The 115,343-nt window shown below is 56.3% G+C and carries 93 protein-coding genes and 1 pseudogene (1 of these 94 running past the window's edge); 45 read left to right on the top strand and 49 right to left on the bottom strand.

Translation table 11 applies throughout. The features are described 5' to 3' along the window. The 3 genes from QV747_RS10040 to QV747_RS10030 form a co-directional block, all read left to right on the top strand. Positions 1 to 506: the 3' portion of a 1-acyl-sn-glycerol-3-phosphate acyltransferase gene (locus QV747_RS10040; RefSeq protein ID WP_273429798.1), read on the top strand. Its footprint begins 238 nt before the window's first position; 506 of the gene's 744 nt are visible here — the last part of the coding sequence; the start codon falls outside the window, past its left edge; it ends in the stop codon at positions 504 to 506. A gap of 11 nt (positions 507 to 517) precedes the next feature. Next, positions 518 to 1,216 (top strand): M48 family metallopeptidase, encoded by a 699-nt coding sequence (locus tag QV747_RS10035; protein WP_273429800.1) that lies wholly within the window; start codon positions 518 to 520, stop codon positions 1,214 to 1,216. 227 nt (positions 1,217 to 1,443) lie between these two features. Next, on the top strand, positions 1,444 to 2,847 hold the full coding sequence (locus QV747_RS10030; protein ID WP_273429801.1) for a lytic polysaccharide monooxygenase: 1,404 nt from the start codon (positions 1,444 to 1,446) through the stop codon (positions 2,845 to 2,847). Positions 2,848 to 2,909: 62 nt separating this feature from the next. Here QV747_RS10030 and QV747_RS10025 read toward each other — a convergent pair whose 3' ends face one another. Then, a complete protein-coding gene (locus QV747_RS10025) occupies positions 2,910 to 3,164 on the bottom strand; it encodes a hypothetical protein (protein WP_273429803.1) in 255 nt (84 codons plus the stop codon). Between the two features lie 80 nt (positions 3,165 to 3,244). On the opposite strand from QV747_RS10025, the gene waaC reads away from it, so the two are divergent. Then, on the top strand, positions 3,245 to 4,192 hold the full coding sequence (gene waaC, locus QV747_RS10020) for a lipopolysaccharide heptosyltransferase I (RefSeq protein ID WP_273429805.1): 948 nt from the start codon (positions 3,245 to 3,247) through the stop codon (positions 4,190 to 4,192). 50 nt (positions 4,193 to 4,242) lie between these two features. On the opposite strand, the gene QV747_RS10015 is transcribed toward waaC, so the two are convergent. The 3 genes from QV747_RS10015 to QV747_RS10005 are packed head-to-tail and all read right to left on the bottom strand — an operon-like array spanning position 4,243 to position 8,186. Continuing rightward, entirely contained in the window at positions 4,243 to 5,568 is a 1,326-nt protein-coding gene (locus QV747_RS10015) for a deoxyguanosinetriphosphate triphosphohydrolase (RefSeq protein ID WP_273429807.1), read from the bottom strand. Then, positions 5,565 to 6,821 (bottom strand): bifunctional diguanylate cyclase/phosphodiesterase, encoded by a 1,257-nt coding sequence (locus tag QV747_RS10010; RefSeq protein WP_273429808.1) that lies wholly within the window; start codon positions 6,819 to 6,821, stop codon positions 5,565 to 5,567. The genes QV747_RS10015 and QV747_RS10010 overlap by 4 nt, the downstream gene beginning before the upstream one ends. A gap of 3 nt (positions 6,822 to 6,824) precedes the next feature. Then, positions 6,825 to 8,186 carry an HD-GYP domain-containing protein gene (locus tag QV747_RS10005; RefSeq protein WP_273429810.1) on the bottom strand — a complete coding sequence of 454 codons (1,362 nt, stop codon included), beginning with the start codon at positions 8,184 to 8,186 and terminating at the stop codon, positions 6,825 to 6,827. A 227-nt stretch (positions 8,187 to 8,413) separates the two neighbouring features. Between QV747_RS10005 and QV747_RS10000 the strand changes: the two genes are divergently transcribed. The 5 genes from QV747_RS10000 to QV747_RS09980 all read left to right on the top strand — a co-directional run bounded on the left by QV747_RS10000 (position 8,414) and on the right by QV747_RS09980 (position 13,620). Then, a complete protein-coding gene (locus tag QV747_RS10000; protein ID WP_273429812.1) occupies positions 8,414 to 9,502 on the top strand; it encodes an ABC transporter ATP-binding protein in 1,089 nt (362 codons plus the stop codon). Between the two features lie 12 nt (positions 9,503 to 9,514). Next, positions 9,515 to 10,444, top strand: coding sequence for an ABC transporter permease (locus tag QV747_RS09995; RefSeq protein WP_047392652.1), 930 nt, complete (start codon positions 9,515 to 9,517; stop codon positions 10,442 to 10,444). Then, positions 10,434 to 11,210, top strand: coding sequence for an ABC transporter permease (locus QV747_RS09990; protein ID WP_273429814.1), 777 nt, complete (start codon positions 10,434 to 10,436; stop codon positions 11,208 to 11,210). Before QV747_RS09995 ends, QV747_RS09990 begins: the two co-directional genes overlap by 11 nt. A 189-nt stretch (positions 11,211 to 11,399) precedes the next feature. Then, the gene (locus QV747_RS09985) at positions 11,400 to 12,458 is read left to right on the top strand and encodes a spermidine/putrescine ABC transporter substrate-binding protein (protein WP_028450011.1); all 1,059 of its coding nucleotides are present in this window, start codon (positions 11,400 to 11,402) and stop codon (positions 12,456 to 12,458) included. Positions 12,459 to 12,510: 52 nt separating this feature from the next. Further along, positions 12,511 to 13,620, top strand: a complete 1,110-nt coding sequence (locus tag QV747_RS09980) for a VanZ family protein (protein ID WP_273429815.1) — start codon at positions 12,511 to 12,513, stop codon at positions 13,618 to 13,620. Between the two features lie 60 nt (positions 13,621 to 13,680). On the opposite strand, the gene QV747_RS09975 is transcribed toward QV747_RS09980, so the two are convergent. Next, entirely contained in the window at positions 13,681 to 14,277 is a 597-nt protein-coding gene (locus QV747_RS09975; protein ID WP_273429816.1) for a 6-carboxytetrahydropterin synthase, read from the bottom strand. A 639-nt stretch (positions 14,278 to 14,916) separates the two neighbouring features. Between QV747_RS09975 and QV747_RS16645 the strand changes: the two are divergent. Continuing rightward, positions 14,917 to 15,144: pseudogene (locus QV747_RS16645) on the top strand (carbohydrate-binding protein); the annotation flags it as partial. Here the strand turns inward: QV747_RS16645 and QV747_RS16640 are convergent. Next, positions 15,108 to 15,269, bottom strand: coding sequence for a hypothetical protein (locus QV747_RS16640; protein ID WP_373317290.1), 162 nt, complete (start codon positions 15,267 to 15,269; stop codon positions 15,108 to 15,110). The pseudogene QV747_RS16645 and the gene QV747_RS16640 sit on opposite strands and share 37 nt — an antisense overlap. Between QV747_RS16640 and QV747_RS09970 the strand changes: the two genes are divergently transcribed. The 3 genes from QV747_RS09970 to QV747_RS09960 all read left to right on the top strand — a co-directional run bounded on the left by QV747_RS09970 (position 15,247) and on the right by QV747_RS09960 (position 23,729). Then, on the top strand, positions 15,247 to 17,892 hold the full coding sequence (locus QV747_RS09970; protein WP_374758360.1) for a glycosyl hydrolase family 18 protein: 2,646 nt from the start codon (positions 15,247 to 15,249) through the stop codon (positions 17,890 to 17,892). The genes QV747_RS16640 and QV747_RS09970 overlap by 23 nt on opposite strands. Before the next feature lie 674 nt (positions 17,893 to 18,566). Then, a complete protein-coding gene (locus QV747_RS09965) occupies positions 18,567 to 20,555 on the top strand; it encodes a glycosyl hydrolase family 18 protein (protein ID WP_028450009.1) in 1,989 nt (662 codons plus the stop codon). 132 nt (positions 20,556 to 20,687) lie between these two features. Beyond that, complete coding sequence (locus tag QV747_RS09960) at positions 20,688 to 23,729, top strand: glycosyl hydrolase family 18 protein (protein WP_273429819.1); 3,042 nt, start codon at positions 20,688 to 20,690, stop codon at positions 23,727 to 23,729. Between the two features lie 75 nt (positions 23,730 to 23,804). On the opposite strand, the gene QV747_RS09955 is transcribed toward QV747_RS09960, so the two are convergent. The 5 genes from QV747_RS09955 to phoB all read right to left on the bottom strand — a co-directional run bounded on the left by QV747_RS09955 (position 23,805) and on the right by phoB (position 28,895). After that, positions 23,805 to 24,614: a hypothetical protein gene (locus QV747_RS09955; RefSeq protein WP_273429820.1), complete on the bottom strand. Its 810-nt coding sequence runs from the start codon at positions 24,612 to 24,614 to the stop codon at positions 23,805 to 23,807. A 61-nt stretch (positions 24,615 to 24,675) separates the two neighbouring features. After that, positions 24,676 to 25,302 carry a ParA family protein gene (locus QV747_RS09950; RefSeq protein ID WP_047392631.1) on the bottom strand — a complete coding sequence of 209 codons (627 nt, stop codon included), beginning with the start codon at positions 25,300 to 25,302 and terminating at the stop codon, positions 24,676 to 24,678. Between the two features lie 249 nt (positions 25,303 to 25,551). Then, entirely contained in the window at positions 25,552 to 26,631 is a 1,080-nt protein-coding gene (gene tal / locus QV747_RS09945; RefSeq protein ID WP_273429822.1) for a transaldolase, read from the bottom strand. Between the two features lie 219 nt (positions 26,632 to 26,850). Continuing rightward, positions 26,851 to 28,137 carry a phosphate regulon sensor histidine kinase PhoR gene (gene phoR / locus QV747_RS09940; protein ID WP_051258928.1) on the bottom strand — a complete coding sequence of 429 codons (1,287 nt, stop codon included), beginning with the start codon at positions 28,135 to 28,137 and terminating at the stop codon, positions 26,851 to 26,853. 71 nt (positions 28,138 to 28,208) lie between these two features. Next, on the bottom strand, positions 28,209 to 28,895 hold the full coding sequence (phoB, locus tag QV747_RS09935; RefSeq protein ID WP_028450005.1) for a phosphate regulon transcriptional regulator PhoB: 687 nt from the start codon (positions 28,893 to 28,895) through the stop codon (positions 28,209 to 28,211). 190 nt (positions 28,896 to 29,085) lie between these two features. Between phoB and QV747_RS09930 the strand changes: the two genes are divergently transcribed. Genes QV747_RS09930 through QV747_RS09910 form a run of 5 tightly spaced genes read left to right on the top strand, consistent with a single transcriptional unit; the run spans position 29,086 to position 32,966 of the window. Beyond that, positions 29,086 to 29,463, top strand: coding sequence for a gamma-butyrobetaine hydroxylase-like domain-containing protein (locus QV747_RS09930; protein ID WP_047392793.1), 378 nt, complete (start codon positions 29,086 to 29,088; stop codon positions 29,461 to 29,463). A 17-nt stretch (positions 29,464 to 29,480) separates the two neighbouring features. After that, positions 29,481 to 30,218 carry a bifunctional demethylmenaquinone methyltransferase/2-methoxy-6-polyprenyl-1,4-benzoquinol methylase UbiE gene (ubiE, locus tag QV747_RS09925; RefSeq protein WP_047392627.1) on the top strand — a complete coding sequence of 246 codons (738 nt, stop codon included), beginning with the start codon at positions 29,481 to 29,483 and terminating at the stop codon, positions 30,216 to 30,218. Further along, positions 30,218 to 30,793: an SCP2 domain-containing protein gene (locus tag QV747_RS09920; RefSeq protein ID WP_047392624.1), complete on the top strand. Its 576-nt coding sequence runs from the start codon at positions 30,218 to 30,220 to the stop codon at positions 30,791 to 30,793. The genes ubiE and QV747_RS09920 overlap by 1 nt, the downstream gene beginning before the upstream one ends. Continuing rightward, positions 30,793 to 32,316: a ubiquinone biosynthesis regulatory protein kinase UbiB gene (gene ubiB, locus QV747_RS09915; protein WP_273429827.1), complete on the top strand. Its 1,524-nt coding sequence runs from the start codon at positions 30,793 to 30,795 to the stop codon at positions 32,314 to 32,316. Before QV747_RS09920 ends, ubiB begins: the two co-directional genes overlap by 1 nt. A gap of 17 nt (positions 32,317 to 32,333) precedes the next feature. Further along, positions 32,334 to 32,966 (top strand): hypothetical protein, encoded by a 633-nt coding sequence (locus tag QV747_RS09910; RefSeq protein WP_273429828.1) that lies wholly within the window; start codon positions 32,334 to 32,336, stop codon positions 32,964 to 32,966. 24 nt (positions 32,967 to 32,990) lie between these two features. Here the strand turns inward: QV747_RS09910 and QV747_RS09905 are convergent, their stop codons facing one another. The 11 genes from QV747_RS09905 to QV747_RS09855 form a co-directional block, all read right to left on the bottom strand. Further along, positions 32,991 to 33,431 carry a type IV pilin protein gene (locus QV747_RS09905; RefSeq protein WP_273429830.1) on the bottom strand — a complete coding sequence of 147 codons (441 nt, stop codon included), beginning with the start codon at positions 33,429 to 33,431 and terminating at the stop codon, positions 32,991 to 32,993. Then, positions 33,431 to 38,143: a pilus assembly protein gene (locus QV747_RS09900; protein ID WP_273429831.1), complete on the bottom strand. Its 4,713-nt coding sequence runs from the start codon at positions 38,141 to 38,143 to the stop codon at positions 33,431 to 33,433. Before QV747_RS09900 ends, QV747_RS09905 begins: the two co-directional genes overlap by 1 nt. Before the next feature lie 11 nt (positions 38,144 to 38,154). Then, the gene (locus tag QV747_RS09895) at positions 38,155 to 38,682 is read right to left on the bottom strand and encodes a PilX N-terminal domain-containing pilus assembly protein (protein ID WP_047392615.1); all 528 of its coding nucleotides are present in this window, start codon (positions 38,680 to 38,682) and stop codon (positions 38,155 to 38,157) included. Positions 38,683 to 38,691: 9 nt separating this feature from the next. Continuing rightward, positions 38,692 to 39,468, bottom strand: a complete 777-nt coding sequence (locus QV747_RS09890) for a PilW family protein (protein ID WP_273429833.1) — start codon at positions 39,466 to 39,468, stop codon at positions 38,692 to 38,694. Between the two features lie 8 nt (positions 39,469 to 39,476). Beyond that, positions 39,477 to 40,127, bottom strand: coding sequence for a type IV pilus modification protein PilV (pilV, locus tag QV747_RS09885; protein WP_028449996.1), 651 nt, complete (start codon positions 40,125 to 40,127; stop codon positions 39,477 to 39,479). Between the two features lie 9 nt (positions 40,128 to 40,136). Further along, a complete protein-coding gene (locus QV747_RS09880) occupies positions 40,137 to 40,661 on the bottom strand; it encodes a GspH/FimT family pseudopilin (RefSeq protein ID WP_273429835.1) in 525 nt (174 codons plus the stop codon). Between the two features lie 472 nt (positions 40,662 to 41,133). Then, complete coding sequence (locus QV747_RS09875) at positions 41,134 to 43,032, bottom strand: bifunctional diguanylate cyclase/phosphodiesterase (protein ID WP_273429836.1); 1,899 nt, start codon at positions 43,030 to 43,032, stop codon at positions 41,134 to 41,136. Positions 43,033 to 43,139: 107 nt separating this feature from the next. Continuing rightward, positions 43,140 to 45,944 (bottom strand): valine--tRNA ligase, encoded by a 2,805-nt coding sequence (locus QV747_RS09870; protein WP_273429838.1) that lies wholly within the window; start codon positions 45,942 to 45,944, stop codon positions 43,140 to 43,142. Between the two features lie 176 nt (positions 45,945 to 46,120). After that, complete coding sequence (locus QV747_RS09865; protein WP_273429840.1) at positions 46,121 to 48,205, bottom strand: hypothetical protein; 2,085 nt, start codon at positions 48,203 to 48,205, stop codon at positions 46,121 to 46,123. Further along, entirely contained in the window at positions 48,180 to 48,629 is a 450-nt protein-coding gene (locus tag QV747_RS09860) for a DNA polymerase III subunit chi (RefSeq protein ID WP_273429842.1), read from the bottom strand. Before QV747_RS09860 ends, QV747_RS09865 begins: the two co-directional genes overlap by 26 nt. A 63-nt stretch (positions 48,630 to 48,692) precedes the next feature. Beyond that, complete coding sequence (locus QV747_RS09855; protein ID WP_273429843.1) at positions 48,693 to 50,156, bottom strand: leucyl aminopeptidase; 1,464 nt, start codon at positions 50,154 to 50,156, stop codon at positions 48,693 to 48,695. A gap of 77 nt (positions 50,157 to 50,233) precedes the next feature. On the opposite strand from QV747_RS09855, the gene lptF reads away from it, so the two are divergent. The 4 genes from lptF to QV747_RS09835 all read left to right on the top strand — a co-directional run bounded on the left by lptF (position 50,234) and on the right by QV747_RS09835 (position 54,722). After that, the gene (lptF, locus tag QV747_RS09850; RefSeq protein ID WP_273429845.1) at positions 50,234 to 51,295 is read left to right on the top strand and encodes an LPS export ABC transporter permease LptF; all 1,062 of its coding nucleotides are present in this window, start codon (positions 50,234 to 50,236) and stop codon (positions 51,293 to 51,295) included. A gap of 1 nt (position 51,296) precedes the next feature. Then, on the top strand, positions 51,297 to 52,370 hold the full coding sequence (lptG, locus tag QV747_RS09845) for an LPS export ABC transporter permease LptG (protein ID WP_273429847.1): 1,074 nt from the start codon (positions 51,297 to 51,299) through the stop codon (positions 52,368 to 52,370). A gap of 35 nt (positions 52,371 to 52,405) precedes the next feature. Beyond that, the gene (galE, locus tag QV747_RS09840; protein ID WP_273430020.1) at positions 52,406 to 53,419 is read left to right on the top strand and encodes a UDP-glucose 4-epimerase GalE; all 1,014 of its coding nucleotides are present in this window, start codon (positions 52,406 to 52,408) and stop codon (positions 53,417 to 53,419) included. Between the two features lie 100 nt (positions 53,420 to 53,519). Then, a complete protein-coding gene (locus QV747_RS09835; protein ID WP_273429848.1) occupies positions 53,520 to 54,722 on the top strand; it encodes a hypothetical protein in 1,203 nt (400 codons plus the stop codon). Between the two features lie 36 nt (positions 54,723 to 54,758). On the opposite strand, the gene QV747_RS09830 is transcribed toward QV747_RS09835, so the two are convergent. After that, positions 54,759 to 55,427 (bottom strand): type II secretion system protein, encoded by a 669-nt coding sequence (locus tag QV747_RS09830; protein ID WP_273429850.1) that lies wholly within the window; start codon positions 55,425 to 55,427, stop codon positions 54,759 to 54,761. 189 nt (positions 55,428 to 55,616) lie between these two features. Between QV747_RS09830 and QV747_RS09825 the strand changes: the two genes are divergently transcribed. After that, entirely contained in the window at positions 55,617 to 56,066 is a 450-nt protein-coding gene (locus tag QV747_RS09825) for a pilin (RefSeq protein ID WP_273429852.1), read from the top strand. 62 nt (positions 56,067 to 56,128) lie between these two features. Then, entirely contained in the window at positions 56,129 to 57,859 is a 1,731-nt protein-coding gene (locus QV747_RS09820; RefSeq protein WP_273429855.1) for a PglL family O-oligosaccharyltransferase, read from the top strand. Between the two features lie 39 nt (positions 57,860 to 57,898). Here the strand turns inward: QV747_RS09820 and nrdG are convergent, their stop codons facing one another. From nrdG to hslU, 3 genes are all read right to left on the bottom strand, one after another. Continuing rightward, complete coding sequence (gene nrdG, locus QV747_RS09815; RefSeq protein ID WP_273429856.1) at positions 57,899 to 58,342, bottom strand: anaerobic ribonucleoside-triphosphate reductase activating protein; 444 nt, start codon at positions 58,340 to 58,342, stop codon at positions 57,899 to 57,901. Positions 58,343 to 58,411: 69 nt separating this feature from the next. Then, positions 58,412 to 60,571, bottom strand: coding sequence for an anaerobic ribonucleoside-triphosphate reductase (gene nrdD / locus QV747_RS09810; RefSeq protein WP_273429858.1), 2,160 nt, complete (start codon positions 60,569 to 60,571; stop codon positions 58,412 to 58,414). Between the two features lie 396 nt (positions 60,572 to 60,967). Then, entirely contained in the window at positions 60,968 to 62,290 is a 1,323-nt protein-coding gene (hslU, locus tag QV747_RS09805; RefSeq protein ID WP_273429859.1) for an ATP-dependent protease ATPase subunit HslU, read from the bottom strand. A gap of 172 nt (positions 62,291 to 62,462) precedes the next feature. Between hslU and QV747_RS09800 the strand changes: the two genes are divergently transcribed. The 4 genes from QV747_RS09800 to QV747_RS09785 all read left to right on the top strand — a co-directional run bounded on the left by QV747_RS09800 (position 62,463) and on the right by QV747_RS09785 (position 69,560). Then, positions 62,463 to 64,070 carry a sensor histidine kinase gene (locus QV747_RS09800; RefSeq protein WP_273429861.1) on the top strand — a complete coding sequence of 536 codons (1,608 nt, stop codon included), beginning with the start codon at positions 62,463 to 62,465 and terminating at the stop codon, positions 64,068 to 64,070. After that, complete coding sequence (locus tag QV747_RS09795; RefSeq protein WP_273429862.1) at positions 64,067 to 65,635, top strand: DUF3369 domain-containing protein; 1,569 nt, start codon at positions 64,067 to 64,069, stop codon at positions 65,633 to 65,635. Before QV747_RS09800 ends, QV747_RS09795 begins: the two co-directional genes overlap by 4 nt. A gap of 81 nt (positions 65,636 to 65,716) precedes the next feature. Continuing rightward, positions 65,717 to 67,240, top strand: coding sequence for a threonine ammonia-lyase, biosynthetic (gene ilvA, locus QV747_RS09790; protein ID WP_273429864.1), 1,524 nt, complete (start codon positions 65,717 to 65,719; stop codon positions 67,238 to 67,240). 106 nt (positions 67,241 to 67,346) lie between these two features. Further along, entirely contained in the window at positions 67,347 to 69,560 is a 2,214-nt protein-coding gene (locus tag QV747_RS09785; RefSeq protein WP_273429866.1) for a PAS domain-containing protein, read from the top strand. Positions 69,561 to 69,705: 145 nt separating this feature from the next. On the opposite strand, the gene cysK is transcribed toward QV747_RS09785, so the two are convergent. Next, positions 69,706 to 70,638, bottom strand: a complete 933-nt coding sequence (gene cysK / locus QV747_RS09780) for a cysteine synthase A (RefSeq protein WP_273429868.1) — start codon at positions 70,636 to 70,638, stop codon at positions 69,706 to 69,708. 94 nt (positions 70,639 to 70,732) lie between these two features. Here cysK and QV747_RS09775 point away from each other — a divergent pair, with 94 nt between their 5' ends. Beyond that, positions 70,733 to 71,962 carry a multifunctional CCA addition/repair protein gene (locus QV747_RS09775; RefSeq protein WP_273429870.1) on the top strand — a complete coding sequence of 410 codons (1,230 nt, stop codon included), beginning with the start codon at positions 70,733 to 70,735 and terminating at the stop codon, positions 71,960 to 71,962. A gap of 300 nt (positions 71,963 to 72,262) precedes the next feature. Here the strand turns inward: QV747_RS09775 and QV747_RS09770 are convergent, their stop codons facing one another. From QV747_RS09770 to QV747_RS09755, 4 genes are all read right to left on the bottom strand, one after another. Beyond that, on the bottom strand, positions 72,263 to 73,909 hold the full coding sequence (locus QV747_RS09770) for a bifunctional diguanylate cyclase/phosphodiesterase (RefSeq protein ID WP_273429872.1): 1,647 nt from the start codon (positions 73,907 to 73,909) through the stop codon (positions 72,263 to 72,265). Then, positions 73,906 to 74,718 (bottom strand): alpha/beta fold hydrolase, encoded by an 813-nt coding sequence (locus tag QV747_RS09765; RefSeq protein WP_273429873.1) that lies wholly within the window; start codon positions 74,716 to 74,718, stop codon positions 73,906 to 73,908. The genes QV747_RS09770 and QV747_RS09765 overlap by 4 nt, the downstream gene beginning before the upstream one ends. 148 nt (positions 74,719 to 74,866) lie before the next feature. After that, on the bottom strand, positions 74,867 to 75,901 hold the full coding sequence (locus QV747_RS09760; RefSeq protein WP_273429875.1) for a sensor domain-containing diguanylate cyclase: 1,035 nt from the start codon (positions 75,899 to 75,901) through the stop codon (positions 74,867 to 74,869). 51 nt (positions 75,902 to 75,952) lie between these two features. After that, on the bottom strand, positions 75,953 to 77,461 hold the full coding sequence (locus QV747_RS09755) for a YiiX/YebB-like N1pC/P60 family cysteine hydrolase (protein WP_273429877.1): 1,509 nt from the start codon (positions 77,459 to 77,461) through the stop codon (positions 75,953 to 75,955). Positions 77,462 to 77,650: 189 nt separating this feature from the next. Here QV747_RS09755 and chrA point away from each other — a divergent pair, with 189 nt between their 5' ends. Next, on the top strand, positions 77,651 to 78,961 hold the full coding sequence (gene chrA / locus QV747_RS09750; RefSeq protein WP_273429879.1) for a chromate efflux transporter: 1,311 nt from the start codon (positions 77,651 to 77,653) through the stop codon (positions 78,959 to 78,961). A 58-nt stretch (positions 78,962 to 79,019) separates the two neighbouring features. Further along, positions 79,020 to 79,511 (top strand): hypothetical protein, encoded by a 492-nt coding sequence (locus QV747_RS09745; RefSeq protein ID WP_273429880.1) that lies wholly within the window; start codon positions 79,020 to 79,022, stop codon positions 79,509 to 79,511. A 246-nt stretch (positions 79,512 to 79,757) separates the two neighbouring features. On the opposite strand, the gene QV747_RS09740 is transcribed toward QV747_RS09745, so the two are convergent. The 3 genes from QV747_RS09740 to QV747_RS09730 are packed head-to-tail and all read right to left on the bottom strand — an operon-like array spanning position 79,758 to position 81,356. Then, the gene (locus tag QV747_RS09740; protein WP_273429881.1) at positions 79,758 to 80,267 is read right to left on the bottom strand and encodes a copper uptake system-associated protein; all 510 of its coding nucleotides are present in this window, start codon (positions 80,265 to 80,267) and stop codon (positions 79,758 to 79,760) included. Between the two features lie 12 nt (positions 80,268 to 80,279). Further along, positions 80,280 to 80,747, bottom strand: a complete 468-nt coding sequence (locus QV747_RS09735) for a copper chaperone PCu(A)C (RefSeq protein ID WP_273429883.1) — start codon at positions 80,745 to 80,747, stop codon at positions 80,280 to 80,282. A 57-nt stretch (positions 80,748 to 80,804) separates the two neighbouring features. Beyond that, positions 80,805 to 81,356: a hypothetical protein gene (locus QV747_RS09730; RefSeq protein WP_273429885.1), complete on the bottom strand. Its 552-nt coding sequence runs from the start codon at positions 81,354 to 81,356 to the stop codon at positions 80,805 to 80,807. Positions 81,357 to 81,442: 86 nt separating this feature from the next. Here QV747_RS09730 and metF point away from each other — a divergent pair, with 86 nt between their 5' ends. Continuing rightward, on the top strand, positions 81,443 to 82,279 hold the full coding sequence (metF, locus tag QV747_RS09725; RefSeq protein WP_028449974.1) for a methylenetetrahydrofolate reductase [NAD(P)H]: 837 nt from the start codon (positions 81,443 to 81,445) through the stop codon (positions 82,277 to 82,279). 69 nt (positions 82,280 to 82,348) lie between these two features. Here metF and QV747_RS09720 read toward each other — a convergent pair whose 3' ends face one another. The 6 genes from QV747_RS09720 to QV747_RS09695 form a co-directional block, all read right to left on the bottom strand. After that, complete coding sequence (locus tag QV747_RS09720; protein WP_273429887.1) at positions 82,349 to 82,819, bottom strand: glycine zipper domain-containing protein; 471 nt, start codon at positions 82,817 to 82,819, stop codon at positions 82,349 to 82,351. Positions 82,820 to 82,930: 111 nt separating this feature from the next. After that, the gene (locus QV747_RS09715) at positions 82,931 to 83,542 is read right to left on the bottom strand and encodes a 2OG-Fe(II) oxygenase (protein ID WP_273429889.1); all 612 of its coding nucleotides are present in this window, start codon (positions 83,540 to 83,542) and stop codon (positions 82,931 to 82,933) included. After that, positions 83,526 to 85,529: a site-specific recombinase gene (locus tag QV747_RS09710; RefSeq protein WP_273429891.1), complete on the bottom strand. Its 2,004-nt coding sequence runs from the start codon at positions 85,527 to 85,529 to the stop codon at positions 83,526 to 83,528. Before QV747_RS09710 ends, QV747_RS09715 begins: the two co-directional genes overlap by 17 nt. Before the next feature lie 26 nt (positions 85,530 to 85,555). Then, complete coding sequence (locus QV747_RS09705) at positions 85,556 to 85,714, bottom strand: Fe-S-cluster oxidoreductase (RefSeq protein ID WP_273429893.1); 159 nt, start codon at positions 85,712 to 85,714, stop codon at positions 85,556 to 85,558. 90 nt (positions 85,715 to 85,804) lie between these two features. Next, a complete protein-coding gene (locus QV747_RS09700) occupies positions 85,805 to 86,842 on the bottom strand; it encodes a serine aminopeptidase domain-containing protein (RefSeq protein ID WP_273429894.1) in 1,038 nt (345 codons plus the stop codon). Positions 86,843 to 86,879: 37 nt separating this feature from the next. Then, entirely contained in the window at positions 86,880 to 87,152 is a 273-nt protein-coding gene (locus QV747_RS09695) for a YkgJ family cysteine cluster protein (RefSeq protein WP_273429896.1), read from the bottom strand. A gap of 102 nt (positions 87,153 to 87,254) precedes the next feature. On the opposite strand from QV747_RS09695, the gene QV747_RS09690 reads away from it, so the two are divergent. The 8 genes from QV747_RS09690 (at position 87,255) to oppF (ending at position 96,721) form a co-directional block, all read left to right on the top strand. Next, positions 87,255 to 87,971 carry a hypothetical protein gene (locus QV747_RS09690; RefSeq protein WP_273429898.1) on the top strand — a complete coding sequence of 239 codons (717 nt, stop codon included), beginning with the start codon at positions 87,255 to 87,257 and terminating at the stop codon, positions 87,969 to 87,971. After that, positions 87,968 to 89,200, top strand: a complete 1,233-nt coding sequence (locus tag QV747_RS09685) for an acyltransferase (RefSeq protein WP_273429899.1) — start codon at positions 87,968 to 87,970, stop codon at positions 89,198 to 89,200. The genes QV747_RS09690 and QV747_RS09685 overlap by 4 nt, the downstream gene beginning before the upstream one ends. 503 nt (positions 89,201 to 89,703) lie before the next feature. Beyond that, on the top strand, positions 89,704 to 90,741 hold the full coding sequence (locus QV747_RS09680; RefSeq protein ID WP_028449967.1) for a porin: 1,038 nt from the start codon (positions 89,704 to 89,706) through the stop codon (positions 90,739 to 90,741). A gap of 184 nt (positions 90,742 to 90,925) precedes the next feature. Beyond that, positions 90,926 to 92,527, top strand: a complete 1,602-nt coding sequence (locus tag QV747_RS09675; protein WP_028449966.1) for a peptide ABC transporter substrate-binding protein — start codon at positions 90,926 to 90,928, stop codon at positions 92,525 to 92,527. Between the two features lie 331 nt (positions 92,528 to 92,858). Beyond that, on the top strand, positions 92,859 to 93,779 hold the full coding sequence (oppB, locus tag QV747_RS09670) for an oligopeptide ABC transporter permease OppB (RefSeq protein WP_028449965.1): 921 nt from the start codon (positions 92,859 to 92,861) through the stop codon (positions 93,777 to 93,779). Positions 93,780 to 93,789: 10 nt separating this feature from the next. Further along, entirely contained in the window at positions 93,790 to 94,704 is a 915-nt protein-coding gene (locus tag QV747_RS09665) for an ABC transporter permease (RefSeq protein ID WP_047392542.1), read from the top strand. Positions 94,705 to 94,713: 9 nt separating this feature from the next. After that, positions 94,714 to 95,709 carry an ABC transporter ATP-binding protein gene (locus QV747_RS09660; protein ID WP_028449963.1) on the top strand — a complete coding sequence of 332 codons (996 nt, stop codon included), beginning with the start codon at positions 94,714 to 94,716 and terminating at the stop codon, positions 95,707 to 95,709. After that, a complete protein-coding gene (oppF, locus tag QV747_RS09655; protein ID WP_052190581.1) occupies positions 95,699 to 96,721 on the top strand; it encodes a murein tripeptide/oligopeptide ABC transporter ATP binding protein OppF in 1,023 nt (340 codons plus the stop codon). Before QV747_RS09660 ends, oppF begins: the two co-directional genes overlap by 11 nt. A 201-nt stretch (positions 96,722 to 96,922) precedes the next feature. Here oppF and QV747_RS09650 read toward each other — a convergent pair whose 3' ends face one another. From QV747_RS09650 to QV747_RS09635, 4 genes are all read right to left on the bottom strand, one after another. Then, on the bottom strand, positions 96,923 to 98,893 hold the full coding sequence (locus tag QV747_RS09650) for a hypothetical protein (RefSeq protein WP_273429905.1): 1,971 nt from the start codon (positions 98,891 to 98,893) through the stop codon (positions 96,923 to 96,925). A 3-nt stretch (positions 98,894 to 98,896) separates the two neighbouring features. Further along, positions 98,897 to 99,319 carry a GtrA family protein gene (locus tag QV747_RS09645; protein WP_273429907.1) on the bottom strand — a complete coding sequence of 141 codons (423 nt, stop codon included), beginning with the start codon at positions 99,317 to 99,319 and terminating at the stop codon, positions 98,897 to 98,899. After that, entirely contained in the window at positions 99,319 to 100,590 is a 1,272-nt protein-coding gene (locus QV747_RS09640; RefSeq protein WP_273429909.1) for a mannosyltransferase family protein, read from the bottom strand. Before QV747_RS09640 ends, QV747_RS09645 begins: the two co-directional genes overlap by 1 nt. Positions 100,591 to 100,662: 72 nt before the next feature. Continuing rightward, positions 100,663 to 101,607, bottom strand: coding sequence for a glycosyltransferase family 2 protein (locus QV747_RS09635; protein ID WP_273429911.1), 945 nt, complete (start codon positions 101,605 to 101,607; stop codon positions 100,663 to 100,665). Positions 101,608 to 102,037: 430 nt separating this feature from the next. On the opposite strand from QV747_RS09635, the gene QV747_RS09630 reads away from it, so the two are divergent. Then, a complete protein-coding gene (locus QV747_RS09630; protein WP_273429912.1) occupies positions 102,038 to 105,880 on the top strand; it encodes a phospholipid carrier-dependent glycosyltransferase in 3,843 nt (1,280 codons plus the stop codon). A 107-nt stretch (positions 105,881 to 105,987) separates the two neighbouring features. On the opposite strand, the gene QV747_RS09625 is transcribed toward QV747_RS09630, so the two are convergent. After that, positions 105,988 to 106,371, bottom strand: coding sequence for a YidB family protein (locus QV747_RS09625; RefSeq protein WP_028449955.1), 384 nt, complete (start codon positions 106,369 to 106,371; stop codon positions 105,988 to 105,990). Positions 106,372 to 106,599: 228 nt separating this feature from the next. Between QV747_RS09625 and QV747_RS09620 the strand changes: the two genes are divergently transcribed. The 3 genes from QV747_RS09620 to QV747_RS09610 all read left to right on the top strand — a co-directional run bounded on the left by QV747_RS09620 (position 106,600) and on the right by QV747_RS09610 (position 110,582). After that, positions 106,600 to 107,823 (top strand): HD-GYP domain-containing protein, encoded by a 1,224-nt coding sequence (locus tag QV747_RS09620; RefSeq protein WP_273429914.1) that lies wholly within the window; start codon positions 106,600 to 106,602, stop codon positions 107,821 to 107,823. Between the two features lie 32 nt (positions 107,824 to 107,855). Then, complete coding sequence (gene pap, locus QV747_RS09615) at positions 107,856 to 109,358, top strand: polyphosphate:AMP phosphotransferase (RefSeq protein ID WP_047392524.1); 1,503 nt, start codon at positions 107,856 to 107,858, stop codon at positions 109,356 to 109,358. 144 nt (positions 109,359 to 109,502) lie between these two features. Beyond that, on the top strand, positions 109,503 to 110,582 hold the full coding sequence (locus QV747_RS09610; RefSeq protein ID WP_028449952.1) for a hypothetical protein: 1,080 nt from the start codon (positions 109,503 to 109,505) through the stop codon (positions 110,580 to 110,582). 6 nt (positions 110,583 to 110,588) lie between these two features. On the opposite strand, the gene QV747_RS09605 is transcribed toward QV747_RS09610, so the two are convergent. Beyond that, entirely contained in the window at positions 110,589 to 111,422 is an 834-nt protein-coding gene (locus QV747_RS09605; protein ID WP_308445259.1) for a class II glutamine amidotransferase, read from the bottom strand. An 80-nt stretch (positions 111,423 to 111,502) separates the two neighbouring features. Between QV747_RS09605 and QV747_RS09600 the strand changes: the two genes are divergently transcribed. Further along, positions 111,503 to 111,907 (top strand): hypothetical protein, encoded by a 405-nt coding sequence (locus QV747_RS09600; protein ID WP_273429918.1) that lies wholly within the window; start codon positions 111,503 to 111,505, stop codon positions 111,905 to 111,907. Between the two features lie 73 nt (positions 111,908 to 111,980). Here the strand turns inward: QV747_RS09600 and QV747_RS09595 are convergent, their stop codons facing one another. The 3 genes from QV747_RS09595 to QV747_RS09585 form a co-directional block, all read right to left on the bottom strand. Beyond that, entirely contained in the window at positions 111,981 to 112,772 is a 792-nt protein-coding gene (locus QV747_RS09595; RefSeq protein ID WP_028449950.1) for an enoyl-ACP reductase, read from the bottom strand. Positions 112,773 to 112,820: 48 nt separating this feature from the next. After that, positions 112,821 to 113,837, bottom strand: a complete 1,017-nt coding sequence (locus QV747_RS09590; protein WP_273429920.1) for a folate-binding protein YgfZ — start codon at positions 113,835 to 113,837, stop codon at positions 112,821 to 112,823. Between the two features lie 91 nt (positions 113,838 to 113,928). Continuing rightward, the gene (locus tag QV747_RS09585; RefSeq protein WP_028449948.1) at positions 113,929 to 115,209 is read right to left on the bottom strand and encodes an AsmA family protein; all 1,281 of its coding nucleotides are present in this window, start codon (positions 115,207 to 115,209) and stop codon (positions 113,929 to 113,931) included. Positions 115,210 to 115,343: the final 134 nt, after the last annotated feature.

Raw genomic sequence — 115,343 nt, 5'->3', positions numbered from 1 at the left:
CCTGGGAAACCATGGCGCTGCAGCTGATTTTTCCGGCGCAGGTGTGGGTGCTGAAACGCGAATTGCTGCGCATTCCATTTTTTGGCTGGGGCCTAGCGGCCACTTCGCCCATCGCGATCGACCGCGGTCAGCGCGCCCAGGCGCAAAAACAGTTGATGGAGCAGGGGCGCGATCGGCTGAATAAAGGCCTGTGGATCGTGATCTTCCCCGAAGGTACACGCATCAAGCCGGGCGAGCGTGGCCAATACAAGCAGGGCGGCGCGCGCTTGGCCAAAGATCTGGAAGTGCCGATTGTGCCAGTGGCCATGAATTCGGGCGAATTCTGGCCGAAAAATTCGTTTTGCAAATGGCCGGGGGAAGTGACGGTGCGAATTGGTGCGCCGATTAGCTCCGAAGGTAAAAATTCGCTCACCTTGATCAATGAAGTGGAAAACTGGATCGAAGGTGAAATGGCGCAGATTACCGGCCGTGGGCCGTGTTATGTGGCGCCGAGCAAGGCCGAATAAGGGGTATTGCCATGCAGGCAATATTTCGCCTGCCTCAGGGCGAAATACCCTATCAGGTATCGCGTAGCGCCCGCCGCCGCAGCATTGGTTTGAAAATCGATGCCGGCGGGCTGACCGTGATCTTGCCCGCCCGGGCGCCGCTGGCTGAGGCCGAGCGGGTGATTCAACTTAAACTCACCTGGATTCAAACCAAGCTGGCGCAGTGGGCCGCGCAGCCACCGGTGCTGGGGCCGGCGCCGTGGCGTTGGGGCGATGAAGTGCACTGGCTGGGCGCACCGCGCCGCTTACAGCCAGCCAGCCGTACACGGCTGACGGAGACCGAGCTGCACTTGGCCGCCGCGCGCGAAGATTTGCTCACCCCTGCGCTCGTGCGCTTTTATCAGCGCAGTGCTCGCGCGTACTTCGCTGAACGCGTGCCATTCTGGTCGGCGCGGATGGGCTTGCAGCCGCAGCGCATTTTGCTGACTTCGGCCCGCACCCGCTGGGGCAGCTGCACCAGCCAAGGCGCAATCCGCCTCAATTGGCGGTTGTTGCAGGCGCCAGCCGCGGTGATTGATTACGTGATAATTCATGAGCTGGCGCATCTGCGCGAAATGAATCATTCGGCGCAATTTTGGGCGCAGGTGGCGCAAGCCTGCCCCGATTGGCGCCAATATCGCGCCTGGCTGAAGACCCACGGTCAAGCCTTAATGGTACTGGATCAGCGCTAAATCCAGACCGGCTGTGCCACAGTTCACATCTACGGGTTAACCCTAATCAGGGCTTTGCTTGTCAGCTTTCATGCCAGCGTGGTAAATTGCTCTCGCGAAAATGTGGTCGAATTTTTCGCGCTAAAAATCAAGCAAAAGTATGAATAAAATCATTGGTTTGTGCGGGTTGTAAATCAGAAAATACTGATATGACTGCCAAGCCAGCTCACCAGAAACTGGAGAAGACAATGCAACAACAACGTAATGGGTTTGCTCTGCCCGTGCGTATTGCACTTGCCGTAGGTTGTTTGGGTGCCGCACAACTGGTATCAGGTCATGGCTCGATGGAAGTGCCAATCAGCCGTGTGCTCAGCTGCTTTAACGAAGGCCCGGAAAATCCAAAATCTGCCGCCTGCCAGGCCGCAGTAGCGGTATCAGGCCCGCAATTTTTGTACGACTGGTCGGGTGTGAATCAAAACCCGAACGGCAACCATAAAGGCTTCGTGCCAGATGGCCAGCTGTGTGGTGGTGGTAAAGCCAACTACGCTGGTCTGAATCTGCCGCGTACCGATTGGCCAGTGACCAATATCGCGCCCGATGCCAATGGCAACTTCGAATTTATCTGGAATGCGCCCGCGCCACATACCACCAAAGACTGGGTGTTTTATGTAACCAAAGACAGCTGGAATCCAAACCAGGCGCTGTCTTGGGGCGATCTGGAGCAATTCTGCCAGCTGGGCAATGTGCCGGTAACAGCCGATAAGCGCTACAAAATGACCTGCCCGCTGCCGAAGAAAACCGGCAAGCACATCATTTATGTTACTTGGCAACGTAGCGATAGCCCAGAAGCGTTCTACTCATGCTCGGATGTGAATTTCTCGGGGGCGGTGTCGACCTACAAAGAACTGGGGCAGATTCGCGCGCAGCAAAATCTGGCGCAAAGCACCAAAGTCACATTCCGTCTGTTTGATAACGCCGGTCGCGATCTGGAATCAGCGCAAATCATTGCCGATTACGATGCGCAAACCGGTGCCGATCTGACGCAAATGAACATCTGGCCGTATTTCCTGGCGCAGAAAGTGAATGGCAGCTCGAAATATGTGAGCGTGGGTGTATTGCAAGCCAATGGCTCGGTCGCGCCTGTGCAAACCGCGCAAGACAACCGTGTGTATAGCCGCTCAGGGGCCGATTACATCTTCCGCGTGGATATCGAAGCCCCGGCCGGTGTAACCCCTAAACCAAGCACGCCAACACCGGCTCCGGTGGTGACGCCAACACCAAAACCTGTGGTGACACCAACCCCAGCACCGGTGGTAACACCAACGCCAGCGCCAGTGGTTACACCGACACCTAAACCTGTGGTTACCCCAACTGCGGCTCCGGTGGTGACACCCACTCCGAAGCCAGTAGTAACGCCAACCCCAGTACCAGTGGTGACTCCAACGGCAAAACCGGTCGTGACGCCAACACCGACACCAGCAACTGGCTCAACCTGCGTTGCTGCATGGGAAGCGAGCAAAGTGTATGCCGCACCGGGCAACAAAGTGAGCTACGGTGGCCGTAACTTTGAAAACAAATGGTGGACCACGAACGAGAAACCCGATCCAAGTAGCCAGTGGGGCGTGTGGAAAGATCTGGGCGTTTGTAGATAAGCCCAAGTCCAGCTAGCCGCCAGGCCAAACCCGCGAGCAATCGCGGGTTTTTTATTGCGTGTTTAATGCTCGGCGTGGGTAGCACTGCTGGCGGGCTGCGTCGCGGAGGTTGAAGCCGCGCTAGCTTGGGCGGCGGCGTAGGCGAGCTCACCCACGGCGTAGGCGCCTTTGACGCCAGCTTTGCCGACGTCATAGCTCACCTCAACGGCCGTGGCGGCGACCGACACCGCAGCGCCGGCCACCATGGCGGTGGTCGTTACGACTGCGCAACCCGAAAGTAGCGTGGTGATGGCGAGGAAAAAGAGGCTTTTTTGCATCGGCTTGGCGAAGGTTCAAAGTGGGAACGGGATTGTGGGCTAGAATCGTCGATTCGTCGATCTGCCTGCTGAAAGTCTGTATGCCACGCCGCGTTTTAATCGCCAAGCTCACCTCGCTGGGCGATGTGCTGTTTACCCTGCCTATGGTCAGTGATATTCGCCGGCATCGTCCGGATCTGGAAATCGACTGGGTGATCGACGATACACTGGCCGACTTGCCCGCCTTGCACCCTGGGGTGAGTCAGATTCATGCCATCCCTTTGCGCCGACTCAAGAAAATGCCCAAGCCCGAGCGTTGGCCGGCGCTGCGGCAGGCGGTGAAATCGCTACGTCAATCCCGCTATGAAGTGGTGCTCGATTGTCATGGCATGATTAAAAGTGCGGCGCTGAGCTGGCTGGCCAAGGCCGAGCTCATCTACGGCCCGGCCGATGAGCGGCTGGGCGAGCGGGCGGCGCGCTGGGTATACGATCAGCGCATTGTGCCCGACCCCGCTTTGCCGGCGGTGCAGTGGTATCGGATGTTTGCGGGTCTCGCGCTGGGCTATCAGCCGCAGGGCTTGCCGGATTTTGGCTTGCAAGCTGTGCCTTTACGCGGGGAATGGTTGCCCGCGGGGCCTTATGTGCTGGGTTTTCACGCCGCCTCAAAAGCCGAAAAATGCTGGTCGGTGGAATCATGGCAAGCCGTGGGGCAGCAGCTGGCTGAGTGTGGGGTGGCCTTGATTCTGCCGTGGGGCTCACCGGCAGAGCAAGGGGTGGCGCAAGCCATTGCAGCCGCCGTGCCCAAGGCGGTGGTGGCGCCGAAAATGACCGTGGCGGAGCTAGCGGGGGCGATGCTAGGGGCGCAGCAAGTGATCGGGGTGGATACTGGGATGACGCATCTGGCTGAAAGCCTGGGCGTGCCGACGATTGCCCTGTATACCGTGACTGATCCGGCGACTTACCACCCCTATTGGAATTTTGCCGCCCACGCCTTGGGCGGTAATGGCGAAGTGCCACAGGTGGAAGAGGTATTAAAACTGCTGGTCTAGGGTATAGCTATCTGGGTCTTTGAATATAAGGGCTGGCTGCACATACCCCGCTAACGCCCCATGCCGCCCACTTGCTGTGCCAGATAGGTAGCGTAGTTGTCGGTCATACCGCCGACAAAATCCAGTACCCGGCGATAGGTTTCATACAAAGGCCAGTCTTTACGCGGGGCATTGTATTCCATCAGATCGAGCACCCGTTTCATGCGGAACGGCATGTGGGTACTCACTTTCAGTTCATACGAGGCTTTGCAGAAGGCATCGAGCAGGATGTCGAGACAAGTGAACGAGCCGACTTCGATTTCGATTTTGCGCCGCTCGTTAAAAATCCGATCACGGGCGAGCTGTTTGGCTTCATTAATCCCTTGGCGCATAGCGTAGGGGCAGTCATTGAGTAAATCGCCCTGATACGTGCCAGCCATCAGGCGCGGATAATTGGCCATAAAAGTCTCGGCTACCCCGCGGATGCAGCGATCAATCGCCTTGCCGCGCAGCAAGGAGATTTTGCGGCGGACCGAGGGGGCGGCTGCGACTTCCAGTTCCAGCAGACTGCGCTCGCCACCGCAGATTTTCATCAGCAGTGGTTCTACGCTCTCGTAGGGCAACATGCCGATTTCGATGCCGTCTTCCAGATCGAGAATGGCGTAGCAAATATCGTCGGCGGCCTCCATCAGGTAGGATAAAGGATGGCGCGCCCACTTGCCGGGCGCTAATTCCGGTAGCCCAAGGCGCTGCGCCACTTCGGCCAGTAAATGCTGCTCACTCACATAACAGCTGAATTTGCCTTTGCCGCCGGCATGTTCGCTGGTCCACGGGTATTTGAGCGTGGCGCCCAAAGTGGCGTAGGTGAGGCGTAAACCGCCTTCAAAGCGATGGTTTTCCAGTTGGGTGATAATGCGAAAACCTTGCGCATTGCCTTCGTAGGTCATTAAATCGCGACGCTCTTCCGCGCTGAGGTTTTGGAGCAAATACGCGTGTTCTGGCCGACGGAACCAGTCGCGGATCGCATATTCGCCGGCGTGACCAAAGGGCGGGTTACCAATATCGTGGGCAAGGCAGGCGGCCTGCACAATGCCGCCTAGGTCATAGGGAGTGATATGGGCGGGTAGCTCGTCTTTGAGGCGCTCGCCGATCAGTACCCCTAGGCTGCGCCCCACGCAGGCAACTTCAATACTGTGCGTGAGCCGGGTATGAACGTGATCATTTTCGGTCATCGGGTGTACTTGCGTTTTGCGCCCCATCCGGCGAAATGGCGAGCAAAACACGATCCGGTCATGATCTTTATGAAAATTACTGCGGCCCGCTTCGTTGTCCAGTGCTTCGCTGGCATCGGTGCCCAAACGTGCGGCGGTGAGTAATTGCGCCCAATTCATGCTCATCGTGGTTTCGCCAGGAAAGTGAGTAAGTCCGCCAGTTTGAGTGGTCGGCTGTAGTAGTAGCCCTGAATTTGATCACAGCCATATTGCTGCAAAAGCGCCAGCTCGGCGGCTTGCTCTACACCTTCGCCAGTCACCATTAATTGCAAACGGTGGGCCAGGGTAATAACTGATTCGACAATCGCTCGGTCTTCCGCCGATTCGGCCAGCTGCATGACAAAGCTGCGGTCGATTTTTAGCTCATCAATGGGCAGGCGTTTTAAATATGCCAGCGATGAGTAGCCGGTACCGAAATCATCCAGCGCCAGTTTGCAGCCCATCTGTTTAATTTGTTGCAGGTGTTTGAGCGAAAGCTCGAATTCTTCAATCACTGCCGATTCGGTAATCTCGAATGTGACCAATTCGGCCGGAATACCCCACACGGCCATCGCATTGCCAATAAAGCCTGCCAAGTGTGGGTCGCGTAGATTGTTCGGCGCCAGATTGATGCTCAGTGTGCCTTGATAGCCCGCGAGGCGTAGTTGCGAGAAATTGCGCAAACCGGTTTGAATCACCCAGTGGGTCAGCTGATCCATCAGCCCGAGATAATCGGCAACGCTGATAATTTCGTAAGGGGAGATGCTACCCAGGAGCTCGTCTTCCCAGCGCAGCAGGACTTCTACGCCGCTCACTGCGCCACTGGCGGGGGCGATTTGCGGTTGAAAGGCTAAATGAAAGCGGTTGTCGTAGAGTGCATTGCGCAATGGTTGCTCGAGCCGTACCAATTGTTGGCCCAGCCAATCGCGATCAGGGTCGTAGACCCCAATATGCTCTTCAGCAAACTGATGGGCCGCAATCTTGGCCGCGTCGATCAGTGCTTCACCATCGCGGCCATGCTCGGGGGCCATGGCGATGCCGATTTGTGGGTAGAGCTTGAGCTCATCGCTGCTCACATCATGCAGCAAGGTTTTGGCCCGATGCGCAGCCAACAAGGCATGGCTGGTGCCATTCAGCTGGCCAAGCAGCAGTCCCACCGAGTGGGAATCGAGCTGAAAGATATGATCGGCTGGGCGCAATAAAGGCAGCAGGCGGCTGGTCAGGCATTCAAGTAAATGATCGCGATAATGGCCGGGGTGCAGATGGCGTAATTCGAGGTAAATCAGCGCACTTTGCTTATCAGGCCCGCCGCGCTCTAGGGTTTGCCTGATGCATTCATCTAGTTGGCCCAGCGGGGTGAGTTTTTGCTTGATGGGATGCAAAGGGCGCGGATTACTCATCGGCTACTCCAGGAAATACTCGCGCGGATCAATATTGTAAGCGCCCCGGCTCAATTCACGCCGCAAAGAGATTGGCAAGCCATTCGGGGCCGTTGGATTGGTGATCAAATCTAGCGTGTGCGGTTTGGCGTAGGACGTTTTATCCGGCGCCAGAATGACCATTAATTTGGGTTTTAGTCGGCGGACCCGGTTTTGGCCAATTACAATCCCGACTTCGCCCGTTGAGAGCTCAACTAAGGTGCCGACGTGGAAAATGCCGATGCACTGCGCAAATTGCTCAACCAGCGCCGGGTGGAAATATTTTTCGCTCCACTTGTACAGCAGTTGCAGCGCTTCATGTGCGGGTTTGGCATCGGAGTAAGTGCGCTCGCTGGTGAGCGCGGTGAAACAGTCAACAATCCCCGCCATGCTGCCAAACATACCAATCTCTTCGGCTTTGAGCCCCTGTGGGTAGCCGCTGCCGTCATAGCGTTCATGATGGCGTGCCACCATATCCACCACATCCAGCGGTACGTTATCCATCTGACCCAGAATATCGAGACTATGCTGCACATGGGTTTTCATCAGCATGAATTCGCCTGGCGTATAGCGCCCGGTGCGATTAAGCAGATCTTCGGGCAGGCGAATTTTGCCAATATCCAGCATCAGGCCAGCGAGGCCCAGCTTGCGTAGTTCCTCTACCGGGTAGCCCAAATGCCGGCCAAAGGCGAGTAAATACACGGCGGTATCGATCGAGTGGGAATAGGTGTACTGATCGCGGTCTTTTAGTTGGGTGAGTAGCAGCAGGGCATTGGGGTTGCGTACGATTGAATCAACTAGATCGTTGACCACCGCATTGGCTTCTTCGATCTTGGGGTGTAGCTCTTTACGTACAGATTCCATAAAGCTGCGCATAAAGGTTTGCGAGCTTTTATGGACGGCCTGAGCTTTGGGAAGCTCGACTTCTACTTGCTCTTCACGATCATACAGAATGACCTGCGTATTAAAGCTGCGGCGTGGCGTGGCGGTGTCGCGCTGAAACAAGCCGGCAAAGAGGCGGCGCAGCTCCAGCAAGAGGCTGATCCGTTCGCGGCGCTCTTGTTCTTGCGGATTATGTTGCAGCAAAGCGCTGATGGGCGGGGCGCTAAAAGCGGCTTTGTCGGATTTGGGTTTGATATCAAACAGCCCGGCCCAGCGATTGATGCCGCCATTCGAGCGGCTGAAATCGACCGTGACGTATTCGCAGTATTCGCGCAGCTGCTCCAGTTGCTGGTGCTGCTCGATCAGAAAGCCCTGTAGTAGAAATGGGGTATCCAGCCACGGCCGATCCAGCTCGGTGACATAGAGCCCAATTTGCAAGTCCAGAACGTGTACGCGGGTTTCCACAGGCAATTAGTTCTTACGAATGAGTCGCATTTCTATTGGTCTTGCCTGACTCAGAGTTGATCCAAAACGCTATTCTAGGGCAATCCATGGCCTTCGGGGCGAATGAAATGCGCTGTGCAGTTAGAGTAATCCCTACATTTTGCCGCCACACAGCCCTTTTTTCGCCGATTTTCCCCCCCATGGGAGCGAGTTTGCTAAAATGTCGCGGCTTTTTCGTGAGGATAATCATGGCGCTGCTCGAGATTCGTGATGTTGTAAAACAGTTTGGTGATTTTACAGCGGTCAACCACGTAAGCCTCTCTGTCGAGGCGGGCGAATTCTTTACGCTGTTGGGCCCATCGGGCTGCGGTAAAACCACGCTGTTGCGCATGCTGGCCGGCTTTGAGCAGCCTGATTCAGGTGAAATTCTGCTCGACGGCGTCAATATGGCTGGGGTGCCGCCCGAAAAACGCCCGGTGCATACCGTGTTCCAAAATTACGCGCTTTTCCCGCATATGACCGTGGCGCAGAACATTGCGTTCCCGCTGAAAATGGCCAAAGTACCGGCCGAAGAAATCAAAACGCGGGTAGCCGAAGTGCTGGACGATGTACGTCTCAGCCAGTTTGCCAGCCGCTATCCGCATGAAATGTCGGGTGGGCAACGCCAGCGGGTGGCCATTGGCCGCGCCTTGGTGAATCGCCCACGCTTGCTGCTCTTGGATGAGCCCCTCTCGGCGCTGGATGCGAAGCTACGCGAAGAAATGCAGATCGAGCTGATTAATCTGCAAAAAGAAATCGGCATTACCTTTGTGTATGTCACGCATGATCAGGGCGAGGCGCTGGCGCTGTCGCACCGTATTGCCGTGATGAATAAAGGCCAGGTGGCGCAGCTCGATGCGCCGGAAACCATCTACAGCTATCCGAAAAGCCGCTTTGTGGCCGATTTTATCGGTCAATGCAATTTGCTGGATGCCACGATCAAATCAATTGGCGCCGACCGCATGCAGGTGGAAATCGCCGGGGTGGGCGTTGCCGAAACGCTGCCGGTGGCGGGGGCGCAAGTGGGCCAAAGTGGTTGCCTGACCTTGCGGCCAGAAAAAATTAAGCTGGGCGCGACCTTGCCGACTGGCGACGCTGACGAAGTGCATTTCAAAGGCCGGGTGCATGATTGCCTGTATCTGGGCGATGTGACGATTTACATCGTTGAGCTGGAAAACGGCATGCTGGTTGAAACCATGCTACCTAACTCGGCACCCGGGCGGGCGAAGTTCTTTGATGATAATGATCAGGTGGAGCTGGCATGGCGCTATGACGCTGGCCACTTCATCTTGGCCTAAGGATGGGCGGTCATGGCGAAAAGCAATCGAATTAATAAATGGCTCATTTCCGGGCCACCGCTGCTGTATCTGATCATTTTCTTTGCAATTCCATCGTTGATCATGGCCTTTGCGGCCTTCCGTTATCCGGGTGATTACGGTGGCTTGCTGCCTTTGATTGGGCCAAACCCCGACACCGGCGCGAATGAATTGCTGGTGACGGCGGAAAACTGGCGCGACTATCTGACTTTCGATAATTTCGGCCTGTTTTTCTCAGACCCGATTTATATCGAGCTGTTTTTGAAGTCGTTCTGGTATGCCGGGATCACCACGCTGGTGTGTTTACTACTGGCTTATCCACTGGCTTGGCTGATCGCACGCAGCCCAAAGAAATACCGCGACCTGATGATCTTGCTGGTAATTCTGCCGTTCTGGAGTAACTTCCTCATCCGCGTGTATGCCTGGATGATTATTCTGGGGCCGCAGGGCTATTTCACCATGGCGCTCAATCAGGTCTTGGGTGTGGTGGGTTTAGGCCCGGTGCAGCTGATGTTTAGCCACTTTGCCGTGATTATCGTGCTGGTGTATGTGCACCTGCCCTTCATGGTGTTGCCGCTGTATGCCAATCTGGAAAAACACGATATGGCATTGCTGGATGCTGCCCAAGATCTGGGGGCATCGGGCTGGCAGCGTTTCTGGAAGGTGACTTGGCCGCTATCCCTCCCGGGGGTATGGGCCGGCGCGGCGCTGGTGTTTATTCCGGCGCTGGGTATGTTTGCAGTACCGGATCTCGTTGGTGGTACCGATGGCATCATGATTGGTAATCTGATCAAACAGCAATTCCTGGATAGCCGCGATTGGCCATTTGGCTCGGTGCTGTCGATTATGTTGACGCTGGCCGTATTGCTGCTGGCGGGGTTGGCGGCCATGGTTGGGCGCGGAGGTAAGCGCGATGCACTCTAAACAATCGAAATGGCTGTGGGCGGCGGCGCTGTTGGCCTATGCCTTTTTGTATGTGCCACTGATTATTGTGGTGGTGTATTCCTTTAATGATTCCAAGCTCAATGCCGAGTGGGTGGGCTTTACCTTCAAATGGTATGAGCATCTGCTGCACAACGAGCAAATGCTGGTCGCCGCACGTAATTCGCTGTTGATCGCTATCGTGACCAGCTGCTGCGCCACGGTACTGGGTACGCTGGCAGGCATTGCCATGCATCGCTACAAATTGCGCCTACTGCCCTTGCTGGTGCTCACGCCAATCGCCATTCCCGAAATCCTGATGGGCGTGTCGCTGCTGATTTTCTTTGTGATGCTGAATATGACGCTGGGGCTGGTATCGGTCACCTTGGCGCATATCGCGTTTTGTATCGGCTTTGTAGCGATTGTGGTGCGTTCGCGCTTGCAAGGGATGGATGATGCCTTGGTGGAGGCCGCGCGTGATTTGGGCGCGACGCCATTGCAGGCCTTCCGCCTGGTGACCATGCCGCTGATCATGCCCGGCATTATTGCGGGAGCACTGATGGCGTTCACCTTGTCGATTGATGATTTCGTGATCACCTTCTTTACCGCAGGGGCGGGTGCTTCAACGTTGCCGCTGCAGATTTATTCGATGATCCGGATTGCGGTTACACCGGAAGTGAATGCGATTTCAACGCTGTTGATGTTGCTCACGCTGGTGCTGATTGTGATTGCCAGCAAGGTGGCGCCAAGCGCATTGCGAGCTGAATAAAGCCGCCTTATCGCGATTTAAAAGGCAGCGCAGTGCGCTGCCTTTTTTCTTGCCTGCGGGTAATCAAGGTCTTGTGCAAAAAACCGTCAACCGCACGCAGATTGCCGCGACAAGACAATAATTCGTGGCATAATCGCGCAACTTGGGGTGGCCAAGTTTTTCCACTTTTAATTCTTGATGGTGAACACAATGAAAAAGTTCTTACTGGCCCTGCTGCTGGCCGCGGGCACCGCAAACGCTGAAGATGTATTGCATCTTTATAACTGGAATAACTACATCACCCCAGAAACCGTCAAGAATTTTGAAGCCAGCTGCAAATGCCGAGTGGTGCAAGATTACTACGGCGCGATGGAAGAAATGCTGGCTAAGCTCTCGGCCGGAGCGAAAGGTTACGACGTGGTCGTGCCAACCGGTTTTGCAGTGCAGCCCCTGGTGAAGCAGGGCTTGGTGCAACCGCTGGATAAATCCAAGCTGCCGAATATCAAAAATCTAAACCCATCGTTTATGAACAGCGCTTTCGACAAGGGCAATCAATACTCGGTGCCATACGCCTTCACTACCACGCTGGTGGGCTACAACGACAAAAAAATTAAAGAGCTGGGCATCGACCCAAGCTCGTGGGCGATTATTTTTGATCCAGCCGTCCTGGCTAAAATCAAAGGCAAAGTGACGGTGCTGGATGACAGCCGCGAAGTATTTGCCGCTGCGCTGATGTATAACGGCTTCTCGGCTAATTCGACCAAGCCAGAAGAGCTGAAAAAAGCCCAAGAGACCATCCTGAAAGCCAAGCCATTCTGGGCGGCGTTCAATGGGCAGAGCTATATCAAGGAGCTGACGCTGGGCAATATCTGGGTGGCGCACGGCTACTCGAACGATATGTTCCAAGCCAACACCGATGCCAAAGCGGCCAAGCGCCCATTCGGGATTGCCTACAGTCTGCAAAAAGAAGGCAACACCTTGTCGCTGGATAATATGATGGTGCTGAAATCAGCCCCACGCCCAGATCTGGCGGCCAAGTTCATCAACTTTATGCTTGATGGCAAAAATTCAGCCCAGCTGACCAATGCCATTGGCTCAGGCAACCCGAACGCGGCATCACAAGCGTTTGTGAAGCCCGAAGTAAAAGCTATTAGTGCGGTATTCCCAAGTGCCGACAATATGAAGAAACTGCAGCAGCTCAATGCGCTGGAAGGCAAAGCGCTGCGTGATCTGGGCCGGATGTGGACCCAAGTCAAAACTGCAAAATAACATGAGCTGAACGACAAGCGGGGGCGTAAGCCCCCGTTTTTCTTCCTACGCTATGGCGCGATTTCCCCCTATCCGCTACCTTGCCCGCCAAGCCGAGCCGACTCGGGTGTCACCCTTCTTTGTGGCGGTGGCTTTGCTGCTGGTGCTGGTGGTGAGCCTGTTTCCCTTTAGCGATTGGCGCTTCACGGGCGAGCCAGTGTTTGCCTTTTACACCTATCCGCTGCCGTACTACATCACCCTCTTTGATAACACGGTCAATGTGCTGGCGTATATTCCGCTGGGCTTAGGCTGGATGCTGCTGTTTCGGCGGCGCTGGTTTGCGGCGATTTTGGCGGTGTTGCTGTGCGCACTCACGTCGGCCAGTGTTGAATTTGTGCAGCAATTTTTGCCGGGGCGGGTGGCCTCGAATCTGGATATTCTCAGTAATACCGCCGGTGGCGCGATCGGGGTGGCCATTGGTTTGGTGCTGCGCAGTCGGCGCTGGATGCAGCGCTGGTTAATTTTCCGGCACGAAGTTTTAGCCCCCGGCCGGATGATGGAGTGGGGTGCGGTGTGGCTGGTGGTGTGGCTGGTGGCCCAACTCGACCCAAGCCAGCCTTTTTTGGGTGTGGTGGTCGAGCCACGTGGCTTGCCGCAGCCCTTTATTGCGCCGCTGGCGGATGCTGCACTGTTTTTGCGCCTGCTGGAAGGTGGCGGCATGATGTTGAATCTGGTTGGGGTAGGCTTGTTTGTGTCGGTGCTGCTGGCCTATCAGCGGGATTTCCCCCGTGCGATGTTTGCGCTCCTGGGTACTGCCTTGCTGCTAAAAATGGCTTTTGCCGGCATGTTGCTGCGGCCAGAGCAGTTTTTTGTCTGGCTGAATCTGAATATCGTGCTGGGGGGCGTGGGCGGCGTGTTGCTGCTGACTTTGTGTTGGCACCTGCAGCGGCGCTATCGCGCCTTGCTGTCGGTGTTGTGTTTATCGCTGGCGACGGTGGTGAGCTTGGTGTGGCCGCTCACCCCGCAATTGTCGGCCACTTTGCCGCTATTTAAATGGCAGTATGGGCACTTGCTGCACTTTAGCGGGCTCTCGCAAATCATGGGCGATCTATGGCCGTTTGTTGCGGTGTTGCTGATGCTGGTGTATCTACTTAGCCCACGCCGCAGCGATGAGTGGTACTAGGGTATCTTGCTGTAGCCTTTATTGATTGTGCGTTATACGGCTATACCCCTGGGTTTGGTCTTAGGCGTCAACTTGCCGTGGCACGGCTGGATTATAAAACTGCTGTTGGCTGAGCAGTTTCTGGTACATGGCGGGGTCTTTCCATTCGGCCTGACATTGGGGCGAAAAGATGATGTCTTCAAGCCGAATGGTGCCCATGCGCGGGTTGTAGGCATCATCGCGGAAGGCTTGCGCGTAGCCGGTATCGGTTTCATGCGCAATGATCGAATGCAGGCGCACATCGGCTTCACCATTGGCCATAATCGTTTGTGCCAGAATCTGGTCGATGATCACGAAAAACAGTCGCGCAAACTGTTCGGCCGAAGGGGATACCGGCATCGCAATCCAGCGCGCCGAGAAGGTCTGGCACAGGCGGATGTACTCGGCATCATCTTTATCCCAAAAGCACACTGCATGGTCGAACGCATCGATCACATCACGGATCGTGCCCTTCATTAAGCCAAAATCGTAAACCATCTGCCCGTGATCCAGTGCGCTGGCTTCCAGTAGCACTTCAACCTTATAGCTGTGGCCGTGAATGGAAGAGCGGCAACGCTCGGATGAGCAGTTGCGCACAATATGTGCATTTTCAAATTTAAATAGTTTACGAATCAACATTTTAACGCGCCCAAACGGTGAGGCATGGTTTTATCAGATGGCGCCCGACGCCACAAGGGGCGATTTTACCAAGCCACCGCGTTTAATGCTTGTTTCCTTGCAGGGATAAGCCGCTGGGCGTCATAGCCTAATACCAGTCCGTGGCACCTACTTACAAAAACGATTAGAAATTCAGGGGAAAGCAAAAAAGAAATCATGGTGTAAGTATTTGCGTGGGCGAGGTGGAATTCACTTTTTTGAAACACTCCGGCAGGAAAAAAAGTGAAGGCAATTTGTCTGTGAAACTACTCACAGGCGCAATGAAAAGTTACATCAGCAAGCGCTAATGGTGTGGCGCGCTATTTTTATGCTGCAAAAAAAATCAATAAAAACAATAATATTTTGATTAAATTGTGCGGCGCACAACTCTATATTGCGGTTTTTATGTAGTTTCATGTAGTCCACAAAAAAAAGCTTCAGTGGCCTAACTCACAGGCCCAAATCGGGGTGTTGACAAGGTTTTTCTCGGCACGTTAAAACAGTCTCACTGGTTAAGCTCAGCCCTCAAAGCGAGCTGGCTAGCGGTAAAAATCACCAGATACTTACAATACGGTGACAAGCAGGCAGTTGGTGGGCAAGACCACTTATCCACTAGTGCCAATGCCATTTATAAAATCGGAGGAGACATTAATGTCCCGTTTTAATCGTCTTGCACTTGCTGCCCTGCCAGCTGCAATGTTCGTGGCCTACAGCTATGCCGCACCATTGTGGCAAGAAGGCAATACGTACAATGCTGGCACAGTCGTTACTTATAAAGGCGTGGACTACTCTGCGCTGGTGACCCATACCGCTTATGTCGGTGCTGGCTGGACCCCTGATACCACCCCAACACTGTGGAAAGCAGTGGGTGCTTCAACTAACCCAACTGCCGCGCCTAGCGCCGCACCAACCACTGCGCCGACTACAGCGCCTACCGCTGCTCCAACCGCAGTGCCTAGCGCAGCGCCAACCACCGCACCGACTGCTGCGCCAGCGGGTTGTGGCAATGTGGCGGCTTGGAATTCAGCGACCGCCTACACTGGCGGTGCTGTAGTTTCGTATAACGGCCGTAAATTCTCGGCGAAATGGTGGACTCAAGGCCAGACGCCTTCTTCTACTGATCAGTGGGGCCCATGGAAAGATGAAGGCGCTTGTAGCGGCGCTACGGCTACCCCAGTGGTAACCGCATCACCAACTCCAGTTGTGACTGCGTCGCCAACGCCAGTCGTGACCGCAAGCCCAACGCCAGTAGTAACTGCATCGCCAACGCCAGTGGTTACCGCATCTCCAACTCCGGTTGTGACTGCTCGCCCAACCCCAGTGGTAACGGCTTCACCAACACCTACGCCAGTGGTTACTGCAACCCCAACACCTGTGGGTTCGCCATCGCCAACGCCAGTGGTTACTCCAACACCAACACCTTCAGTGACGCCACCCGCTGGCAGCCAAGACCAGTGTCGTCCAGTGGGTCTGGTTTCTGAAGTTGCAAACGTTCCATATTGTACTGTTTACGATACCAACGGCCGCGAGAAGCTCGCCAATGGTATGAAACGCCGCAGCATCGGTTACTTCACCAGCTGGCGTAACGGCGCGAACGGTCAGCCTGCTTATCTGGCTGCCGATGTGCCTTGGAACGACATCACTCACGTGAACTACGCTTTTGCGCACATCGACCAGAACTGGAAAGTTTCTGTAGGTACCGATGGCCCAACTAATGCCGCAACTGGCATGTCTTGGGATGACAAAGGTCCGAAATACGCGCTGGATCCATCACTGCCATTCAAAGGCCACTTCAACATGCTGAACAAGCATGCAGATGCCAAAGGCGTGAAACTGCTGCTGTCGGTTGGCGGCTGGGCTGAAACTGGCGGTTACTTCGATGATTCAGGCAAACGCATCGCCAGCGGTGGTTTCTATTCACTGACCGTGGATGAAGCAACGGGTGCTGTTCGCCAAGATCGTATCAATACCTTCGCTAAATCTGCGGCTGAATTCGTGACCAAATATGGTCTGGATGGTATCGATATCGACTACGAATACCCAACTTCAATGTCGGATGCGGGTAGCCCAGATGACTGGAAGATTGCCAATAAGCATCGTGGCAAACTGTGGGACGGCTACATGGCGCTGATGAAAACGCTGCGTCTGGAGCTGGACAAAGCCGCTGCGGCCCAAGGCAAGTACTACATGCTGACGATCGCTTCACCATCTTCAGGCTACCTGCTGCGTGGCTTCGAAGGCTTCCAGGCACTGAAATACCTGGATTACGTGAACATCATGAGCTACGACTTGCACGGTGCTTGGAACCACTTCGTGGGTCACAACGCCGCACTGTACGATACTGGTAAAGATAGCGAGATCGCTGATGCCAAGATCTACGACACTGCAGGCGATGGTAAGTACTACAACGCTCAGGGTTACCTGAACATTGACTGGTCATACAAATACTTCCGCACTGCTTTGGCAGGTGGTCGTGTGAATATCGGTCTGCCTTACTACACACGTGGCTGGCAAAATGTAACTGGCGGCACCAACGGTCTGTGGGGTACTGCAGCGGTTGCTGATCAGAAGACTTGCTACAACGGTACTGGTGGCAACCTGGGTCCTGATGCATTGAGCCCGAAAGCCGGTGCGCCATGCGGCTTCGGTGCACAAGGTATCGACAACCTGTGGTTTGACGTGGATGCCAACGGCAAAGAAATGTTTGCCGGTGCCAACCCACTGTGGCACGCCAATAACCTGCGTGATGGCTTGCCAACACCATACGTTGGTATCTATGGCCACGACCTGAACAAACCAGAATCGAAAGTTCGCGGTACGTATATCGAGAACTACGATGACATCGCTCAGTCTTCATGGCTGTGGAACCCAACTACGAAAGTGTTCCTGTCGACCGAAAATGAGAAATCGTTCAAGGCTAAAGTACAGTACGCGATCGACCAAGGTGCCGGCGGTATCATGTTCTGGGAGCTGGCAGGTGACTACAGCAAACCATCAGAAAACGGTCTGGGTTACTACTACTTCGGTAGCACGCTGACTTCTCTGGCTGGCCAGATGCTGAAAAACGCCACACCGTACGGCGTACAGCCAGGCGATGAGAAGTTTGTTCAGCCAGCTGAGCAACTGGATGTTGATGTTGACCTCGTAGGTTTCCTGCCAAAAGGTGAAGACAACTACCCAATCCAGATTGGTCTGAAGCTGAAAAACAACTCGAATGTTGATCTGACTGGTGCGAAAGTGGCTTTTGATGTGGCGCCTTCGACTCCGCTGACTTCTTCAACGGTTGAGTTCCTGAAACCTTTCGCACCTCCAGCAGGTAAAGGGATCGAGAACCTGGTTGATATCTACAGCGGCGGTACTTGGTCAGCAACTGTCGCTTCAAACAAAGTAGGTAACGTCGGTGGTCTGCCAAATGCCTTCCATCGTCCAGCCTACCAACTGAAGCAAGGTACTGTGGGTACTACATGGGGCGTGACTGACTTCGGCCCAGGTAAAACCATCACCATCGGTATGCGTCTCTTCATGCCAATGCCAGTACCAACCAACTTCACTCTGACGCTGCCTAACGGCAAAGTCTACGGTATCAAGCGCAAGTAATTCGCGCCCAATCCGCAAAACGCCACGGCTTGCCGTGGCGTTTTTTTATTTGGGCGGTGCAAATTGCGCGATAAATGGCTGAGATTTTGGTCAACTGAGCAATACCAGTTGCTGACTTTGTGGCGAAGTAGAAGTTTTAAATCGGCTTGATTCGTAAGTTTTATGTTGTTGACGGTTTTGTTTTTTATTTGTCAATGTTGGGTAAGTATTGCAGGCGTGTGCTATGTCACAGTTGCAGCCAAAATAAGCCACTCCAAGAAAAAAATTAGGTAGTGAATGGGTGTAAAACTACATCACGTTATTAAAAAAGCTACATCAACGAGTGCTAATGTTGCGATGCACATCGCATTTTGCAGTGGTTTTACGCTATTTTTTCGTTATTGATCGAGGTTTGTTGTGCGGCGCAATAATTCTTTTGTCATGTAGTTGGTAGTTTTTTTACAGAGTTTTTTTTGCTGTTGGAAAAAGACCACTTTTTAGATCACAGGGGGTGTTGACAAGGTTTTTGCTTTGGAGATTAATAGAGTCCAACACCGGTCAGCGAAGAATGCGCGGTGAAAAGAGCAGGTGCAGATCGATATATGCTTTCAATAATCTGACTGCACGGCGGATCTGGTTAGTACCAGTTGCATTGCGCGAGTAATGCCAAAAAACACACGAGGATGGAGACCCTTATGTCGCACTTTAATCGTTTTGCTGTAGCTGCTATTCCTGCTGCACTGATGGCCGTGGCCAGCTTCTCTTACGCTGCTGATGCGTGGAAAGAAGGTTCGACCTATAACGCAGGCACTGTTGTTTCATATGCCGGTAACGACTACCAAGCTCTGGTGACTCACACTGCCTACGTGGGCGCTAACTGGAACCCTGCTTCAACCCCAACACTGTGGAAACTGGTTGCTACTGGTTCTGCTACGCCAGCGCCAACCGCGACGCCAGTAACAACGGCTAAGCCAACCACGGCCCCAACAACTGCGCCAACCACCGCACCGACAACTGCTCCAACTACCGCGCCAACTACTGGCCCAGTAGCAGGTTGTGGCTCTGTAGCGGCCTGGAATTCAACTGCTGCTTATAGCGGCGGCGCAGTAGTGGCCTACAACGGCGGCAAATACTCAGCTAAATGGTGGACACAAGGTCAGGCGCCTTCTGCAACTGATCAGTGGGGCCCATGGAAATACGAAGGCGAGTGCGGCCCAGCTGTCACTGCGACGCCAACTGTAGCGCCAACACCAACCCCAGTTGGCATGACCCCAGCACCAACCGTAGCGCCAACTCCAACTGCAGTTCCAACTGCAGCGCCAACTCCAGTAGCTACCTTGGCTCCAGGTCAAGAAGTGCCTCCACCTGCGCAAGCGCAAGTCGGCTCTTACTTCACTCAGTGGGGCGTGTATGGTCGTGACTACCAAGTTGCCGACATCATCTCTAGCGGTGCAGCTCAGCAACTGACCTTCATCAACTACGCTTTCGGTAACATCTACCAGAAAAATGGTGGTTACGAGTGCGGTATCGTGAACAAACTGGAACCAGGTGCAACTGATGCAAATGCACCAGGCGCCGGTACTGGTGGCGATGCTTGGGCCGACTTTGGTCTGACTGCGAAACGTCGTGTTGATCCAGCTGATCAAATCAAGTGGGACGACAAACTGGCCGGTAACTTCCGTGAGTTCCAGGCTTATAAGAAAAAATTCCCAGACACCAAACTGTTCATCTCTCTGGGTGGCTGGACTTGGTCGAAATGGTTCTCTGCTGCATCGAAAACCGACGCGCTGCGTAAACAGCTGGTTAAATCGTGTATCGACATCTACATCAAAGGTAACTTGCCAGTGGTGGATGGCCGTGGTGGCGCAGGTTCAGCTGCGAACATCTTCGATGGTATCGATATCGACTGGGAATTCCCAGGTGTTCAAGGCGTGGGTTACAACACTGTAGCGCCTGAAGACAAACAAAACTTCACCCTGTTGCTGGCTGAATTCCGCAAACAACTGGATGAACTGGCTGCCGCTAACCAGAAGAAATACTACCTGACCGTTGCTATCGGTGTAGGTCGTGACAAGATCGAAATGACTGAGCCACGCGAGTATGCACGTTACCTCGACTGGATCAACATGATGACTTACGACTACAACGGCGGCTGGAACGCACAAGGCCCGACTGACTTCCAGTCTCACCTGTTCGCTGATCCAAGCAACCCACAGTACAAGTGCTCTGGCAAACCAGCCGACAAGTGCTACGGTGACCGCAGCCTGGTGTCTTACTACAACACCGATGACGCAGTGAACCTGCTGATCCAAGCTGGCGTGAATCCGAAGAAACTGGTGGTTGGTATTCCTAAGTACGGTCGTGGCTGGACTGGTGTGACCAATGTGAACAACGGTCTGTACCAGAAAGCGACTGACGCAGCACGCGGTACCTACGAGAAAGGCATCGAAGACTTCAAAGTACTGAAAAACGCTGCGGGTACTGTGTATGTACACCCAGTAACTAAACAGTCTTACAAGTTCGACGGTTCTACTTTCTGGTCGTACGATACACCTGAAGTGATCCAAACTAAGATCGACTACGCCAAAGCCAAAGGGCTGAACGGTGGTGTGTTCAGCTGGTCACTGGATGGTGACGACAGCGCAGCAACACTGTCGAAAGCCATGGGTAAAGCCCGTCAGTAATCTGGCACCAAGAACCCCCTCGCAAGAGGGGGTTTTTTTATATCTGCTCGTTAGAAGCAGAGAAGAGCTAGCGAAGCCAAAGATGCGCGCAGCCGGGGATTTTCCCCACCAAAAACATATGGAGAAGATGAAATGTTGCACACAACCTCGCGCAAGTCGTTTGCGCTCAAGGCGCTGCCAGCAGCAATGCTGCTGGCAGCCGGCCTGGCTTCGGCCACCGATGTCGCCCCGTATTATGAAATGTGGTACGCGGGCAATAATCTCTCGCTAACTCAAGCGCGCCAGCAGCTGGGGCTCAATTCTGTGACCTTAGCGTTTACCATTGCCAATGGTAATAGCTGCGCAATCAGCAATGACGGGTCGGGTACAGATATACTCAATGGGGGTATGAAAGCCGACATCGCCACCTTCCGCCAAGCGGGCGGGCGCGTGATTGCGTCGTTTGGTGGTGCTGCCGGCACGTATCTGGAAGCAGTTTGCTCGGTGGATGCCATGGTCAATCTGATCGACGGCATGATCACCACGCATGGGATTAAGGCGCTGGATTTTGATGTGGAAGGCGGCTCACTCAGCAACGCCACCTACAACAGCACTCGCTCGGCCGCAATCAAGCAGTTGCAAGCCAAATATCCCGATTTGTACGTGTCATTCACCTTGCCGGTGATGCCAACAGGCCTCACTACCGAAGGCGTGAACGCGGTGAAATCGGCCATTAACGCTGGCGTACGCGTGGATATGGTCAATGTGATGGCGATGGATTATGGTTCATCCGCCTCAGCCGGCAAGAAAATGGGTGATTTGGCCGTACAGGCCGCGCAAAGTACCTTTAACCAGATCAAGCCGCTGTTCCCCGGTCTCACGGATGCCCAAATCTGGGCCAAAGTGGGCGTGACGCCCATGCTGGGCGTGAATGATGTGCAATCGGAAGTCTTTGGGCTGGCCGATGCCCAGATCCTTACCGATTTTGCCAAGCAAAAAGGCCTGGGGCTGATCGCGTGGTGGTCATTCCATCGCGATAACAGCAGCAACGGGGCCAGCAAAGCCAATTTTGAATTCTGGAATATCTTCAAAAACGCGCAGGGTGGTGTGGTTGTTCCTACGCCAACTCCGAGCGTAACCCCGACGGCAACACCGGTGGTGACACCTGTTGTGACCGCAACCCCCAAACCTACCGTCACCCCAACGCCAACTCCGGGTGGGGTAGCCGCCTGGGATAAGAGCACGATTTATACCGGTGGCCAGCGTGTGGTCTACAACGGCGTGGTGTATGAAGCGCAGTGGTGGACGCAGGGCGAAGTGCCCGGTGCCGCGCAGTGGGGCCCGTGGAAAGTGGTGAGCGGTAGCACGCCGGTGCCAAGCAGCGCACCAACCGTCGCGCCAACAACTGCACCGACGATTGCTCCAACCGCAACGCCAACAGCACGTCCGAGCACACCGACCCCAACTCCAGTCGTGACCGCGACTCCGGTGCCGGGCAATAGCTGCGCAGTTTGGGCTGAAGGTAGTACGTATAAGGCTGGAGACGTTGTCAGCTATAGCGGCCAGAGCTATACCGCCCTGTCGGCCCACACAGCTTATGTCGGCGCCGGCTGGACGCCATCGACAACGCCGACCTTGTGGAAAGTAGGTGGCGCGTGTGGTACTGCAACTCCAGCACCTACCGCCACACCAACGGCTACGCCAGTCGTAACCCCGGTCGTAACGCCGGCAGTCCCCACCGCAACCCCAGTCGTTACCCCGGGTGGCACAACGCCAACGCCGACCAGCCCTGCCGTTACCAATACGCCAGCGCCAACCGTACCGGGTGGCGCGGTTCCCGCGCCAAGCGAGAAGCAAGTTGGTTCTTACTTTGCCCAGTGGGGCGTGTATGGTCGTAGCTTTGAGGTGGTGGATTTTGTGAACAACGGCTCCGCCGCACAAATGACCTTCCTGAACTACGCTTTCGGCAATATCTATCAGAAAAACGGCGGCTACGAATGTGCAGCCGGGATCGATAAGCTGGAGCAAGGCGCCACCAACCCGAATGCACCCGATGCGGGTACGGGGGGCGATGCCTGGGCCGATTATGGCCGCCCACCGGCTCGGCAAGTAAACCCTGCCAACGCCATCACTTGGGAAACGCCGCTGGCTGGGAATTTCCACGAGCTCAAAGACCTGAAAGCGAAATTCCCGAACCTGAAAGTGTTTATCTCGCTCGGGGGCTGGACTTGGTCGAAATGGTTCTCGGCGGCGGCGAAAACCGATGCGCTACGCAAACAATTGGTCGCTTCGTGTCTGGATATCTATATCAAGGGCAATCTGCCTTCGTATAGCGGCCGCGGTGGGTCGGGCTCGCTAGCGGGCGTGTTTGACGGGATTGATGTGGATTGGGAATTCCCAGGCGTTGTCGGTCAGCCCTACAACACCGTTTCGGCGGAAGATAAGCAAAACTTCACCCTGCTGATGGCCGAGTTCCGCGCGCAACTGAATGCGCTGAGCGCCGCCAATGGCAACAAGAAGTACTATCTGACCGCGGCGATGTCGGCGGGTAAAGACAAGATCGAGATGACTGAGCCAGCCAAGTACAGCCAGTATCTGGATTGGATTAACCTGATGACCTACGACTTCCATGGCGGCTGGGAATACACCAGCACCACCTATATGGATAGCGCGTATGAAAATCATGCCAATCCAAATGCCAAGACCGACTTCCACTCGAATCTGTACGCTGATCCGAAGAGCCCGAATTATCTTGATCCGGTAACCGGGCAACGGGGTGTGGCTTCGTATTACACCATCGATGATGCGGTGACCAATCTGACCGCGGCAGGCTTCCCGGCCAATAAGATTGTGCTCGGGGTGCCATTCTATGGCCGTGGCTGGACTGGGGTGCCAAACGTGAATAATGGTCTGTACCAAACCGCTACGCAACCGGCGCGCGGAACTTGGGAAGGCGGCATTGAAGACTTCAAAGTGCTGAAGAACGCCGCGGGTACGATTTATACCCACGATGTGACCAAGCAATCTTGGAAGTTTGATGGCTCAACCTTCTGGTCTTACGATACGCCGGAAGTGATCCAAACCAAGATCAACTACAGCAAGGCCAAAGGGCTGGCCGGGATGTTTAGCTGGTCGCTGGATGGCGATGACAGTGGCGCGACACTGATGAAGGCAATGAGCAAAGTGAAGCAATAAGCGTCACCTTGTTCAGCCTTAAAGTGAAAGCCCGGCGCGAGCCGGGCTTTTTTTATGGCGCATGGCCTAGGCATTTTAAGGGGCCAATGGCCCGGGCGCATCCAGGCAACGATAGGCATGCAGCGTGGCCGCCGCGCCTTGCAACGAAATCACATCGCGGCCCCAGGGCTTACGCTGCTTGGGCAGGTGGCGCAGCCAGGCCAAAGTGTTGGCGCTGCGGGTCACTAGCTGCTGCACGGTGGGATCATCTTGGCGCAAATAGCGCGCCAATAGCTGCGCCTGTTCGGCGGGCCCTGCTCTAAGCAGATAACTGGTGGAATGCAGATAAAACAGCCAATCGCGGCTTTGCGCTTCGGCAAGGCTCAATACACTGAGCGGATCATCTTCAAAATCAATGAAATGCACCTGACCGGCGTGGAAAATAATATTCCGGGCAAAGGCCTGGCTTAAGGCTTGTCCGCAGCGGTGAGTGGCCAGAATCGCATTCAGGCCCGCCAGCCACACTTTGCGCTGATCGGCGGGCTGATGTGCGAGCAAATGATCAATTGAGGTCTTGCCCACATTGCGCATCACTAGATAGCCGGGCTGTGCGGCCAATAATTCGGGCACCAAGACGCCGGCTGCATGCAGGGTTTGTAGTCGCCGGGCTTCAATCGCCTGCCCAGCGGCGCCACCTGGGGCGGGCACTGCGCACAGCAAGGGCTGGCGCAGGCTGCGGGCGAGTAGATTGAGTAATGAATACGCCAGTGGGCGGTTGCGGCCTTCTTGGCGTTTTACAATCACGGCCTCGCCGGCCAGCTCTAGCGCTAGCACGCGACCGTGCTGTTGCGCGAGGGCGCGCTCGAGTTCGGTCTGTTGTTGCGGGCTAAGAAGGGTGAAATGCATGGCGGCCTCAAAGTGAAGCCGGCGATTGTACGCCGAAATGCCGCCGGCTGGCTGTAGCGGATTACCGCTGCAGCACCCACTGAATCAGCGGCCGCCATTCTTGGACGTCGCGCTGATTTTTGCTCGCGGGCAGATCAAACAAGGTCATGCCGCGCTGGATGGTTAGATTATAGAGCTGCGTATCGCGGATGGTGGCGATCAGCGGAATCTCGAATTGGCGCAAAAACTCGGCCAGCTGTTGCGTCGCATTGCTACGCGGATTCACGCGCATGGCGACGGCGGCCACTTGGACTTCTTCGCGGCGCACGGCCTTGGTTTCGGCCAGCTCCGCCAGAAAATCCTGGCAGGCCCATAAATCAAAGGCAGAAGGCAAAATCGGGATAATGACTCGGTCGACGACTTTCAGGGCTTTTTTGAGTTTGCTGCCGCCAAAGCAGGCGGGGCTATCCAGCACCGCCACTTGACTGCCTTTGGGCGGGCGGGCGATTTGGTCGCTGCCGATTTCCCAGCGCTCGATACGGGGTAGATTGCTAGGGCGGCGATCCAGCCAGCGCTGGCTGGAGTGCTGGCGATCCAGATCGCCCAGCATCACCTTGGTTTCTTGCCACGAGAACCAGCTGGCCAGATGGGTGGAGAGGGTCGACTTGCCACTCCCGCCTTTGGGGTTGGCAATCAAGATCTTACGCATATTCAATCACCAAGTAACAGGGGAAACATTATGGCAGGTAATGTCAGCTTTATTGTTACATTTTTGTTAAATTATTACAAAATTAGGAAGCTTTAATGAAGGTTGGGCTGGGTGTGGTGGAAAAGCTGCGTTTTATGTCGATGGGTATGTTGTCGTGTGGTTTGTTTGTCAATGGTTTGATTGAGATACCCTGGTGGGGTAATAAAAAACCCGCCTGCAGGCGGGTTTTTTGCTGAAAAACTAGACCGCTTACTTGGTCAGTTCCATCAGTTTGGCAAAGGCTTCGTCAAACTGCTTCAGGCCTTCAACCTGCAGCTGCTCGCCGGCCAGATTGTAGTTAATGCCCAGCTCGCGTACTTTCACCAGTGTTTGTACGGCAGCATCAATGCCGGTATCCAGCGTGTTTGCGGCTACGCCGTGGTCACGGAACAGCGCCAGGGTGGCATCGGGTACGGTGTTCACTGTTTCTGGGCCGATCAGGTCCTCTACGTACATCACATCGCGGTAGGCTTTGTTTTTCGTGCCGGTAGAAGCCCACAGCAGGCGTTGTGGGTTAGCGCCTTTGGCTTTCAGCGCGGCAAAACGGTTGCCGTGGAACAGCGCTTTGTAATGCTGGTAAGCCACTTTCACGAATGATTTAGCCACGGTGCCACGCAGAGCCAGCGCATCGGCAGTGCCAATGGCTTCCAGTTGTGGGTCGATCAGGCTATCCACGCGTGACAGGAATACTGAAGCCACGGCTTGCACTTTATCGATTGGCAGGCCAGCGGCCGCGCGCGCTTCCAGACCGCGGATGTAGGCGGTCAGTACGTTATCAACGTGTTTCAGGTTGAACATCAGGGTGATGTTCACGTTGATGCCAGAAGCGATCAGCTCTTCGAAGGCCACAACGCCAGCATCAGTGGCTGGCACTTTGATCATGGCGTTCGGGCGATTGATTTCGGCCCACAGGCGTTTGGCGTTGTCGATGGTGCCTTGCGCGTCGTTCGCCAGTGTTGGTGATACTTCCAGGCTCACGTAGCCATCTTGGCCATTGGTGGCGTCGTACATGGCGCGAGTCAGATCGCAAGTGGCTTGAATGTCCGGTACAACCAGCGCTTCGTAGCGTTGTTCGGCGGTCAGGTCCTGTTTTTTCAGTTCAGCCAGATCACCGGTATACAGCGGATCAGAAGAGATTGATTTGTAGAAAATCGCAGGGTTGGAGGTAACGCCGGCGATGTCGTCTTCGGCGATCAGCCGAGCCAGCTCGCCAGAGGCCAGAAGGCCGCGCGACAGGTTGTCCAGCCAGATGCGTTGGCCGAAAGGTTTGATTGCTGCGATTCTGCTCATGGTAAAAACCTCATTAGTATTGAACTGATGCAAACAGGGTGGAACGTCGTTGCAAAGGACATGGGGCATTATCACTGCAAAACAAGCCTGATGCCTTTGCGCAGGCGCAAAAAAACCGTGATTGCTGCAATGTACGGATAGTTGTCCGGCAGGGCAAGTGCTGGCCTTGGCTTGATCCACGTTGACGGCAACAAAAAGCCCGCACAAGGCGGGCTCGGTTTATTCGATGATGCGGGTGGCGGGAAACTTCACCGCAAATTCACTGCCTTTGCCAGGCTCGGAGGTGATGCACAGCTGCGCCTGATGGCGGTGCAGAATGTGCTTCACAATCGCCAGCCCTAGGCCGGTGCCGCCGGTATTGCGTGAGCGGCCGCGATCAACGCGATAAAAGCGCTCGGTCAGGCGGGGAATATGCTCGGGAGCGATGCCGATCCCGGTGTCACGGCAGGTAAAGCACAGCATATCGTCGCGCCGCTCCCAGCCGATGGTGATCTTGCCGCCCGCCGGAGTGTAGCGAATGGCATTGGAGACCAGATTGCCCAGTGCCGAATGCAGCTCGTCGTTATTGCCGATCAGGCGGGCGCGTTCCAGCTTGCCGATTTCGACCGTATGCCGGCCTTGCGAGAGGCCCATGCCTTCGGTGCGCAGCAATTGCATAAGCTGCGGAATATCGACTTCCTCTTCGCGCACTTGCGCGCCGCTTTCCAGTTTGGATAGCGTGAGCAAATCGTCCACCAGTCGCTGCATGCGCTGGGTTTGTTCGTACATCAGCTGCAAATGCGTGTCGCGGGTTTGCGCGTCTGACGCAGGCATATCGATCATTGTTTCGATAAAACCACCCACTACCGTCAGCGGGGTGCGCAGTTCGTGCGAGACATTGGCCACGAAATCGCGATGCACGGTTTGCACGCGCTCGAGCTGGGTAATATCACGGCTGAGTAGCAGTTTGCGCGTTGAATCAAACGGCACCATCTGCGCCGAAAGCGTTTGCTCGGTGGGGCGGGTAGTGCGAATCACGATCGGGTGGCTAAAGTCTTCCTGCTTGAGGTATTCACGCAAGCTAGGGTGACGTAGCAAGTGTGTAATCGGTTGGCCGGTATCGGTTTTACGATTCAGCGCCAAATGATCGCAGGAAGCCGGATTGCACCATTCGATGCGATCGTACTCGTCCAGAATCACCACGCCATCGGGCAGCGCTTCGGCGGCCGATAGAAAACGATCCAGCGTATTAGCCAGCCGCTCTTTGGCTTTTTTCTGCTTGCGCACTTCGGTGTAAAACTGATCGAAGACTTCTTGCCAGAGCAAAAAGCTGCTGGGCACATTATCGACTTGCGGGTTTTGCAGCCAGTGATACAAGCGGTGCAAATTAAAAATATGAAATAGGCAGGTGAGTGAGACGACCACCAAGGCAAAGGTCAGCCCCCACTCCCGTCCGGCAATCCCACCGATAAACAGCGCGATCAAGGTCACGGACAAATAAAAAACGATGGAGCGGAGCCAGAGCATTCGGTGCCTTTGAGAGCGGGCGTCAGGTCAGGGTAATGCAGTGCATTACCCTGAGGAACTGCGGATTGTACTTAATTGACAGACAGGCGGTAGCCTGAACCACGAACGGTTTGAATCAGATGATCGTGGCCAGTTCCCTCTAATGAGGAACGCAGGCGACGAATGTGCACATCAACGGTGCGCTCTTCCACGAATACATGGTCGCCCCACACCTGGTCGAGCAGGTGAGCGCGGGTATGTACGCGTTCAGGGTGGGTCATAAAGAAGTGCAGCAGGCGAAATTCGGTAGGGCCCAGATCCAGCGCCTTGCCATTGCCCGAGACGCGGTGAGTGACCGGATCAAGGCGCAGGCCTTGGATTTCTACCGGATCATCAGTGGCTTGTGGCGCACGGCGGCGCAGCACGGCTTTGATGCGTGCTTGCAGTTCACGTGGGCTGAAGGGTTTGGTGATGTAATCATCGGCGCCGGTTTCCAGCCCCGCGATTTTGTCTTGCTCGTCCGAGCGGGCCGTCAGCATAATCAACGGAATGCCACGGGTACGTTCATCGGCGCGCAATTTACGTGCGAAGTCGATGCCGGACATGCCAGGCAACATCCAGTCGAGCAGAATCAGATCGGGCAGGGCATTGCGCACAATGCTCTGCGCGCTTTCGACCGAGTCGGCACGCATGATGTGATGACCGGCTTGGGTCAAGTTAAAGGCAATCAACTCCTGGATTGCTGGTTCGTCCTCGACCAGCAGAATGTTTGCGGCCATGGCAGCTCCTCGCGCGATAAGTTCAATTCAGATTGGTTGCGAGAATAAGGCTTTAGTGTGAACTTAATATTACAAGTCTGCAAACTCATGGCATAAATTTCACGGGGTGAAAGCAACGTCACTTCGCTGGCGGCTACAAGGGCGGCGCGGTATCATGGAGGCTATTCAAATCAACCCTTTTGAGCTGGATATGGCCGGTTTGCACGCCAACACCCCGCAGCCCACCGAACTGACGCTGCATCAAGCTTCCCGAGTACTGGAAATCGCCTTCGATGATGGCGCGCGGTTTAGACTGCCGTGCGAGTACTTGCGGGTATTTAGCCCCTCGGCCGAAGTGCGCGGGCATGGGGTGGGCAATGAAGTGCTGCAAGTCGGCAAAAAGCACGTCAATATCCGCGCGATTGAACCGGTGGGCCATTACGCGGCCAAACTGGTGTTTGATGATGGCCATGATAGCGGCCTATTTAGCTGGCAATATTTATACGAACTGGGCGCCCAGCAGGACGCCAACTGGCAACAATACCTGAGCGATCTCGCCGCCGCCGGCGCATCGCGTGAACCGCTGTAAGCAGCAAGGGCAAAGCAATGAGCGACGCGAAAACCCACTTCGGTTTTTCTACAGTCAACGAATCGGAAAAAGCGCAAAAAGTCGCTGAAGTTTTCCATTCGGTGGCTCAAAAATACGATGTAATGAATGACCTGATGTCCGCAGGTCTGCACCGGGCTTGGAAGTTTTTCACCATTGAAACCAGTGGCGCCAAGGCCGGTGATCGGGTGCTGGATATTGCTGGCGGCACCGGCGATTTATCCAAGGCCTTTGCCAAAAAAGTGGGTAAATCGGGGCAGGTGTGGCTGACCGATATCAATAGCTCGATGCTGGGCGTAGGCCGTGATCGCCTGCTGGATTCCGGATACCCCCTCCCGGTAGCTCAATGTGATGCAGAAAAGCTGCCGTTTCCAGACGAATACTTCGATATTGTTTCGGTGGCGTTTGGCCTGCGCAATATGACGCACAAAGATGCCGCGCTGAAAGAAATGTGCCGCGTGCTCAAGCCCGGCGGCCGTTTGCTGGTACTGGAGTTTTCCAAAGTATGGGCACCACTCAAGCCGGCTTACGATCTGTATTCATTCAAACTGCTACCGCTGATGGGCAAACTGGTGGCCAATGATCCCGATTCTTACCAATATCTGGCCGAATCCATCCGCATGCATCCGGATCAGGAAACCCTGAAAACCATGATGCGCGATGCGGGCTTTGGCCGCGTGGATTACCACAATATGACCGGTGGCGTGGTGGCGCTGCATAAAGGGACCAAATTCTGATGCTGCTGGCGCGCTTGCTCAATCATTTGCTGGCGCAAGCGCCAGAGCAGTTGCAGGCCCTGCAGCCGCTGGCCGGGCGGAGCTTTGCGCTGCAGCTACCGCTGCTCACTGCCACCGTGGTGGTGATGCCCGATGGCCGCTTGGCTGATTCGCAAGCGGAGCCGGAAGCTACGCTGACGTTGCCAACGGCGTACTTTCTTACCCGGCTCACCGACCCACAAGCCGCATCGCGGCAAGTGGTACTGGCGGGCGATCCGGATTTGGCCGCCCGCGCCGGGGCTGTGCTGGGCGCGCTCGCCTGGGATGCGGCCGAAGATCTGTCGCGCTGGACTGGTGATATTGTGGCGCATCGGGTCGTGCGCTCAGGGCAAGCGCTGGCGCAATGGCCCTTGGCAGCTGGTGAACGGCTGGCCACGGCCGCGGCAGAGTACGCGCGCGATGAAGCGCGCTGGCTAGTGCGTAAAGAGCAGGTGGCCGACTACTGTAGCGCGGTGGATACCTTGCGGCACGATGTGGCGCGACTGGAAAAACGGCTGGCCCGCCTACAGGCGCGGCTGGCGGACAAAGGCGAATAATGCTGCGTTTTTTTCGCATTCTGTATGTGATTGTCCATTTCGGGCTCGATGAATTTTTGCTGGGGCACGAGCGTGTACGTGGCCTGCGGCAGCTGATCGGCGCGCTGTTTTTCTGGCGAAAATTACCCGACAGCCGCGGTGTGCGTTTGCGGCTGGCGCTGGAATCACTGGGGCCGGTGTTTGTTAAATTTGGTCAGGTGTTATCGACCCGCCGCGATTTATTGCCGCCTGATCTGGCCAATGAACTGGCCTTGCTGCAAGACCGAGTGAAGCCCTTTGCCTCGGAACTCGCCATTCGGCAAATCGAAACCAGCCTGAATCAGCCGTTGGCGGAGCTGTTTGCCGAGTTTGATGCCACCCCGGTGGCTTCTGCCTCGGTCGCGCAGGTGCACCGCGCCCGGCTGCATGCCCCTGAGGGGGGGCAAGGGCGGGCGGTGGCAGTGAAAGTGTTGCGCCCGGGTATTTTGCCGGTGATCGAAAGCGATTTGGCTTTGCTGCGCATGCTGGCGCTGTGGGTAGAAAAGCTATTTGCGGATGGCAAACGCCTGAAGCCCCGTGAAGTGGTGGCCGAATTTGATCGCTATCTGCACGATGAGCTGGATTTAATGCATGAAGCGGCCAATGCCAGCCAGCTGCGGCGCAATTTTAAAGACTCCGATCAGCTGATCGTGCCCGAAGTGTTTTACGACTATTGCGCGCGCGAAGTGCTGGTGCTGGAGTGGATGGATGGCATTCCCATCGGCCGCATCGACGAGCTTAAAGCCGCGGGCATGGATTTGAAAAAGCTCAGCCGCTACGGGGTGGAGATTTTCTTTAGCCAGGTATTTCGCCATGGTTTTTTCCATGCCGATATGCATCCGGGCAATATCTTTGTGGCGCCGGATAACAGGTATATCGCGCTAGACTTTGGTATTGTTGGTTCGCTGAGCGATACCGATAAGCAGTATCTGGCGATTAACTTTCTCGCCTTTTTTAATCGCGACTATCGGCGGGTGGCGACGGCGCATATCGAGTCGGGCTGGGTGCCGAAAGAAACCCGCGTGGAAGAGCTGGAAGCTGCGGTGCGCACGGTGTGCGAGCCCTTCTTTAATAAGCCGCTGAGCCAGATCTCGTTTGGTTTTGTTTTGCTGCGGCTGTTTGAGACTTCGCGCCGGTTTAATGTGGAAATCCAGCCGCAACTGGTGTTGCTGCAAAAAACCTTGCTCAATATTGAAGGGCTGGGTCGCCAGCTCGATCCAGATCTGGATTTATGGCAAACCGCCAAGCCATTCTTGGAGCGTTGGATGAATGAGCAAATCGGCTGGCGCGGTCTGCTCACCACGCTCAAACATGAGGCGCCGCAGTGGGCGACCTTGCTGCCGACTTTGCCGCGCAAGCTTAACGAAGTCCTGAACCAAAACCACACCGAACTCTTGCTGGCGGGCTATAAAGGGCTGATGTGGGAGCAGAAAAAGCGCAATTATCTGCTGGGGCTGATCGCCGCTCTGCTGGCCGGCCTGCTTGCGACAATTTGGTGGTACTAACTCGGGAAGCAGATGGCATGCAGCGGCGCAGCTTGGCTCCATCGGTATTGCGCCACTGGCTGGCTCCCATCGCGCTCTCGCTCAGTGTGCATGGGCTGCTGCTGTGGGCTTTACGCCCGGATTCGGGGTGGAGTGTGCCGTGGCCGGCAGCTACTACGGGCGGGGTAGAGGCGCTGAGTGTGAGCTTGGCTGCACCGCCTTCGGCTGAGCAGACTGCCGCCGAATCAGCGGCAATCCCTTTACAAAATCTGGCCGACCCAACTGCATTCACCGCCGCCGCCTTGCAGCCGTATCAGCCGGCCCTTGATCTGCTCGCTAGTGCACAACTAGCGTCAAACTCGGTGGAGCAGTCTGCTGCCAGCATGGGGGCGCTGCCCAGCCCTGCGCCAGAGCGACAAGAGGCGGTGGCATTGAGTGAGCCGCAATTTGTATCCAGTGACTTTGCCCGCAGCCCTGCCGAGCTCGTGCTGGAGCTGGAGATTGATGCCACCGGCCTAGTGCAACAGATTCACGTGCTCAGCGGCAATATCCCCCCCGAAGAGCGCCACTCCATTTTGCGTAAAGTGGGCGCCATGAAATTTCGCCCAGCCATTGAAAATGGACTGGGCGTCGCTTCCAGCAAAACCTATCGAGTTGAATTTACCCACTAAGCCTGCGCCGAGCGGTGCACGTGTTTACCAGTTGTCTTCACCGGTATCGGCGGTATCGCCATCGTTATTTTTATCCCAGGCTTTGCGACCGGTGTGCCGTAGCTCCAAAATGCCGTTGCCACTTTGCGCGCCTTTGGGGGTGGCGGTGAGTGTGAAGGTGGAGCCATCGGCACTGCAGTTACTCATCGCGATATCGTAATACTTGGTGCTGCCATCAATTGGCGACTCGGTATACGGTGGCGTTGGGCAGGTGGATGACGCCGAGTAGCGGCTGTTTTCGGTAAAACGCCGCTCCAGAATTTGTGCGCTTTGCATTAGCACCCCTTGTGCATCTGCCCGCCGGGTTTTGCGCACGTAATCCTGATAGTTCGGGATCGCGATCGCGGCCAAAATGCCGATCACCGCCACCGTGATCATCAGCTCGATCAGCGTAAAACCGCGTTGTGCCGCCAATGTGCATGTCATTATTTGATTACCTCGCTCCAGTTCACCGGTACAACCACCCGTGAGTCACACACATTGATCTGGGTGGCATTGCCTAATGGATCAACGTCGATGGCTTTCTCACACGCGCTGGTGGATTTCTTACCGTTATAGTTGCGGCCAAAGCCCCGTTCATCATTCAGGCCGGAAGGAATCGAGCCTTTGATGGTAGTTGTCCCGTTCGGGGTGGAGGTGGTCGACAAAAAGCCGACATTATTAATGCTAACTTTGGTGCCTGTGCCGCTATTGGTAATCACAAAGCGTGGGCGCGATTGACCGCCATCATCCAGATTCAGTGCCATCAGCCCCGATTTAGAGGTAAATGCGCAGCTGTTGCTCACGTCTTCGGCTGGCGTCATGGTGTTAAAAATCACTGTGCCGCCCGAAATCCGTGGCATCCCGACGTGACGCTCTTCCCCAAGTGGGAAATTGGCATACCAGCCATATTGAATGCCAGCTGTATATTTATTGTCATCGGAGCAATTACTTTGGAAAGTGCCGTCCTCTTTTTTCGGCAGGATACAGCGGTATTTCTCAATGTCGCTGAGCAGCAAGCCGGGGATGTTGAATTTGGTCAGATCAGCGCTGTTGAACTGGGCAATTCTTTGCTCGACTAGGCTGGTGAGCGCAGGAGGGGTGTAGCTGCTACCCACTGCGGCATTGGTCATTACCCCATCGCTACCGATGCTCAGTTCTGGATCAACAATGCCATAGACACTATTGGTATCTGCTTGTCCGGTACAACTGCTGTTATAACGGTCGCAATCTTCGTAAAACTTGCCAGTGCCGAAATACACCATCAGCCGTTTATTGGTGATGCTGAGTGATGATTCGGCTTTTTTCTCCATGGCGATCGCCGGTGGGCTCACAATCGATTGCGCCTTATCACTCCGCACGGCACGGAACATCGGTTTACCACCGAGGCCGACCCGCCATTGCGCGGAGTTGGTGCTGCTCACATCAAATTTCCACAGATTGCCAAACATATCCCCGGCATAGATGTAATCAGCGGTGCCATTGCTATCAATATCGGCTGCAGTTGGGGCTGACAAACCATTGCTATTACTGAAAAGGCCATTATTGCCGGCGATGGTGGCATCGACTGTCAGTTTCACAACTTTACCGTTCCACCCACTGCTGCCCGGGCCAGAAACATCCAGCATAAATAGGGTGGCACTACCCGTGGTGCTGTTGAAACCATTGCCGGTAATTACATACCATTTGCCATCATTCATCTTGGTAATGAGCGGGCTATATGGTTGGTAACCCATATCCGGGCTGCCTTTGGCGGTGTCGTTGCTATTGAAAAACTCCCAGCGGGTGACGCTAGAAATTACCGACGAACCCACGCTCAGCGGATTACTAATATCCAATGCAAACAGCCCTTTGCCGCCAAAACCGGCAGTAGCGGCCAGTAGGGTGCGCCAAGTGCCATCGTCGGTTTTTACATCTTGCACGGCGGTTTGGCCATTCAGGTAATACTCGTGGCTATATGATTGCTCTTCGAGTTTGCGCAGCTTGTCGAATACAAAAGAGGGAATATAGCCAAAGCGCTCACGGCCATTGTGTTCCTGGTTGGTGACCACATCGTCCATAAAGGCGTGATACACCCCACCATTGGCGCCGGCATACACGAAATTAATCCGGCTGGCCTGTTGGTTGGCAAACGCTGCGTAGCCTGTATCGGCATAATAGTCGGCGCGCGGTACTGGCCCCACCGCGTAGGGCTGAGCGTCCAGAATGTCAGCAATGTAGTTGGTTTCATTCCCGACTTGTTCGCGCACCCGATATTTACCGCTGGTGGTCCCTTCGTTGCTGTTGTCGCCACGGATGTATTTGGCGCGCGCTTCCATGCGCGGGGTTACCACAAAGCCACCAGGGTCGCCATCTGGGTAATTGAGCGCTGCTTTTTGCGCCGATGAGAGTTGCGCCATTTCGGCGGCTGCATCAAAGGCACGGCCAGTGCGGGTGTCTGGGTTCCAAGACATCAACACCCGTTCGATCGGTGGAATCAGTTTGCCGGGGTCGTTAGCATCCCAGTACGTCGTACTCAGTTGCAGGCTATCGGTATTCAGCGCCAGCGCCGACAGATTACCGCTCCATTGATTGGCTCTGTAGGCGGTACGGTAAATCCGGTACTCCGAACTTTGCGAACTACTGCCGGCGGTGCTACCTACCGGTGCACTGGAGCGGGCGGTGGCGTCAATCCGTGAGAATGCCCGATCTAGCTGCTCTTTCAGTTTTAGTGGATTAGTGACAAGAAAATAATTGTCAGGAACACCGTCACCATCCGCATCCCACTCGGCCACATTGTCTAGTACATTTCTTTTTGGTTTGTCCTCCTCCTCGTCATCAATAAATCCGCCATATTTAGCGGCGTACCAAAGTGGTGACTTCAGATCGGTGATGGTGCTCGCCGAACTATTGGGTGTGAAGATACGGGTGTCGGTGAGTGCACTCATATTGCCGGTGGCGCCGAATGGCGTGCCCGATGGGTTGCCAGTAGTGGCGGGCAGCGCATCCATCCAGTACTTCACGTTATTTCCGCCTATGTCTTTAACCACGAGATATACGCCATCTTTGGTCGTACCAGAGACGACATAACCCATGTGCTGATCAATCCCGCCTGCGGCGTAGGTTGAATTGACCTTTACTTCGATGGTGTTGTTGGCCAAGAGGCGAATTTCGTATTCGGCAATGGCATCCATATCATGGTCACCACCATATTCCACATCTTCAAAGTTGATGCGGAATTTATAGTAAGGGCGGCCAGCATTGATCGACGTATCGGTGGCAAAGCCGGGTACATTGCGGATGGTGTCGATGTAAAAATCGACAATCTGATTGGTCGGGCGATAGTTGGTGCTGTCACCAGTGCCACCACCGTTCGAAGGTGATTTGGCAAACGGCGTGAAAACTACTTTCTGGCCAGCCACCGGAATCTCGATTTTGGGCAAGGCTGAAGCCAACGCAATTGAGAAGGTGCTAACTATCTGTTTTGAAGGGGCTGCATTAATGTCATTTTTACGGGCGAACTCAGCAACAGCCGCACTGTAAAAAGTACCTGCTTTGCCTGGTTCTTCAGGTAAGCCTCTTAAGCCGAAGAAACTTGTTGCTGTTTTAGTTGTGGGCGCTTGGTTGTTGTTGCTCCCATATTCACCAATGATGACATTTCTTGGCCCCTCACCAAACTCTGCTTTCCACATGTTATCCAGAGTCTCTTGAATTTTGAACTCGCTACCATTGAGCGTGGCATTACCCAGATCGCCGTCGAAATTCGGGAAAATATCGGATATCAATGTAATCACGGGCTTGGCGCAGACGTGGTTGCGGCGTTGCGTACCATTCATGCCATAGGGGTCGGTCCAGGCGGCGACCGAGAGGCCAACGCCGGCGCCTTTGGCATCGCTGGTATAGCCGGCGCTACCACCGGCATAGTATTTCACGGTTTCCCACAGCATTTCTGCTACCGGGTTGCCCCAGCTACTGCAACGGCCATTGTTCAGTTGCTTTGAAAACGCATCGCCATATCTACAATCGTTGTCATTAGTGCTGACACCATAGTATTCGCGACTATTGGAAAAACCCTCGATCCGCATCTTGTCGATATTGCGGATAATGCCAACGGTGCTGGTGAAGGTGCCATCGCTAGCGTTGATTTCATCACTGATGCTACCGATATTTTTACGCAGTACCCCGCCTTGGGTGTTGTCTGAGTAACTGCCGGTAAAGAGCCCGAAGCGCATACCACCGGCATCGCCGTATTGCTGGATCAGGCCATAGGGCTTGTAGGAGGTGCCGTAGCGCTTGCACTCGTCTTCGAGCAGACCGGTTTTGCAGACTTGTACGCGCACGACATAATCAGTGAGATCGCTGGTCGGGATGTCCACGCGGTTATTCGAACCATCCGCATATTGGGTATCCGCCACCGGGCGCTCGATACTGACCCATTCCCATACCCGGCGGTTGCTGTCTTTAATGGTGCGCAACAGCGGTGGGTTGAGATAGCTGGTTTGGCAGCCATTCGGGGTGCAGCGCGTGGTGTTGGCAAAGAGGTGGCGCCGACCGGATGCAGGTGAAGCCATTGGGGTATAGTCCTGAATGTCATAGCCATCAAAGGCTACGCTCATATACTCCTTGCCCCAGCTGTGCGCATCCTGCGGAATGAATGTGCGCTCTAGCACGGTGTCGCTGGCGGTATCTGTGCTGCGTTTGCCGCCATATAAGACCCGGCGAATGGCATCAATCCGTGAGGTGGTGAGGTAATTGAGGAAGTCACCACTCCAGCGCGCGCTGCTGAAACTGCGGCATTTTTTATTGCTGGTGGTGTTAATGGGTTCAAAGCGCGAGTTACTGCTGTTGTAGCTGTAGCACTTATAGCTATCAAAATAACCGTAGTAATCGATCTTGAAGTTGCCTTTGCCTTCGCCATAGCCGGGTTTGACACGCCAGCCTTGGTAACCCACATCGTAAACGCCATCCCCATCCAGATCGGATGCGTCGTTGTAGGCCTCGTAATACAGCCGATGATCTTTACCCAACACCAGCATATTCAGTGGTGGTTCATTGGATGACTGATATAGCGGGGTGAATGGGTCGCGCCCGCCCTGGGTTAGGTTATTCAGTGCCACCGCCTGCGCGAATGCGGGCAGAAATAGCAGGCTGAGCATGAGAGATAAAGTGGTGCGTTGCATGATCAGACTCCTTAGCTCTCGCAAGCTTTGACAATCGATTTCAGTAATACCGAGCTATTGGCGTCGGCGCCGGTGCCTTGCGCCCAGACTTCGTAATAGGTGCAGTCGCCCTGAACATTGTTATTCATATCGCGAATCGCCCAGCGCGGCTGAGCGGCTACGCCAGCTACGGTCTGGGTGATGGCCGTGTTGCCACCTTTGATCTTGTTGCAGCTGGTGTTGTCGATGGCGCAGGTGCCCGTGCCACTACCCCAGTTGGTACTATTGAGCAGGTAGGTTTTGGTGGCGTCTTCTTTGTTGCACAGGCCATTACTGCAGCCTGAGGCTGGAAAAATCACTTCTTCTGTTAACTGGGCTTGCGCACGGCGCATGGCCAGCTGGGCCATTTCAAATGCTTGTGCACGGGCGCGGTTATTCCCGGCCGAGTGCTCCCGTAAGGTCGCGCTGCGGACGGCGTAGACCACCGTGATGGTGATCGCCACCAGAAACACAATGCTGGTGATCAGCACAAAACCATGCTGGGTATGCGTTGAGCGCATGTGGCCTCCCTAATTGGTCTTGTTACGCAAATACAAAGTGGTCGAGAAGGTGCGGTAGAGGTGACCGTCACTATCGTCCACTGATTGCTGTGCGTGGTTAGGGAAATCGCAGTTCAGGTAGGTTTTGCCCGAGCTGCTCACGGTAATTTTGTCGTCACTGCTACGCACGACCATACAGGCGCGTACCGCATAGACATTGGCCCAGTTGGTGGGGCTGTCGGTGTAGCTATCGGCCAGCCGGTCGCCATCGCTGTCCACGCCATAGGTGAGCTTGAAGTCAATGATATTGTCCGCCAGCACCTGCGAGTCAGTCACTGTTGTGCCGGCGGTATTCAATGTGCCGCAGCTGAGCTGATTGTTTTGAAAGCTGAGCCGATAGGCATATTGCTGGTTGAGTTTTAGTGTCGGGTAATCGGCATTGCCGCTCGTGTCTTGTGCGCAAGTCACCATATTGCCTTCGGTGTCACCGAGAAAGCGCAGGTCGACGCTGGTACTGGTGCCTTTGATAAAGGCGCCTGCGGTCATGCCATAGCCAGCCGGAAAGGCGGTGGCCGCCGCCGCAGTCATATTGGCGGTATTTTGAAAGCCCGCCTGATAAATCATGCGTTGCAAGGTCGCGAGCGCATATTTGCCATCTTCGGTCATCCGGGCCAGCGCAGTCTGGCTGCGAAAGGTTTGCCGGGTTTGCAGATAAATATTGGCGATCCCCAGTGTGAGCAACAAAGCCAGCGTTAAGCCGACCATCAGTTCAACGAGGGTAAAGCCGGATTGGCGAGGTTTAAACATGCTGCCCCCTAGGAAATCGTCAGCGAGAAGCGGGTTAGATCCGGGGTGGGATCCTCTTTGGTCGGCTTTTCGTCCTGCCACCAAATTTTGACAACAAAGGGTGCTGTCGCGTAGGCCGCATTAGTGCTGGGTAGGCAGCCGGTTTTGGCCGCAAAATCTTCACTGGTGCTATCGCGCACGGGTTCAGTGCCGTCGTCCGGCGTGGTATCACGGCAAATAACCGCCCCACCAGTACTACCGAGGGGTAACGATGCCGCCACGAGGTCAAGCCAGGCTGCGAGCTCCGCGCGGGCGAGGGTTGTACTATTGCTGCTGCTTTCTGGGGTGTACCCAGTGGCATTGGCACAGCCGAAACGGCTGGTGGTGGTATTGAAGGTGCAGGTAAAACGGGCGTAGTCGGGTGATTTGGGCAGCAGTGGTGCGCCAGTGCCGTAGTAGCGGGCATCTGCGCCCGCTTCGGTGGAGGCGATGGTTTTGGCCCGATTGGCCTGTACCTGCTCAGCCAGACTGCTGGCTAAATCGCTGGCCACTGAGCGTAAATACGAGCTTTGCGTCGCGCGCAGCGAATACGCTTGCAACGAGGCTAGCCCCAAAATCCCTACCGCCAGTACCACTAACGATACCAGCACCTCGATCATGATCATGCCACCTTGTTTCATTGCGGGCTCCTAGCTGCAGGTTGTGCCCAGATCACGACGGATGCGGCCAACCTTGTCGACCGTTACTGTGCGTGCCTTGGCGCCGCTGTTACATAGGGTAAACACGGTATCGCTGCTGCCGGCTAACACCACTGAACGAAAGCGCAGCGCTTTGGTGTTGTTACTCACGCTGATGCTGCTGACGTTTTTCACAGCATGGCCGATCTGCAGCAGTGTCTCGCCCGAGTCGTAGCTACTGTCGCCATCTGCATCCAGGAAAACGAGCCAGCCTGTTGTCCAGTTGGGCGTGCTGGTGACGCAAGTAGGCGTATCGGCCGTTGGGTTGGCCGAGTTGCAGACCGAAATACTGGCGCCACGTTTGATCGCCTCTGTTTTGGCGTAGCTAAACACATTCAGCAGATCTTCTGAGGCGCCGCTCAGGGCACTGTTTTTGGCAAACATGGCTAAGCTGGGGGCGGCAATCCCGGCAATAATGCCGAGCAAGGCCACCACGATCATCATCTCGATGAGTGTGAATCCGATTTCTTTGCGCACTGGGATATCCTCTATTTTTCAAAATATTAGAATATTCTGATTTTCAACGTAAATAGGCGCGATACCCTTAATGAATAAACCATCTTGACGCGAAGCCCAATTTGGGCTGCTTAACGTGAGGCTTTGGCGAATGGAAGGTCGGCAGGCGAAGCCTGTGTAAGTTATTGCGAGATTAAGTAAGGGCGAGCGCGGTGGGGTGTGCGGGTGCTGATGATTTTAATTGCATGATTTTTATGTGTTTTTATTGTCATCTTTGCTGCTTGTTCGTATAAGGGTGGCAAAGTGTAACAAGATCAGCCGCTGGTGCCGCAGCACCTGCCGTTTGGCGGGTGTCTGAACAAAAAGTGCTGGAATATTGCGCTGATAAGGCGATGTGTTTCTAAAAAGAAACACTTTGGAGGGGCGGGGGAGCCGCCTGAAGTGAAATGGCCCTCAGGCGAATCGATGGCCGGTGCGCGCCGGCTATTGCCGATTAGGCTGCCGGCGAGGGGCTGGCTTGATGCTGCAGCACATAGCGTTTGAACTCGCTTGCGGTAATCGCTGGCGACCACAAAAAGCCCTGGCCTTGCTCGCACCCGAGCTCTTGCAACTTAGTGAGGGTGCGGGTGTCCTCAATCCCTTCTGCGATCAGGTGTAGATTCAGGCTGTCTGCGACTTGAATAATCGCCCGCACAATGGCCTCATCGTGCGCATCATCGCTCAGGCGGCGGATAAATGATTGATCAATCTTGAGACGCTCGACTTCAAAATGCTTGAGGTAGCTCAGATTGGAATACCCAGTGCCAAAATCATCAATCGAAAAACTGATGCCTAGGCTACGTAGATTTTGCAGAATGGTTTTCAGGTGGGCCGAGTCTTCCAGTAGCAATGATTCGGTAAGCTCTAGCTCCAGCAGGTGTGCGGGTAAACCGGTTTGTGCGAGGGCGTGATTGATTAGCTGCTCCACATCGCCACGGCGAAATTGGATCGGCGAGATATTAATCCCGACCACTAATTCACCGAGGCCTTCGTCTAGCCAACACTTGGCCTGCCGGCAGGCCTCCAGCACAATCCATTCACCCATCTCAACGATTAGCCCAGAATTTTCTGCGACCGGGATAAACTTCCCGGGTGGGACTAAGCCGAGCTCGGGGTGGCGCCAGCGCACCAGCGCCTCCGCGCCGATAATTTGGCCGCTGCGCAAATCAAATTGGGGTTGGTAGTGCAGGGTAAATTCTGATTTGATCAGCGCCACGCGCATTTTTGAGGCCAGCTCGAGTTGCTCCGTGGCCTTGGTGTTCATGCTGTCATCGTAAATCCGGAATGCATTGCGCCCGGCGCCCTTGGCCCGGTACATCGCCATATCGGCTTTTTGCAGCAGGCTATCAAAGTCATCCTGCTGATCGTGGGCAACGGCGACACCGATCGAGCAGGTGGCAGTAATGTTCAGCGGGCCGAGGGCCAGCGGCTCGGCCAAACGCTGAATCACCTGCTTGGCAATATCAGCGGCGATGTCCGGTGCCGGAATGCATTCCAGAATAATCAAAAACTCATCCCCGCCCTGGCGCGCCACCGTATCGCTCTCACGCACGCAGGTTTGCAACCGCTCGCTCATGGTGAGCAGCAGCTGATCGCCGGCGGCGTGCCCCAAGGAGTCATTGATGGTTTTGAAGTTATCCAGATCGATATACAGCAAGGCGGTTTGCTTGTGCGCGCGGCGAGCCAAAGCCAAGGCGTGCTCGCAGCGATCGCGCGCCAGTAGCCGGTTGGGCAGCTTGGTGAGTGCATCGTGGCTAGCGAGGAACTCCACTTCTTTTTGAGAGCGTCGCACGCGTTGATTTTCGCTGCGCAGCGAAGCCAGGGCATGGCGAAAATCGCGCATGATTAGCGCAATGCTCATGCTCACCGTCACCATAATCAGGGTGACATCAATCCAGAATGGCCAGCCGGGAAGTGCATCCTTGGCTATGCGCCAGCCTTGTGCCTCGGCAATCACCAGCAAGGTGATATTGAGCATGATCAGTGCAAACTCAAGCCAGAATAGCCATGGTGCGCACAGTAGGCCGGTAAAAACCATGAGGGCAGGGTAGGCCAGTAGCGTCGGGTCGTGGGTGCCGGTGCTTAGCCAATGAATGGCCGCCAGCACGGCCAGTAGGCTGAGGGTGAAGGTGGAGGATGCAGCTTGGGTATGGCCGCGTTTGGCCATGCCGTAGGCGCCTAGCGTCAGCACCGCGCCACTCACCAGTAAAATGGCATCACGCCAGTTGCCAAAAAACACATTGTGCGCGCTGCTGATCAGCAGGGCCACGATGGTAATGGTTATAAATTGCCCGAGCCGTCGCCGGCGGATGCCTTCCGTGTTGGGGTCAGAGCTGAGCAGGTATTTGCGCATGCGGGCGGGTGGTCAGAGTGAGGGCTTATGCTTATCGGCAATGCGCCGCATTATTAAAGGGCTGGGCGATAAAAAACGGCCCGAAGGCCGTTTTTTGTAGCGCAATTTTATTGCAATTTGGCCAGTTGCGCGGCCAGTTTCGCCAGTTTGTCATCCAGCTCGGCCAGCTGTGCCCGGTCTTTTTCTACCAAGTGTGCCGGTGCTTTGTCGGTGTAACCTGGTTTTTCCAGCTTGGCTACCAGCTTGTCGCGGGTGTCGGTGGTTTTGCCGATTTCCTTATTCAGGCGGGCGGTTTCAGCGGCTTTATCCACTTCCACTTTCAGCATCATGCGCGTGGTGCCGGCGACGGCCACAGGCGCATCATCGGCGGGCAGCGCGGCCACTATATTCACTTCCGACAGTTTGGCCAGCGGCTTCAGATAAGGCGCAAACTCGGCCATCTCTGTGCTGCCTTCGAGGAACATCGGCACTTTTACTGCTGGAGATAAGCCCATTTCGCCGCGCAGGTTCCGGGCGGCAAAGGCCAAGGCTTTCAGCGTTTCGACCTTGGCGTCGGCGACCGCATCCACCCGTGATAGATCTGCCACCGGCCATTGAGCCAGCATCAGTGATTCGCTGTCTTTTTTGCCGGCCAGCGGAGCCACGGTTTGCCACAGCTCTTCGGTAATGAACGGCATGATCGGATGCGTGAGGCGCAGAATCGTCTCCAGTACCCGGATCAGCGTGCGGCGGGTAGCGCGCTGCTGCGCTTCGGTACCAGTTTGGGTCGATACTTTGGCTAGCTCAATGTACCAGTCGCAGTATTCGTTCCAGACAAACTCGTAAATCGCTTGTGCGGCCAAGTCAAAACGGAAGGTGTCGAGCGCTTCGGTGATCTGGCTTTCGGCTTGTTGCAGGCGGCCAATAATCCACAGATCGGGGAAGCTGTAATCCAGCTCGGCGCCATCTGCCAGACCGCAATCTTTGCCTTCGATGTTCATCAGCACAAAGCGGGTGGCGTTCCAAATCTTATTGCAGAAATTGCGATAGCCTTCGCAGCGTTTCTGGTCAAAGTTGATCGAGCGGCCCAGTGAGGCCAGCGACGCAAAGGTAAAGCGCAGCGCGTCCACACCGTAGGCCGGGATGCCATCAGGGAATTCTTTTTTGGTTTTTTCGGCGACTTTGGGCGCTTTCTCTGGGCGACGCAGACCGGTGGTGCGTTTTTCCAGTAGCGGCTCTAGCGCAATGCCATCGATCAAATCAACCGGATCCAGCACATTGCCTTCGGATTTGGACATTTTCTGCCCTTCCGCATCACGCACCAAGCCATGCACATACACATGCTTGAACGGCACTTTGCCAGTGAAATGCGTGGTCATCATAATCATCCGGGCCACCCAGAAGAAAATAATGTCGTAGCCGGTCACCAGCACGGATGATGGCAAGAACGCCGCCAATTCCGGTGTTTCCTGCGGCCAGCCTTGGCTAGAGAACGGCACTAGTGCCGAGCTAAACCAGGTATCCAGCACGTCGTCTTCGCGGCGCAGCGTTTTGCCCGGGGCTTGCGCCTGGGCTTCGGCTTCGGTGCGGGCGACATACACTTGGCCATCTTCGTCATACCAGGCCGGAATCTGATGACCCCACCACAGCTGGCGGCTGATACACCAATCCTGAATATTATTCAGCCAGGCGTAATAGGTATTCACCCAATCGGCAGGCACAAACTGCACTTCGCCGTTTTTCACCACGTCGAGGGCTTTGTCGGTAATGCTGCGGCCATCCTCGGTCGGTTTGCTCATCGCCACAAACCATTGATCGGTCAGCAGCGGCTCGATCACGGTGCCAGTACGGTCGCCGCGTGGCACCATCAGTTTGTGCGGTTTGGTGTCCAGCAACAGCCCTTGTGCTTCCAGATCAGCCAGCATGGCTTTGCGGGCTTCGCCGGTGGTGAGGCCGGCGTAGGCAGCCGGTAAATCGAGACTGCCCAAGGCGGCACCGTCAAAGCTGAAGATCTGGGCTTTGGCCAGAATCGTCGCTTGCAGGCTCATCACATTGATCAGCTGGGTGTTGTGGCGTTTACCCACCTGATAGTCGTTAAAGTCGTGGGCCGGGGTGATTTTCACAAAGCCGGTACCGAAGGCTTTATCCACATATTCATCGGCGATGATCGGGATCTGCCGGCCGGTGAGCGGCAGCTCAACCCGTTTGCCCAGCAGATGCTGATAGCGCTCGTCGTCCGGCGCAATCGCTACGGCCACGTCACCCAGCAGGGTTTCCGGGCGGGTGGTGGCCACGATGATGAATTCATCCGAATCCACCACCGGATATTTGATATGCCACATCGAGCCGTTTTCTTCTTCGGAAATGACTTCCAGATCGGAAATGGCGGTGCCCAATTTGGCATCCCAGTTCGACAGGCGTTTGCCGCGGTAGATCAGGCCTTCGTTGTACAAACGCACAAAGGCTTCGATCACGGCGGTCGACATGCTGTCGTCCATGGTGAAGTATTCGCGATCCCAATCCACCGAAGCGCCCATGCGGCGCATTTGCTGGGTGATGGTATTGCCCGATTCCTGTTTCCATCCCCAGACTTTGTCGAGGAAAGCGGCGCGGCCTAATTCATGGCGGGAAGTGCCTTTGGCATCCAGTTGGCGCTCGACCACGATCTGGGTGGCGATCCCTGCGTGGTCGGTGCCCGGCAGCCACAGGGTGTTTTCACCCTTCATGCGGTGGTAGCGGGTCAGACCATCCATCACGGTCTGGTTGAAGGCGTGGCCCATGTGCAGCGTGCCGGTCACATTGGGTGGTGGCAGCTGAATGCAGAAGGCCTCGCGGGCGAGGTCCATATTGGGCTTGAAGTAACCCTGGCTTTCCCAGAACGGATACCAGCGTGATTCGATATTCTGTGGTTCGAAGCTCTTGGCGAGTTCCATGTCGGCGTGCTCAAAAATACGCGAAACCTAAGATTATACGTCAGTTGCGCAAGTGGGTGCGCGTGGCGGCGGCGTGAGGTGCTGGATAGGGGGCTGGGTAGTAGTTTGGTGAGTGGGTATTGCCGCAGAAGCCTTTATTGATGAGCTTTGGCAGGCAATACCCTTAGTTTACGAGCTTAAAGTAGGCCTTTGCTGCGCAGCTCGGCCTGCACCAACTCGCTAATGCGCGGCGCGAGCTGGGCTTCCAGATCAAGGCTGATCTGGGTGGTGAGCTTGCGGAGCGTTTCTTCATACAGCTGATTCATCAGCGTACTGAAATGCTGTTTAGCCAGCTGCTCGACTTCGCTGGCGATATCTATCGCCAGCTGCGCACCGACCATGGCCGTGATGTCATCAACTGCATGCTGATTGAGCGTTGGGGGTATGGCTTTGCTTGGCTCATCCGGTAAGGCTGCTGTGGCGATACTGGCAGGGGTATCGTGGCCAACCGGCTGCGGTTCGGGGGCGCTGCCTGCTGCGGCAAGTGTTTGCGGTGGCAGCTCAGGTGTGGGGCTTGCCGTTTCCGCGGTGGCCGGCAACGGGGCTGAGGTTGTGCTTTCGGTGCTTGCTTCAGCCAGAGCCGGGGCGGCGGCAAGGGGGCGCACCGCTGGCTCGATAAAGCTCAGGCTGGGTTCGCTGGCATCCAGATCAATATGCGCTTGCGGCGCGGCCGGAGCAGCGTATAAAACCAGCTCTTCTTCATCATCCCAATGCAGGCTGGCGCTGGACGGTGTGGTATTGGGTTGCGGTGATTTGCTCGCTTCAAAGCTGACGGTGGCGGCGGGTGGCAAATCGGGCACAGCGGCCCATTCCATCGCGCCGGCGGCGGACGCGGCGGGTTGCTCAGGCGCGGCCAGCGGTGAAGCGATGCGATGTGTACCGTCCGCTATGGCGTCAGGTGTTTCTGCTCCTGCGCTTGCCGCTGGCGTTGAAGCTAACCCGGCAATCATGCCGGTGTTGGTAACGGTTTGCTCTAGAGGGGCATCGTTCAGGCTAAGGGCCGTGGCCTCCAGCGCGGGCACTGCCCACTCGGTGAGTACGGGCGCGGCGGGCGCCAGATCGGCAATGGTCAGGTGGATTTCATCCCCAAGACTAATGCTGAGTTCATCCTCAGTCGCCAGTGTTGGTATTGGCTCGCTGGCCAAATTGGAGGTGGCCGGCAGGCTGAAGTCTGAACTGCTGGCTAGATCGGGCTGAGCGGCGTTTGGCTGGGGTTCGGCACGCAGTGGTTCTGCGTGCAATGGCGATGCTGCCGGCGGCTCAGTCAGTATTGCTGGTGGCGCAATTTCGATGACTTCGCTCTGTTCGGGCGCAAGTGCGATCTCGGCATCGGCCACGCTCAGCGTGGTGTCGTCTTGCAGCTCTGAATTGTTGTCTAAGGGCTGGAGTAGCGCGTCCAGATCGAGTTGCGGAATTTCTGCAGCTGCGGCGCTGGTTTGCGCCAGCACTTGCTGGAAATCACCAATCGTCACCGGCTCCGCCACGCTCAGGGTGGGCAGCTCGTCCAGCGGCAATACCAAATCGGTAGCGATAAATTCCGGCTCGACCAGCGCTTCCGGATCGCGCGGGGTGTGGATGGCCAGCTCAGGCAAATCCAGCAACTCGCGGGGGGGCTCGTTCAGGGCGGTGAGATCGAGCAGCGGCAAATCCAGAAATTGCGGCGCACTGTGATTGGGTGTCGCGGCGGCCGTTGATGCGCTAGGGATGGTGAAGCTGGGGGCGCTGCTTTTCGGGCTTGGCGTATCAATGCGTGGCCAGCGGGCGGCGGTTTCGGGCCGGGTTTGGCTGGCTGGGGCGTTGGCAGGTTTCACCTGCACCGCAGGCACTACCGCGGGCTCGGCCGGTACGGGGGCATTTGCTTGTGCTTCGGCGCGGGCCGGGTTGGGGCGAAATGGCAGCGGTTCGATATCGAGCGGAGGCTTGGCTTTGCTCGCGACCAGCGGAATCTCGGCATCGAGATGGCTAATGTCCGGCTCGCGATGATCGTGCACCCATTCGCGCTCCAGATGGGCGATTTTGTCGGCCAGATCGAGCTCAACCACCTCGGTCAGCGCGGGAATATCATCATCACTGACCGGCTGCGGGGCGCGGGCCACTTCGGTGAGGACCGGAATATCATCCTGCTGCGGGGCGGCACCATGCCGATGGCGGGCCATCAGGGCATCCATCTTGTTAAAGAGTGGATTGACCGAATCGTCAGCCGGCGGATTCTGCTCGGGCACGGTATAGCTCCTGCATGTCGGTGCCCTGCGGCGCGTAGCCTAGTTGTTTGTAGGCAGTCCAGCGCTGGCGGGCGGCCAGTTTTAGGTCTTCATCAGTATCGACAATTTCGATCAGACGGGCGCAGCGTTCAAGCTGGGTGACAACATGGTCAGTCCAGTTGAACAGCACATCGCGATCGTGCAGCAATTCTACCCGGTGATCAATCACGATGGGTGTTAGCCCGACCATTGCATCATCGGCGGCACAGTGGGGCAGAAAGCCAGTGGCGGGTACTTCCCACAATAGGCGATCCAGCGCGGCGCTGGCAGCGGGCGAGCCGGTGAGGATCCACACCGATTTGCCAGCGGCAATGGCTTTGCCTGCCAGTTGGCACAAGGCGCTTTCACGCGAGCTTACATTAAAATAAAACGAGATTTCGGTCATTGTGTGCTGGGTATTGCCTTGCAGGCTTTGTCGAAAATGGCCTGCAAGGCAATACCCTAAAGGTTACAGATTGCTCAGGTATTTCAGCAACAAAGGTACTGGCCGGCCAGTGGCACCTTTGGCTGCACCTGATTTCCAGGCCGTGCCGGCGATGTCCAGATGCGCCCATTTTTGCTCTTTCACAAAGCGTGAGAGGAAGGCGGCAGCGGTAATCGAGCCGGCTGGGCGGCCACCGATATTGGCCATATCTGCAAAGTTGGATTTGAGCTGCTCTTGATATTCATCGAACAGCGGTAGCTGCCAGGCTTTGTCATCGGCTTGTTTGGCCGCTTTGAGCAGGGCGTGCGCCAGCTCGTCGTCGTTGGCAAACAGGCCGGTGGTGGTGTGGCCCAACGCAATAATGCAGGCGCCAGTGAGGGTGGCAATGTCGATCACGCTGGCGGGCTCGAAACGCTGTACATAGGTCAGCGCGTCGCACAAAATCAGCCGGCCTTCGGCGTCGGTATTCAGAATTTCGACCGTCTGGCCACTCATGGTAGTGACGATATCACCCGGTTTGGCGGCATTGCCCGCTGGCATGTTTTCGCACGCGGCAATCACGCCGACCAGATTGATTTTCAAATCCAGCTCGGCCACAGCGCGGAATACGCCCAGCACGGTCGCGGCGCCGCACATATCGTATTTCATCTCGTCCATGCCTTCGCCAGGCTTGAGCGAAATGCCGCCTGAATCAAAGGTGATACCTTTGCCGACCAAAGCCACGGGCTTGGTTTTTTTATCGGCATTGCGGTATTCCAGCACGATCAGCTTCGGTGGCACGACCGAGCCTTTGGCCACGGCGAGGAAGGAATCCATTTTCAGTTGTTCGAGCTCTTCCTGCTCCAGCACGTGTGCCGAGAAATCAAACAGCTCGGCCAGTTGCACGGCGGTTTCGGCCAGATAAGCCGGGGTGCAGACATTCGGTGGCAAATTGCCCAGATCGCGGGTCAGATTCATGCCATGGCCCAGCGCCAAGCCATAAGTGAGGCCAGCTTCTACTTCGGCCAGATCGGCTTTTTTCGGCGCCAGTAGGCTGACGGTGGCTAGTTTGCTGGCAGGGGCTGGCTCAGATTTGAACTGCTCACAGCGATAGGCTTCCAGCATCAGGGCGTTTACCACTTCTTGGGCTACGGCTTGCTGGTCTTGTTTTTTGTAGCCGGCGGCGCTCAGGGCCACGCAGACGCTGGTGTTGCTGCTGGCAAGCAGGGCTTTGGCCAGCGCACGCGCGGTGTCACGTACGGCCGCTTCGGTGGGTTCTTTACCCAATTGCGCCAGAATGACGCGTTTGAAATCCAGGCCCGCTGGGAGGCCAAGGCTCAGTACGGCACCGGCTTTGGCGGCCAGCTCGCCATCTTGAATCGCCTGGCTCAGAATGCCGCCGGCGGTGATATCCAGTTCCTTGCCAAAGGCGGGTAGCTTTTCACCGCAAACCGGTAATACTAAACAATCCGCAGATTCGGGGGCGGGGGAAACTATGGTAAATTCCATCTTTGCTGCTCCGGGGCAATTTCGATAACCAATCGATTATTCACTTCCACCACCGTCAAGTCAAAAGACAATCGCCGATGCTTTTTCGCAAAACCCTGATCCATGAAATGACATGGCTGGCCTTTGGCCTGTTTATTGTTTTGCTGCTGATCGTAATGACCTCGCAAGTGGTGCGCCTATTGGGCGAGGCCGCGCTGGGCGCCCTCGCTAGTTCCGCCGTGTGGGCGGTGATGGGTTTTACCGCCGTGCGCTACTTGCCCCTGCTGTTTTCCCTGATGTTGTTTATTACCATCCTGACCGTGATTACGCGCTTGTGGCGTGATCATGAGATGTTTGTCTGGTTTTCGGCCGGGCGCTCGATTTACAGCTTCATCCCGCCGGTTTTGCAGCTGGGGGTGCCGGTGGTGCTGTTGATCGCCGCCTTGTCGCTGATCGTCTCGCCCTGGGCGCAACTCAAAGGACGCGAATACCGCGAAACCAGCCTGAAAAACGAAGAAGTGACCCAAGTGGCCCCCGGGGTGTTTCGCGAATCGCGCAATGCCGATCGGGTGTACTTTATCGAGAATTTTTCCAGCGAGCGCGGCGAGGGCGAAAATGTATTTATGCAGATTCGCCGCGACGGCAAGCTGACCACCGTGCTGGCCGAGCAGGGCGGAATTGAGGTCGACGATAATGGTGATCGCTGGCTGTGGCTGAAGCAGGCGAAATCATACCAAGCCGCACCCGGTGCGGCGCAATACGATATTCTGGCCTTTAGCGATGGCAAAATCCGTCTCGATGAGCCTAGCCGCCCAGTGACGAGCCCGGCGATTGAGGCCATGCGCACCAGCGAGCTGGTGAAAGAGCTCACCCCCCAGCGCTGGGCCGAGTTGCATTGGCGGCTAGCGCTGCCGATTCAGGCGTTGATTTTGTTGCTGGCGGCGGTGCCGCTAGCGTTTGTCAACCCGCGCGGCGGGCGCTCGTTCAATATTCTATTCGCGGCCTTGCTGGCTTTTTCGTATTACAACGCCATGAATGTGCTGCAGGCCTGGATTGCCACGGGCAGAGTGCCAGGCTGGCTGGGGATGTGGCCACTGCACGCTGCGGCGGCGCTGCTGACGGTTGGGCTATATGTGTGGCGTAGCAAGGTAAGGGGCTGAAATGAGCCGGTTAGGGCGTTATGTATTAAGCACCATTAGCTGGTATGTGTTGCTCACCTTGCTGGTGCTGTTGGGGCTATTTGTCTTTTTTGATCTGATTGGCGAATTGCGTGATGTGGGCAAGGGCAGCTATCAGTTTCAGCATGCGCTGGTGTATGTCTTGCTCAGTGCCCCATCCCGGGCCTATGAGCTGCTGCCGGTGTCTTTATTGATTGGCAGTATCTTTGCGCTGTCTAGCTTGGCCGATACCTCGCAGATGACGGTGATGCGCGCGGCGGGGGTGTCGATGCTGCGGCTGGTGCGCTGGCTCGTCGTGGGCGGCGTGGCCTTTGGTGCGCTCACTTTTGTCACCGGCGAATATCTGGCGCCGGTCAGCAATGACGCGGCGACGCGCTATCAGGTGGCCGCCAAAGAATCATTACTGTTTGGCCGCTTTCGCTCTGGCGTCTGGGTGAAAAACGATGATCAGATCATCAATGTGGCTGCCATGCAGCCGGATTTCACCCTGCAGGGCTTGCGCATTTACGTGCACGATCACCGCCATCAATTGCTTAAAACCTTAGATGCTGAGCGCGCGGTATACCAAGGCGATGGGCAATGGCAGCTCGAAAACGTGGTGCAGACACGCTTTTTTGTCGATCAGGTGCAAGTAAGCAAAGCCGCCCAATCGGCGTGGACTAGCTCGCTGGACCCGAAAATGCTGGCTGTGCTGATGATCAAGCCCAAAGAAATGGCCGTCTCGGCTCTGGCCCAATACATCGACCACCTCAAGCAAAACCGGCAAAGCACCACGCGCTACGAGCTGGCGATGTGGAGCAAGATTTTTTATCCGGTGGCCTGTGTGGTGATGATGCTGATCGCCTTGCCGTTTGCGCTAGGTCAGCGCCGCAGTGGCAATGTGGGTGTGAAGATCTTCCTAGGGATTTTGCTGGGCGTCACGTTTAATTTTATTAACCAAATGATGGCGTATATTGGCGAGTTGTATCGCTTGCCACCACTCTTGGCGGCGATGTTGCCGACACTGGCCTTAGCCCTAGTGGCCGGCTATTTCCTCTGGCGACAAGAACGCACCTAACACAATCACGATCTGAATTTTTGGATACCCCTACTATGTATGTCTTGCTAACTGGCGGCGCAGGTTATATTGGGTCGCATACCTATATTGAATTGGTCAAGGCTGGCTTTAAGCCGGTGATTTTTGATAATTTTTATAATGCCAAACCGGAAGTGCTTAATCGCCTGCAGACGATTTTGGGTGAAGAGATCCGCTGCATTCAGGGCGATATCCGTGATCGTACTGCCATGGCGGCGGCGTTTGCGCAGTATGCGTTTTCAGCTGTGGTGCATTTTGCCGGCTGGAAAGCGGTGGGCGAATCGGTGGCCAAGCCGCTGGAGTATTACGACAATAATGTCGTCGGTACGCTGCGCCTTTTGGAGGCAATGAAGGCTGCTGGAGTTAAAAATCTGGTGTTCTCATCCAGCGCTACCGTGTACGGCGACCCGCACACCGTGCCGATTCTGGAGCATTTCCCGCTCTCGGCCACCAATCCGTATGGCCGAAGCAAGCTGATGATCGAAGACATGCTGCGCGATTTACGCGTGGCCGAGCCTGAGTGGAACATCGCCCTGCTGCGTTATTTCAACCCGGTGGGCGCGCATGAATCGGGCCTGATTGGGGAAGACCCCCAAGGCATCCCAAATAATCTGATGCCATTTGTGGCGCAAGTAGCGGTGGGTAAGCGCGAAAAATTATCGGTCTTTGGTGGCGATTACCCAACGCCGGATGGCACTGGTGTGCGCGATTATATCCATGTGGTCGATCTGGCCATCGGGCATGTCAAAGCGCTGCAAAAACTGGCCACTCAGCCGGGCAATGTGACGGTGAATCTGGGTACGGGCAATGGTTATTCCGTGCTGGATATGGTCAAAGCATTTGAAACTGCCTCGGGCCGCACGGTGCCGTATCAGATTGTGGCGCGGCGGCCGGGCGATATTGCTGCGTGCTACGCTGACCCGCAAGCCGCCTTCGAGCAGCTGGGCTGGCGCGCCGAGAAAAATCTGCAAGACATGTGCAATGACAGCTGGCGCTGGCAAAGCCAGAATCCGCAGGGCTACGGCGACTAATTCCTCGCCCCAGCAACCCGCAAGCTTCCGGCTGACTTCGCTCGCGCGTTCTAGCGTGCGTTTTCTATAGTGATGAAGTCTGTTGCTTGCCGGGTTGTGCATGCGTTTACCTTCCCAGCAGCAGGGCGTTGCCTTGCTGCTTTTACTTTTTCTGCTCGCGGCGGTCGGTAGCTCGCTGCTGCTACGCGAACTTAAAGCGCGCGAGCAAAGCGCGCTGCGGCAGCAACGTTCGGCCGAGGCCTTGCTCACGGCTCGCGCGGCACTGGTGGCCTATTCGCTAACCCAGCCCAACGCAGGTGGCGTGCCGTTGCAGCTACCTTGCCCGTATCTGAGTACTTCATTAGGCGAGGGCATTGCGGCCAGTAGCTGTGCGCATGGTGAAGTCGGCCGCCTCCCTTGGCGTACGCTGGGAATTCAAAATCCGCTCGATGGCTGGGGTGAAACACTGTGGTATACGCGGGATAGTAATTTCCGCGCTCCGGCCAGCGGGCGGCTGCTCAATAGCGATTTGCGCGCCACACTGCAGGTGTATCAAAACGATGGCACGACGCTGGCCATGGCAGCGGGTGATGAAGCCGCCGCCATTTTATTTGCGCCCGGGCCCGGGATTTATGGCCAAGATCGCAGCAATCTGTGGAATGCCGCCGCCTTTCTTGAAGCCCGTGCGGGCCGCAATAACGCCACGACCGGTGGCCCATATATTCAGGGCAGTCTGGATGCCAGCTTTAACGATCAGCTGCTGATCATCAGCGCCAGTGACTGGCTGGATCGACTCAAGCAGCGCTTTGCCAGCGAAATTAAACTGGCCTTGGAGAGTTATCGTGCCACCCACGGCTACTATCCGGCACCGGCGCGCATCAGCGACGCCCGCTGCAGCGATAATCGGCAGAACAGCGGCAGCAGCACCGATTGGTGCCCTAGTGTGGTGGGCGAATGTCGCGGCATCCTGCCGCAAACCGATGAGAGCTATACCGCCATCAACTACCCCACCTGGTTTCGCAATAATCTCTGGCATCGTGCGGTGTACTACACCGTGGGTGGCACGGCCAGTTGCGGTGCGCTGACGGTGCAGCGCAGTGGTCAAGCCGATAGCCATCCCAGCGTGCTATTTATCTTGCCCGGCACGCCACAAGCCAATATCGCCCGCATTGCTGCTACGCAAACGACCAGCAGCGTGGTGAGTACAAATTTGAGTGATTATCTGGAAGATGCAGCCAATCAGGATGGCTGGGGGGGCGCGGCGGATGATGTCTACGTGTGGCCAACTGCGAGCAGCAATGATCGGCTATTTACCATACCCTAGTGGGTATACGTATCAGATCTATTGATGATAATGCTTTTATGGCAATACCCCAGCACTCACCATGCGCCCTAGTACTAAAGTCGTTGGCAACCAGGCTGTGACATCGTCGTAACTCTCATCGGCATTGCGGCTGATAAACGTGGTATCGCCATTGCTGTTTTCTAGCTGATCGCCCGTCGCGGCGGCCAAGCCCGAGCCGTCATTGGCATAGCCACCCAAACCATCCTTGCCATGTGAAACGAGCGCCACCGGCAAATTATTCGCCACGATGGTGCCGCCGCTGCTCGCGCGAACCGTGATATCGCCGCTACTGCTCAAATTCGGCAGGCTGCTACTGCGCGAAAAGCTATTACTGACGCGATACGTCACTCGACGATCCCAGCCATCCACTTTACTGACCCCCAGCGTCACCCACGGCAGCGCACCAACGAGGCGATTGCAGCTGCCAGTACCAGTATTCAAGTCTTCCAAGCCCTCGCCCGTGCCGCTAGTGCTCGGATTAGCCGGGCAGGGTAGCCGCTTATTCTGCACCGCAAAGCCCAGCAGCGCCTCTTTGCTGGTCTCCAGTACAGTTTTCGTTTGCGCCAACTTGCGCGCTTCCAACTGCGCCCCTAATGGCCCAAGTAGCCCCGCCATAAGTAGGCCGACAATAACCAATACTACGGCCATTTCAACGAGGCTGAAGCCCCGCGGTAGTTGTTTCAAGGTTGCGCACTCCGTTTGACTGAGTGTTGAGGTGTCTTGACCTATTGCCGATAGACTAGCAATTGTGAATGTTGTCACAGGTCGTGAGTATGGGAATCTAAGTGTGAGTTGTGCTTGGCACGAAAAATGCTTTGTCAGGTTCGAGCGAGCAACTAGCTCTCACCCTCACTTTAAACAGGAGTTTTAAGAATGCAAAACACTATGAAACGTGCCCAACAAGGTTTCACCCTGATCGAGTTGATGATCGTTGTAGCGATTATCGGTATTTTGGCTGCGGTAGCGATTCCTGCTTACCAAGACTACACAGTTCGCGCCCGTGTCACTGAAGGTTTGAGTTTGGCTGCTGCAGCAAAAACTGCAGTGACAGAAAATGCTGCCAATGGCGCTTCACTGGATTCTGGCTATGTTGCTCCTAGTGCAACTGCAAATGTAACAAGCGTTGCTATTGCTCAAGCCACTGGACAGATCACCGTTACCTATACCACCAAAGTAGCTGGCGCAGGTGCTAATACTGTTATTTTGGTTCCAACTGCAAGTGGTGCTGCTCTAAGTGCTGGCACTGTACCTTCTGATGCAATTCAGTGGACTTGTACAGGTGGTACATTGGCCGCAAAATATCGTCCAGCTGCATGCCGATAATTTGAAGCTCATTCAAAAATACAACGCCCCAATTGGGGCGTTTTTTGTTTATGGTAAATTTTATGCTGCGGATATTCAAAGCTAGTGTATTTTTAATTGCATTCGTACCATTTGTATTTACGTGGCCTTATTCTCCTGCCGCGAGTTGGGCCTCTGAAACGTTAGCATTTTTTCTTGCGGCGATTGTAGTTTTGTCTGGGTTTGTGTTGTGTAAGAAAGACGAGCTCAAGATCCCTGTTGTTGGTGTTTTGTTGTTGGGTTTATTAGTAATTACATTGCTTTCAATTGTTGCTAACCGACCAGTTTATATTGGATCACCATTTTTTCAATTTTCAATTATCTTTCTGTCAACTCTATTGGTGATAGTTGTTTTTAATTTGAGAGGTGATATTGATATTCTTTCTCTGCTTGCGTTTGGGTTCTGCATTGGATCTATCGCTCAATTGCCGGTGTCGTTGTTGCAGGTTTTTGGTGGGATAGAGATTTATAATCAATGGGCTTCAACAATGTCAGCCCTTGTTCCTCGCTTTAGTGGTACTCGTGAAGCTTCTGGCTTTTTACTTCAGAGGAATAATCTTGCTGATTATTTGTTTCTTGGCGGCTTGTCGTTTGCTCTTCTGGCTGCAAATGGAAAGATCAGTAATAAAATATTTGGTTTTGGCGTATTTGTTTTGACTGCTAATTTAGCTCTTGTGCCCTCTCGCGCAATTGTTTTGTATTTGGTTTTTCTTGTGGGGTTGCTGTTGTATTTGAAATTTAGAAAATTCGAAGGGTCTAGATCTTTTCAGAAATATATGTTATTCGTGGTTTTGGCATTTTCTATTGCGCAGGTGATGGCTCCATTTTTGCCTATTGGCTCTGCCAGTATGATAGATCGTGTGGCAAGTGAAGCTACATTTGGTGTTCGTTGGATTGAATGGCAAAAAGCAATTGCAGCATTTTTAGAGAATCCACTGTTAGGGCTTGGCGTTGGAGGTTATGCACATTGGAGTTTTGAGCAGTCAAGCCTCCACCCATTTGTTTTTTCTGGCGATAACCCTCCGCTGTTTACGCATAGCCATAATGTGATCTTGCAATTGCTCGCAGAGTTGGGGGTCTTTGCAGGATTGTTGGGCTTTATGATTATTTTTAACATTGGCAAGAGCTTTGTGTTGGACAGTAAAAAAAATGCTTCTGTGGCAGTGTTTGCAAGTTTAGGTATTATCCTTCTTCATAGCATGGTGGAGTTTCCTTTGTGGTACTTCTACTTTTTTTTAGTCTTTGTGACTTTTTGTGGGTTGCAAGATCAGAAGTCGATGAAGTTAGTTCTTAGCCATTCAACTTTACAGGTTTTTTTTGCACTGATTCCAATCATTTTTGCAATCGTATCGATTTTTTCCTTGAAAATTTATAGCGATTTAGTCTCTGCAGCGTGGCCAACCAAATCTGAAGCGGAGACTGAAGGCAAACTTTTAGATGCCGTTAAACTTAGAACTAATCTAATCGCAGCAGAAAAAGCTGATCATATTTTGCTTTGGCGGCTAGACTATTCTGATCGCGCTTTACCATTTAAGTTACATCTGAGTGAAAGTATGATGCAGTATCGGCCTTATCAATTTGTTGTATTTCGTCGGGCTGTTTATTTGTCTTATGCTGGCCGTCAAGATGATGGCGTTAAGTTATTAAGAAAAGCACTCACTATAAGCCCCGGCTCTAGAGGTTTATTCTTAGTTAATTTGGCTCCTTTTCAGGAAGATAAGCGCTTAAGGCCACTGATTGATATACTGATCGAGTCTGAGGGGGACGAGCAATGATTGGTGTGCTTGATTTAGCACAGATTAATCAAGTTCTATTCAGGGCCTCTTGATGAGTCTTTGGTTGGCTGACCCCTGCCACGGTAATGTGGTGGGGTTGTCTTTTTCATATTTGCCGTCGATCACTACATCCACATATCCCAAAACCTCCAGCTCCCGAACTTCTTCAAACAAATACCCAGTCCACAGCCAGATATTTTTGGTTGGGTGTCTGTCTTTAAATTCCTTGCAGAGTTCTAATATGGCTTCGCGATTGGCGGGGTGGAGGGGGTCGCCACCGGAGAGGCTGAGGCCGTCGTGGTCGGCGCAGGCTTGCAGTAGCTCTTCCTGCACTTCGGCGGTGAAAGGCGTGCCCGCTTTGCGATCCCAAAGTGACTCATTGTGACAGCCGGGGCAGGCATGGACGCAGCCTGTGACAAAAAGCGTCACTCTAAGCCCCGGGCCGTTTACCATATCGTAGGTGTAGTAGCGATCGTAGTTCATGGTGATCTCTGCTTGACGATACCTATAGCGGTATATTCTGAAAATCTAATATTTATGCGGCTTGGCGGGCTATACCTTCGCCAGTTTGTGTTCCGTCACCGCTTCAAAATGCTTCACGCGGCGCATCACTTCTTTTTGTTTACCGGCGTTAAATGGCCGTGCATTGGGGCTGCCAAGGTAGCCGCAGACGCGGCGGGTGACGGAAAGTGTCGCACTGTCGGTGTTCCCGCAGTCCGGGCAGACAAAACCGGCCGCGGTGGCCAGCGCTTCACCCATAAACCCGCAGGCGCCGCAGGCATCTACTGGGGTGTTGCTGCCAAAGTACGGCACTTTTTCGACTGCGTAATCCCAAATGCGCTCCAGCGCCAGCAGGTTGTGCTGCATATTCGGCAGCTCAACATAGGTAATATGCCCGCCGCTGGCGTATTCGGCGTAGCCGGCTTCAAAGTCGATCTTGGCGAAGGGGTTGACCTTGCGCAGCACATCCAGATGGAAGGAATTGGTGTAGTAGCCCTTGTTGGTCACGTCATCGATATCGCCAAACCGCGCGGCATCTAGTTTGCAGAAACGATGGCAGAGTGATTCGCTCGGGGTGGAGTAGAGCGAGAAGCCGATGCCGGTTTCTTTTTTCCAACGCGTGGTGGTGTCGGCCATTACCCGTACCACATGGCGCAAGAACGCCTGTGCTTCGGCGCATTCGGCCGGATGCGCGCCAAACAACAGCACGCCCACTTCATGCAAGCCGATATAGCCCAGCGAAATCGAGGCGCGGCCATTACGAAATAGGCACATGATGTCGTCTTGCGGTTTGAGCCGCACGCCAAATGCGCCTTCTGTATATAAAATCGGCGCCACATTGGCTTTCACGCCGGAGAGGCGCTGAATGCGGATATTCAGCGCTTGGTAGCATAGCTGCAGGCGGCTGTGCAAAATCTCAAAAAAGCGCGCCTGGCTGCCTTGCGCCTCAAGCGCAATGCGCGGCAAGTTCAGGCTGACCACGCCCAAGTTATTGCGCCCATCCAGCACTTCGCGGCCGGCTTCATCACGCCACACCGACAGAAAGCTGCGGCACCCCATGGGCGAGACCGGCACGCTAGAGCCGGTGATCTGGCGGTTGAGCTTGGCCGAGATGATGTCGGGGTACATCCGTTTCGATGTGCATTCCAGCGCCAGCTGTTTAATGTCGTAGTTCGGGTCGCTGGGTTTGAGGTTGATGCCGGCTTCCAGAAAGAACACCAGTTTCGGAAACACCGGGGTAGTGCCTTCCTTGCCCAGCCCTTTGATGCGCACGCGCAAAATTGCCTGCTGAATAATTCGCTCCGCCCAGCTGGTGCCCATGCCAAACGAGAATGTCACAAACGGCTGCTGGCCATTCGAGCTAAACAGCGTGTTGATCTCGTATTCGCAGGCCTGAATGCCGTCGTAGGCTTCTTTTTCGGTGCGCTCGCGCGCATAGCGTTCCGGCTCGCTGATGCCATAGTCGGCGGCAATGGCGAGATTTTTCTCGTAGGTTTTCAGTACATACGGCGCCAGCGTTTGGTCGATATTCGGGATCGTGGTGCCGCCATATTGATGGCTGGCCACCTGGGCAATGATTTGTGCCGTCACCGCGCAGGCCACACCGACGGATTTAGGGCTTTCGATTTTGGCATTGCCCAGGCGAAAGCCGTGTTCCAGCATGCCTTTCAGATCAACCAGGCAGCAGTTGGTGAACGGTAGAAACGGCGAGTAATCCAGATCGTGAAAATGAATATCGCCGCTGTTGTGCGCTTCCAGAATGTCTTTGGGCAGGAAAGTGCTGGCAAATTGCTTGGACACGATCCCAGCCATCAAATCACGCATTACCGGGAAGACATTGGCGTCTTTATTGGCGTTTTCGGTGGTGGCATCCACATCCGTTTTATTCACCAGCCCCATCAGCTTGGCGTGTAGTTCTGAGCCTTGCGCGCGGATGCGATCGCGATCGTGGCGATACTCGATATATATCCTCGCCACTTCCGGGTATTCCAGCATCAGGGCGTTTTCGACCAGCTGCTGAATCGTGGGAATGTCGAGCGGGCCTTGCTGGCTGAGTAGACGGCAAGTTTCTTCCACTTGCTCGGTGATCCGTTCGGCCAGCGCCTCGGGCTGCGGATAGCGCGCCGCCGAGGCCGCTTTGCGGCAGGCTTCAAAAATCTTGGCGCTATCGTAGGCGGCACGGGCTCCGTCGCGTTTGGTCACTTTGAGCATGATGGGCAAAATCCTCGCAAGAAAAGGGGCGCTAGGGCCAAAAAAGCGGGCGGGCGGTTGGCCCGCCCGAAATATGGCTCCGTGATGGTCTGCACGCAGACCGGAACAACCTGCACGACTTCAGCTAGGGCTGTTGTCGTGTTGAAACACAATATATTGTGTTTTTCGTGGGGGTGTTGCGCTAAATATGTGAGTTTTGATGCGGGTCAAATTCTGACGCGTACTGGCGCGGCAGCCTGTAAGGCGGAGGTGCTCGTCGGCTGGCCGGGTGATATTGTGGTGCGGGGATGGGGTTGGCGCGTGGCGGTCTGGTGGTGTGTTCTTTGCAGAAGTGAATGGGGTATTGCTATAGGAGTTATTGAATATATAGCCCCCGAGGCAATACCCTGGCTGAGTTTAGAGCATATAGCGCGCTAGGTCTTCGTTGGCCGCAACGCCGCCGAGTTTCTGGCGTACAAATTCGGCATCGACCACCACGGCGCCGCGCTTGGCTTCAAACGAGACGTCTTCCAGTAGCCGTTCCATGATGGTGTACAGCCGGCGCGCGCCGATGTTTTCGGTGCTTTCGTTCACCTGAAACGCCATCGCCGCCATTTGCTGAATGCCTTCAGGCGTAAATTGCACCTCGATCTCTTCGGTGGCCAGCAGCGCCTGATACTGCTTGGCAAGGCACGCATCGGTGCCGGTGAGGATGGTGGCGAAATCATCGACGGTGAGCGAGTTGAGTTCCACGCGGATCGGGAAACGGCCTTGCAGTTCGGGGATCAGATCGGACGGTTTGGCCAGATGGAAGGCGCCGCTGGCAATAAACAGAATATGGTCGGTTTTCACCATGCCGTATTTGGTGCTGACCGTCGTGCCCTCCACCAGCGGCAGCAAATCGCGTTGTACGCCTTGGCGTGAGACTTCGCCGCTGCTGCCTTCGGCGCGGGTGGTGACTTTATCGATCTCGTCGATAAACACAATGCCGTTTTGTTCTACAGCTTGCAGCGCTTCTTGCTTGGCATCGTCTTCGTTCACCAGCTTGGCGGCTTCTTCATCCACCAGTAGCTTGAGCGCGTCGGCGACTTTGAGTTTTTGTTTTTTGGTTTTGCCACCCATCGCACCTTTAAACATCTGCTGCAGCTGATTGGAAAAGTCTTCCATCCCCGGCGGGCTGAATACTTCCATGTTTGGCGGGGCGGCGGCGACGTCGATTTCGATGTCTTTGTCGTCAAATTTGCCTTCGCGCAGCATTTTGCGGAATTTCTGCCGTGTTTCGCTTTGGCTGTCGTCGTGATTCACGCTGCCATAGCTGTTTGCCGGTGGGGGCAGTAGTACATCCAGTACGCGTTCTTCCGCCGCGGCTTCGGCTTTGACGCGGTTGCGGGCGATGGCCTGATCGCGCACCTGCTTGATGGCGATTTCCATCAGATCACGAATGATGCTGTCGACATCTTTGCCCACATAACCCACTTCGGTGAATTTGGTGGCTTCGACTTTAATAAACGGTGCATCGGCCAGCTTGGCCAGCCGGCGGGCGATTTCGGTTTTGCCCACCCCGGTGGGGCCGATCATCAGAATGTTTTTCGGGGTGATTTCATGCCGCAGCGGCTCGGCCACTTGCTGGCGTCGCCAGCGATTGCGCAAGGCAATGGCCACGGCTTTTTTGGCGGCGGCTTGGCCAACAATGTGTTTGTCCAGCTCGTGAACAATTTCCTGTGGGGTCATCTGCGTCATGCTGTGCTTCCTGGGAATCAATGTTGTATTAAATAGTGCCGTGCCACCGAATTTAAAGCCCCGCTTGGCACGGCGCGCGGCGCAATGCCTGTCTATAGTAAGAGCCGGTCAATGCAGATGCGGGCGGCCTGTGACAGCGAAGCGATATTTTTATGGGGCGATGGCGGGCGTGGTGTTATTGCCTGCGGGCCTGCTGCTGGCGCTGGTTTTGCTGCCGCTGGAGCAATGGCCATTCCAGATTAGCAGCAGGGCGCTGGCGGTTAGTCTAAGTTGGCAGGGTATTGCGCTGCTGGCCTTGGTATTGCTTTTTTGTATGGCTATACCCCTGGTATTTTCGGGGTTGTGGTTGCTGGCGCAACGTCAGCGCGTTTTGCAGCGCTGGCGCGCCGAGGGTGACCCTTTTTTGCACACTGCCCACACCGGCTGGTGGCAACCGTTGCTGCAGGCCTGTGGCCAGCGGCTGGCCGCGCAGGAGCTGGAGTTGATCGCCCTGCGCGAGCGTAACGAGCTGTTTGCCGATGCGCTGGATGAAATCAACGACATCAGCTTGCAGCTGCGCCGCTCTGAGCGCCGCTGGGCGCTGGCCTTGGAAGCCACGGGCGATGGCATCTGGGAATGGGATGCCGAGCACGATCAATGGTATTTTTCCTCGCGCTGGAAATCCATGCTGGGCTTCGCCGATCATGAATTAGCCGATGAGCTGGCCAGCTGGCATGGCTTGCTGCACCCGGATGATCTTGAAGCCGTCAAAAGCCAGTTTTTGCAATATGTGCAAATTCGCCCGCTGGAAGGCGAGCGGATCTTGGCGCTCGAATATCGTTTGCGCCATCAGGATGGAGGCTGGCGGGTGCTGGTGTGCCATGGCGTGGCCGATCGTGATGTCAGCGGGCGGGTGATTCGAGTGGTGGGGGCGCAGGCCGATGTGACCACCCAGCGCCAGTTCACGGCCGAACTGGCGCAAGCCAAAGAAGAAGCCGAAGCGGCACTGGGCCATTTGCGCCGCGCCCAGCAGCAAATGATCGAATCCGAAAAACTCGCCGCCCTCGGCGCGCTGGTGGCCGGGGTTTCGCATGAGGTGAATACCCCGCTGGGTATTGCGCTGACCGCCGCATCCACGCTCGATACTGAAACCCATACCCTGCAGCAGCAACTGGAAGAAGGCCATCTCAAGAAAAGCGATCTACAGCATTACGCCACTGTCGCTCGCGATGCGGCCACGCTGATTTTGCGCCATTGTGATCACGCCGCCGCGCTGATTCGCAGCTTTAAAAATATCTCGGTGGATCAGACGGCCGCGGTGGTGCGGGAATTTGTACTCGGCGATTATCTGGAAGAAATCTTGCAATCGCTGCGCCCAACTTTGCGCAAAACCCCGCATCAAATTGCGCTGAGCTGCCCGGCGGCGATTCAGTTGCGCGCCGATCCATCGGCCTTTACCCAGATCATTAATAATCTGGTGAATAACGCGATTTTGCATGCCTTTGCCCCCGAGCAAGCCGGGCAGATTCAGATTAGTGTGCAGGAGCTATCTAGCACGGTGCTAGAGCTGCGCTTTCAGGATAACGGGCGCGGCATCGAGCCGGCCGCGCGAGCAAAAGTATTCGAGCCGTTCTACACTACAAAACGCGGACAAGGTGGCAGTGGCCTGGGCATGAGCATCGTGCACAATCTGGTGGTCGCGCATCTGAAAGGTTCGATTCATATCGAAGAAACACCGGGCGGTGGCGCGTGTTTTGTCATTCAGTTTCCCCGTCACGGTTTAGGGAGTACGACACAATGAGCATGCTGGACGACGACAACTGGCTGGAAGACGATACCCAGGTCGAAGAACAGAATAAGGTGCAGCCCTGGAATGTTTTAGTGGTCGATGATGAGCCCGATATTCATCACGTCACCAAGCTTGCGCTGACTAATATCGATTTTCTGAAGCGGCCGCTGAATATTCTGTCTTGCTACTCCGGCCGTGAGGCCGTCGAGTTATTGGCGCAGCGCGATGATATTGCGCTGGTCTTGCTTGATGTGGTGATGGAAACCGAAGACGCCGGCCTGATGGTGGCGCGTGAGATTCGCGAAACCTTAAATAACCATCATATCCGCATCATTTTGCGCACCGGCCAGCCCGGCGTGGCGCCCGAGCGGCATGTGATCGAAAACTACGACATCAACGATTACAAAGCCAAAACCGAGCTGACCCGCGACAAACTGTATACCTCGGTGCTGGGTACTTTGCGTTCCTACAACGACATTATGCTGATCGAGCATCAGCGCCGCCAGCTGGAAGCCAACCGCCGCGGCCTGATCAAAGTCGTGGATGCCTCAACCAGTATTTTCCGCCTGCAGTCGATCCAGCAATTTGCCCAAGGCGTGCTGGAGCAGCTGCAGTCCTTGCTGTTTTTTGAGCAAGACGCGCTGTACTTGGTGGTGAATGGGGGTATGGCTGCGCTCAGCCAGGATAATGACCTTGTGGTGATGTATGCCACCGGGGGGTATCAGCAGTTTTGCGGCCAGCCACTCAGCGGTGCCGAGCTGAGCCGCCTGCAGCCGTCAATCGATGAGGCGATCAGCAAGCAGCAAAGCGTGTTTGCCAGTGATCATTTCGTTGGCTTTTTTATCTCGCCACATGGGCCGATAAATCTGCTGATTATCGATGGCCCGGTCGAGCTATCGCACCCCGATGCCAATCTGATCGATTTATTCTGCAAAAACGTGGCGATTGCCTACGAAAACCTGATGCTGAATAAAGAAATCGAAGACACCCAGCGCAGCATTATCTATCAGCTTTCCGAGGTGATTGAAAACCGCTCGAAAGATACCGGCAAACACATTCATCGCATGGCTGAGTTTTCCTATGTGTTGGCACTGGAGCTGGGCTTGAGCGAAGAAGAAGCGCAAATTATCCGCGCGGCCAGCCCCCTGCATGATATTGGTAAAGTGGGGATCCCTGATCAGGTGCTGAATAAACCCGGTCCACTCGATAGCGCCGAGCGGGCGGTGATGGATACCCATGCCCAGTTGGGCTATGACATGCTGCGCGAAGCCAAGCCCCGCATTCTGAAAATGGCGTCGGTGATCGCCTATGAGCACCATGAGCGCTGGGATGGCAGCGGCTACCCGCGCAAACTCAAGGGTGATGAGATCCATATCGTCGGGCGCATTATTGCGCTGGCCGATGTTTACGATGCCCTCACGCATGCGCGTTGCTACAAAGACCCTTGGCCGCGCGATCAGGTACTCGAGACGATCCGCAGCGAATCGGGCAAGCATTTTGACCCGAAAGTGGTGGACGCCTTCTTTAAGTGTCTGCCCCGTATCGAGGAAATTCGCCAGACCCTCACCGATCACTGAGCCCGCGGGGGGCTGGTTTAGGGGTAGAATGGGCAGTTGGGTACGCACTGCCCATTTTTTGTTGATTGCTCACTGGCCCCTATGATGACCGATTACCTTGAACGCACCCTGTCTGCCCGCGTCTACGACGTGGCGATCGAATCCCCGCTGGAATTTGCCCCAAATTTATCACGCCGCATGGGTAATACCATTTACTTCAAGCGTGAAGACATGCAGCCGGTATTTTCGTTCAAGATTCGTGGTGCGTATAACAAGATGGTGCAGCTGACCCCGGCCGAGCTGGAGCGCGGCGTGGTGGCGGCTTCTGCCGGTAATCATGCCCAAGGCGTGGCGATGGGGGCGCAACACCTGAAATGCCGCGCCACCATCGTGATGCCAGCGACCGCGCCCCGCATCAAGGTGGAGGCCGTAAGCCGCCGCGGCGCCGAAGTAGTGCTGGTGGGCGATTCGTATTCCGATTGCTACGAGCACGCGATCAAACTCGCGGCGGAGAGCGGCGCTACTTTTGTGCACCCTTACGATGATCCGGATGTCATCGCCGGCCAAGGCACGGTGGCGATGGAGATTTTGCGTCAGCACCCTGATCCGATTGACGCCGTGTTTATCCCGGTGGGGGGCGGCGGCCTGTTGGCCGGGATGGCCGCGTACATCAAGCGCTTGCGTCCGGAAGTGAAAGTCATCGGGGTTGAGCCCACCGATGCGAACGCGATGTACCTCTCGATGAAGCTGGGCGAGCGGATTACCTTGCCCCAGGTCGGGATTTTCGCCGACGGCGTGGCGGTGAAGCAGGTGGGCGAAGAGACCTTCCGCCTGACGCAGCAATACGTCGACGACATTATTCTGGTCGATACCGATGCGATGTGCGCAGCGATCAAAGATGTGTTTGAAGACAATCGCTCCATTCTTGAGCCGGCTGGTGCGCTGGCCATTGCCGGGGCCAAAGCGTGGGCCGCGCGCGAAGGCGTGGAAGGCCAAACACTGATCGCGATTGCCTCGGGTGCGAATATGAATTTCGATCGCCTGCGCTATGTGGCCGAGCAAGCCGAAATGGGCGAGCAGCGCGAAGCCATTATGGCCGTGACGGTGCCGGAGCAACCAGGCAGCTTCCGTAAATTCTGTAGTCTGATTGGCGCGCGCAATGTCACCGAGTTTAACTATCGCTATGGTGCGGATGATCAGGCGCATGTGTTTGTCGGCCTGTCGATTCAGCAACGTCGTGAAGTGGTGGAGCTGATCGAAAAATTGGCTCAGGAAGGCTTGCCGGCACTGGACCTCACCGACAATGAAATGGCCAAGCTGCATATTCGCCACCTTGTGGGCGGGCAGGCCCCGCAAGCACTGCATGAGCGGGTGATCCGCTTTGAGTTTCCCGAGCGGCCGGGCGCGCTGCTCAATTTCCTCAATGGCATGAGCGATAACTGGAATATCTCACTGTTTCATTACCGCAACCACGGTGCAGACTATGGTCGCGTGCTGGTCGGGATACAGGTACCGCCGGCAGACGATGCGGCCTTTGGCGAGTTTTTGTCCCGCCTAGGCTACCCGTATTGGCTGGAAACGGAAAATCCCGCTTATCAGCTCTTCCTCAGCGCCGGAAACGCGTAAGAAACGCCACACCGCCGGGGCCACAGTTGCCCCGCCTGCCAATCTGGCATACAACTACAACAGGCCTGCCGGTTAACGGCAGGCCGTTGTGATTGCGGGAGGTCATTTGTTGAAGCTGTGGTCCTGGATCAAGCGCTACGCCGTTTTGCTAGCGGTCTTGGCTGGTGGTTTGCTGGTGCTGCTGTCGAGTGCCGCGCTGTTGTTGCAGCAGGTGGAAAGCACGGCGCAGCATCAGCTCGAAGTAATTGCGGCCGGACAGGCCAGCGAGCTCGAAGGGCGGCTGAATCAGCAGCAAGAAGTGTTGCTCGGCCTGCAGGCCGCGGTCACGCTCAACCCCGCGCTGGATCGGCAGCAGTTTTATGATCTGCTGTTGCAAAGCAATGTGCTGTACCGTCATCCCAGCTTGCTGGCCATGGCCTTGGTGCGGCCGATTAGTGATACCCAAATCCAGGCCCATATTGCCGCCGCCCGCGCGGATAAACGCGTGGCTCCGCTGGCCTACAAAGACTATCAGCCCGGCCCGCTCACCGGCGAAAGCCCTTACCAAATTCTGGAATACCTTTATCCGATCAACCGGATGACTGGCGATTTGCTCGGGCAAAATGTGCTGCAATCGCTGGCGCTGAGCGAAACCCTGATCCGTGCGCGCGATACCGGCCGGCTGTTGACCAGCCCCGTGTTTCGCCTGCCGGGCTCAGAAGAGCCGATGTTTGCCTATATCGCGCCGATCTATCGTGATTTACCCCCCGAGCCCTCTATGGATGATCGCCGCGCTCAACATGCCGGCAGTGTGGTGGCACTGGTGCGCTTGCGCGAGGTGGTGCGGCCGCTGATTCGCGGTAACTATGATGACCGCTTGAGCTGGCGCTTGGTTGATCAAGGCTATGCGCTAAAAACCTGGGTTCGGGCGCGGCCAGCCAGCGAGGTGATGCGCTACGAGGTAGCGCCTGAGCTGAAAATCACGCGCTCAACCACGCAGCTGGTGCATTTGCCGGGGCGGCAATGGCAATTGCATTACGACTCGCACACCGAATTTCTGAATGAACATCAAAATGAATGGCTGTTGATGGCGCTGGGCGTGGCGCTGCTTGGCTTGGCCGGGCTGGCGGGGCTGATGCAATACCTCTACAGCTCGCGGCATTGGGCGCTGCAAGTGCTGGAACAAACCAAGGGCGATCAGCTGGAGCGGCAGCAGCAGGTGCAATACCTGTTGCAGGCGGTAGAACATACCCGCGATGCGGTGGTGTTGCGCCAGCCGGATGGGCGAATTTTGTATGCCAATGCCGCCGCAGATGCGCTGTTTTGCCCATCGGGCGAGAAGCTGGCCGGGCAATATCAGGTGCTGTTAAGCCAATCCGAGCTGGGTGAATTACCCTTCCCGCAAAGTTTTGCCAGCCGGCACACGCTACCGGATGGCGAGCTGCGCCACCTCGAAGCCTATTTGCAGCCAATTCAGAATGACCGGCTGCAACCCGTGGCCAATGCTTTGTTTGTACGCGATATCAGTGTCGAGTATGAACAAAGCCTGAGCCTGAAAAAGCAGGCCCAGCGCTTGCAAGAAATGCTCGACCTCTCCAGCGATTGGTTCTGGGAGCAAGATGCCGAGGCCCGCTTTACGCTGGTGACTGGTGGCTTCTTTACCCGCTTTGATATCGCGCCGAATTTCTTCCTTGGCAAGCGTCGCTGGGAGCTGGGCACGGGTGGGCTCACGACGGCGCAGTGGGATGAGCATCGGCATGTGCTGGCCATGCACCGGCCTTATCGCGATTTTGAATACACCTCCCAACTCGGGCGCGAAACCATCATCGTCAGCGTCTCTGGCCATCCTTTGTATGGTGATGATGGCGAGTTTTTGGGCTATCGCGGCATTGGCCGGGATGTTACATCGGTACGGATGGCGCAGCGCGCCTTGCTGGCCGAGCAGCAGCGTGCGCAAGCCACGCTGGATTCAATCGCCGATGGCGTCATCACCACCGATGTTTTTGGCCGGGTGGATTACATCAATCCGGTGGCCTCATCCTTGGTGGGCTGGGAGCTCAGCGCCGCGCGTGGGCAGCCGCTGAGTGCCATTTACCAGACCGTAGACCGGCTCAGTCGCTTGCCGCTGCCTGATCTGATTGATGAGGTGTTGCGCGAAGGCGGGCAATATCACGGCGCGCGGCGCAGTGTGCTGCTGAATAAATTCGGGCTCAATTTCCAGATTGAAGAGTGCGGCGCGCGGATTCGCGATGAGCAGTCGCACACGATCGGCGCGGTGCTGGTATTCCGTGATGTGAGCAACTGGCGGGCGCTGGATGATCGGCCAGAGATTGATTACTAGCTGGATTACTAGCCAGATGACTCGTGATACCGCTTCGTGGCGTGCAGTCGGGCGACTGTGTTTCAGCTAGGTTGTAGAACTTTGGTGGGTATATGGCTGTAAACCTTGATTGATTTGGTTTGCAGCCATATACCCAGGTTGCTGCTTAGTCGGCCAGACCCTCAAACAGCTTGGTCGACAAATAGCGCTCGCCAAATGACGGAATAATCACCGCAATCAGCTTGCCGGCGTTTTCTGGCCGCTGCGCAACCTGAATCGCCGCCCAAGTGGCCGCTCCGGCCGAGATGCCGCACAAAATCCCTTCTTGCGTGGCCATCGCCCGTGCGGTTGCAAAGGCATCGTCATTGCTTACGCGGATCACTTCGTCGTAAATCTCGGTATTCAGCACTTTGGGCACAAAGCCGGCGCCAATCCCTTGGATCGGGTGCGGGCCTTTGGCGCCGCCGCTCAACACTGGGCTGGCGTCGGGCTCGATGGCAATGGCTTGGAAAGAGGGTTTTTTCGCCTTAATCACTTCGGCGATACCGGTAATCGTGCCGCCCGTACCCACCCCGGAGATCAGAATATCGATCAGGCCATCGGTGTCTTCCCACAATTCCTGCGCGGTGGTGTTGCGGTGAACTTCCGGGTTGGCCGGGTTTTCAAACTGCTGCGGCATAAAGTAATTGGCGTGCTCTTCGGTCAGCGCCTTGGCTTTGGCAATCGCGCCGCCCATGCCTTCGGGGCCTGGGGTCAGAATTAGCTCGGCGCCATAACCGCGCAGCAGCGCGCGCCGCTCTTTGGACATGGTTTCCGGCATGGTCAGAACCAGCTTGTAGCCGCGCGCAGCGCACACCATGGCCAGACCAATACCGGTATTGCCCGAAGTGGGCTCCACAATTACGGTGTCCGGGCCCAAGAGGCCAGCGGCTTCGGCGGCATTGATCATGCTGACGGCGATGCGGTCTTTTACCGAATGCGATGGATTAAAGTATTCCAGCTTGGCCACGATGGTGGCGCCCGCGCCGGCACTCACGCGGTTGAGTTTGACTAGCGGTGTTTTGCCGATCAGTTCGGTGACATTGTTGGCAATCTTCATAACCCCATCCTCATGCTGAATTAAGCGATAATCGCTAGATTGTAGACCGGAAATGACGGCCGGCAGAAGTAACTCTTCAGACTAAGGAAATAACATGCAGATTTATCGGGTTGGCGGCGCGGTGCGCGATCGTCTGCTGGGGCTGCCGGTCAAGGATGTGGATTGGGTGGTGGTGGGCGCCACGCCCGCAGCGATGTTGGCGCAAGGCTTTCAGCCGGTGGGCAAGGATTTTCCGGTGTTTTTGCATCCAGATACCCATGAGGAGTATGCGCTGGCGCGCCTTGAGCGTAAGAGCGGTCATGGCTATACCGGCTTTGAGGTGCACGCCAGCCCCGACGTGACGCTCGAAGAAGACTTGCTGCGCCGCGATCTCACCATCAATGCCATGGCCGAAGATGCTGATGGGCAAGTGATCGACCCCTATGGCGGCCAGGCTGATCTGGCGGCGCGCACTCTGCGTCATGTCTCGCCCGCCTTTGCCGAAGACCCGGTGCGGATTTTACGTCTGGCCCGCTTTGCCGCCCGTTTTGGGTTTGCCACCGCGTTTGAAACCATGGCGCTGATGCGGCAGATGGTGGCCGCGGGCGAAGTGGATCATCTGGTGCCCGAACGAGTATGGCAGGAAATCGCCAAAGGCTTGCTGGAGGCGCGGCCCAGCCTGATGTTTGCGGCTCTGCGCGAATCCGGCGCGCTGGCGCGTATTGCCCCAGAGCTTGATGCCCTGTGGGGCGTGCCGCAACGGGCTGATTATCACCCGGAAGTCGATACCGGCCTACATACGATGCTGGTGCTGGATTATGCCGCCGCGCAAGGCTGGCCGCTGGCTACCCGCTTTGCGGCTTTGTGCCACGATCTCGGCAAAGCCCTAACCCCAGCCGAAGTCTTGCCGCGACATATTCAGCATGAAATGCGTGGAGTGCCACTGGTGGAGGCGCTCTGCCAGCGCTTGCGCGTGCCAAGCGAATGCCGCGATCTGGCGGTGCTGACTTGCCGTGAGCACACGCTGGTGCATACCGCCTTTGAGTTACACCCGGCCACGGTGTGGCAGCTGCTGCAGCGCTGTGATGCGCTGCGCCGGCCCGAGCGCTTTGGCCAGCTCTTGGATGCTTGCCTCGCCGACGCGCGCGGGCGCTGGGCGTTTGAAGATTGCGCCTACCCGCAAGCCGATTATCTGCGCGCACTGCTGGCTGCAGCGGCGGCGGTGAATGCCGGCGCGATTGCTGCCGCGTGCGCCGACAAACGGCAAATCCCGCAAGCGGTGGAAGCTGCGCGGATCGAGGCGATTGCCGCGGCCAAGGCGGGCTATCCGCAGCCGGCCAGTTAAGTGGCTATTTTGTCAGCAAAATGTGTGGGTATAGTGGGTGGCTAGATACCACTTGGGTCGGTGCTTTTGTGGCGAGGTGTTGGTGGGAAAGGTGGCTTAAAACGGTTGTTTGGGCGGGTTTTCTTTGTGCGCCAGCTCACGGTTTGTAGTGTGCCTACTTGGCACTACTGCCAAATCTGGTATTATCTCGCTCAGTTTGATGTTGCCACTTCGTGGCAGTGTTCTACCGTTTTTTTTGCGCACATCGAGGGCTTCGGCTCTTGATCTTCCAACCGGCCTTTGGGCCGGTTTTTTTTATGCCTACAGCGCTGTGGCATCGGACGCTCGCGCAAAACGGAAGGTGTTTTTGCCTGCGGTTTTGGCCGCGTACATGGCCTGATCGGCGGCTTGCAGTAATTCGGCCGCCCTTACAGCATGGATGGGAAACTGGGCAATTCCAATCGATACGCCCACCTGCAGCGCCTGCCCACCCCAGTCTAGCGCTTGGTTAACTGCTGCAATCATCCGCTCGGCAATCTGGCTGCTGGCCAGCGCATCCATCGGGTGGTTGAGCAGCACAATAAATTCATCACCGCCAAAGCGCGCCACGGTATCGGCGCTGCGGGTTTGCGCCACGAGCCGCAGCGCCACTTGCTGCAATACCCAGTCACCGGCATCGTGGCCAAATTGATCATTGATTTGCTTAAAACCATCCAGATCCAGATACAGCAGGGCGATGTGTTTGGGTTGGCGCTGTGCGCTGATTATGAGTTGTTCCAGCCGCTCCATGGTCAGGGCGCGATTGGGCAGATTGGTGAGCGGGTCATGAAAGGCCAGATGGCGAATGCGCTCATCTTTTTGCCAGCGCTCGGTGATGTCATTGAGCATCCACACCAGCCGCGGCGCGGCGGACTCGTGTCCCGGCAGTGCCGCCACGGTTTGCCAGGCGAGAAAAGGGCGGCCATCGCGGCGCAGATACCAGCTTTCGCCGGCCCACTGCCCATGCTGCTGAATCGCCTCTAGCAACGCCGGGTGATGGTCGGGGGCATCAGGCGGGTTTAGCGCACTCATCGAGCAGCCCTGCGCAGCGGGGGCTGGCCAGCCGGTGATGCGGGTAAAGGCAGGGTTGACCGAAATAATCTGCAATTGGGCATCGGTAACGACAATGCCTTCGCTGGCTGCCTCATACACACTGGCCGCCAATTGCAAGTCGGCCTGTGCGAGTTTGAGTGCGCTGACATCACTGACCAGCACAAAAAAACCGATCACCTCACCCAGCAGATCGCAATCCGGGGTGAGATTCACCAAGGTGTGGCGCAAGGCGTGTTGGCCAGTGGCCAAGCTGCGCTCAAATTGCTGGGCTTGCCCGGTTAATACGGCCTGAATGGCCGCTTCTTCGTTGGCAAACAGGGGGCTGGCAAGTATCGCGCTGCCGATGATGGCCTCGCTTGTGCAGCCAAACCAATCGTGATACACCTGATTAGCAAAGCGGTAATGCAATTGCCGGTCGACATAGGCCACAAGGCTGGGCAAGGCATTGGCAATGGTGTTTAAAAAGCGCTCGTTATCGGCGAGCGCCAAATTGGCCGCTTCTACCCGCTGGCGGGCATCGAGTAATTCGGCTTCAAACGCACTGCGCTCCTGTGCCACAAAAAATACCCAGCAATATTGCGGCCGCTCGGCACTGCCCGTTTGCTGGCAATTGGCCAGTACCGGTATCAGCTCGCCGTGTGGGCCTAAGAGTTTGAGATAGATCTCGCGCAGCTCCCCATCGCGCAAGAGCATGGGCCATAAATGGGTATGTAGAAAAATCCGCCCGGCCGGGGGCAGCAATTGCTCCAGTCGCAATTGCATGAGCTGCGCCGCCGGCTGCCCGGTGAGCTGACACAAGGCGACATTGACTGAGAGCAGCAGCCCCTGACCATCGCATTGCGCCAGCGGGCAGGGCACCTGATCGAGCTTAATCATGCTGGGGCGCTGGCAGTGGCCTGTAAAAAGCGGCGCATGCTGGCAATCACCAGCTCGGGGTGAGAAAGATGCGCGCAATGGCCGCCCACATCCAGCACTTCCAGCTGGCTATGCCGCAATGCCCGGTGCATGTATTCGCCCACGCTGAGCGGCACCAGTGCATCGCGTTCATGCTGAATAATCAGTGCTGGCGTGGTAATGCGTGTCAGCTCGGCACGGGTGTCGGCAAAAAAAGTGGTGCGGGCAAAGACCCGTGCCACCTGCGGGTCGGTAGAGCAAAAGCTCTCGTTCAGTGCTTGCGTGGTCGGTGAATCTGGCGCGCCGGCGGCCAGCGGGGCCAGATAGTTGGCCCAACCGATGTAGTTCTGATCCATCAGATTCAGGAGCTCATTCAGATCGGCTTGTTCAAAGCCGCCAAAGTAATCAGGTGGATGGTTAAGAAAACTGGGCGAGGGGCCAATCAGGATCAGGCGTTTTATCAGCTTGGGTTGGGCGAGCGAAGCCAGTAGCCCCACCGAGGCGCTCACCGAGTGGCCAACGAAAGTGAGACCCTCGCTAATGCCCAGCGCGGCGCAGATTTCCAGTACATCGGCCACATACCCCTGCAGCGTGCTGTAGCGCTGCGCATCAAAGGCGGCGCGCGCAGAGCGGCCGCTACCGACGTAATCAAACAGGATAAGCCGGTATTCATCGGCAAAGGCCGGAGTGAGGCGCTGCCACATGGTTTGATTGCAGCCAAACCCATGCGCGAGCAGCATCGGCTCGCCATTTCCGAGTTGCTGGACATAATTGCGCTGCAGAATCTCCATCATCCCCTCCGCGCTACAAGCAGGCGTTCAAGTCGGCTTTTCACTATAGCCAAGCGTGGCTATTCATGCGGGCGGATTAGATGGCTGGGGGGTATTGCCCTTATCGCTATTTGGATAAATGACTTCAGGGCAATACAGGTAATGGGTATTAGATGCTGATGCTGTAGTCGCTGTCTTCTTGCCGGATGCGGCTATGGATCAGGAGCTCATGTTGCAGTGGCCGGTACTCCAGCCGATCGCGACCAAGGTGCTTGGCCTGATACAGCAGCTGATCGGCTTGCTGTAATACTTCGCCCAGGCTTTGGTTGCGCTGGCGCTCGACCAGCCCGCCGCTGATGGTCAGGGCGCGCGGGACTTCGAGGCAGTCGCGCGAAAGCCAACGCACGCCGGAGAGGATTTTTTCGCCCACGGCCACTGCTTGCTCCAGCGGGGTGTCGGGCAGCAGCACGACAAACTCTTCCCCGCCCCAGCGGGCAATCAGGTCTTCGGCCCGCAGCAGGCGCTGAATATGGCGCGCCACCGCCTGGATAGCCAGATCGCCGGCCGAATGGCCGTACTGATCATTGATGGATTTAAAATGGTCAATGTCTAAAAATAGCACCGATAGCGCACGCTGATGCCGGTCGGCGCTGCCAATGAGCCGCTGTGCTTCCTGCTCGAACGCCCGGCGGTTGGCCAGCCCGGTGAGCGGGTCTTGGGTGGCCATGCGCGCCAGTTCACGGTTGGCCCGCTCCAACTGCGCGGTGCGGCGGCTGACCATTTCTTCCAAGAGCTCATTACTGCGGCGCAGCAGCTGTTCTTGCTCCTGCAGTGTGCGCAGGGTGTTGGTGAGGGTGGACACATCACTCAAAATGGTGATGATCTGGGCGCTGCCATCGGGTTTGATCAGCGTTTTAAAGGCGGAATGCACAAACAGGGCGTGGCCGTCTTTATGCCGCACCCGCCACTCGCTGGGCGCGGCGCGATCTTCGGTGAGCGCCAGCTGCAGGATTTCCGGCTCGCGTGCTTGGTCTTCCGGCAGCAAAATCAGGCCAAAGGTCTGGCCCAGTAGCTCCGCGCGCGCGTAGCCAAAAATACTGCAATACGCGTCATTCACATGCAAATAGCGACCCGCCTCATCGGCAATGGCAATGCCGGAAGGGGAGAGATCAAACAGCGCTTGCAGGATTTCGGCGGTAATCATGCCGTGGCCTTCAGTCGGTGAGGGTGAAGTGAGAGCAGCACGGAAAAAAGCTCAATTTTGCGCCATCCATGTTGCTTTCGGATTAATCAGTTTGGCGAGCTTAGTGCGTAAATCGTTTTGTTGGCGCTGCCCCGCGCGATACAGCACCACCGGGTCGAGTAGCGGCTGTGGGCCGATGGCCAGCTGCGCGACGTTATCCGGGCTGATGGTGTAGCGCCCCAGGGTTTTATCCAGCGGCCAGGGCAGATCTGGGAATACCACATACGCCAGCTCCGAGCAGACGATGCGTTCGTGCGTCAGCACATCAAAATTAAAATCGTATTCTTTGCCCACTTGCGCCACGGTGGTTAGCGCGGCTGCTTGCAGATAATCGCGTTCACTGCGCAGGTTTTGCCGCAGCACTAACAGATCATCGATATCCAGAAAATGCTCTAACCGGCTAATGGTCACGCCGCTGCGCAGCGCCTCGACTATGCGCCCGCCCTGGCGGATTTTCTGCTGATGCGCGGCCGGAATCCGCTCCCATACACCCAGCTCGCGTAGTTGGGCTTCGCTTCCCAGCCAAATCGCCACATGGCCATAGTGGCCGGGGATCATTTTGTCGGTGAGGCGGAAGGGGGTTTTTTCCAGCAGGATATCCATTGGCTGCAGCTGGCTTTCGAGTTGCGCCTGTTCGCTGGCGGGCATATCACGCAATTTGCCGTTGCGGGTTTTAACCAGCCCCAGCATATTGCCAAAGCCCATGCTCAGCCCAAAGCTGACGGTGTTTTCCAGGCTTTTTTCCTGCTGGCTAAGATTGCTCACCAGCTGTTTCAGGCTGCCGCTGCTGAGCGCCAAGCTGTTTTCGCGGTGTAGCTTTACATACCACACCGTACTTTGGCTCAGCGCATAGTAGTCGTTTTCGGCCGGGCTACTATCCAGGCCTCGCTCGCGGCGCTGCTGCATGAGTTGGTCAACAAACTCGGTCGCGCGCTTGAGGCGGGTGCGGTATTCGGCCGAGTAATAGTTATTCGAGAGCTGGCGCAGTGTGACATTGTTGCCGACATCGTAGGTCAGCAGATAAGCAATGGCCGGATTATTGCGGTAGGGCTCAATCGCGATCTGGTAGCTATCCATCAAAACCAGCGCCGCCGCCAGCCCACGTTGGATGTCTTCGAGCAGGGCCTGCCCGCGGGCATCGCCGGGGTTAATGTAGGCGCTGCGAATGCCTTTGCTCAGCGCCTGGGGCGGGTTATCCAAGATCAGCTGCGCATCGGTGGCTTCGTGCTGGCTTAATTGCAGATTGACATTGGTTTGAAACAGCGGCGCCATCTGGGTGGCATAAGGTAGCAGGGCGGCACGCAATTCGATGTAGCGCAGTGCCATTGCTCGTAGCTGATTGCTTTGCGCGCGGGTGAGCGGTGGCGTTTCGGCTTTGGTGATCTGATTTTTTACGGCAAATTGATAGGCCTGGTTGCGCAGCGATACCAGCTGCGCCACCTGCGATTGAAATTGACTACTGCTCTCGCTGGCCACCGCGCAGTGTGCCAGCAGTCCGAGCAGGATGCACATCCAGCGCATACGGCCTCCTGTATAGATGATGATGATGGCGTTAAGCGCTTATTTTGTAAATATAATCCCTAGCTCGTGTAGGGCTGTTGTTGCACTTTCTGACACTGTGTTCAATGCTGCTTTGCAACATCTGTCGGGCTGTGCTGGGGCCGCGCTTGCGGCATAATCGCCGCATTCAGCCTAAGCGGAGGCTCTATCTTGCTGACCCCAACGATTTCCTTTGCGACTGCCTTGCGCTTCTGGTTCAAGCTGGGCTGCATTAGCTTTGGCGGCCCGGCCGGGCAGATTGCGCTCATGCATCGCGAGCTGGTGGAGGAAAAACGCTGGATTAGCGAGCCCCGCTTTACCCATGCGCTGAACTACTGCATGTTACTCCCCGGCCCGGAAGCCCAGCAGCTGGCCACCTATCTGGGGTGGCTGATGCATGGCCGCCTTGGGGGTATTGCCGCCGGCGCGTTATTTATATTCCCCTCGCTGATTATACTGCTGGCAGTATCTGGCCTGTATGTCCATTACGGCAATGTTGGTTGGGTAGCGGCGGTGTTATATGGCATCAAGCCGGCGGTGACCGCGATCGTGGTGCAGGCGGTGTATAAACTGGGCCGGCGCACGCTGCGGCGAGGCGTCTTGCTGGCGCTGGCGGGCGCGGGATTATTGGGTAGTTACTTAGGCGTGCCGTTTCCGCTCTTGGTGACCGTAGCCGCCTTGCTGGGCTGGGCGCTGGCGCGCTACGCGCCGACTTACTGGCCAGTGGACAGTGCTGGGCATGCAGCAACCGCTGAGCCCGCCGAATCGGCTGCAGCATTGAGCGCGCAGGCTGTGCATACCCGCTGGCGGCCACGTTCGGTGCTCGCGGTGGCGCTGACAGGGCTGGGCCTGTGGGCCGCTACGCTGGCGGCGCTGCATCTTTGGGCGGCGCCACTGTATACCCAGCTGGGCTGGTTTTTTACCAAGGCGGCCTTGCTAACGTTTGGTGGTGCGTATGCAGTGTTGCCCTATGTGTATCAGGGCGCTGTGCAGCACTTTGGCTGGCTGAGTGCCGGGCAAATGCTCGATGGCCTCGCGCTGGGAGAAAGCACGCCGGGGCCGCTGATTATGGTGGTGACTTTTGTCGGCTTTCTGGCGGGCTTTCAGGCCGCCAGCGGCGGGCAAGACCCGTGGCTACTGGCGCTTGGCGCCGCGCTGTGCGTGACGTGGTTTACCTTTCTGCCCTCGTTTGTGTTTATCTTGGTGGGGGCGCCGCTGGTGGAAGCCAGCCGGCAAATCCGCAGCCTGCAAGCGCCCTTGTTGGCGATCAGCGCACTGGTGGTGGGGGTGATGCTCAATCTGGCGCTATTTTTTGCCGGGCATGTATTCTGGCCGCAGGGCTTCAGCGCTTGGCCGGATATGACTGCGCTGGGTCTGGGTCTCTTGGCCGCGTGGGCGCTGCTGCGCTGGCAATGGTCGGTGCCGCGGGTACTGGTATTGGCCGCGGGGCTGGGTCTGCTGCGCCATGCCTTTGGCGGATAAGGCTGGGCGTGAGGCGGGCGAGGGCGTAGAATCACCGCAACTTGAAAAGGATCAACCCATGCAAAAGAAAGCCCTGAGCGAATTGCTCGAAATCATCGTGGACGGCAGCCTCGATCACGACGATATCCAGGCCATGCTCAATGAAGTGATCGCCGCCGCCGATGATGCGGCCGCCTATCTGGCCAACGATCCCCAATCGGCCTATCGGCCGGAGCTGAATCTGCCGCTGTGGCAGTGGGTGTTGCTGGAGCAGCTGGAAGACGGCCTGCTGTTCCGCGCCGATGATATTCCGGCCTTGTATGCCCAGATTATCGATGCCTTTGGCGATGATGAACTCGAGCTGCCACTGGCCGGCCTGGACGGCCTGAGCGAACAAGCCGCCTTGTACAAGGTGCAAGATGAGCTGGAGCCGACCTTTACACTGGTGAATTTCAGCCAGCCTTTTGGCGCGCGCTGGCAAACGGTGCTGGTGCGCAGCCAGAAGCTGAGCCGCTTTCTAGATCTGGCCAAGGCACTGGAAATCCCCGCCCGCCCCAGCGATCTGGCTTAAACGCCCGCCAGCAAAAAGCCCCGCAGTCGCGGGGCGCAGGCTGCTGACCCCGTGGTAGAACAATGTTCTTCAAGTCTCGGCAAAGCCGAGCCCGGGAAATAGGCATTTAATCTGCTGCCTTGATGTTCTATTCCCACCCCTCCCGTCCCCTCCTTGCGGGGGGCCTCGCTGCGCGAGTGGGGCTAGTCATCAAGCAAAAAGCCCCGCAGTTGCGGGGCTTTTTTTTCAACTAGACAGCCGCCTGGCTTAATGGCTATGTGCGCTGCTGGCGGCGCTGGCCGCATGGGCTGCGTGCGCCGTGTGCTCAGCTTGTGCGCTGGCCTGACCGTGGTGGGCGTGTTCGCCATGGTGACCTTTGCCATCCATCTTCACCACGCCAACAAATGAATCCAGCTGTTGGCGTTCGGCATTGCTAAGGCTGGCTTCGGCTTGATTCAGCTTTTTCAGCAATTGCTGCGCGCTGCTGACGCTGATGCCCGCTTGGCGCAGCAGATCGCTACTCAGTGCGCCGGCGCAAAGCTGGGTTTGCCACTGGCCATGCTGTTTGCGTAGCACTGCGCGGCCACCGCGCTCGCCTTGCAGCCATCCGGCCAGCGCCGCATCACCCACTACCACCACCGGTTTGACCGTGAGTGGCGCATCGGGTTTTTCCCACTGCTGTTGCATGCCGTGGCGGATGTCTTCAATATCGCCAGCTCGCGCGAGGCCCGTGTGCAAGAGGCCCAGTACGGCCAAGGCCAAGAGGATTTTTTTCATGCTGATCTCTTTTTAATGGCCGCTGTGCGCGTCGCCTTTGGGTTGATAAGTCATGTCTTCAACTTTGACTTGCACTTCCACCACGCCACCTTTAGCAAAGGTCAGTTTCAGTGGGAATTTCTCACCGGCGACCAGTGGGCGTTTCAGACCAAGCAACATCACGTGGTAGCCGCCGGGGGCGAGTTTGGCTGGGGCGGCCACGGTCACCGGCAGGCTGGCGATTGGGCTCATTTTCATCACGCCATCGGCCATTTTCATTTCGTGCAGCTCGGTTTTTTCAGCGATATCGCTATCGACTTTCACCAGCTGATCATCTTTGGTGGTTTTGATCAGCATAAAGGCGCCGGCATTTTTTGCGGCTGGCGCGGTGGCGCGCGCCCATGGATGCTGAATAGTCAGATCACCCACGGTAAAACCATGGGCATAAGAGAGGGTCGTGGCGCACAGCAGTGCCGCGCCAGCAAAAGCAGCTTTCAACATCGGATGATTCCTTGCGGTCAATTTGATTTTTATGGGGGTATAGCTTTCTAGAGTCGATTACAGCTGGGGTGGAGCCTGACTCGGGGGTAGGGTATAGGTTGGGTCCGCGATAAAAGAGCCTTCGAATCGCATCAGTCGGAGCGAGCTGACGTGCTCTCGAAACGAAGGCAAGGCGGTCAGCGCCGGCGGGGGCGCGAGGGTGCTGCTGGCCTGCACGGCGCAAATGGCGCACATCGGCAGGCCGGAAGCGGCGGGGGCACTCTCCGGGTTGGTGGTGCCTGGGATATTGGTTGTGGCAGTGAGGTTGGTGAGCTGATCCGCGCTCGCTGGGCTGGCGTTGCCCTTGGTGCTAGCGGCGCTGCCGAAAGTGCGACAGGTATTTTGTGCCAGCAGCTGATCGAGCTGGCTCGGCATGCTCAGGGCGTGCGCAAATGGCAATAGCAGGTGCAGGCTGAGCGCGATGAGCGCCAGCAACACCCAGCGGGGATTGCGCATGCGAGCCAGTGTGAGCATAAAAAAGTGAGCCGATTCAATGCCAAAGCAATGGCCGCCATTGTAGCGGGTGTTGTGGGCGCTGGATAGTGAAGTGGCTTGATGGAAATCATGCATGTTGAAATGAATATTCTTCATCTTGGGGTGGCGGTTTATCAATTAGCATTCATGGTTAAACGCAATTAGCATGAGTTTTGTTCATTATGAGTCGCCCAGCCACCCCTATTAGTTTCGAGTTTTTTCCGCCCAAAACCGCCGAAGGTGCGGCCAAACTGGCGGCCACCCGCGATCAGCTGGCGCAGTTTCAGCCCGAATTTTTCTCGGTGACCTTTGGGGCAGGTGGTACGACGCAAAGCGGCACTTTGCAGGCGGTGTGCGATATTCGTGCCGCCGGCTATGCGGCGGCCCCGCATTTATCGTGCATTGGCGCGACGCGCGAGTCGATTCGCCAGATTGTGCAGACTTATCAGGCGCATGGTATTCGCCATATTGTAGCGCTGCGTGGGGATATTCCATCCGGCATGGTGGATGTGGGCGAATTTCGGCATGCCAATGAGCTGGTGAGCTTTTTGCGCGCCGAATTTGGCGACTGGTTTCATATCGAGGTGGCGGCGTATCCGGAATGCCATCCGCAGGCAGAGAATGCGCTGGCCGATATTCAGCATTTTGTGCACAAGGTGCGTGCCGGGGCGGATTCGGCGATTACCCAGTATTTCTTTAATGCTGATGCGTATTTTCGCTTTGTAGATGCGGTGCGGGCGCAAGGGGTGGAGATTCCGATCGTGCCGGGGATTATGCCGATTCAGAATTACAGCCAGCTGCAGCGCTTTTCCGATATGTGCGGCGCCGAGATTCCGCGTTGGTTGCGCTTGCGCTTGCAGGCGCTGGGCGATGATAGCGCGGCGATCCGCGCCTTTGGCCTGGATGTGGTCACCGAGCTGGCCGACCGGCTCTTGGCCGGCGGCGCGCCGGGGCTGCATTTTTATACGCTCAATAGCGCCGGGGCGGTGTCGACCATTTGCCAGCGGCTGGGTTATTGATTGTGTTTGATGGGGTATATGGCCATGATCTTTTATTGATAAAGCTCGTGGCGATATACCCTGCAAGGTTTATTGACGAATCGTCACCCGCGCGGTCACGCCATCGGTGATCACATCTACGGCTTGGCCCACGGCAAAGGGCTGATCAGCGTCTTGCACAATCACTAGTCGCTCGCCGTTATCCTGCATCGCCACGGTGAGCTCTTTGGCCGGTTTACGGGTGATCTGGTTTTCGGCCTGATTGCCCAGCCAGCCGCCTAGCAAACTACCCAGCACGCCACTTACCACCGAGCCGGTGCCTTTGCCGACATTGTTGGCTGCCACCACGCCGCCAATGACCGCGCCGGCAATCGAGCCCACGCCGCTGGTGCTGTCGGCCATTTCAACGGTGCGCATGCTTTCAATCTTGCCCGCGCGGGCTTTGGCGACGCGCTTCATTTCGTCTTTGTGGTACACATTGGCCGAGTCGGCGGTGATACAGCCGCTCAGTAAACTACTGGCCGCCAGTACGGTGGCGGCTAACAGGGTGGTGTAGCGCATGATGCTCTCCGGTGGGCCGGGGTAATCCAGCCAGTCTCATTTTGGATTGAATGGCTTTGAGTCTACCCGTCTGCCGCAAAATTGACTGTGGCATATGCACAATCGGCGGCTTTAGCTGCGTCGGCGGTACCAGCCGGTGAGCGAAAAGCGTTCGCGCCGGGCGGGTAACACTTCATGCTCGAAGCGATTAGATAGAAACACCACCAGCGTGCCGCCATGCGGGGTGACGTCCACGCTTTGCTCCTCGTCGAGATAAATGCGCAGCTGGCCGCCATCCTCGGCTTGCCAATCAGCGGCGTTGAGGTATTGCACCACGGTGACTACCCGGGTGTCTTGCTCACGATGCTGATCCAGATGGCGCTGGTAAAACGCGCCGGCCGGGTAGCTGGCAAAATGCCATTCCAGCTCGGCAAGGCCCAGATACAGCTCGCGGTTGAGGCTTTGCTGCAGCTCGGCCATCCGCGCGTTGGCTGCTTGCATGGCCGGATCGTGCTCATCGACCCACAGCACCGAATCGCCACGAATATCATCACGAATCCCAAAGCCGCCCGCGCGGCCCACACCGGCGCGGCTAAACTCGGCCTGCCGCGTTTGCGCCAGCTGACGGAGCTCGTCTACCTGCTGGCGGCTAAGAAAATCGGGGATTACCAGCCAGCCGGGGCCAGCCAGCGCATCGGCGATCGTTTGAAACACGGTGCTGTGCTGATTAGGGTTTGGGTTCATCTTTAGGCTCGGCCACCACTTTGGGGGCAATCAGAAAATCAATCGGTTTATGCCAGAAACGGCGCCAGAGCAGGCCGACCACCGGGCGCAATTCGCCCAGCCGGCGTTTGCGTGAACGCAGCGCTACCCACAGCGCCAGCACGAAGCTGGTGATCAGATTGGTGGCGCCAATCAAGGCCACGCCCAGCAACGCCCAGCCCAACGTCCACCAGGGCAGCACAAAATCATTGGCGGCTAAGGAGTATGAAACATTAGCGGCCGAGAAAGTGATATGACGAATATCAATCGGCAGGCCCAGCAAAATGCCCACCGTACCAATGCAGCCCAGCATGCAGCCAAAGTAGAAATTACCCGCCAGCGCCCCGAGGTTGTGTTCGATATAGCGGCCAAACTGCTGACTGCGGCGCTCGCCGAAGAGTTTATTCAACAGCGGTAGCGCGGCAATCCGCTCGGGGATGCGGTTATACAGGGCTTTATTGTCGTAATAACCGGAAATCAGCCCAGCGAGGAACAAACACACGCCCGCAATGGCCGCATGTGGCACCCCCAGCCCGGTGAGCGGTTTCAGATCGTTCAGTAGGTGATCGGCTTTTTCCAGTCCGACCACATGCACGCCGGTTTGTTGCCACCAGAACCAGGCAATCGCCAGCGCCACCGGCATGGCCAGCGCCACATTGCCCAAAATGGCAATCAGCTGGGTGCGGATCACTTTTACAATCAGCTCGACCAGATTGCTATAGCCCTCGAGCTTTTTACTGCCCGGTGGCGGCAGCGCCGCGGCGATGCTGGCGGCGGTCATGGCCGGCTGCTTGGTGGCAATTGTGCAATGCAGTAGGTGCACCAGCATAAAGCCCAGCGCGTAATTCATACTGAAGGCAAAGGCTTCCAGCAGCAGCGGTAAATGCGCTTTGGCGATCAGGATTTTGATCAGCGCCATAAATCCCACTACCACCCCGGCCCCGGCGGCCGAGCGGAACATACCCATCCACTCGCCACGCGAATCGGTGGTGTAGTGCTCGCCGGTGTGGCTGGCGTGCTCGGTGATTTGCAGCGCCAGCAATTCGGTGTTTTCGCGCATCACATCGGTGACGCTGGTTTTGCGGTTTTCGGCCTTGACCAGCTCTTTAAACAGCCGGATCAGCGGCGGGCCGTGCGGCGCGGTGGGGTCGACCAGCTCAAACAGTAATTTCAAGCGATCGATATGCTGCTTCAGGCGCAAGAGATGGTAAGTCAGGCTGACCGACACCCCGTTTTTCGAGGCATAGCGCCAGACCTTGCCCATGATGGTTTCGCATTGGCTCAGTAGCACCAGCAAATGCCGATGGTCTTCATCCGGTACCCGGCGGGCGGTGAGATCGTGGCGGTATTTCTCGATGTAAGCGAGGATTTCGGCATTGAGGCGCACAAAAGGCGATTCAAAGCGCTCGACTTCGGGGTGGTTGCGGATGATTTCCGGTTCTAGCCCGATGGCCGAGATCCGGCAAGACAGCACCTGAATGGCCTCGAGCTGCTGCAGGCGAATATGTGGTGGTAGCTCACCCGGGCCTAGTTCTTCCATATGCGCGGCGCGGCCCAGCTCATGCCAGACTTCGTCGGGAATCGCGTCTAGCCATTGATAATCATCGCGGCGATGGAAAATCTGCCCCAGCAAATCACTAAAGTGCTCAGGGTTGCTGATCGGGGGTAAGAGTTTGGCCCCGATCCGGCGTTTCACCGCGGTGACCATGCTTTCATTCAGCAAAATACCGGTTTCGGTATAGAGATCGACCTGGCGGGTGTTATCCAGCAGCGCAAACAGCGCTTTGCGTAGCCAGGCGCGATAGTCGGGGTGTTGCTCTAATAGGTAACACAGGGCACGAATATTATTAATGGCCGCCACATGATCGTGGCTTTTGGCGGGGCGCAAGGCCGCCACCAATTGAGCTAAGACCGAGAGTGAATCCTGGTCATTCTGGCTGTGTTGCATCTGCCGCAGCAAAACTTCCATGGCGAGGACCTCTGCAAAAAATAGGGTTAGTGCGGGCGCGTGGCCTGCTCTAATTGAGTGAGCCACAGCATGGCTTGGGCGCGATCCTGGCCGCACATGTCCAGCTGGGGCTGTAGCCCGGCACACACGGCCGGGCGATCGGGGTGGCCGAAAATCCGGCAGCGCAGCGTGTTATAAAGTTGCACGCAGGACACTCCGGCGGGCTTGGTCTTGGGAAACTATATTCACATACACAGTAGCGTTTTGTGTGCCTTCATTCATTGTTAGGACGTTTTTTATAAGTTCTTGTAGAAAAAACTAACCGCAACAGAGGCCGTGGTGTCATGCACTTTTCTCCGATTAACCCCCTTGGGGTCGCGTAAAAATTGCTTATCAAAGAGCTTGGCCCACCATACCCCTTCACTTAAGAAGGTGTAATGCGTGACGTTGGGTAATATTTCTAGTGTGCTATCTGTAATTTGTGCTGCGTAGAGCTTGGCATTGTTTTCAGGCGCAGCCTGATCGTCTGCGCTACCAGCCACCAGATGAACTGGGATATCAATTGATTGCAGGCTTTCATCGCTTACAACTCCCTTTGCGACGGGGGCGATGCCAAAAGCAGCTTTGATACGAGAGTCGCGGTAGCATTCGTTGGCTTCTGGCCAAGCAGCGAGGATATGCGGATTGTTCTCGATGGCGTGCCAAACTTCGTCGATATTAAAACTCATCTCAGGTGGCAATTTGCAAATTGAGTCGGATTGATTGAGTGCGCAATGGCTTTTCCAGCGATTCATTTCAAGCCGGGCCCCCGCGCAAGCTAAAGCGGTAAAGCCCCCGATAGAAAATCCAGCAACGCCAATTCGTTCTGAATCAATTGCCTTGGCAAAAACTTCATCAGCTAATAGGTGATCAAGCAGGCAACGAATATCTTTGGCACGCTCCCACCATAGGATCATGCCTTCGAGTAGATATTGTGGCTCTGCTGCGGTATTACCGTGATGATTGATCGCCGCAGCGATAAAACCTGCCGAGGCCAGTCTCACACAAAGCCACGCTATGCTTGCACTAGAACCGCCCGTACCATGAGACACCACAATTAATGGATAGCGCGGTTGTTGCTGACTTATCGTTGCATTGATTGCGTAATGGCCTGTTTGAAAAACGGCGATGCACTGTTTTTTGACTTTAGCGACTTCGTCGGTCGGATACCAAATCGTCGTAATGAGAGGGCGAGACGAGCTAGATACCCAACTACGGCGACGCTCATCAATATAATCACGATAGGTTGCACCCACCGCAAATTGACCGATACTAGCCATCTGCATTAATTCCATTTAACTCACGCAATAGATCAATAAGCCTCTGCGGATACTATGTTCGTGGCTCAGCGCTAGGCGTTGTTGCGATTTCTAACTGAGTTAGATAAACCATTGCCTGATCTTGAGTTTCCCCACACATCTCAAACGAAGGTTGTAGCCCGGCACACACGGCCGGGCGATCGGGGTGGCCGAAAATCCGGCAGCGCAGCGCCTCATCCAGCTGCACGCAGGGCACGCCGGCGGGCTTGCCATTGGGCATGCCGGGAATCGGGCTGGTAATCGAGGGTGCGGTACAGCAGGCACCACAGTGTGATCGACATTGCATGCGGCGATTATACCCGATGCACACCTTGGCGCTGGCAGATGCGCAGCGCTGGCGGCTTTGGTACATTTTCACTGATAAACAAAAACAAAAGATGGAGTGAGTATGTGGGGTCGTCTATCCGCCCTTGGCCTGCTATGGCTGGCCGTGGGCTCAACTGCGCTGGCGGCCGAGCCGGCGCCACTGTGGCAAGAATCTTTCGAGCAAAGCCCGAATTTACCCAGCGATTGGCAATGGTCGGCCTGGAAGCCCGAGATTTCCCGTGCCGAGATCAGCAAGCAGGCTGCGGCCGATGGCCAGCAGGTGCTGCATCTGATCAGTAGCCAGCCCAATCATGCGCGCCTGACCAAAACCATCGCCATCGAGCCCAATCGCCTCTATCGTTTTAGCGCCCAACTGAAAGCGCAGGGCGCGGATGCGGACAAACTGGCTGCGGTGCTGGGGGTTGATGGGGTTTACGAAGCGAGCGAAACCGTACGCGCAGCCGATCGCTGGTATCCGCGTGAGCTCTATATCCGCAGCAATGACGCCAGCGCGGTGACGGTATCGCTGGGGCTGGGGCATTTTGGCAATGAAAATCAGGGCGAGGCCTGGTTTGATGCGGTGAGCCTGACCGCGGTGGAGGCGCTGCCCACCGGGGCGAAGGTGGTGGATTTGCCCAAGCTCGCGGCCAGTAGCGCAGCCAGCCCTGCCGTGCCGGCTGGGCGTACGCCTTGGTTGTGGCTCGGTGCGAGTTTGCTGGCGCTAGGGTGCTTGATCGCGGCCGTGGCGGCGCTCTTGGCGCGGCGGGATCAGCCAGCCACGGCGGAGGCGCGAGAATGAGCGCCGCCCATCTTGAGACTGGGCCAGTCCCGGCGACCCAGCATGTGGCCATTGTGGATGGCTTGCGCGGGCTGGCAATTGCTTTGGTGATCTTGTTTCACTATTGGCAGATCACCTGGTGGGTGATTCCGCTGCCCTTTACCGGTGGCCAGCATAATCTGGAAGCGCTGCAAGTGGCCGGCGCGCTGGGGGTGGAGCTGTTTTTCTTTCTGAGCGCGTTTTGTCTTACCTACCCGCAGGCCAAAACAATGCTCGAAGGCGCGCCGCTGGCGAGTCTGGCGCATTACACCTATCGGCGGGCGATCAAGATTTTGCCTTCCTATTGGCTGGCAATGCTGATCCTGCTGGTATGTTTCCCAACGTTATATCCCACAAGCGCTGAGCGCGGATACTGGGTGGATGTATTGATGCATCTAACCTTTATCCACAATCTGTTTGCCGATACGCATTATTCGATCAACGGGGTGTTCTGGTCGCTGGGGGTGGAGGTGCAGTTTTATCTGCTGTTTCCATTGCTGGCCTGGGGTTTTCGGTGCCAGCCGTGGCTGGTGTGTGCCGGCATGGTGCTGCTGGCACTGGCGTACCGGGCCTGGACGCACACCCAGCCGCTGGGCGAGTTTTCGCACCTGAATAATCAACTGCCGGGCTTTCTGGATCTATTTGCGGCGGGCATGCTCAGCGCCTATCTGCTGGTGTGGTTGCGGCAGGGGCCGGCCGTGTTGTGGGCGCAATTGCGCCCATGGTGTGCGGGGCTGGTGCTGCTGGCCTTGCTGGTGCTGGCGTTATTGTTTGCCGATTTGAATCAGGCGCGGGGGGCGGCCGAAGGCTATGCGCTGTGGCAGTCGGCGCATCGGCTGGCGCTGGCCGGTATATTTGTGGTGCTGGTGGTGGCGGGCAGCTACGCCCCGGCGCTGGTGCGTAGCCTGATTGCCAACCGCGTCACGGTTTGGCTCTCGCTGCTGTCCTACAACCTTTACCTCTGGCATCAGGTGGTGGCGCGGGTCATTAAGGAATATGGCTGGTGGCCGGCTGCAACACCAGTGCCGATGGATGATCCCAGCTGGCGCTGGAGTATGTTTGTGGTGGCGTGGTTGGCGGCGCTAGCGTGGGCGGCTCTCCTCACTTATGGTTTCGAGCGCCCACTGTTGCAGTATGGTGTGCGTGGGGTGTTGGCCCGTTTGCGTACCCGCTGGCAGCAATTTCAGCAGGCTAATTTGGCCGAAGCCTAACTACGAGGCGTTTTAAACGCGACCTATGCGCCGAGCATAACAGTTTGGGTGATGTTTGTACGCAACAGTTTGGCCCCGCCTTCTGGCGGGGCTTTTTTATGCACCGAAAATATGAAGCGATTGTTAAAAGCTATCTTTCCTTGGTCACGATAGGCTGCTAAACCGCATTTAGCCGTCGACTTGGGTGGTTTTCTGTCGTAAAAGTACGTAGTGATTGGGTGGGCTTGTAATCTTCGTGCGAGCTTTGTGTGGGTAATTTCGGTGAATAGGCGGCGATCTACGGGAAAACACTTATCAATCTGTTTTTGAGGTAGTTTGGCTGGTTCGATGAATGGTATTTTGTGAATAAAATCAGTGTGTTGGTACTGGTGGTGCGTACTGATTGATGGGCTCTATTAGTGATACCCCTACTGCCGCTAGGTTTGCCTGTTTGTGAAAAATTGTTGATGGAAATGTGAATTTTACATTGAGCGATTTTCGACCAATTACAGGGAGTCACCCACATGCAAACCAAATTTATCGCTGCCGCCATCGCTGCGGCTTTCCTCGCCGCTGGCGCCCAAGCTGACATCACTGTGGGCGGCTTTCTGCAGACCGAAGTAACCTACAACAAAGACCAAACCAATCACGACGGTAAAACCGATTTTTACCAAGGCCCATCGGATGTTGGCTCTTCGATCGATGTGAAAGGCACGCATGACATCACTGCGAGCGGCAAGCTGCAGTGGGAAGTGAGCACCTACCTGAGCAAAGACACCGACGTCATTCCTGCCGGTCTGGGCTTCTTCGGTGATCGCAAACTGTACGTACGCTGGGCCGATAGCTTTGGTACCGTTACTGTGGGTCGTGATGATTCTCCGATCCGTATGGGCTTCATTGGTTACGATATTTTCAACGGTTACGCTTCACTGGGTACGCTGTTTGATCGCGGCGCCGCTAGCCGTCCTTCGAAACAAATCAAATACGTATCGCCAAAAATGGGCGGTCTGACTGTTCGCGCCAGTGTGCAAGTGGATACCACCCAAGGCACCAATGAGCCAGATCAGGCTTTCTACACCAGCGTGGCCTACGATCTGAACCCAATGTTCGGCTTTGATTTCGGTTATGCCGCTGAGCGCGATCGTGGCGCGGTAAAAGGCAATGACCGTAATTCGGTACTGGCTGGCGTACGCGGTAAAGTGGCTGAAGGCCTGACTTACGGCGTGGTGTTTGTGAATACCGAAAAATGGGCCAACGAAAAAGCCGCACGTAGCAGCGGCTGGATGCTGGGTGAGAACATGCAATACGTGACCGGTGATCACACCTTCCGTATCGCGCACACCTACGCGGACAAATCAGGTGCCAACCTGTTCCTGGCGGGTTACGAATACGCCTTGCCAGAAGTGACTATGGGCAGCAAAAAGATCAGCTCAGCGCTGTATCTGGAAGGCTCGCTCATCGATAACAAAGCCGATACCGACTTTGTACCTGGCTTCAAATCAAGCACCGTGGCCGGCAAAGATCCAGCAACTGTAGCGCTGGGTGTTTACGTTAGCTTCTAAGCGTGTAGCAGCCCTAGGCTTGGCTGAGCCAAGCCTAGGGCAATCGGCAATTATCGCGCACGAACAAGCGTCACATAATGGCTTGCATGCTGGCTCATCCAGCCCGCATTTCGCCGCTGTGCGGCCCTGCTGGCCTCTTGCTCGTGTCGCGCTTCGTATCCTTCTTGCTTAAGGAGTTGTTTCGATGAATCACAAATTACTGGCCAGCCTGCTGGCAATCGGTTTTGTAGCCAGCACTCAAGCTGCAGAAATCCCTAAAGGCGTTCAACTGCACGCCACTCAGGAACTGACCCGCACCAATGGTGCCGAGCCTGAAACTCTGGACCCGGCTAACGTGGAAACCGTACCGGCCGCCAATATCGCGATTGATCTGTTTGAAGGTCTGACCGCGATCAATGGCTCAGGCAAAGTGGTACCGGCCGTGGCCGAGAGCTGGAAGCAAACCGATGCGACCACATGGGTGTTCAAGCTGCGCAAAGATGCCAAATTCAGCAATGGTCAGCCGATCACGGCCGATGATTTTGTGTATGCATTCCGTCGTTTCATCGATCCTAAGCAAGCTTCAAATTACAGCTCGGCTTTCGGCGTATTCTTTGCCAATGGTAAAGAGGCGGCTGAAGGCAAAGCACCTACCGATAAACTCGGCGTGCGCGCAATCGACAAAACCACGTTCGAAGTGAAAACCAATGGCCCAGTGGCTTTCCTGCCTGAGCTGCTGGCGAACCCGAACTTCGCACCACTGCATCGCGCAACCGTAGAAAAATTCGGTAAAGACTGGGTGAAACCAGGCAATCTGGTGGGTAACGGCGCTTACGTACTGAAAGAGTGGAAAGTCAACAGCAAGATGGTGCTGGAGAAAAACCCGAACTACTGGAATGCGAAAAACGTGCAGATCACCAAAGTGAACTATCTGCCGATCGAATCGCAAGATGCCGCGCAAAAACTGTATCTGTCTGGCGAAGCCGACTGGACACTGGAAATCACCCCGAATAGTTTTGCCAAGCTCAAAACCGATTATCCAAAAGAGCTGCGCAACTCGCTCGGCCTGGGTATTCGCTACTACAGCCTGAACAACACCGACCCGCTGCTGAAAGACGTACGCGTACGTAAAGCGCTGAATCTGGTGCTGGATCGCGAGTTGCTGGCCAATAAAGTGACTGCCGATGGTCAGCCACCGGTGTACAGCATTATGGTGAATGGCGTAGCTGGCGCTAAATCCGTACCGTACGAGTGGGCGAAATGGCCAATGGCTAAACGCGTGGATGAAGCCAAAAAGCTGTTGGCGGATGCCGGCGTGAAACCGGGCACCAAGCTGACCTTCATCTACAACACCAACGAATACCACAAGAAAATGGCGATCTGGGCCGCTTCGGAGTGGAAATCCAAACTGGGCCTCGATACCCAGCTGGAAAACATGGAATTCAAGGTATTGGTGAAAAAACGTCATGACGGTGATTATCAAATCGCTCGGAATGGCTGGAGCGCGGATTACAACGACGCGACTTCATTCACCACCCTGGTGGAATGTGGCTCTGACCAGAACGACAACAAAAACTGCAATGCTAAAGCGCAGGAATTGTTCAAACAGGCCGCCGCGACCACTGATGCCGCCAAACGCAGCCAGCTGTTGACCGAAGGCACGCGTCTGGTGATGGAAGACTATCCAGTGATTCCATTGCTGCAATACACCTATCCACGTCTGGTGAAAGCCTATGTGGGTGGTTACGATCAGGCGAACCCAACCGAACGTCGTCGTACGCAAGACCACTACATCATCAAACACTAAGCTGGGCTTAGTGTGGCAACCCCGTCTGCAATGCAGGCGGGGTTTTGTCTTTTGAAAGTGGCAAAACCTAGGGATACCACCTAGCTGTATTCCCTGATGAAGTAAATCTGCCTTGATATGGCGATGTATACCCCTGGTTGCGATCTAGGGATATCCCGTAGAAAAGGTAGTGGGCGCAGCGAGATTTAATCCTGCGCAAAGTGTGGGGCACGCCAAGCCGTTACAACAGTAGGGTGCCCGCGCGTTGTTGAAGCTGCCTTCGGGCCGTCTTGCCATTGCCATCACGGGATGGATTAACCCGCCTTGCGGGAAACGTTTTTGGAGTTTCACTATGTGGTCTTATGCGCTACGTCGCCTGCTGGCAACGATCCCGACCATGTTGGCGGTGATTACCGTCTGTTATCTGCTTTTGCATGCCACGCCGGGCGGCCCGTTCGATACCGAACGCAAAGTGTCCGAAGCCGTGCTGGCCAATCTGAATGCCAAATACCATCTGGATCTGCCGCTGTGGCAGCAATACTTGTACTACCTCAAAGGCTTGGTGCAGGGTGATCTGGGTGCTTCTTTCCGTTACGCCGACTGGTCGGTGAATGAGCTGGTGGCTGCGGCCTTGCCGGTATCGCTGACCATCGGTGGTGTTGCTATGGTGCTGGCGCTGATTATCGGCGTGGCGCTGGGCGTTACCGCCGCACTGCGCCAGAACAGCATCGTGGATTACTTTGTGATGTTGCTGGGCAATGTCGGCAGTGCCGTGCCATCGTTTGTGATTGGCCCGGTGCTGGTGCTGATTTTCGGCGTGTGGCTCAAATGGCTGCCGGCCGGCGGCTGGCAAGGCTTTCAGCTCACTTATATGGTGTTGCCGATTGCCCTGCTTACCGTGATTAATATGGCCACCATTGGCCGGGTGATGCGCGGTAGCCTGATTGAAGTGCTGAACAGTAACTTTATCCGTACCGCCCGCGCCAAAGGCTTGCCGATGCACACCATCATCCGTCGCCATGCGCTCAAACCCGCCATGCTGCCGGTGGTGTCGGTGATGGGCCCACTGACGATTTCTTCGATTGCCTCGGCGGTCGTGACCGAAACCGTGTTTTCGCTGCCGGGCTTGGGCAAGCTGATTGTGAATGGCGCGTCAAACCGCGATTACACGCTGGTGCTGGGGCTGGTGGTGCTGGTTACCGTTTTTGCTGTGCTGCTAAACCTGATCGTCGATCTGGTGTATGCCGCCCTTGATCCGAAGATTCGCTACTAAGGGGGCCGCCATGAATCAAGAAAAAAACCAAGCTATTTTGCAGGCCGCCGCCGAGGCCGTAGCCGCGCCGCAAATCGCCAGCCGTAGCCCGTGGGCCGATGCGCGCCGCCGCTTTTTACGCAATAAAGCGGCCGTCGTCAGCCTGATCTTGCTGTCGCTGATTGCGCTGGCCTGTATTTTTGGGCCGATGTTCCTGCCGCATCAGTTTGATACCACCGACTGGGATGCGATGGGCCTGGCGCCAACCTTGCACAATATGCACTTGTTCGGTACCGACGAAATGGGCCGCGATTTGCTGGTACGCACGCTGATCGGCGGGCGGATTTCGCTGTTTGTCGGGCTGATGGCCACGCTAGCCTCGGTGACTTTGGGGATTTTGTGGGGCGCTACCGCTGGTTTTCTCGGTGGGCGGGTCGATAGCATCATGATGCGGATCGTGGACATGATGTATGCCGTGCCGTATCTGCTGATTGCCATTCTGATGGTGACGTTGCTGGGCCGCGAGTTTTATCTGGTGGTGCTGACCATCACCGTGTTTAGCTGGATGGACATGGCCCGCGTGGTGCGGGGGCAAACGCTGTCGCTGAAATCGAAAGAATTCATCGAAGCGGCGCGCTGTATCGGGGTACCGGTACATAAACAGATCTTGCGCCATATCGTGCCTAATCTCTTGGGTATTGTGGTGATCTACACGACGATTACTGTGCCGGGCGTGATTTTGACCGAATCGGTGCTGTCTTTCTTGGGTCTTGGGGTGCAAGAGCCGATGACCAGCTGGGGGGTGTTGATCCATGATGGCGCGGCCGTGATGGAAAATACGCCATGGATGTTGCTGTTCCCCGGTGTCATGCTGAGCTTGACGCTGTATTGCGCCAACTACATCGGTGACGGGATGCGCGATGCGCTGGACCCGAAAGATCGCTAAGGAAAGACCATGACATTATTACGAGTGAATAATCTGGGCGTGGATTTTGCCACGCACGATGGCCTGGTTAGCGCGGTGAACGGGGTGTCGTTTGAGCTGGATCGCGGCCAGACTTTGGGCATCGTGGGTGAATCGGGCTCGGGTAAAAGCCAGACCGTGCTGGCCATGATGGGGCTGTTGGCCAAAAACGGTCAGGCCCGCGGCGAAGTGCTGTTTGAAGGGCAAAACCTGTTGGGAATGTCGACGCGCGAGCTTAACCGCATTCGCGGTAATCGCGTGGCGATGATTTTCCAAGATCCGATGACCTCGCTCAACCCGTATCTGACCGTGGAACGGCAGATGACTGAGGTGCTGGAGCTGCACAAAAACATGACCCGCCGCGCGGCCAAAACCCGCGCCATCGAGTTGCTGGAAGCGGTGAAAATCCCTGAAGCAGCGCGCCGCGTGGATATGTATCCGCACGAGTTTTCAGGCGGGATGCGCCAGCGGGTGATGATTGCCATGGCCTTGCTGTGCGAGCCGGAAGTACTGATCGCCGACGAGCCGACCACCGCGCTGGATGTAACGGTGCAGGCGCAGATCATTACCCTGATGCAGGAATTGCAGCGCGATTTTGGCACCGCGATCGTGATGATTACCCACGATCTGGGCGTCGTGGCTGGCCTATGTGACCGGGTGATGGTGATGTACGGTGGCCGCGTGATGGAGCAGGGCAGCGCTGAGCAGATTTTCTATCAGCCTACCCATCCGTATACCGTGGGCCTGTTGGGCGCCTTGCCACGGCTGGATCACGATGGCGATACGCTGGTGTCGATTCCCGGTAATCCGCCCAATATGGCGCATATGCCTGCCGGCTGTGCCTTTTGCGAGCGCTGTACGCTGGCTGAGGCTCGCTGCCACAGCGAACGCCCGGCCTTGCAAACGCTGGAAGGCGGCATCTTGCGTGCCTGTCACAAATCATTGGCCGAAGTGAGCCAGCTGAAGGAGATGAGCCATGTCGGTTGAAACCGCAACTGTGGCCGAGCGCCAACCCATCCTGTCAGTGCGCGATCTGAAAGTGCACTTCAAGGTAAAGCACGATAAAGGCTGGCTGCCGTCTACCCGCACGCTCAAAGCCGTGGATGGGATTTCCTTTGATCTGTATGCCGGCGAAACCCTAGGCATCGTCGGCGAATCTGGCTGTGGCAAATCAACCCTGTCGCGCGGCATTTTGAATCTGATTCCGGCCACCGGCGGCGAAATCGTCTGGCTGGGGCGCGAGCTGCACAAAGCCGGCGCCAAAGAATGGCAAGCGGTGCGGCGCGAAGTGCAGATGATTTTCCAGGATCCGCTCGCCTCGCTCGATCCACGCATGACCGTGGCGCAAATCATTGCCGAGCCGCTGCACACGCATTACCCTGAGCTCGGCAAAGACGAAGTGATGCGCCGCGTGCGCGCGATGATGCAACGCGTGGGTCTGACCGAGCAGCAGATCAACCGCTATCCGCACGAATTTTCGGGGGGCCAATGCCAGCGGATTGGTATTGCCCGCGCGCTGATTTTGCAGCCCAAGCTGATTATTTGTGACGAGCCGGTGTCGGCGCTGGATGTGTCGATTCAGGCGCAAATTATCAATTTGCTGAAAGAATTGCAGCAGGAAATGGGCTTGGCGCTGATTTTCATCGCCCACGATCTGGCGGTGGTGAAGCATATTTCCGACCGGATTTTGGTGATGTATCTGGGCCGCGAAATGGAGCTGGCGGAAAAACACGCGCTGTACGATCAGCCCAAACATCCGTACACCAAAGCGCTGCTGTCGGCGATTCCGATCCCCGACCCTGAGCTGGAGCGCAAGAAAACCATCCAGATCTTGCAGGGGGATTTGCCATCGCCGATCAATCCACCATCAGGCTGTGTTTTCCGCACCCGTTGCCCGCAAGCGCAGCCGCTGTGCGCCGAGCAGCAACCACAACTGCGCGCGGTGAATGCCCGCACCCAGGTGAGCTGCCTGTTGGCCACTTCGGAGCAAGTGGCCTAAGGCTAGTCGCTAGTGGCTAAGCTAGCGCGCAAGCTCGGTGCTTGGTGAAGATTGAAAAACCACCTCAGTGTGCAGAGGTGGTTTTTTTATGGCCGAAGGGGATAACTGCACCCTTGTGGCGTGATTTAAGGTTAGCCATGAATAAAGGGTATTGCCCTGTAGGCTAATATCATCAAAGCCTGCAAGGCAATACCCCTTGGATTACTCTGCTGGAGCCGTTGAGCTTGACCGGGCGCGGGCGGAGACTGCCAGAATCTGCACTGCGCCATTATCAAAGATCACCGGATACGCGCCAAACAGACTGTTCAGCGCTGGATAACGGCCGCGCTCGAAATCGCTAACGTAGATATAGTCCACCTGATATTGCGCCAGCAGCGCAGCGCGGCGCTCTGGGTCTTGGTACATCGCGGCGACATCGTCATGGCGCTGCTTGGTATTCAGACCATGGAAGAATAAATACGTATCGGTGCCCACCACGATATTGCGGCCGGTAAGGGCGGCAACGGTGTTGTTGTGATTGTCGGCGGTGATAAACATCGCGTTGGCCGGGGTGCGGGCCACAATAAACTCGGCCGCAGCCACATGCGCGCCACTGTAGGCGTTGTAGTTCGACACCCACTCGCGAGCGAGGGTGAGCGCGCCCGAGAGCGTGCCCAGCACCAGGCTCAGGACCAAGATCGCCGCCGCCCACAGATAGCGCTGCTGCTGCCGCCAGCGGCGGTACAGCGTGATGATTAGCGCGCTGGCGGTGATGGTGGCGAACACATACCAGATGTAAAACAGCTTGTTGTTATCGTACAAATTGGGCTGAAAGATCAGCACTTCGGCTACCAGATAAATCAGCGCCGGGCCAAATTGCAGCCGGGCCAGATCGCTATCCAGCAAGCCGCCCAAGTGGCTGCGCCAGCGGCTGTGCGCCAGCAGTACCAAGGCCGCCAGCCAAGCCAGATACACCACGCCGATGTTTTTCAGGTAAAACCACAGATAGGGGTCGATTTTGAGTTCGTTCACCCAATTGAGGTGCCAGTGCACAAAGCCGCCACCGGCGGTGGCTTGCGGGAAAGTCCAATACAGCAGCTGCCCTATCGCCACGGCAATCGCCGGCAACCCATACCAGCACCAATCAGCAATCACCGTCAGCCAGTGCTGCCGGCGCACGACTAGATCCACCCCGAGCCAGCCGAGCGAAATCAGGCCAATAGCCATAAACGAGTGGGTATGGATCATCGGTAGCAATCCCACCAAGGCTCCGGCGAGGATACCCCACCCCCGTTTATCGGCGCCGCTGGCGCGGGTAAAGCGTAGCAAGCTCCACAGTGTAAACAGCGCCACCGACCAGCCAGCCATGGTGGTCCGTTGCGGGATGATCATATCGGCGATCACGTTCGACCAGCGGATATTCATCTCGTTGTAATTGGTGGGCGTTTTGTAAAACTCGGTCAGAATCTGCCCGAAGGTGTACTCATGCCAGCCAAAGAAATAGATAAACCCCAGCCCGCCATTAAGGAAAAACAGCAGCGTTGCCAGCTTCGTGGCACGGCGGTCTTTGCTTACTTCCAGCGCCAGCAGCATAAAACACGCCACAATCAGCGCGCACATCAGTAGCGATGGCAGCAAGAGCGCCCAGCGCAGCGGCAAGCCCAGCTGCAAGAGCGACGAAGACACCAGATTCACCAGAAACGGATAGCTCAGGCGCTGGCCGGGCAAAATGCTGTAATCGGGCGGGAAAACCTGCTGGTGTGCCAGCGAGGTCACCATGCCCATATGCATTTGCAGATCGCCAAAAGTGGCTTGGCCGACATCCAGGCCGGCCGGACTGGGCTGAATCAGATGGGTGTGCAGCAGATAGGCCATCAGCAGCAGCAAAGGCAGCCCCAGCCACAGCAGGCTGCGCGCTAGGGCTTGATAATCCAGGGCCGGATTGGCCGCCAAGGGCTTGGCCTGTAGGGCCAAACCCGCCGCCAGCCCGAGCGACAGCGCCAAGCCCAGTCCATGCGCCAGCGGGGTAAAACCCAGCAGAAAAGCAAAGGGCACTGGCGCCCACATCAGCGCGACTGTTGCCAAGACCAATCCCGCAGTGATGCGTACCCACAGCGGGTGCGTAGCCAATAAACGCTGGCTGGCGTATTGCCAGCCACCCAAATGCAAAATGAAATACAGCAGGGCCAACATGATTTAATCCGATGAAACAGAGGAAGTGGCGCGGAAAGTCCAGCAGCGGTTGCCGATGAAATTCCACACCAGACACAGGGCGGTGGTGAGCAGCTGAGCCGGCCAATAATGCAGCCCCCAGTGGGTAAAGCCGGCCATCAACGCGGTATTGAGCAAGAGCCCAATGCCGGCAATGACATAAAATTTCAGCAGCGCGCTGCGGTGGGTGGTCTGCTCGCGCTGGGCCTGAAAGGTAAAGCGGTAATTGAGTGCGTAATTAAGCAAGGAGCTAACGGCATAGCCCACGCCCGAGGCCACAGCCGCGCGCCAGCCCAGCGCCTCGACCCCGAGCCACAAAATGGCGTATTGCAGCAGCGTTGCTACCGCGCCCACCGAGGCGAACGCCCCAAACTGGCGTGCCACAGCGGCCAGTGAAAACCCGCGCATCAATACACCCATCCACGAATAAACAGATAAATCGCCAAACTTAAAAGCCCGGCCAAGGCGGGCTCCAGCCAGCGCCGGCGCGCGGGCGTGGCCCACATGGCCAAGAGTACCGCCAGCGGAAACAGCACCGACATATAACGCGGGCCGGATAAGAGCCAAGTGGGCGAAAACGAAATCACCGTATACACCAGCGCATAAGCCTGAATGCAGGCCGGCAGGCGGCGTCGCCCCCAGGCCAAGAGCGCCAGCGCCCCGGCAAAACAGATTAGCGTGGGCAGCCAGATGCCAAACACCATATTGTGCGTATCGGTGAGCATGCCTTGCCAGATATTGGCGATGTTCTGCGCGAAAAAACCAAAATCCTGCTGCCAGTTGGTTTTCTGTGCGATGCGAAACTGCCAGGCATTACCAAAAATATGCTGGTTAAGCCACAGATAGCTGGCAAAGCCGCTGGCGGTGCCCACTAGCGCCAACAGGCGCTGCCACAGTGCAATCTGCTGGCGTTGCCGCCAGGCTTCGATGGCAATTGGCACTAATAATAAAATGCCCTGATTGCGTGTGAGGGCGGCAAGGCCACCCAGCACGGCCACGCTATACCAGTCACCGCGGCGCAGGCGCCAGATGCAGCTGACGGTTAGCAAGAGAAACAGGCTTTCGGTGTAGGGCGCGCCATAAAAAAAGCTAAACGGAAATAGCGCCAGATACAGCACGCTGCGCTGGGCCAGCTCGGCGTCTTGGGTTTCATCTTCGACCCAGCGATACAGCACCAGACAGGCCACGGTGAAACACAAAATCGATACCAGCGTGGCGGCAGCAAAAAAGTCGCCAGTCAGCAGCGCCCCCAGCCGCACCAGCCAGGGGTAAAGCGGATAAAACACGATATGCAGCGGGTTTTGCGGTGCTGCATAGCCAATTTCGGCGAGGGACAAATAATGCGGCGCATCCCATTTGGCCCAAATGTCATCCAGACTTGGCCAGAAACCCACGTATTGGCCGCTCGTGCCCATGGCGCTCATATGAAACGCCCAGCCGAGCAAATACACTGCCAGCCGTATGCCCAGCGCTAGCAAGGCAATCTGCAGCAGTGGGTGGCTGCACCAGCGCGACGCGCCAAGCTCTGCCCGGCGGGGCAGGCTCATTCGGGCCGAGCGCCATAAGGCCTGCGCGCGGCGGGGGAGTAGGCCGCTGGCCTGGGCTAAGCGCCAGCCTAAATGCAGGCTCAGTGCCAGCAGCGATAATGAGGCAACAATCGTAATCAGCGTGTGCAGCATGGTGGTGGCTCCAGCAGCAAGGGCGCAGAAAAAACCAGCGGGCGCGCCGCTGGTTGCTGGGTAGAAAGGGGCTTATTCCTGCTCGGGAAAGCCCAGACGGTCTTGCACGATATACAGTGGCCGACGTTTGATCTCGTTGTAAGTGCGGCCCACGTATTCACCCAGAATACCGATGCACAGCAGCTGCACCCCGCCCAAGAACAGAATCGCCACCATAATCTCGGCCCAACCGGCTACCCAGTTGCTGGTCGTTAAGCGCACGATCAGAGTATTGATAATGCCCACCAGCGCAAAGAACGATGAAATCAAGCCCAGTGTCACCGCCAGCCGCAGCGGCTTGGTCGAGAACGACATAATCCCGTCGGTGGCAAAGCGCACCATTTTGCGCAGCGGATATTTGCTCTCGCCGGCAAAGCGCTCGGCGCGGCGGTAGGGTAGCGCCACTTGCTTGAAACCCACCCAGCTCACCATGCCGCGAATAAAGCGGTCGCGCTCGGGCATGGCTTTGAGTACATCCACCACTTTGCGATCCATCAGGCGGAAATCACCGGTATCCAGTGGAATCGGCACGTCGGATAGGCGATTGAGGACGCGGTAAAAGGCGCGCGCGGTAATCAGCTTAAATGCCGATTCGCCCGGGCGATCGACGCGAGTGCCATACACCACGTGATAACCGGTGCGCCACAGCGCGATCATTTCGCTGATCACTTCGGGTGGGTCTTGCAGATCGGCGTCAATCAGCACCACGGCATCGCCGCTGGCGGCGTCAATCCCGGCGGTGACGGCCGTTTGGTGGCCGAAATTGCGCGCAAACCCAACGACGCGGATTTCTGGATTGGCTTGTTGCGCGGCGGTCAGTAATTCGCGGGTGCGATCTTTGCTGCCGTCATCGACAAAAATAAACTCCACCGCCATATCGCTGACGGTTTGGCGAAATTGCGCCAAGCGGCGCAGGGTTTCCCCAATTACTTCTTCCTCGTTGTAGCAAGGAATAACCACCGAGAGCAGTTGCTGCATTTTCCATCCTCCATCCGCAGGGCTGGCCGATGGGCGCAGGCGGCGGTGTTTTTGTAGTGTTGGCTGGTTTAGGTACAAGCCATTTTGGCTCAACCTTACATCATGCCGCCCAGCTTGAAAACCCCGCGGCGGCGGCTTTGTGGGGTGTCTCTCGATAAATGGTATTGCTATGCAAAATGGATGATGCGAATACGCCACAAAGCTTGATAAATAAACGCTTTAGCGCTTGCTGATATTCAAAATGTAATGCTGCTTTGCAGCAATCGCGGCAGGGCTTGTAGTGGCTGGATTTGTAAGAAAACCGCAGTGTGATTTGCACTACTGAGGCAGATGAATGGACTGCGAGGGCCGCGGATCGGCGCTAGTCGTAAGGAAACAGACCCGTTATAGTGCAGCCTTGCCCAAACCCTGTTTTGATCGAGTTTTTGCTATGTCGCTGCCCAGCTTGCGCACCACCGGGTGCAAACAATGGATTTGCCAGTTCTGGCTGCTGTGCCTGTGTGTCTTGCTCGGCGCGCCCGTTTGGGCCAGTGGCGAATTACTGAAAAACGCCAGTGCCGAAGACAGCAGCCCTTCGGGTGGTGCGGCCGGCTGGACTTTCGATCACTGGACGCAGGGCGAGCCTAAAAGCACCGCCAGCCGTGATGAAAGCGTGTTTGTTAGCGGCAAAGCGGCACTGAAAATCAGTCTGCCGCAGGCCGATGACGGCAAGCTGGTGCAAACCGTGCCGGTGAAACCCGACACCTGGTACCGCATTAGCGCCAAGATCAAAACCGAAGGGGTGCCGGCCGATGCCGTGGTCGGAGCCAACCTGAGTATTGTCGATGCGATGGATCATTCGCCCGATCTGAAGGGCGATCAAGACTGGCGCGCGGTAGAAGTGTGGGCCAAATCCGGCCCCGAGCAAAAAGAGATCAAGTTGGCGCTGCGGCTCGGTTTTTATGGCAGCCTGACCACGGGTACGGCCTGGTTTGATGACATCAGCATGAGCGAAGGCACGCCTGGTGAAGGGGCCAAAGTCATCAGCATGACCCCACCCCCCGCTGCACCTGCCGCGGCGGCGCCGACTGCGAGTTCGGGTGGGGTATTGTCTGCAAACGCAATCATGATGATCGTTATTGCACTATACCTGGTGGGGGCATGGTATTTGCTGCAGCAGCGCAATCGCCTGCAAACGCGTTTTGGCCAGCCGGTGCAAGGCCGCTGGCCGGCGGTGAAATTGGCCCCGGCTTTATTGCTGATTGCCGCGGTGGTGCTTATCAAAGCGTATTGGGCTGGCAGTTACCGCGGGCATTCATATGATATTGGCACTTTCAGCGCCTGGGCCTTTGATATGTACCAGCGCGGCTTTAGCGGCTTTTACCGGCCAGGCTATTTTGCCGATTATCCTCCCGGCTATATCACTGTGCTGGGCGGGGTAGGGGCGCTGGCCAACTGGTTCTCGTTCGGCTACGACACGCCGGCGTTTCTCACGCTGCTGAAAATGCCCTCCATGCTGGCAGATGTGGCCGGGGCGCTATTTTTGCTGTACGTCGGGCGCAAAGATGAACAAGTGCAGCCGCTGGCCCTGGTGGCCGCCCTGTTGTGGTTGCTCAATCCGCTGGCGATTGTGACCTCGGCCTTCTGGGGGCAGGTGGATAGTATCTTCACGCTGATTTTGGCCGCTTCGCTGCTGATGCTGGAGCGCCGGCGAATTTTGCTGGCCGCCGCGCTGTATGCCGTGGCGGTGCTGTTTAAGCCGCAAGCCTTGTTGGTGGGGCCGATTGCACTGATCGGTTTGCTGCTAGTGCGTGATGTGCCTCTGCAGCTCAAAGCCGTGGGCGTGGCCGTGGCAACCTTTATTGTGTTGTCGCTACCGTTTACGATTTCGCGTCCACCGCTGTGGATTTTTAGCCTGTATGGCGGCACGCTGGCCAGCTACGACTATCTGACCGTCAATGCCTTTAATCTGTATGCGATTTTTAATGGCAACTGGTTGCCGAACGACACCTTATTCCTGGGAGTTCGGGTTGGGCTGTGGGCTTGGCTGCTGACGCTCTCAGCGCTGGCTGCCGTGCTGTATGGCGTGGTGAAAGGCAAGGGCGAAGGCCGCTATCTGTTTGGTGCGTTTGCGATTTACCTGCTGTTTTTTGTGCTCGGGCCGAAGATGCACGAGCGCTATCTGTACCCGGCCGCCTTTATTGGCTTGACCGCGTTTATGGTGATTCGTGATCGGCGCGTGTTCTGGCTGGCGCTGGGCGCGAGCTTAACCACCTTTGTGAATACGCTGGTAACGCTGGATATTCTGGTGCGCTTTAACAGCACCGGCGTGCCGAATGACAATGTCTTTATGTTGCTGTGCTCGCTGGCCAATGTAGCCTTGCTGGTGCAGACCTTCCGCGTGGGTTATGCGCTGTTTTTCCGGCAGCAAGTGAATGTGCTGGCCGCGCCAGCGGCAGTCGAGCCCGCCGCCGCTGCAACTGCGGCGCTCGATACGCCGCAAGCGGTCAGCGTGCCGCTGGATCCGCCTTTGGCCCCGGTTAGCCGTCGGGCGTGGCTGGCGCTGTTGGGCATTTGTCTGGCCTATAGCGTGGCGGCCTTTACCTATCTGGGCAACCGGCAAGCGCCACAACAATTCTGGAATCCGCCGGCGGCCAGCGATTGGGCGGTGTTTGACTTGGGCCAATTGGCATCCGTAGGGCAGTTGCAGTATCACCATGGTTTGGGTGAAGGCGAATATGCGCTGCAATGGTCGGCCGATGGGCAAAACTGGGTCGCGAGCCCCGGCATTATCGTGAGCAACCGCTTTGCTGAATTGCGCTGGCGCAATCTGGATATCAATCTGCCGGCGCGCTATCTGAAAATTGGCCTCAGCACCGGTGCTTTGCAGCTTAATGAGATTGCCGTGCGCGATCAGCAGAAAGTGCAGCTACCGCTCAAGCAGATTAGCGGCCCAAGTGACGCGGTGGCGCTGATTGATGAGCAAGACAAAACCGTGGCGATCTCCACGGCCCTCAATGGCATGTATTTTGACGAGGTCTATCACGCCCGCAGCGCGTGGGAGATTTTGCAAAACATCAATGCCAGCGAAAACACCCACCCGCCGCTGGGCAAAATCATCATCGCCATTGGCGTGGCGATTTTCGGGATGAATCCATTTGGGTTCCGCGTGATGGGTACTCTGTTTGGGATTGCGATGCTGCCGGTGTTTTTTGGCTTGTCGCGCCGCTTGTTCCGCAGCGAAAACTTCGCGCTGCTGGCCACAGCCTTGCTGGCGGTGGATTTTATGCACTTCACGCAAACCCGCATCGCCACCATTGATACCTACGGCGTGTTCTTTATCTTGCTTAGCAGCTACTGGATGTTGCGCTTGATGCAGCATCAGCCGGCAGCGCACAACTGGCAGTCGGATCTAAAAGCGCTGTTCTTGTGTGGTTTCACCTTTGGTTTGGGCGCAGCCAGCAAGTGGATTGTGCTGTACCACGGCGTGGGGCTGGCTGGCCTGTATGTGTGGAATCTGTGGCGGCAATGGCAAGTGGCTAAAGAGCTGCCGCCAACGCTACCGGGGCAACGCAATTACGCCAGCTGGGTGCAGCAGATGGTGCTGTATTCGCTGGTGGCCTTTATTGTGGTGCCGGCCATTGTGTATACGCTGGCGTATATCCCGCTGATGAAAGCCACCGGGGAAGGCATTGCCGGCATGCTGGCTAACCAGACCGGCATGTATCAATACCATAGCCAGCTGAAAGCCACGCATCCGTTCAGCTCGTTCTGGTACGAATGGCCAACCATGGTGAAGCCGATGTGGTACTACGGCGGCAGCGAATGGACGGGGCCGCTGAAAGTGTCCAGCATCAGCGCCTTTGGTAATCCAGTGACTTGGTATCTGGGCTCGCTGGCCTTTGTGCTGGCGCTGGTATGGCGACTGGCCTATGCCAGCCACGCTGGTTTTGCCCGCCGCTTTGCGCTGAGCCAAGGTCAGCTCTTGGCGCTGGGTTTTATCCTCGCCGCGGGGCTGACGCAATTTCTGCCGTGGGCGCTGATTCCGCGCAAACTGGTGTTTATCTATCACTTCTTTGCCAGTGTGCCGTTTATTATTCTGGCACTGGTGTGGTGGCTGCAGCGACTGCAGCTGGATTTCCCGCAGCAAGCCTGGGCCAAGTGGCTGCCATGGGCGACGGTGGCGGTGGCAACGCTGCTGTTTATCGCGTATTTCCCGGTGATTAGTGGCCTGCCGGTGGCGCGTGGCTGGGTGGAGTGGATCGCCAAAGGCCCGATCACCTTGTACTTCTAAGGCTGATCTGTAGCCAATAAAAAACGGCCCGCTTGGGCCGTTTTTTATTGGGGTATTGCCTTTAATGCAAATGGTTTTAAGCGCTACAAGCTTATACCCTGCCTGGATTAGCCAAAAAGCTTGCCTTTCAGCATATCCAACCCGGCATTGAGCAAATCATTGCCGGCCGGCAGCTGGCCGTTCGGGGTGAGCTGATCCACCAGTTGCGGCAGCAGATTGCTGATGGTGCCGGCGGCTTGTTCTGGGTCCACGCCCAGTTTGCTGGCCAGATTGGCGACAGTTTCATTGCCTAGCACGGCTTGGATTTGCTCGCTGCTGATCGGCAAGTTTTCCCCGCTGGCGATCCACGATTGGGCGATCTCGCCCAGGCCGCCAGATTGGAATTTCTCTACCAGACCACTAACGCCACCGTGCGACTCCAGCAACGATTGCAGCGCAGCGCCTTGTTCGCCTTGCAAAAACTGCCCGGCCAGACTGTCGAATAAACTCATGTGCCAACTCCTTGGGTGAGAATGTAGGCAGATACTATAAGCCAACTTTGACAGCTTGATGTCATCTTTGCTGGGTTAATTAATACCGTCACGGGGTATTCATGTGTATGCATTACGGATAAATACACTGGTGTGTATACCCATATTAAAGCTTAACGGCAGGTGGAAAAGCGCGGCAAGGCGGCGCGGGCTAGCCTACACTGCAGGCATAGTCGCAGGTGAGTCGAGATGATCAAAAAAATCCCTTCGGATGCCCTGAAAGTCGGCATGTTCATTCATGATCTGAACGTCGACTGGATGAATCACCCCTTTGTTCGCAATCAATTTGCCGTGGCCGATGACAATGTGATCGCCCAGATCATGGCCACCGGCGTGCGCGAAGTGTATATCGATACCGAGCGTGGTCTGGATCTGGCCGATGCACCCACGGTAGAAGAAGTGAACTCCGAGCTGGACGCCCAGCTGCTCAAATTAGCCGAAGAGCCACCGCCGATTATTAAAGTCTCATTCGCCGAAGAGCTCACCCGCGCGCGCAAAATCCACAATCAGGCCACTAACGCCGTCAAAACCGTGATGCGCGATATTCGCCTTGGTAAAGCCATCGAGCTTGAAGGCGTGGCGCAGGTGGTGGAAGACATCACCGAATCGGTACTGCGTAATAGTGGCGCGCTGGTGGGGCTGGGCGGGATTAAAGACAAAGACGAATACACTTTTTTGCACTCGGTGAGCGTCTGCACCTTGCTGGTGACTTTTGCCCAATCGCTGGGTATGGATCGGGAAATGATCCGCCTGGCAGGTACGGGCGGCCTATTGCACGACACCGGCAAAATGAAAGTGCCGAATGAAATTTTAAATAAGCCCGGGCGCTTAACCGACGAAGAATTCGCCATTATGCGCACCCACCCCGAAGAGGGCTGGTTAATCTTGAAAGACATCCCGGGCATGGAAGAAATCCCGCTCGAAATTACCCTGCATCACCACGAGCGCATCGATGGTACGGGCTACCCGCACAAACTACCGGGTGATCAGATCAGCCGGATGGCGCAAATGGCGGCTGTGGTGGATGTCTATGACGCAATTACCTCCGATCGTTGTTACCACAAGGGCATGCCGGCACCGGAAGGCTTGCGTAAGTTATGGGAATGGAGCAAATTTCATTTCAACCCTGAGCTGGTGCAGGCCTTTATGCGCACCGTGGGGATTTATCCGGTTGGGACGCTGGTGAAGCTGGAATCGAGCCGGCTGGGCGTGGTGATTGAGCAGAATGAAGCCTCCATGCTGCAGCCCAAGGTGAAGGTGTTTTTTAGTTTGAAATCGAATACCTACATTCAGCCGGTGCTGGTGGATCTGGCGCGGCCGATGGGCAAGGGCGGGGCGGATAAAATCGTCGGCCACGAAAACCCGGAAAAATGGGGTATCAATATCAGCCGCTTCCTCGGCGAGCAAACCTAAACCGCGGACAGGGCTTTACACAAGGAATCTGCATGTTTGCCGCAGCCGAACTCGGGCACAAACTCGATAAAGAACAATACAAACAAGCCGCCGATCAATTGCGCCAGCAGTTGCTCACCATCCAGTTTCAGCTCAAAGAGCGCGGCGATTTTCCGGTGATTATTCTGCTTGGTGGTGTGCCCACGGCGGGGCGCGGGCAGGTGGCCAATTTGCTACTCGAATGGATGGACCCACGGCATATTGCCACGCATGCCTTTGGCCCTCCGACCGACGAAGAGCAAGCTCGCCCGCCATTCTGGCGCTATTGGCGCGTGTTGCCGCCAAAAGGGCAGATGGCGATTTTATTTGGTGGCTGGTATAGCGGCCCGATGTGGAATGAGCTGCATCTGCAACCAGGCTCGGCCGAATATGAGCACGAATTACTCAAAATCGTCCGGCTAGAAAAAATGCTGGCCGATGAAGGCGCGCTGGTGCTGAAATTCTGGCTGCATCTGCCGCAAGAGCAGCTAAAAAAACGCCTGAAGAAGCTCAGTGGCGATGAGCGCACCGCCTGGCGGGTAGATGAAAGCGATCAATGGTTTTTAGAGCATTACGAAGCCATCATGCGCTCGCAACAGGATTTACTCCAGCGCACGAATCTGGCCGATGCGCCATGGCGGGTGATCGAAAGCTCGGATGAGCGCTACCGTGACATCACGGTCGGTACGCATATTTTGCAGGCCATTCAGCATCATATGGAGCGCGAATCAGTACGGCAAAAACGGGTGGATGCCGCGCCGCTGATGCCATCGATTGATGGTGTGCGCTTGCTGGATAAAATTGCGCTCGATAGCGATCTGGATAAAGCGCGCTACACCGAAGAGCTGGAAGCTCTGCAGGGGCGGCTCTATCGGCTGACGCGCGAGCCGGCTTTTGCCAAGCATTCGGTAGTATGCGTCTTTGAGGGGATGGACGCGGCTGGTAAAGGCGGCGCCATTCGCCGGATTACCGCTGCGCTGGATGCGCGGCAGTACCGCACGATACCGATTGCCGCGCCCACCGAAGAAGAACGCGCGCAGCCCTATCTGTGGCGCTTTTGGCGGCATTTACCGCCGCACGGGCAGATCACGCTGTTTGATCGCTCTTGGTATGGCCGGGTGTTGGTCGAGCGGATTGAAGGCTTTGCCAGCCGCGCCGACTGGATGCGTGCCTATGGCGAGATTAATGATTTTGAAGCGCAGATCAGCGCCGCCAATGTCATTGTGGTGAAGTTCTGGCTGGCGATCAGTAATGAAGAGCAGCTGCGGCGCTTCAAAGAGCGCGAAGCGATTGAATACAAGCGCTTCAAAATCACCGCCGAAGACTGGCGCAATCGCGAAAAATGGGATGCCTATATCGAAGCGGGCAGCGATTTGATCGAGCGCACCGGCACGGCGCTCGCTCCGTGGGAAGTGATTGGCGCCAATAATAAATACCATGCCCGCCTGGCCGTATTGCGCCATTTGTGCGAGCGGATCGAGGCGGCTATTGCGCCGCATAAGGGCAAAAAGAAATAAGCCACTCCATGCGTTTGTCCTACCCGCGGCCGGCTAGTATGCCGGCCGTTGGCATTGGCGGCGGCGCTTCACACCACACCCTCCGTAATCCGTTCCCGCTTTAGCAGCCTGCACGGTAGAATAGGCGCTCAACAGGAGGGCCTTGTGGCGGATTGGAGCATCTGGAAAACGCTGGAAGAATGGCGGAGCAAGCGGCATGAGCTTGATCCGGTCTTTGCACGCGCGGGCGTGGCGCCCGAGCTGGAAACCCTAGCGAACCGGATTGCCATTGATCTGCGCCGCTCGCCACCGACCAAGCCTTTGTTGTCGGGTGAGACTGATCGCGATGATAAGGCCATGTCGATGTATTTCGAGGCCTATTACCAGCATTTCGACGAACCTTTGTACAAGGTTGAATCGCTGGTGCGCATGCCCTGGGTGCCGGAGGCAGAGGCTAGTGGCCGCGCGATTTTGGCCGAAGTAGAGCGCATTCGCAAAGAGATGCGCACGCATCCGGGTACACACCCGCCATTCGAGCCGCTGGATCAGCTGATTCAGCATTATCTGCGCCTGGATGATCCTGATCTTAATCTGCCCACCGATGTCTTGGCGCAACGGCGTAATCAATTGATCGACATCGCGGGCTATCCGCTCTTGGTGCAGCACACCATCAAAACCCCCTATGACGACAGTATTCCACCGCTGTCGAGCCCGGCGTTTCGCGATCAGCTGCACGAGAAAATGCAGCAATATCTGGATCAGCCGTGGCTGCATTGCCGGGTGATTACTCAATGGTATTTAAGCTTGGCGCTGGATGCGGCGCTGGCGCATAAAAAGCATGATGCCACCGATGATGCGCGCATTCGCAGTATGCTCAAGCGGCGCTGGCCAACGGCGTCGGTACTGTTTCCCGAGCTTGAGCACATTGATCAGGTTTGGTATTTGCTGCTGGCGCTGGGCGCGATTGTGACGCTGCTGATGGAGTTGTGGTGGTTCGCGGTGCCGCTCTTGCTGTGGCTGAATCTGTCGGTGGGTGGGCATCGGCGCGAACATAAAGAAATGGAAACGCGCCGCGCCCAGCTGGTGTCGCGGGCGCAAAGCTTGAAAAAAGCCCGCGACCGCTTTTCGCACCAGCAGCTGCCGCTAGAGCGGTTGGCGCCGATTTTGCGGCAGCTGGATGAGCAAGGCGAGTATTTTGATGATCGCGTTTTCGCGCTGATCGCACTGCATCAATACACCGGCTAAAGGCGCTTAGCAGGCTGTGGGGGTATTGCTCGCGGCGCTATCATGAGTGCGAGGTGTGGGCTGATACCCGTTAGGGTATGCGATCTGCCCTTCGACAAACATCAGTAAATCACCATTCTGCAGCGCATACCATTGCTCATTGTCAGTCAGCGGCTCGGTGGCGATCATGGCCACCCGATCATTCGGGCTGGTTTCCAAAGAAAAATCCACCGCCATATCGGTATCGCACAAATGCGCACGGGTAAATGGCGCCTGCCGGATTAGAAAGTGCAGCTTGGTGCTGCAATGGGCAAACAGCGTTTTGCCATTGGAAAGCAGGTAATTAAACGTGCCGCCGGCGGCCAGCTGCGCGCTTAACTCCTGCAAGGTGGCGTACAACACCTCGGCCGGCGGGCAGCTGGCAAAGCGCTGCGCCAGCTCGTTCATCAGCCAGCAAAATGCCTGCTCGCTATCGGTGCTGCCAATCGGCATAAACCGCGATGACACTGGCGCCGGAATGTGGGTGAGATTGCCGTTATGGGCAAAAATCCAGTTTTGCCCCCACAGCTCGCGCCCGAATGGGTGGGTGTTGGTGAGGTTGATCTCGCCCTGCGTGGCTTTACGAATATGGGCAATGACGTTTTTGCTCTTGATCGGATAGGCGCGCACCAGATCGGCCACCGGGCTGCTGCTGGAGGGCAAATAGTCCAAAAATAAGCGGCAGCCATCGCCTTCAAAAAAGGCAATGCCCCAGCCATCCGAATGCTCGTCGGTTAAGCCGCCGCGGCGGCGAAAGCCTTCAAACGAAAACACAATATCGGTTGGCGTATTGCAATTCATGCCCAGCAGCTGGCACATCATTTAACCCATTGTTCAATAAAGAGAAAAGCGTACAATGAAATCAGCGGTGCCGGCCGGGGCCGGCGGTGCAGGAGTGAGCAATGGCGCTGATTGCAAGCACTGGCTCTAGTATATCTGCCTCCGCGACGCTTGGCAGCGCCGCGCGTGCCGGTGCTGCGCCCAACCGCAGTGAAGATGCGGCCAAAACGCCAAGTTTAAGCGCCGGCCAGCTGCGCTTGCTGAGCCGCATTAGCCAGCTCGATACAGTCCAGGCCATTCCGCCGGGGGCGCTGAGCGCTGGCCCAAGTGCCCGCACCGAGATCTCCCTGGCGGCGCGACAGCTGCTGGCGAATTCCTGGCTGGATGATGGGCTATTGCTAACCGGCGGCAGTGGGCGGAGTCTCGGCGTAGCGAGCACGGTGGCCAATATACCCACTCAGGGTATGGCTAGCAGTGAGCGGATTAGCAAGGCTTTGGGCTTATACCTGCAGGTGGCTAGTTTCTAGCGCCGTGCGAGCGCAAGAAAAAGCCCGCCAAATTGGCGGGCTTTTTAACGCGAACAGCGGGTGATGAGCTGATTTAGTCAGCGGCCGCCAGGGCGCCGGCGCCAATACTAAAGCCAACATCCACGTGCAGCACTTCACCGGTCATGCCTGAACACAGATCCGACAGCAGGAAGGCGGTGACATTGCCCACTTCTTCTTGCGTGACATTGCGCTTGAATGGAGTCGCTTCGGCGGCGCCTTTCAGCAGTTTGCCAAAATTAGAAATACCCGCGGCGGCCAGTGTTTTGATTGGGCCCGCTGAAACCGCATTCACGCGGATTTCTTTGCTGCTACCCAGTGCGGCAGCCATGTAGCGCACATTGGCTTCCAGGCTAGCCTTGGCCAAACCCATCACGTTGTAGTTCGGAATGGCGCGCTCGGCGCCCAGATACGACATGGTCACCAGTGACGATTTTTCATTCAGCAGTGGGCGCGCGGCTTTGGCCAGCGCGGCAAAGCTGTATGAGCTGATGTCATGGGCGATTTTGAAGTTTTCGCGGGTCACGGCATCGAGGTAATCGCCTTTCAGCGCTTCGCGTGGGGCAAAACCAATCGAGTGCACCAAGCCATCAAAGCTTGGCCAGTGTTTGGCCAGATCGACAAACAGTTGCTCGATTTGCTCATCGCTACCCACATCACAGGGCAGTACGATGGTGCTGTTGAAATCGGCGGCGAGTTTAGCGACGCGGTCTTTCAGGTCTTCGCTGACATAGGTGAAGGCCAGCTCAGCGCCTTCGCGGTGGCAGGCTTGCGCCACGCCATAAGCGATCGAGCGATCAGACAGCAGACCAGTGATCAGAATCTTTTTATTTGCGAGAAAACCCATTGGGCATTGTCCTCGTAATCAACAATCGGGCGATTATAAGCTTAAAAATCAATTCATGGCATAGGGTAGGGGTAAGTTGTGCAGCGCTGGGCCGTCCACGGCGCCCAGATGCAGGCCGTGTTCCAGGCTGGCAATCTGCGCCACTACCAGTACTTCCATCCCGCCTGTTGGACTTGGCGCAGCCAGCAAAATCTTGCCGCTGGCTTGCCCGTTCATCTCGCTACTAAATACATCCATCCCGGCGGTGGCGCTGTCGCAGTCCACTTGCATGCGGAACATGCGGCGTTTGAGTTTGCCCAGATATTGTGTGCGGGCCACGATTTCTTGGCCTGGGTAGCAGCCTTTGGTAAAGCTGATGCCGCCAATCAATTCCAGATTGGCCATTTGTGGCACGAATTCTTCCTGTGTGGCGGCAGTGACCCACGGTACCCCGGCCTGAATTTCGCTGAGCGTCCAGACTGCAGTGCCGGCTGGCGTGGCGCCGGCGGCGCGCAATTGCTCCCACAGCGCGGGTAGCGCGCTGGCTGGCGCCAAGAGCTGGTAACGCTGGTTTTCTAGTGCAATCAGCTGCACATCGCCATGCATCGCACTGCTAAAAGTGGCCGGCAAGGTGCCAAACAGGCCGCTCAAAATCGCTTGCGCATGCGGGCCGGCAACGCCAATCTGGCCCAGTTCTTCCGCCGTGCTGGCTTTGGTTTTGCTGCGCAGAATAAACATCGACAGGCGTTTTTGCAGTGCGGGCAAAATAGCCTGATCCAGCTGCAGCAAATACTCATCGCCGTGGCGGATCACCATAAATGTGGCTTGCATGCGGCCCTTGGGGGTGGAGTAGCTGGAATACTGTATGCCACCTGCCGGCAGGGCGCGGATATCGCTAGAGAGTTGCCCTTGCAGGAAGGGCTGGGTTTCTTCGCCCTGAAAGCGGATTAAGCCAAAATGGCTTAGCGGCGTGATGGTGCAGCCTTGCTGATAAGCCTGCAATTCGGCATTGGCATCGCCAAATGTAGTAATGACATGAGGTTGGTCGGCCGCGCAGAGGGCGCCCAAAGTGGCATACCAGGTCATGGGTCAATCCTGTGGGTAAGCAGTCAAAGATATATACATGGGGATGATGGCGGATATTAACACGCCCCGGCGAACGGGGCGTCGCTGAGGCTTACTGGATGTCGCTGGCAGATTCGCTTGCAGGTTTGCTTTCACCATTATTGGGCACCACTGTGCCGGGGCGGTAGGCACCACCACTGCGTAGCTCCGGCGCGCCCAGTGCGCCGCTCACCTGCAGCTGATTGCTCACGGTAATTGCGCCAGCGGCCAATTGCGAGGCTACATTGCCGGCCAATTTGCCATCGCGGATCAGAATTTCGCCGCGCGAGCGGAATTTGCCCGCATCAAGGGTGACGCCACTGAGGCGCACGGCGCTGCCATTTACGGCCAGATTGCCCGAAAGGGTATTAAAGTTGGTTTGGCCGCCACGGCTTTGCACGGTTGGGCTCTGGCTTTTCAGCGGGGTGACCAGATCAAAATTACTTAGCATCCCATCTACCAGCACAAAGCGGGCATTAATCTGCGGTGTTTTGAATAGATCGCTATAGCCGCTGCCCTGATAGCGGAAGTTGGCCTCGGCATTCAGGCGGCCGCTGCTGCGGGTAATCGGGCTAAAAACCTGAATCAGTGGTTCAGCCTGAATATTCTTACCAAAGAGTTGCCCAGCCAGTTGCCAGCCATTGCTCCAATCTAACTTGGCATTACCGGTGACGAGTCCGTTGTAGAGATCCGCACGGATGTCGGCAATATCAATCCCTTGGGCGTTGGCGAGGCCAATCAGTTTTAAGTATTCAAACTTCACCGGGTGACCCAGCGGCAGGGTCCAGCCTTTGGCATTAAATTGCACTTTAAATTGTTCGCCATCGGCCGGCTGCACTTGTAGCTCGGCCAAGCCATCGGCGGTGGTGACGACCAGGTCGTCAATCCGACCATCTGCTTTAAAGCGCAACATGCCATCCACCGGCCCAACCTGCTGTTTATCTAACTGCACGGTGGTTTGTAGTAGATCGACCTTGGCGATGCGCAGGCCTTCGGCCCCCTGCGGTTGCAGCCGTTTAGGCAGCTCAAGCGCGAAAGTGCGCGAAAAATTGGCGCGCTCTAGGCGCACATCGCGCAAATTACTTTGCCAGTTGAGTAGATTATTGAAGGTGACCGGAACCGCAATGGTGCCAATCTGGGCGATTTCCGCCTGATCGAGGATGACATTTTGCAGATGAAACTCAGGTTTCGGGCTGTAATGAAAACTGATCTCACTGATACTGGCTTTGGTGTTGGTGAGCGCCGAAAGCTTTGATTCAATGTCGGTTTTGAACAGGCTGTAGGGAAAAATCAGTGGCGCAGAAGCCACAATGCCGCCAGTGATGGCCAGCCCAAGCAGAAAATTTTTAGCCATTGGGTTCGCTTTGGTCGATAAATTTATACGGTTTTTCTTGACTAATCCGTCGGGGGTCACTATTATACGCCCCATACCGATTCCCCGATAGCTCAGTCGGTAGAGCAACGGACTGTTAATCCGTGTGTCCCTGG

The sequence above is a fragment of the uncultured Chitinibacter sp. genome (assembly GCF_945957625.1).
In the GTDB taxonomy this organism is placed as follows: Bacteria; Pseudomonadota; Gammaproteobacteria; order Burkholderiales; family Chitinibacteraceae; genus Chitinibacter; species Chitinibacter tainanensis.
This window is presented reverse-complemented; position numbering and strand designations above follow the sequence as displayed.

Coding starts and splice junctions, on each gene's coding strand:
- QV747_RS09660 (WP_028449963.1), top strand. CDS start 94,714: ATGACATTATTACGAGTGAATAATCTGGGCGTGGATTTTGCCACGCAC.
- QV747_RS09985 (WP_028450011.1), top strand. CDS start 11,400: ATGAAAAAGTTCTTACTGGCCCTGCTGCTGGCCGCGGGCACCGCAAAC.
- oppF (WP_052190581.1), top strand. CDS start 95,699: ATGTCGGTTGAAACCGCAACTGTGGCCGAGCGCCAACCCATCCTGTCA.
- hslU (WP_273429859.1), bottom strand. CDS start 62,290: ATGACGCAGATGACCCCACAGGAAATTGTTCACGAGCTGGACAAACAC.
- nrdG (WP_273429856.1), bottom strand. CDS start 58,342: ATGAACTACGATCGCTACTACACCTACGATATGGTAAACGGCCCGGGG.
- QV747_RS10035 (WP_273429800.1), top strand. CDS start 518: ATGCAGGCAATATTTCGCCTGCCTCAGGGCGAAATACCCTATCAGGTA.
- QV747_RS09955 (WP_273429820.1), bottom strand. CDS start 24,614: ATGCATTTCACCCTTCTTAGCCCGCAACAACAGACCGAACTCGAGCGC.
- QV747_RS09980 (WP_273429815.1), top strand. CDS start 12,511: ATGGCGCGATTTCCCCCTATCCGCTACCTTGCCCGCCAAGCCGAGCCG.
- QV747_RS09690 (WP_273429898.1), top strand. CDS start 87,255: ATGTGGGGTCGTCTATCCGCCCTTGGCCTGCTATGGCTGGCCGTGGGC.
- QV747_RS09930 (WP_047392793.1), top strand. CDS start 29,086: ATGGCCGGTTTGCACGCCAACACCCCGCAGCCCACCGAACTGACGCTG.
- QV747_RS09960 (WP_273429819.1), top strand. CDS start 20,688: ATGTTGCACACAACCTCGCGCAAGTCGTTTGCGCTCAAGGCGCTGCCA.
- QV747_RS09590 (WP_273429920.1), bottom strand. CDS start 113,837: ATGACCTGGTATGCCACTTTGGGCGCCCTCTGCGCGGCCGACCAACCT.
- QV747_RS09910 (WP_273429828.1), top strand. CDS start 32,334: ATGCAGCGGCGCAGCTTGGCTCCATCGGTATTGCGCCACTGGCTGGCT.
- QV747_RS09735 (WP_273429883.1), bottom strand. CDS start 80,747: ATGTTGAAAGCTGCTTTTGCTGGCGCGGCACTGCTGTGCGCCACGACC.
- QV747_RS09745 (WP_273429880.1), top strand. CDS start 79,020: ATGCAAAAGAAAGCCCTGAGCGAATTGCTCGAAATCATCGTGGACGGC.
- QV747_RS09645 (WP_273429907.1), bottom strand. CDS start 99,319: ATGCGCGGGTTTTCACTGGCCGCTGTGGCACGCCAGTTTGGGGCGTTC.
- QV747_RS09860 (WP_273429842.1), bottom strand. CDS start 48,629: ATGACCGAAATCTCGTTTTATTTTAATGTAAGCTCGCGTGAAAGCGCC.
- QV747_RS10000 (WP_273429812.1), top strand. CDS start 8,414: ATGGCGCTGCTCGAGATTCGTGATGTTGTAAAACAGTTTGGTGATTTT.
- QV747_RS09775 (WP_273429870.1), top strand. CDS start 70,733: ATGCAGATTTATCGGGTTGGCGGCGCGGTGCGCGATCGTCTGCTGGGG.
- metF (WP_028449974.1), top strand. CDS start 81,443: ATGAGTCGCCCAGCCACCCCTATTAGTTTCGAGTTTTTTCCGCCCAAA.
- QV747_RS09975 (WP_273429816.1), bottom strand. CDS start 14,277: ATGTTGATTCGTAAACTATTTAAATTTGAAAATGCACATATTGTGCGC.
- QV747_RS09585 (WP_028449948.1), bottom strand. CDS start 115,209: ATGGCTAAAAATTTTCTGCTTGGGCTGGCCATCACTGGCGGCATTGTG.
- QV747_RS10025 (WP_273429803.1), bottom strand. CDS start 3,164: ATGCAAAAAAGCCTCTTTTTCCTCGCCATCACCACGCTACTTTCGGGT.
- galE (WP_273430020.1), top strand. CDS start 52,406: ATGTATGTCTTGCTAACTGGCGGCGCAGGTTATATTGGGTCGCATACC.
- lptG (WP_273429847.1), top strand. CDS start 51,297: ATGAGCCGGTTAGGGCGTTATGTATTAAGCACCATTAGCTGGTATGTG.
- lptF (WP_273429845.1), top strand. CDS start 50,234: ATGCTTTTTCGCAAAACCCTGATCCATGAAATGACATGGCTGGCCTTT.
- QV747_RS09900 (WP_273429831.1), bottom strand. CDS start 38,143: ATGCAACGCACCACTTTATCTCTCATGCTCAGCCTGCTATTTCTGCCC.
- QV747_RS09990 (WP_273429814.1), top strand. CDS start 10,434: ATGCACTCTAAACAATCGAAATGGCTGTGGGCGGCGGCGCTGTTGGCC.
- oppB (WP_028449965.1), top strand. CDS start 92,859: ATGTGGTCTTATGCGCTACGTCGCCTGCTGGCAACGATCCCGACCATG.
- QV747_RS09920 (WP_047392624.1), top strand. CDS start 30,218: ATGCTGCTGGCGCGCTTGCTCAATCATTTGCTGGCGCAAGCGCCAGAG.
- cysK (WP_273429868.1), bottom strand. CDS start 70,638: ATGAAGATTGCCAACAATGTCACCGAACTGATCGGCAAAACACCGCTA.
- QV747_RS09675 (WP_028449966.1), top strand. CDS start 90,926: ATGAATCACAAATTACTGGCCAGCCTGCTGGCAATCGGTTTTGTAGCC.
- QV747_RS09720 (WP_273429887.1), bottom strand. CDS start 82,819: ATGCGCTACACCACCCTGTTAGCCGCCACCGTACTGGCGGCCAGTAGT.
- pilV (WP_028449996.1), bottom strand. CDS start 40,127: ATGAAACAAGGTGGCATGATCATGATCGAGGTGCTGGTATCGTTAGTG.
- QV747_RS09650 (WP_273429905.1), bottom strand. CDS start 98,893: ATGTTGGCCCTGCTGTATTTCATTTTGCATTTGGGTGGCTGGCAATAC.
- QV747_RS09905 (WP_273429830.1), bottom strand. CDS start 33,431: ATGACATGCACATTGGCGGCACAACGCGGTTTTACGCTGATCGAGCTG.
- QV747_RS09700 (WP_273429894.1), bottom strand. CDS start 86,842: ATGGAATTAATGCAGATGGCTAGTATCGGTCAATTTGCGGTGGGTGCA.
- QV747_RS09680 (WP_028449967.1), top strand. CDS start 89,704: ATGCAAACCAAATTTATCGCTGCCGCCATCGCTGCGGCTTTCCTCGCC.
- QV747_RS09715 (WP_273429889.1), bottom strand. CDS start 83,542: ATGAACCCAAACCCTAATCAGCACAGCACCGTGTTTCAAACGATCGCC.
- QV747_RS09600 (WP_273429918.1), top strand. CDS start 111,503: ATGGCGCTGATTGCAAGCACTGGCTCTAGTATATCTGCCTCCGCGACG.
- QV747_RS09730 (WP_273429885.1), bottom strand. CDS start 81,356: ATGCATGATTTCCATCAAGCCACTTCACTATCCAGCGCCCACAACACC.
- QV747_RS09890 (WP_273429833.1), bottom strand. CDS start 39,468: ATGTTTAAACCTCGCCAATCCGGCTTTACCCTCGTTGAACTGATGGTC.
- waaC (WP_273429805.1), top strand. CDS start 3,245: ATGCCACGCCGCGTTTTAATCGCCAAGCTCACCTCGCTGGGCGATGTG.
- QV747_RS09825 (WP_273429852.1), top strand. CDS start 55,617: ATGCAAAACACTATGAAACGTGCCCAACAAGGTTTCACCCTGATCGAG.
- QV747_RS09795 (WP_273429862.1), top strand. CDS start 64,067: ATGAGCATGCTGGACGACGACAACTGGCTGGAAGACGATACCCAGGTC.
- QV747_RS09875 (WP_273429836.1), bottom strand. CDS start 43,032: ATGCGCAAATACCTGCTCAGCTCTGACCCCAACACGGAAGGCATCCGC.
- QV747_RS09895 (WP_047392615.1), bottom strand. CDS start 38,682: ATGCGCTCAACGCATACCCAGCATGGTTTTGTGCTGATCACCAGCATT.
- QV747_RS09765 (WP_273429873.1), bottom strand. CDS start 74,718: ATGGAGATTCTGCAGCGCAATTATGTCCAGCAACTCGGAAATGGCGAG.
- QV747_RS09740 (WP_273429881.1), bottom strand. CDS start 80,267: ATGAAAAAAATCCTCTTGGCCTTGGCCGTACTGGGCCTCTTGCACACG.
- QV747_RS09855 (WP_273429843.1), bottom strand. CDS start 50,156: ATGGAATTTACCATAGTTTCCCCCGCCCCCGAATCTGCGGATTGTTTA.
- QV747_RS09685 (WP_273429899.1), top strand. CDS start 87,968: ATGAGCGCCGCCCATCTTGAGACTGGGCCAGTCCCGGCGACCCAGCAT.
- QV747_RS09640 (WP_273429909.1), bottom strand. CDS start 100,590: ATGCTGCACACGCTGATTACGATTGTTGCCTCATTATCGCTGCTGGCA.
- QV747_RS09595 (WP_028449950.1), bottom strand. CDS start 112,772: ATGGGTTTTCTCGCAAATAAAAAGATTCTGATCACTGGTCTGCTGTCT.
- QV747_RS09870 (WP_273429838.1), bottom strand. CDS start 45,944: ATGGAACTCGCCAAGAGCTTCGAACCACAGAATATCGAATCACGCTGG.
- QV747_RS09630 (WP_273429912.1), top strand. CDS start 102,038: ATGTCGCTGCCCAGCTTGCGCACCACCGGGTGCAAACAATGGATTTGC.
- QV747_RS10010 (WP_273429808.1), bottom strand. CDS start 6,821: ATGAGTAATCCGCGCCCTTTGCATCCCATCAAGCAAAAACTCACCCCG.
- nrdD (WP_273429858.1), bottom strand. CDS start 60,571: ATGCTCAAAGTGACCAAACGCGACGGAGCCCGTGCCGCCTACGATAGC.
- QV747_RS09620 (WP_273429914.1), top strand. CDS start 106,600: ATGATCAAAAAAATCCCTTCGGATGCCCTGAAAGTCGGCATGTTCATT.
- QV747_RS09835 (WP_273429848.1), top strand. CDS start 53,520: ATGCGTTTACCTTCCCAGCAGCAGGGCGTTGCCTTGCTGCTTTTACTT.
- QV747_RS09820 (WP_273429855.1), top strand. CDS start 56,129: ATGCTGCGGATATTCAAAGCTAGTGTATTTTTAATTGCATTCGTACCA.
- QV747_RS09665 (WP_047392542.1), top strand. CDS start 93,790: ATGAATCAAGAAAAAAACCAAGCTATTTTGCAGGCCGCCGCCGAGGCC.
- tal (WP_273429822.1), bottom strand. CDS start 26,631: ATGAGCAGAATCGCAGCAATCAAACCTTTCGGCCAACGCATCTGGCTG.
- phoR (WP_051258928.1), bottom strand. CDS start 28,137: ATGCTCTGGCTCCGCTCCATCGTTTTTTATTTGTCCGTGACCTTGATC.
- QV747_RS09755 (WP_273429877.1), bottom strand. CDS start 77,461: ATGCGCTGGATGTGCATCCTGCTCGGACTGCTGGCACACTGCGCGGTG.
- QV747_RS09760 (WP_273429875.1), bottom strand. CDS start 75,901: ATGATTACCGCCGAAATCCTGCAAGCGCTGTTTGATCTCTCCCCTTCC.
- QV747_RS09995 (WP_047392652.1), top strand. CDS start 9,515: ATGGCGAAAAGCAATCGAATTAATAAATGGCTCATTTCCGGGCCACCG.
- QV747_RS09770 (WP_273429872.1), bottom strand. CDS start 73,909: ATGATTAAGCTCGATCAGGTGCCCTGCCCGCTGGCGCAATGCGATGGT.
- QV747_RS09695 (WP_273429896.1), bottom strand. CDS start 87,152: ATGCAATGTCGATCACACTGTGGTGCCTGCTGTACCGCACCCTCGATT.
- QV747_RS09605 (WP_308445259.1), bottom strand. CDS start 111,422: ATGATGTGCCAGCTGCTGGGCATGAATTGCAATACGCCAACCGATATT.
- ubiB (WP_273429827.1), top strand. CDS start 30,793: ATGCTGCGTTTTTTTCGCATTCTGTATGTGATTGTCCATTTCGGGCTC.
- QV747_RS10030 (WP_273429801.1), top strand. CDS start 1,444: ATGCAACAACAACGTAATGGGTTTGCTCTGCCCGTGCGTATTGCACTT.
- pap (WP_047392524.1), top strand. CDS start 107,856: ATGTTTGCCGCAGCCGAACTCGGGCACAAACTCGATAAAGAACAATAC.
- phoB (WP_028450005.1), bottom strand. CDS start 28,895: ATGGCCGCAAACATTCTGCTGGTCGAGGACGAACCAGCAATCCAGGAG.
- ubiE (WP_047392627.1), top strand. CDS start 29,481: ATGAGCGACGCGAAAACCCACTTCGGTTTTTCTACAGTCAACGAATCG.
- QV747_RS10015 (WP_273429807.1), bottom strand. CDS start 5,568: ATGAGCATGAATTGGGCGCAATTACTCACCGCCGCACGTTTGGGCACC.
- QV747_RS09710 (WP_273429891.1), bottom strand. CDS start 85,529: ATGGAAGTTTTGCTGCGGCAGATGCAACACAGCCAGAATGACCAGGAT.
- QV747_RS09625 (WP_028449955.1), bottom strand. CDS start 106,371: ATGAGTTTATTCGACAGTCTGGCCGGGCAGTTTTTGCAAGGCGAACAA.
- QV747_RS09635 (WP_273429911.1), bottom strand. CDS start 101,607: ATGCAGCAACTGCTCTCGGTGGTTATTCCTTGCTACAACGAGGAAGAA.
- QV747_RS09965 (WP_028450009.1), top strand. CDS start 18,567: ATGTCGCACTTTAATCGTTTTGCTGTAGCTGCTATTCCTGCTGCACTG.
- ilvA (WP_273429864.1), top strand. CDS start 65,717: ATGATGACCGATTACCTTGAACGCACCCTGTCTGCCCGCGTCTACGAC.
- QV747_RS09950 (WP_047392631.1), bottom strand. CDS start 25,302: ATGCGTAAGATCTTGATTGCCAACCCCAAAGGCGGGAGTGGCAAGTCG.